Below are 111,832 nucleotides of genomic sequence, written 5' to 3' on the forward strand. Positions count from 1 at the left end.
GCGGCCGCGACGACCGCGAGGCCTTCTACGGCGTCGAGGTCTACCTGCCGACGACCGACAACGCCATCATGCTGGGCGGCGGCTTCGGTCCCGGCCCGCAATCCTGGTGGATGGGCAAGTTCAACCTCGACGGCAAGCGGCTGTGGCAGGCCGGGCCGGGCCGCGGCGCGCCCGAGCGCGTGCCGGCGATCGCGCAGCGGCGCGACGGCACCTGGGTGAGCCTGGTGGTCGAGATGCGGCCCGACAAGAGCGGCACCGACTGGTTCATCCGCCGCAATGCCGCCAAGGGCAAGTCGCTGGCGCGCACGCGCCTGCCGCAGCCCTACGATTCGGCGGCCGCCATCCTGCGCGACGGCAGCGTGCTGATCAGCGACGCGCATCCGGACGGCACGCAGAAGGCCGAGATGGCGTTCTACGACGATGGCGGGCGCCTGCAGCGCCGCGCGCCCTGGCCCTATCCCCGGACCTGGCTGCTCATCGCCCATGGCGAGGGCGTCGCCGCCGTCGTCTCCGAGACGACCGCGCCCGACGCCCCGACCTGGCTGGTGCGCGCCGATGCCCAGGGCACCATCCTCTGGCGCCAGGGCCCGATACGGGTCGACGAGATCGTGCGCCTGTCCGACAGCCGGCTCGCCGCCCTGGTCCGTCCCGACAGGGCGGCACAGTCGCTGCGGCTCGTGCACTACGCCGACCCTTAGCGCTTCCAGGCCCGCGCTGCGAGGCTTGCAATGACGGCGGCCCCGAACTGAGATTGAAGCGTGGTCCGCTGCGTTCGGGATGACTGACGTGCGCGCTTCATCGGATCGTGCTCCCGCGATGCGCCGGCGGACGCTGATCGGCATCGGCGGCGCCCTCGTGATCGGCGCGCGCACGGCCGCGGCGCAGGCCCAGCCGGCGCCGCGCATGACGCTCGATGTCGCTCTGCCGCCGGCGACGGGCTTTGCGTTCAATCACGCCGCGCCGGGCGCGCGGCTCGAAGCATCGGCGGACATACGCCGCGTGGTGCGCGCCGATGCGCTGGGGGCGATCCGCTGGCACAGCGCCACGGCCGACGTCACCGACATCGCGCCGACGCCCGATGGCCAGCTCGCCGCCCTGGCGCGCTCCGGCAAGGACGGCGAGACGCTGCGGCTGGTGCGCTACGCGGATCCGTGATCTTCACCTCTCCCGCAAGCGGGAGAGGTCGGCGCGCGCAGCGCGACGGGTGAGGGCTTCACGCACGACACCTCGTCCCTGCGCCCTCACCTTCCCATCGCTTCGCGATGGGCCCCTTCCTCTCCCGCGTGCGGGAGAGGAGATAAGCCAGCGCCTTGCGGATCCGTGAACGCCTTCACCTCTCCCGCTCGCGGGAGAGGTCGACGGGTGCGCAGCACCCGGCGGGTGAGGGGCCAAGGACGAGGCACCTTGTCCGTTGGCCCTCACCTTCCCATCGCTTCGCGATGGGCCCCTTCCTCTCCCGCGTGCGGGAGAGGAGATCAGCTACGCGTCCAGCGCCTTCTTCAGGATGTCGTTGACGGCCTTGGGATTGGCCTTGCCGCCGGTCGACTTCATCACCTGGCCGACGAACCAGCCGAACATCGAGGGCTTGGCCTTGTAGGCCGCGACCTTGTCCGGATTGGCCTCGACCACGGCCCTGACCGCGGCCTCGATGGCGCCGGTGTCCGTGACCTGCTTCAGGCCGCGCTCCTCGACCAGCGCCGCCGGATCCTTGCCGGTCTCCTCCATCGCCACGAACAGGTCCTTGGCGATGCGGCCGGAGATCGTGCCGTCGGCGATCAGGTCGAGCAGCCTGCCCAGATGTGCGGCGCTGACCGGGCTCTGGCCGATCGCCACGCCGCGGCGGTTGAGCATGGCGAAGAAATCGCCCGTCACCCAGTTCGCCGCCTGCTTGGCGTCGCGGCCCTTGGCCACGGACTCGAAGAACAGCGCCGTCTCCTGCTCCGCCACCAGCACGCCGGCGTCGTACACCGACAGGCCATAGTCCTTCACGAAGCGCGCCTTCTTGGCGTCGGGCAGCTCCGGCAGCTCGGCCCGCCAGCGCGCCACATCCTCTTCCTTCAGCACCAGCGGCAGCAGGTCCGGGTCGGGGAAGTAGCGGTAGTCGTGCGCATCCTCCTTGGAGCGCATCGAGCGCGTCTCGCCCTTGCCGGGATCGAACAGCCGTGTCTCCTGCGTGATCGTGCCGCCGCCCTCGATGATCTCGATCTGGCGGCGCGCCTCGTGCTCGATCGCCTGGCGCACGAAGCGGATCGAGTTCACGTTCTTGATCTCGCAGCGCGTGCCATACGCGGACGTGCCGGCCCTGCGCACCGACACGTTGACGTCGCAGCGCATGGAGCCTTCCTCCATGTTGCCGTCGCAGGTGCCGAGATAGCGCAGGATCGAGCGCAGCTTGGTGAGGTAGGCCGCCGCCTCGTCCGACGAGCGCAGATCGGGCCTGGACACGATCTCCATCAGCGCCACGCCCGAGCGGTTGAGGTCGACATAGCTCTGCGTCGGGTGCTGGTCGTGCAGCAGCTTGGCGGCGTCCTGCTCCAGGTGCAGCCGCTCGATGCCGATGGTCTTGGTGGCGCCGTCCTTGAGCTCGATCTCGACCGCGCCCTCGCCCACGACCGGGTCCTTGTACTGCGAGATCTGGTAGCCCGCCGGCAGGTCGGCGTAGAAGTAGTTCTTGCGGTCGAACACCGAGCGCAGGTTGATCTTGGCGTTCAGCCCCAGCCCGGTGCGCACGGCCTGGGCCACGCAATGCGCGTTGATCACCGGCAGCATGCCGGGCATGGCGGCGTCGACCAGCGACACCTGGGTGTTGGGATCGGCGCCGAAGGTCGTCGGCGCGCCCGAGAACAGCTTGGCCTGGGACACGACCTGGGCATGGACCTCAAGGCCCATCACGATCTCCCAGTCGCCCGTTTCGCCCTTGATCAAAGACATGATTCGCCCGGTGGAAAGCGCATGATATCTGGTACTTAGGGCTTATGGACGACAATGTCTATTCCCTCCCCCAGCTTCGCTGGGGGAGGTGGCCGAAGGCCGGAGGGGGAGCCCACGTGGTCTCAGTTGCATAAACCACGTCGGCTCCCCTCCGCCCCTTCGGGGCACCTCCCCACTGCGTGGGGAGGAATTTAACGCGGTGGCGTCCACAAGGTCAGGAACCGCTGCACGACGGCCGCGGAGTTGTCCGACGCCAGCCGGAAGAAGGTGCGCAGCTCGTTGGCGCCCTCGCCGCCGCCGGCCAGGTCCGACAGGCTGCGGAAGGCGATGAACGGCACGCCATTGGCGTAGGCCACCATCGCGACGGCGGCGCTTTCCATGTCCAGCACCTGGGCCTGGAGGGTGGCGGACACATATTGGCGGAAGGCTGCATTATCGACGAATGCCTGCCCCGACACGCCGTTGCCGCCGACCACCAGCCGCGGCGCATGGCTGAGGCAGGCGTCATCCGCAGCGCAGCGCTTGAGGTCGACGGCGCCGATCTTGCCGGCCGCCGCCAGCATGCCGGCGTCGGCCTCGAACCAGAAGCGCTTCTCGGCGCCGCCCCTGGCGCTGCGCACGCCGACATCCATGGGGAAGATCATGCCGTGATTGGGATACGATGTCTTGATCCACGGCGGCGGCTGGAAGCGGCCGTCGGCCTCGCGCGCGAACACCGCCTCCAGGTATTGCCCCCAGCGTCCGGCCACGACCACGTCAGCGACGCGCAGCGCCGGATCGACGCCGCCGGCGATGCCGCTGACCACGATCGCGCTCACATCGAAGCGATCGAGCACGAGCTGGGACGTCATGGCGGCGTTCACCATGCTGATGCCGATCAGGAACAGCACCACCTTGCGGCCGGCGAGCGTGCCGGTGACGATCTCCACGCCGTTCACGTGATGGCTGCGGGCGTCGCCGACGGCCGCCTTCAACGCCACCCATTCCGGCTCGTAGGCCGAGATCACCGCGACGCGCGGCTCGGGATCGAGCCGGTCGGCGGCGCGCCGCTCCCAGCAGCGCCAGCACAACGCACGCCGCGGCCGTCAATGCGCGCATGGTTCAGACCTCCGACTGCAGCCTGTTGTGGCACGCAAAATGCAGCGTCACGAAACAGTGACGTGCATCGCGCGTTGCGCTCATGCCCATGAGACAAGCCTGTGACCGACTGCAAGCAACGTCAGTGCCGATCGATCAGATCAACGTCACCATCCTGAGCCGCCGATGTCACGACCGCGTCATGGCTGCGCGCTACGCAGCGCGCATCGCACCGCAGCAACGAGGACGGCCACATATCTGCATGCGCCTCGCAGCGCAGCGCCCCACTCTGGCCACACTGAGATTGCTTCGTAGCACCCGGCATCACGTAGGAGGAACGCGATCGTGCCCAAAGACTCCCCCCTCTTCCTCACCAACACCGCCAAGACCTGCCTCAAGCACACCTATCTCCAGAACGACCCGCGCGCGACAATGCGCACGCTGGGCGGATTGGACTATGTGCTGGCCAATGTCGCAGCGCCCATCTTCCGCCAGCTCATCGCCGCCCACGCCTCCTATGCCGGCCGCGCCCTGCAGGTGCTCGATCTCGGCTGCGCCTACGGGACCGGCACGGCGCTGCTGCGCTTTCCCGTGACCTTCGCCACCCTGCAGGCGCGCTACACCGCGCGCGAGATGCAGGCGCTGGACGCGGTCGAGCTGGAAGAGCTCGACCGGCTCTACTACGCCGCCTGGCCGCGCGACGGGCATCGCTATGTCGGTGTCGATGCGCGTGAGGCAGCCGTCTCGTACGCCCATCGCGTCGGCACGGTCGACAGCGGCATCGCCGCCGACCTGGAGCGCGCCGAGGCCGACGATGCGCTCGCGGCCGAGATCCTGCGCACCGATATCGTGGTCGCCACCGGCCGCATCGGCGTGCGCACCGCCATGCGCATCGCCCATGCGGCGCGGCGCGACGATCCGCCATGGATCGCGACCTTCATGAACCGCACCTCGCCGGGCGACGAGCTGGCCGCGGCGCTGGCGCCGCTCGGCCTGGTCACCGAACGCTTCGACGGCGGCAGCTTTGCCCAGCGCCGCTTCGAAAGCGCCGCCGAGCGCGACCGGGCGCTGTCGGTGCTGCAGAGCCGCGGCATCGATCCCGCCGGCAAGGAGGCCGACGGCTGGCTGCATGCCGACCTCTACGTCGCCCGTCCGGCCGCGATCGCCGAGTCGATCCCGCTGCACCGCATGGTCTCGATCGCCGGCGGCGCCTGCGGCCCGCGGCCGTGGCGCCTGCCGCGACGGGCGTAAGATGCGGAGCCTCGGGTGAAGCAATGACTGTCATCCCGAGCACAGCGAGGGATCTCCTGCGAGCGACGCACGGTGCGCCATTCGCGGGAGATCGCTCGCTGTGCTCGGGATGACGGATTGCAGGCCTAGAACCCCGCCGGGCGGGCGCTGAAGGCGGCCGCCTGCTCCAGCGCCGAGGCGGCGCGCAGCATCGTCTCCTCGTCGAAGGCGCGGCCGATGAGCTGCAGGCCCAGCGGCAGGCCGTCACCGTCCAGCCCGGCCGGCACCGAGATGCCGGGCAGGCCGGCCATCGAGGTCGGCACGGTAAAGACGTCGTTGAGGTACATCGTCACCGGGTCGTCCATCTTGTCGCCGGCGGCGAAGGCGGCGGTCGGCGCCGTCGGCGTCAGGATCACGTCGCACTGCGCAAAGGCCTGCTTGAAGTCGCGCGCGATCAGCGCCCGCACCTGCTGCGCCTTCTTGTAGTAGGCATCGTAGTAGCCGGCCGACAGCACATAGGTGCCGATCAGCACGCGGCGGCGCACCTCGGCGCCGAAGCCGGCGGCACGGGTGTTGTCGTACATCTCGGCCAGGTCCTTGCCCGGGACCCGCAGGCCGAAGCGCACGCCGTCATAGCGCGCCAGGTTGGACGAGCACTCCGCCGGCGCGATGATGTAGTAGGTCGCGAGCGCGTGCTTCGTGTGCGGCAGCGACACGTCGATGGGCACGGCGCCTGCCGCCTTCAGCATCTCGATGCCCGTCTGCCACAGCGCGTCGATCTCCGCCGACATGCCCTCGACGCGGTACTCGCGCGGGATCCCGACCTTGAGCCCGCGCACGTCGCCGCCGCAGGCGGCGGCGAAGTCGGGCACCGGCAGCGGCGCTGACGTCGAGTCCTTGGGGTCGTGGCCGGCCATGGCCTGCAGCAGCAGCGCCGCGTCCTTCACCGTGCGCGCGAAGGGCCCGGCCTGGTCGAGCGAGCTGGCGAAGGCCACGGTGCCCCAGCGCGAGCAGCGGCCGTAGGTCGGCTTCAGGCCCACGATGCCGCAGAAGCTGGCGGGCTGGCGGATCGAGCCGCCGGTGTCGGTGCCGGTGGCGCCCGGCGCCAGCAAGGCCGCCACCGCCGCCGCCGAGCCGCCCGAGCTGCCGCCGGGCACGAGCTTGCGGTTGTCGCCCCGCCGCTTCCACGGGTTCTCGACGCCGCCGAAATAGCTGGTCATGTTCGACGAGCCCATCGCGAACTCGTCGAGGTTGGTCTTGCCCAGCATCACCGCGCCCGCCTTCCACAGATTGGCGGTGACGGTCGATTCGTAGGCCGGCGTGAAGCCGTCGAGGATGTGCGACCCAGCCGTGGTGCGCACGCCCTCGGTGCAGAACAGGTCCTTGATGGCCAGCGGCACGCCCTCGAGCACGCCCGCCTCGCCCTTGGCCCGGCGCGCGTCGGACGCCCTGGCCATCTCGACGGCGCGCTCCGGCGTCTCGGTGATGAAGGCGTTCAGCCGGCGGTGTGTCTCCATCCGGCCGATGAACGCTTCGGCCAGCGCCTGGGCCGTGGTCTCGCCCCTGGCAAGGGCGGTGCGCATGTCGGCAATGGTGAGGTCGGCTAGGTCGGCCATCGACTACTCCACGACCTTGGGCACGGTGAAGAAGCCACCGGCGTTGGGGTCGGCAGGCTCGAGATAGACCGCGCCGCCCGGGGCATTGGCCAGCACCTTGGCGGCGATGCCGCCATCGCTCACCACGTCCTCGCGCATGGGCAGGGTGACATCCGAGACGCTGGACAAGGGCTCGACACCCTGCGTGTCCACCTCGTTGAGCTGCTCGATCCAGGTCAGGATGCCGGAAAGCTCCCTGGCAAGCTGCGGCCGGTCCGCATCCGGCACCCTCAGCCGCGCCAGGCGGGCGATCTTGGCCACGGTATCGACGTCGATCGACATGAACAGACTCCAACGAGACGCGCGCCGGCTGCGCACCGGGCGGCCGACGAACCGGGCATGCACCTACCCGGTTTTGCGACGCGGCGGCAAGGTCGGCGTGCGCCTCAAGCACATCCTTGAAATGACGGCCTGCGGAAATATTAATGTGTTTCAAATAGTTATTGATAGAAATTCAATCTACTTTGCTGCATTGATCCACAATGGTGCTCCGGCGGCACCGGCTCGCATTTCGGGTCAAGAACCGCCCCGGGAGGGCCAGGTGACGCGGCGGCCGCCAGCACGTAACGTGAGGCACCCGCAACACAGGCACGGAGGCATCGCGCAGCATGCAGCGCAGCGTCGTGATGATCCACGGCATGTGGGGCACCCCTCATGTCTGGCGGCACTGGCGGGCCTTCCTGGAAGCCCGAGGCTGGCAGGTGTCGACGCCGGCCCTGCGCCACCACGATGCGCCGCCGTTCGCGCCGCCACCCGGCCTGGGCACCACCTCGCTGCTCGACTACGCCGACGACCTGCAGGCCGAGATCGCACGCATGCCGGCGAAGCCGGTCGTCATCGGCCATTCCATGGGCGGGCTGCTGGCCCAGATCCTGGCGGCGCGGCAATCCTGCGCCGCCGCCGTGCTGCTCTGCCCGGCGCCGCCGGCCGGCGTCTTCGCGCTGCACCCGTCGGCGATGCGCGCCTTCCTGCGCATCCAGCGGCGCTGGGGCTGGTGGAAATTGCCGCACCGCGCGACGTACAAGGAGGCCATGTACGGCTCCTTCAATACCTGCACCGACCGTATCGCCTGTGGTCACGACTATGCGCGCTTCGTGCACGAGTCCGGCCGCGTGCTGGTCGAGATCGGCCTGCCCTTCCTCGACCGCAGCCATGCCGCCACGGTCGACCCGGCCGCCGTCACCTGCCCCATGCTGGTGATCGGCGCCGACAAGGATCGCCTGACGCCAGGTGCCGTGGTGCGCCGGGTGGCGCAGCGCTACGCGCCCGTGGCCGAGCACCGCGAGTTCGCCGGCCATGGCCACTGGGTGGTCGGCCAGCCCGGCTGGCAGGACATCGCGACATTCGCCGCCGACTGGCTGGAGCGCCACCTGCCTGCGGCCGACACGGCGAGCGCATGATGCTTGTCGATATCGCCACGCTGGCGGCCACGCTGCCGCCGCATAGCCGCCTGCTCGGGCTGGATGTCGGCACCCGCACCATCGGGCTGGCGACGTCCGATGTGCTGGGCTCGCTTGCCACGCCGCTGGAGACGATCGCACGCACCAAGTTCACCAAGGATGCGACGCGCCTGGCTGACATCGTGCGCCGGCAGCAGGTCGCGGCTCTGGCGGTCGGCCTGCCGCTCAACATGGACGGCACCGAAGGGCCGCGCTGCCAGTCGGTGCGCCAGTTCGTGGCCAACCTGGCGGCGCTGGACCTCGATCTCGGGCCGCCGGCGCGCCGCTTCGCCGATCTGCCGATCGTGCTGCAGGACGAGCGCCTGTCGACCGCCGGCGTCGAGCGCACGATGATCGAAAGCTACGACATGTCGCGCAAGAAGCGCGATGCGCGCATCGATGCCGCCGCCGCGGCGTGGATCCTGCAGGCAGTGCTCGACCGGCTGCGCCACGTCCGGGCCGGCGCCGGCGGCTGACCTGTTGGCAGGCTGTTTGTGAAAGGAGCGAAGGACCTTGCGGCATCATGGTCGCCGCATGGAGCGCAGGAGGACGCGGACGCCCCATCCGTCGACTGAATCACCGCAAGGTCCTTCGCGGCATATCCTGGGCGTGGTCGCAAGACGCTCAGGATGGCAAGCACATCAAAACCGCACCCAGCGCGTTCGCTTCTTCTGCAGGCTCGCCGGCCGGCATGCTGTCCACCGCCCGGCGTGTGCCGCGCACGGCCCCGCTACGATCCGGCGTGACGCCGGAGCGCAAGCCGCCGTCGAGCACCTCGGCCGCCAGGCGGTCGGCCTCATCCTCGTAGGGATCGTTCGCGACCCCGATCGACACGCCCTCGGACGGCCGCTGCGTCGGGGTCATGAACACCGGGACATCGAGCCCGTCATGCGCCGCGCCGTCCGCCAACCGCTGCTGCAGGACATGCACCAGCTCGTGGGCCAGCAGCCATTTGCCTTCCACCGAGGCGGGCTCGAACTCGCCGTCGGCGAAGAGGATATGATTGCCCAGGGTCAGCGCCCGCACCTTCAGCGTATCGCACAGCCTGGCGGCAAGCGCGCCGACATGGACGCGCACATCGCGCAGGTCGGCACGAAAGCGTGTCTCCATGTAGCGGCGGCTTTCCGGCGGCAGCGGCAGCTCGTCGCCGAAAGCCAGCCAAAGCTTCAGCAGTTCGCGCGGTATCAGGATCTCGGCGTCGCTCATCGCCAACTCCCCGCATCCCCTGGGCCACCCTGACGGCCCGTCGTCTTTCGCGATGTCGCCTGCGGCGCCGGCCCGGCGGCGCCCGCAGGTCGTCGTCTCAGCGCCGGAAGTCGACCGGCGTCTGCGGCGCGCTCAGCGCCAGCGCCCCGGCATCGCCGCAGCCTGGCGCGGCCGGCATGAGGCGGTCCTTCTCGTCGGTGGGCACGACGCAGACCTTGGCCGGCGATCCGACCTCAGGCTGCGGCTGGCCGCAGCCTGCGAGCAGCAGCAGGGCCGATGCGATGGCAATACGTAGTCTCATGATCCCCCTCCATATGCATATCCACGCTTGATGCCGCGGTTTGTGGTTTCACGTCGCCCGGCGCCGGCACGCGGCCGCCCCATTGCTGTCTTCGGTCCCCGGCGGGGCCGGCGGAAGCGAGCTTCCGCCGGCGGCGGCGCGATGCGGCCTGCCCTGGAAAAGAGACAGATCAGCGGAACCGATATTCCCCCGAGACCGACCCCGCTTTGCCATCACTCTCCGCCCTCCCAGTAATCCATGGCGTATCCGCCATGGCCCCCTCAGACCGAAAACGGCTTGCTGTTGAGAAAGGCCGCGCGCACGTCGCCCGCGGTCATGAAGCTCGGTGTCTGCGTCGGCGGCATGCGGCTGACGATCGTCTGGTGGAACAGGCGATAGCCGCCGCAGAAGGCGCCGTCGTTCCAGACGCGCTTGAGGTTGGCCGTGAAGAGCCCGTTGGCCTTGCCGTCCAGCGACAGCTGGTCGTCCATGCAGCCCGACATCCGGATGACGCCGGCCTGCGGCTCGACATCGCGCGCGCCGCTCGAAGCCGCCTGCAGCGCCAGATACGACCGGCGCTGGCAGTTATAGGCGGCGACCGTGACCTCGATGGGCGCGGCACGGCTGGGCGCGGCCGACAGGGTGGCCGGCGAGTCATGGCCGACCTGGGCCATCTGGTTGGCGAACACCGACAGCGGCAGCAGGCCGGCATCGCGGCGCAGCTTGACGACAGTGCCGCTGTGGCAGCTGTCGGACAGCACGACGATGCGCACGCCCCTGCGGAAGCGGTTGAACAGGCGGTGCAGCTCGCCGTCGATGAGCTGGCGATCGTACAGGCACCAGGTCTCGTCGTAGCGGTCGTCCTCGTCGGAGGCTTCGTCCGGGATCTGGCCGCCATGGCCGGAATAGGTCAGCAGCAGGAGGTCGCCGCTCTCGAGCGTCTGGGCGAACTCGAGCATGTCGTCGATGAGCTGCTCGGAGGTCGCCCGCCCGGTCAGATGGACACGCCGGTCGATGAACCCCATCGACGTCGCGATCTGCGCCATGTCGCAGGCATCGCTCTCGCCCGCGTTGAGCCGACCAGCCCAGCCGTCGTAGTGCGCCGGATCCACGCTGTTCAGTCCCAGATGCAAGGAATAGCCTCGAGCCATGATGCCTTCTCGCTGACGCTTCGCGGTGCCGTGGTTGGGGCGATCTCAGCTCAGGTCGGCGAAATAGCGCCGGAACCACGAGGTGAACGACGGCACCATCCAGAGATCGGACACCACCGGCATGCGCACGACGGCGGCCTCCCCGCCGCTCGCGGCAAAGCAGATTCTCACGTTCTCGACGGCGCTCGCATCGCGATCGCCGGCCGTGCCGACCTCGCCGTCATCGATTGCCTTGCGGATCGCCATCACCAATCTCCGTTGTCAGGTGGGGCCGTTGCACACGGCCATCTTGTGCTTGCGGCCCAGGGCGGCCGGCCGGAACATCTCCGGCAGCGCGCTCATCAGGCGGGCGAGCCCGACCTGCGATCGCACCCCGAGCTTCTCGAAGCAGCTTGCGAGCTGGCAGTTGGCCGTCGACGGCGACACCTTCAGCCGCGCCGCGGCCTGCGGCCGGCTCAGCCCGCCACCCACGAGCACGGCCACCCGCGCCTCGGCCGGCGTCAGGCCGCCGGCCGCCTGCAATGCGGTGGTGACGTCCCGCGGCTGCGCCTCGGGATCGATCACCTGCACCAGCGCCATGGCGCCACGCGTGCCCGGCAGCGCCGTCGGCATGGGCGGCAGGGCTGCGACCAGAACCAGCAGCGGCGCGCGGCCCGACGGGCGCGACACGCGCAGCGGCCCGCTCAAGGGGACGTCCTGGCCCGCGGCAGCGGAAAGCGCCGCGGCCAGGCATCGGCCCAAGGCACGGCCTTCCGCCGGAAAGGTCGCCGTCACATTCAGGCGGCCGTCATGGTCGATGACGATGCCGTCACGCTCGCTCAGCAGGAGCGCCGCCGGCGGATTGGCGTGCACGATCGTACGGTCGGCATCGAGCAGCAGCGCCGGCGCCGTCATGATCTGCAGCACGCGCGCCAGCTGCTGCTGGACATGGCGCTGCACGTCCTGCGTGCCGCAGACGTCATTGATGGATCGCCCCACCAGCGCGGCTGGCGCCGTGTCATTGCCGACGACAACCGAGTTATCCACCACGATCGACATCATGTGCGGCCGACGCTCTGCGGCGGCGGCGCTCAGACGATGTAGCTGTGCCATCACGAGATCGCCCCCTCTGTCCACGCTTGGACCGCACGCACCGCCCATTTTCTGGGCAGAAGCGGCCCCGCACCTTGCTCGGTGACGAGGAGTTTCTTGGCTGCCGGCTCGAATGCCGATACGAGACCGTTCGGATAGCGTTCGGATGGCGTGAAAAATGATATAGTGCCGGCGTTCGCAGACGGTTTTTTGAGGAAGATGACTAGAGAGCGACCGTTCGCGCTCGATCTCCTTGGGCCCTTCCGGATCATTGGACCGGACGGGCGGCGCATCGAGATCACCAGCAAGAAAGGCATTGCGCTGGTTGCCATGCTCGCCATGGCCAGCGAGGGCGAGCGCACGCGCAGCTGGCTGCAGGACAAGCTGTGGGGCGAGCGGCAGCGCGCGCAGGCGCAAGGCAGCCTGCGCCGCGAGCTGACAGCCCTGCGCCGCTGCCTCAATGTCCTGCCCACGCACCTGCTGATCTGCGAGCACGACCGGGTGAGGCTGGATCTCGGCCTGATCAAGGTCGATGCCCGCACCGCGGCGGCCCACGCCGACGCCGACCGGGGCAGCATGCTGTCCGGCGAATTCCTGGAAGGCTTCGACATCGCCGGCGCCGACGGCTTCGAGGAATGGCTGCGCGAGCAGCGCCGCGCGCTGGAGGTCCAGCGGGCCGGGCTGCCGGCATCGCCATCCGGCCAGCCTCTGCGGGTGATCTCCGCGTCGGCGACCGGCGTTTCGGATACCGAACGCCCCGATCCGGCCGGCGCGGCGGCGGCGACGAGCGGCGGCGAGCGGCCGGCGGCGGCGCTCAGCGTGCCCGACCTGGTAGCGGACTCGGGCGCGCCGCCGTCGCTGGCGGTGCTGCCGTTCGCCAACCTCACAGGCGAGCCGGACAACGACTACCTGGCCGAAGGCATCAGCGAAGACTTGATCGACCGTCTGTCACGCCTGCGCTGGCTGCCGGTGATCGCGCGCAGCTCGAGCTTCCTGTTCGGCGCGGCGAACACCGATCCCCGGGCCTTTGGCCGCAGCCTCGGCGCCAAATATCTGCTCGAAGGGCGCTTGCGGCGCGTCGTCGACAGGTTCTGGTTGTCCATCAGCCTGTCGGATACCGCTACAGGCTACACGCTGTCGTCCCAGCGCATCGAGCTGTCGCTGCCGCATTCCCGCGACACCCTGGACCAGCTTGTCGCCGAGCTGGTGACGCTGCTGGACGCCCGCATCGACTACGCCGAGCAGACCCGGGCGCGCAACCGTCGTCCCGACCGGCCGGACGTCAACGACCTGATCTGGCGCGGCCGCTGGCACCTCAACAAGCTGACGCGCGAGGATGCCGATATCGCACGGCGGCTCTTCGACGACGCCCTTCAGCTTGACCCGAACTCGTCGGAGGCCCTGATCCAGGCGACCACGTGCCTCAACTACGCGATCTGGACGCAGCGTGGATCGGCCAACGAGATCAGCGAGATGCGCCGCCTGGCGCAGCGCGCGATCATCGCCGACCCCGACGACGGCCGCGGCCACATGCAGGCCGGCATCGCGGAAATGTGGCTGCGTCAGCCGGTCCGCGCCCGGGCTCTGCTGCAGCAGGCGATCGCGCTCAACCCCAGCCTGGCGATGGCGCATGCCCAGCTGGGCTGCTGCTACAACCTGGCCGGCGAGCCGGAGCGTGCCATCGCGCCGCTCAAGGCCGCCCTGCGCCTCAGCCCGAACGATGTGCACATCTTCTTCACGTTCGGCGAGCTGGCGGTGGCGCATGGCATGCTGGGCCAATGGCACGAGGCCGCCGAGCATGCCGATCAGTCCGTGGTCCGCCGGCCCGGCTATTGGTATGCCCAGGTCATCAAGATCAACGCGCTGGCGCGGACCGGCAACCCCGCCGCGGCGGCGCTGACGCTCGGCGAGCTGATGGCGGCAAAACCGGACTTTTCCGAGAAGTTCCTGACCTGGCTGCCGTTCGTCGACCGGACCTGGGTCGATGGCCTGATCGACGGTCTGCGGATCGCCTCGAGCAACCGCATCAGCCGATCGAACGATGACGCCAAGGTTGTCCTGGGATAGTTCCCACGTTGATATCCTGTCGCGATTTGCGAGTGGGACATGCCGACATTCAAATACTACGACAAGATCCTCGCGGCGCAGTCGCGCTCCACGCCGCCCGGGCTGCCGAGCGCCTTCGATCTCAAGAAGGGGCTGGGCAGCAGCGGCACCGTCAAGCGCCTGATCTCGGGCGTCGTGAGCCGGCTGATGCCGGTGGTGTTCCGCATCCTGCGCACGGTGTGGCCCGTGCCCCGGATCGGGCGGCTGGTGCTGGTCACGCGCTACGACGATGTGGCCGATGTGCTGGGTCGCCCCGGAGACTTCGAGGTGCCGTACGGCCCGGAGATGATCGAGCTGGCCGGCGGCGCGAACTTCGCGCTCGGCATGGAGGGGGACCCCCACACCGCGCAGAACGCCATCATCCGCCAGGTCCTGCGGCACGATGACGTCCCGGTCATCTGCGCCTACACGCGCTACGTGACCAAGGCGTTGATCGCCGGATCGGGCGGCCGGCTCAACGTCATGCAGGATCTGTTCTCGCGGGTGACCGCCGAGACCTGCGGCCGGTATTTCGGGCTCGACCTCGAGGATCCCGATCTGTTTGCCGATTGCACGCTGGCGCTGTCGGCGCTGCTGTTCGCCGATCCGTTCGGCAAGGAGGCGACGCGGCAGACGGCGCTGGCGGGAGCTGCGCGACTGCACACGGTGATCGACCGTGCGATCAAGCAGGCGCAAGCGCGGGCGCAGACGCACCCGCGGCCCGACGCCGTCGTCGACCGCCTGGTGGCCATCCAGCTCGCATCACCGACGCAGAACGTGCCCAGCGACGGCGAGATCCGGGCGATCCTTGTCGGCCTGGCGACCGGCTTCATCCCGACCACGGGCCTGGCGGCACCCAAGATCCTGCTGGAGCTGCTGCGGCGCCCCGACGCGCTGGCCCAGGCCAAGGAGAAGGCGCGGGCCGGCGACCGCGACGGCCTGCGGAAGATCCTGCTCGAGGCCGGTCGCCTCAACCCGGCCCTGGCGCCGGGTCAATGGCGCTATGCCAAGCAGGACACCACCATCGGCAAGACCAAGGTTCGGGCCAAGTCGGTCCTGATGGTGGCGACCATGTCGGCCCTGCGCGACGGGCGCAAGTTCGAGACGCCGACGCGCTTCCGGACGGACCGGTCGATGCAGCCCGATCTGATGTTCGGATGGGGCGAGCACGCCTGCCTGGGCAAGTACCTCGCCACCGAGCAGATGACCGACATCTTCCAGATCCTGCTGTCGCAGCCTGGCCTGAGGACGGCCCCCGACGCGGGCGGCAAGCTGACCTCGGTCGGTCCGTTCCCGCGCCGGCTCGACATGGTGTTCGACGCTGCGACACCGGCCAGCCAGACCATGGTGGTGGTCTGCGCGCCGGTGGTGCCGGGCATGATCGATCACTGTCGCGATCAGATCCAGGCTCTGGGCAATCCGGCGCGGCCCGAGATCGCCGCGACCCTGACCGACACCGGCCTCGTGCATTTCGCATCGCTATCGGTGATCGACGTCGGCGATGCGCAGGCGCCCAAGCCGCATCTGCTGCTGGAGCTCAATGTCGACGGCTCGCGCGAGGTGGCGCTGGGCAAGGTCGCGGTCCATGCCGGGATATGGCTGGAACCGATCTTCCAGCACGTGCAGGACGGCGGCGGCGTGTCCCTGGGCGAGCTGCTGACGCGCCACGCGCTTAACCTGCAGACCTATCCCTGGGGTGCGATCGGCCTGAACTTCAACGGCACGCCGGACTTCCCTGTCGCCGACATCACCCGGCAGGACAAGCTGGCGGCATTCGCCCGGGATGCGATCAAATCCCATCAACGGGAGCATTTCGAGTTCGGCAGCCGGCCGATCCGGATCGTCGACCACGTGCGCAAGCTGATCCAGCAGGACGACGATCTCGTGCGCAAGGCGACGACCGATCCCGCCCTGCAGGAGCTGCTGGACCGCGGCAACGCGTTCGCCGACTTCCTGCTTCGCCCCAGCGGCCGGCGGCTGGCGCTGTCGGAATGGAAGGAGCGCACGGCGGCCGGGGCCTGGCTCGAATTCGCCACCACCCGTTCGGCATGCCGCGTCTGGGTGCTGGCGCTGGCCGTCGCCGCCATGCTGACCGTGGTCGTCGACTGGTCGCTGGGCTCGAGCCTCGCGTTCGATATCTCCAACCTGCTCGAATCGCCGGTCGCCAGCCTCGGCCGGATCATGCTGGCGCTGGTCGGCGGCATCGTCGCGACCGGCCTCCTGTTCGGAACGATCGTGGCGATCTTCCTCGCCGTGCTGCGCTGGCACGAGACGCGCGACCAGCCCGATGACCAGAACCCGTCTGTGGCCCATCTGCGCCGGATCGCCGTCAACGAGAACCACCCCGGATTCGCGCAGAACCACATCACGGCGGTCACCCACCTCAAGCCGGGCTGGTTCCGCCGGCTCACCACCGCGCTCGCCATGTGGGGCATCGGCAAGCTGGTGACCCACAAGTATCGTCCCGGCTTCGTGGTCAATATCGGCACCATCCACTACGCCAAATGGTTCCGCGTGCCGGGCAGCGAGAAGCTGATCTTCCTGGCCAACTACGACGGCAGCTGGGAGAGCTATCTCGAGGACTTCATCACCAAGGCACACCAGGGGCAGAGCGCGGCCTGGAGCAATGGCGTGGGCTTCCCGCGCACCCGCTTCCTGGTCCTCGACGGTGCCCAGGACGGCGACCGCTTCAAGCGCTGGGTGCGCCGCCAGCAGGTTCCGACCCAGTTCTGGTACAGCCGCTTCCCGCACCTGACCACCGACCAGATCCGCATCAACGCGCTGATCCATGACGGCTTGATGCGCGCCCGCACCGACAGCGCGGCCCAGGCCTGGCTCGACTGCTTCGGCTCGATGCCGCGGCCGGACTACGCCATCGAATCGATGGAAGTCCAGTCCATGGTCTTCCGCGCCCTGAGCGACCTTTCCCACACCGCCTGCGTGGTGCTGCGGCTGCCCGCCGACGTCCAGGACAGCAAGGCATGGCTGCGCGACCTGCTGCCGTCCGGCACGGACCCGAAGCAGTTGCCGGAGTCCGGGATCGAGCCCCTCACCTTCGGCGATCGGCCGCCAGCCCGGGATGCCAGCGGGCACCGGACCGCGACCTTCGTGGCGTTCTCGGCCGCCGGGCTGAAGAAGCTCGGCGTGCCGGAAGCAGGCATGGCGACCTTCCCAGGGCCGTTCGTCACCGGCATGGCCAATCGCAGCCGGGTGCTGGGCGATGTCGGGGCTTCGGCCCCGGACGCCTGGCGCTGGGCCGATGTCACGGCCGCCGACGGCCAGGCGCCGCCGGCGGCGGATGCGGTGCTGTTCATCTATGCCGATTCGGCCGCCAAGCGCGCCCGCACGCTGGAGGCGCACAAGCGCAAGCTGGGCGCCGAAGCATTCATCGACGTGATCCTCACGGAGCCGGTATCGAAGGGCACCGAGTACGAGCATTTCGGCTATCGCGACGGCATCTCGCAGCCGGTGATCCGCGGCACCCAGCGCTTCTCCAAGGGCGCGGTGCCGGCCGACATCGTGGCGCCGGGCGAGCTGATCCTGGGCTACCGCAACAACCAGGATTACTTCCCGCCCACCGTCGCGATGCCGCCGGATTTCGACCCCGGCAACCTGTTGCCGGCGGACAACCAGGCCATCACGTCGCGCTTCCCGCGCTTCCGGGCCCTGCCCACCGACGCGCCGCGCGATTTCGGACGCAACGGCACCTTCATCGCGCTGCGCCAGCTCGAGCAGGATGTCGAAGGCTTCGACAGCTTCATCAAGGCGAAAGCGACCGAGCTTGCGCAATACGCCAACCTGCCCGACCTCGTCGGCGGGCCGATCACGCCCGACTGGGTCGCGGCCAAGATGATGGGCCGGTGGCGCGACGGCACGCCGCTGATCGATCGTCCGGCCGACCAGTCACGGTTCAAGCTCGAGCGCCGGCGCCGCCGCCGCGGCGCCGAGACCGAAGACCAGCCGACGAACGACTTCAACTACGGCATCGAAGACCCGCAGGGCTTCTTCTGTCCGTTCGGCGCCCACACGAGGCGGGCCAACCCGCGCGACAGCCTGCAGCCGGGCGACCCCAAGCAGCTCATCATCACCAACCGCCATCGCCTCCTGCGCCGCGGCCGCAGCTACGTCACCCCCGCCGACGAGCAGAAGCGCGAAGAGAAGGGCCTGCTGTTCGTGGGTGTCTGCGCCGATCTGGAGCGCCAGTTCGAGTTCATCCAGCAATCATGGATCGGCTCGCCCTCGTTCCATGGCCTGAATGACGAGCCGGACCCGATCACGGCACCGGACGTACCCTGTCAGCAGCGCGTCTTCACCATACCCACGCCCGCCGGCGCGGTGGTGCTGAGGGGCATGCAGAGCTTCGTCACCGTGCGTGCCGGCGGCTATTTCTTCATGCCCAGCCATGCCGCCATCCGCTTCATGATCGACCTGTAAGGCTGCCGGCCGGCGCCGGGGGTGCCGGCGACGCATGCATTGCCGTCGGTACGGCCTTGCCGGAGGCGCCTTGCACGCCGTTGCGGGTCGGCCTTAACCTTCCCGGACCGCCCACGCCGATGCGGCACGGGCGGCCATCGGGAGGTCGCACATGGCCACGGCAGTCGCGTCCCCGCGCGCCCACGGCGCCGACACACTCTATGCGGCGCTGGAAGACCGCATCCTGCAGCGCGACCAGGTCGGCGCCAGCCGCATCTACTACGATCTCGTGCGCGCCGGCCGGCCGCTCAACGAGCTGCTGGCGCAGGCGGTACGCATCCACGCGCCCTACACGCACGTGCCGTATCACGAGCGCATCGACGACGGGTACGTCAACTTCGTCAACAACGACCATTGCCTGCTGAGCGCACGCGCCACGCTCAACCTGGCGCGCATGCTGCCGGCGCCGCTCGCCGGCCTGCCGATGGCGCAGACCATCTGGTACATCCCCACCGGGCTCGACATCTGGAACCAGAAGATAGTCAAGGCGCCCGGCCACTACGCGCGCGGCTTCCAGCAGCCGCCCGGGCCGCCGCCGGCGCCGGTCGTCTACTGGCCCGACCAGGAGCCGCTGGCGATCGACGGCAGCCTCGGGGAGCGGCTGGGGCACTGGATGACCCTGGTGCATCGCGGCCACGTGATCGAGGCCTACCGCGTGTTCCTCGGCCTGATGCAGGATCCGGCGCAGCGCCGCGACGTGCTGGCCGAGCTGGTCTTCGCCGGCCTGATCGATGTGCAGGACCGGGCGTTCCAGAACCGCTCCTACACCACCGGCCACAAATCCTTCCGCGCCCGCTCCACGGTCGAGCTGGGCGACGCGATCGGCTGGGAGAACGCGCGCGATATCGTCTATGCCGGCGCGCTGGACATCGCCGTCGGCCCGCGCTGGTACTCGACCTACGAGATGGCCTGCAACGCCGTCACGGTCTACCTCGAAGGCCAGGCGCTGCACGCCGTGCCCTACAGCGGCACGACGGCGCGCGAGCGCGCCATGCTGGCGAGCACGACGCCGCTCGATGCCGACGAGGCGGCCGGCCTGATCGATGCTGTCCTGAACCAGCCCGAGCCGGCGTATATCGAGCGCATCAGCGCCCTGCTGCTGGCCGGCAAGGGGCCGCGGCAGATCCTGGACGTGCTGCAGATCGGCGCCGCGCAGGTGCTGGTGCGCACCCAGGACGACATCAACTTCTCCATCCCGCAGCATTGCGCGGAGTACTGCAGCACGCTGGGCTGGTTCTACGACACCTTCCAGCACAAGCAGCGGCTGAAGCTGCTCTACGTCGCGGCGTCCTTCCTCAACCGCAACGCCTGGCACCAGCGCCACACCGGCGACATGCAGCCCGCCGCCGTGCGGGCGCCGGCCGGCGCCGCCAAGATGGCGGCCGGCGAGGTTCTGGACCGCATCGACGCGGCGATCCTGGCGCTTGACGGTCCCCAGGCGGTCGGCTGGACCCAGGCCTATCTCGACAGCGGCGCCGACCGTGCGCCCCTGATCACGCGCCTTGCCCTGGTCGCCTCGCGGATCGGCAATGACCCGCACAACCAGGAGATCGCGCAGTGCCTGCTCGACGACCATCGCCGCAACCAGGCGCCCGGTCGCGACTGGCTGCTGCTGGCCTGCGCCCAGCACACCGCCCGGCACCGCAAGTACGGCGACTTCCTCGAAGCCGGCCGGCGCTTCGGCGAAGGCCTCGGACTCGCCGGCCTGCAATAGCGTGTTCACCTCTCCCGCATGCGGGAGAGGTCGACGCGCGCGCAGCGCGCGGCGGGTGAGGGCCCCCACACGAGGCGCCTCGTCCTTAGGCCCTCTCCTTCCCATCGCTTCGCGATGGGCCCCTTCCTCTCCCGCAAAGCGGGAGAGGAAGCATGAGACCTACGGCAGCGTGCGGTTCACCTCATCGGCCCAGATCAGGATGCCGAACATCGCGCCGACCACGACCAGCCAGAGGCCCATCATTGCATAGACCCGATGCTGCATCCGCCGCGCATGCCCGCCATAGGCGTCCGCCTCGATGTCGCGGCTCATATCGAGCGCCTCGCGCAGCATGCGGCCCGCATCGGCGGGATGTCGGCTGACGCCTACGTCGTTCTGCCGCCGCATCAGGTCGCGCCCGCCGCGGGTCTTGCGGATGTTGGCGTGATACCACCAGGTGATTGCGATGACCGGCAGCACCAGAACGGCGATGCAGGCCGCAAGATAGAGGTCACGCGTCGCCGGGTCGGCCAGCGCGGCCGGGATGCTGTCCATGCCGCTGCCGCTCACATCTTGCGCTGTGCGGCGTTCCAGTGCCGTTCGAGGTTGGCGATCAGCGCCGGGCTGAAATGGCACAGCGCCTGCTCGCGCGCATAGACCGCGGCATAGCGGCGGAACAGGTCGAGCGGCTCCTGCGAGGCGCGGATGGCGACCCGGTTGCCGCGCGCGCTCACGACGCCGGAGCTGGTCAGCCCTTCGACCACCTCGGCCACCGCGGCGTCGGTCTGGTCCGGCGGCACGATACGATCGATGATCAGCCGGCCTTCGTCGCTGTCGCAGGGCAGGCCGCGCTCGTAGAGGATCGCCTGGCGCGTGATGCGGTCGCCCACGAAGCGCCACATCCGCAGGTTGGCCATGCCGGGGATGATGCCTTCCTTGCGCGCCGGCAGGGTCATGTAGGCGTCGGCGCCGGCGATGTTGTAGTCCATGACGAGCAGGGCCTGGCAGCCGCCGCCGATCGCGAACGTGTCGAGCTGGGCGATCCACAGCTTCTCGTGTGTCTCCCCGGTGACCTCGTCGGGCGAGATCAGCTCGCTGGCGTGGCCGCGCAGCACCTTGTTCACCCAGCCCATGTCGCGGCGCACGTACCAGAGATACGGGATCTTGCCATAGTAGATGTGAGTCAGGTTGATGCCGGCCTGGAAGATGCGGCGGCCCTTGTATTTCGGATGCTCGACGAGGCCGCCGCGCATGACGCAGACCTCGGTCTCGGGATCGAGCAGCGCCAGGTCGACCGCGATCTCCAGCGGGTCCATGGTGACGTCGTCCTCGGCGTTGAGGTAGCGTGGATTCTTCAGCGTGACGTAGGACGCCTTGCCCTTGCGCTCCACCTCGGCATAGGTGAGGTCGACCCGGCCGGCCGCCTGCAGCTCCGCCAGGCGCTCGCGCGCTTCGACACGCGGCAGCAGCATGGCATGGCACAGATGCATGCCGGTATCGGGCCGCGCCAGGATGGCATGGCAGAAGATGCCCTGGTCGATCTCGATGCCGTCCTTCTCGCCCTGCTTGCCCTCCGCCTCGACCGCGATCTCGGCCGGCGTCGGGCACAGGCCCGGCACGAGGCGGGCAGCGGCCACGACCAGCGCCTCGACGCGCACGAAGGTCCGCATGCCATCGGTCAGGGCGCGATAGACGTCGAGCGCATGCGCCGCCATGAAGCGCCGGCGCGTGTCGCGGCCGGCCTGCAGCAGCCGCGCGGCGGCCAGCTGCTCCGCCTCGGAGCGCGACGGCGGCCGCGGCATGCTGGCCAGCAGGTCGCGGCCCAGCTCCCAATAACGGCCATGGGAAACGCGATCGGCGGCGAAGCTGGACAGCGCCGCCGGCCGCGCTGCGATCCAGGCCTGGGCGCGTGTGCCGTCCATCCCGGCGGCCAGCAGCGCCCGCTTGTCCTCCTCGCGCTGCGCCAAATCGGCTTCCATCACCGTCATATAAGGCTCTCCCCGGTCCTGCGCTCGACATGGCGGACTGAACAGGCTGCGGCAAGGCAGGTCAAGCCGGACTGTCACGTGTCCCTCGACAGGCTCGGGACAGCAGCGTGGATATGCCAATTCTGATGGCCGCGCCGCGGCAAGGACCTGCGCCCGGACATGCTAAGGTGCCACCCGCCCTGTCACCGGACCCGAGAGATGAGCAGCGACCTGCCCCTTCCCGCCTACGCCGATATCGAAGCCGCCGCCCAGCGCATCGAAGCCGCCACGATCCGCACGCCGCTGCTGGAGAACCCCAGGGTCAACGACCGGCTCGGCGGCCGCCTGCTGATCAAGGCCGAGCCCCTGCAGCGCACCGGCTCGTTCAAGTTCCGCGGCGCCTACAACTTCATCAGCCAGCTCAGCCCGGATCAGCGCCGCGCCGGCATCGTCGCCTGGTCGTCCGGCAACCACGCCCAGGGCGTCGCCGAGGCGGCGCGGCTGCTGGGCACGCCGGCCACCATCGTGATGCCCATCGATGCGCCGGCGATCAAGGTCGCCAACACGCGGGCCAGCGGCGCCCACGTCGTGACCTACGACCGCATCAAGGATGATCGCGAGGCCATCGCGCGCGGGCTGGCCGAGCGCGAGGGCAGGACGGCCATCCCGCCCTACGACCATCCCTGGATCATCGCAGGCCAAGGCACGATCGGACCCGAGATCGTCGATCAGGCGCAGTCCGCCGGCGCCAGCCTGGACGCCGTCATCGCGCCGTGCAGCGGCGGCGGGCTGTCGAGCGGCATCGCCACGGCGGTGAAGGCCATCAGCCCCGGGACGCAGTGCTTCGCCGCCGAGCCGGCCGGCTTCGATGATCTGGCACGCTCGCTGGCCACCGGCACGATCCAGCGCAACGAGCGCCTCGTCGGCTCCTTTTGCGACGCGCTGCTGGCCCCCTGCCCCGGCAACTACACCTTCGCCCTGGCGCGCAAGAACCTGGACGGCAGCCTGGTGGCGACCGATGACGAGGTCGCCGGCGCCATGGAGCTGGCGTTCCGCGAGTTCAAGTTGGTGGTCGAGCCGGGCGGTGCCGTCGGGCTGGCCTGCGTCCTCAACGGCGCGCTGCCCATCCAGGGCCGCACCGTGTGCGTGGTGTGCTCCGGCGGCAATGTCGACGGCGAGGTGTTCCGCGCCGCGCTGGCCACGGCCGCGCGCCGGACGGCCTGACCATGACGGCGCCGACGACGTCCGGCCATTCGTCCGCGTCGCCGGGCCTGGCGGTGCTCGATGAGGAGGACCGCAACCGGCGCCGGGCCGAGTGGCGCACCATCGCCGGCATCGTGACGGTCGTCGCCGTCGCCAGCTTCGCGTTCGGCTGGACCGGGGCCGACGACAATGATGCCGGCGGCCATTGGCTGAGCGGCCTGCAGGGCATCGTCAACTCGTTGCTGGCATCGGTGCCGGTGATCTGGCTGGAGCTCGCCGGCGCCCGCTCGCGTCTCGTGCAGCGGATGCGGCAGTGGCCGTTCTGGGCGTTCTTCCTGGCCAAGCTGGCGGCCTATGTCGCCTTCTTCGTGGCCACGATCCAGCTGACGCGGCTGCTGTTTCATCCCATCAATCCGCAGTCGTTCGGCTTCGACGCGCGGTTCTTCGAGATCCTGCTGTTCGCCGGCGCCATGTCGTTGATCGCCAATGTCGCGATCGAGATCGGCCGCCTCGTCGGCTTCCGCGAGCTGCGCCGCCTGCTGACCGGCCGCTATGCGCGGCCGCGACAGGAGCGGCGGGTGTTCCTGATGGTCGACATGAAGGCCTCGACCGCTGCCGCCGAGCGGCTGGGCGACCTGCAATTCCATCAGATCCTGAACATGTTCTTCAACGACATCGCCGGTGCCGCCTACGACCATGGCGCCGAGATCCACAAATATATCGGCGACGAGGTGATCCTGACCTGGACCGAGGCCAAGGCCCTGCGCGGCGCACGCTGCGCGCTCTGCCCGTTCGGCATCGCGCGCCGCATCGAGCGCCATGCCGATGCCTATCGGGCGCGCTTCGGCTTCGTGCCGTCGTTTCGCGCCGCGCTGCATGCCGGCGACATCGTCAGCGGTGAAATGGGCACGATGAAACGTGAGATCGCCTTCATCGGCGACACGCTCAACACCACGGCCCGCCTGGTCGACGTAGCGCGCGACAGTGGCCACGACATCGTCGTATCGGGTGATCTCGCCGGCCATCTGCGGCTGCCGCCCGGCCTGCGCGTCGTCCCGTTGCAGGCGGCGCAGCTGCGCGGCAAGCAGCGGCCGCTGCCGATCGCCGCGCTCGAGCTGGCATAGGACGGTCGACGGTCGGGAAAGATACGTCAGGCCGCCGCGGCCTGTTGTGGGGGCTGGGGGCCGAAAGTGACATCGAACATCGCGCCGCCCATCGGGCTCCTGTTCACGGAGATGCGGCCGCCATGCTGGGCGACGACCTCGGCCACGATCGCCAGGCCCAGGCCGGCGCCGCCCTGCCGGTTGCGCCCGCGCCAAAAGCGCTCGAAGAGATGCGGCCGGTCCTCGTCCGGGATGCCGGGCCCCGCGTCATGCACCTGCAGATGCGGGCCGTCGGCGACCACCACCTCGACGGCCGAGCCCGAGGGCGTGAAGCGCAGCGCGTTCTCGATCAGGTTGCGCACGGCGGCGCCGAGCGCATCGGCGTTGCCGTAGATGCGCACGGGATGGTCCGGCGCCGTCAGCGACACCTGCTTGTCCTCGGCCACCGCCAGCGGCGCCATGCGCGCCACGATGTCGCCGGCGACGTCGACCAGGTCGACATCCACCTTGGTCATCGGCATGTGCGAATCCAGCCGCGAGACCGCCAGGAGCTGCTCGATCAGGCGCGTCATGCGCCCCAGGTCGCGCCGGATAGCATCGGCGGATTCGGTGTCGGCCATGCCGTCCAGCCGCGCCCGCAGCAGCGCCAGCGGCGTGCGCAGCTCGTGGGCGGCGTTGGCTGTGAAGCGGCGCTGCTCGGCGAAACCGGCGTCGAGGCGGTCCAGCGCCCGATTGAAGGCGTCGACTAGTGGCCGGATCTCGGCCGGCACCGCCGTGTCCAGCCGCTTGCCCATTGTGTCGACGGTGATGCGGTTGGCCTCCTCCGCCGCCTTGGCCACGGGCGCCAGCGCGTTGGTGAGCGTGTAGAGCGCGATGCCGATGGCCAGCAGCAGGATCGGCCCGATCACCGGCAGGACCTCGCTCATCACCGTATAGGCGATCCACTTGGGCTGCAGCGTGTCCTGCGGCTCGTCACGGCCGACGGCGACGCGCAGCGGGCCGGCCGGCGTCTGCACGGTGGCCAGCAGAAGCTGCAGGCGCGGCTGGCCTGGCGCGCCGCTGCGGTCGATCACCAGGAAGGCCCATTTCCAGGCGATCTCGGGCGATAGCGGCAGCGCCGCGCGCATGCCCGAGGGCTGCTCGATCAGGGTTTCCTTGTTGGCGGGGTCGTAGACGAAGACCTGCAGGCCGGCGACGTCGGCCAACCGCTCATGACGCCTCTGGCCGAACCGCAGCCTCACCCTGCCGTCAGGCCCGCGCTCCGCCCGGCCGACGACGACGGAGGCGACCTCCTCGAGCTCGTCGTCCGCCTCGGCATCGCGGTTGTTCCACGAGGCCCAGAGATAGAACAGCGACAGCACCGTGACGGTGCCGATGAACAGCAGCGAAAAGTTCCGCAGCAGGCGCCGGCGGACCGACAAGCCTGCCACTGTGCTCATCGCAGCGCAGTGGCTGGCTTGTCGGCGGTCAGCATGTAGCCGACACCGCGCACGGTGTGGATGTTCACCGTCGCACCGGCCGACACCAGCCGCTTGCGCAGCCGCGAGACGCTGGCCTCCATGGCATTCGAGTCGACATCGTCGTCGAAGCCGTACAGGCCGTTCTCGATCGTCTGGCGCGTCACCACCTGGCCGACCCGCCGCATCAGCAGCTCGAGCAGGGTGAGCTCACGCCGTGGCAGCGGCAGGCTGTCACCGCCGACGCTGACGGCGCTGGTCGAGGCGTCGTATTCCAGGTTGCCGGCCTTCAGGCGCATGCCGAGCGCGCCGTTGGGGCGACGCAGCAGCGCCCGGATGCGGGCTACCAGCTCGCTTTGAGCATAGGGCTTGCCGAGATAGTCGTCGGCGCCGGAGTTGAGCCCCTGCACACGCTCGTCGATCGCGTCGCGCGCAGTCACGGCGATCACCGGCGTGGTGTCGCCGGCCCGGCGCCATGACGCCAGCAGGTCCAGCCCATCGCCATCCGGCATCGACAGGTCGAGCAGGATGACGTCGTAACGCGCCGTCGTCGTCGCCGAGCGCGCCTCATCTATGGTCGGCGCCACGTCGACGGCGAACCCTTCGCGCGTGAGGTTCGCGCGCACCAGACGGGCCAGCTCGGCCTCGTCTTCAACCAGCAACAGCCGCATGCCTGATCCTAATCGCCCGGAGGAGATGTCGGAACATGATAACCAACTCTGACGAAAGCCTTACCACAGCGAAGGGATTTTAGGCCACTGATCCACATGCCTTTTATACCGCATGCCGCAGCGCCGGATTCGCGGTGGCAGCGGACGCGGGATGACAGCCGCAGGTAGCATCGCTAGGCTCGACCATGATCTCGACGGATCTCTCCGCCTCCTTCTGGGCCGCCGCCGCACCGGCGCCGCCGCCGACCGACCGGCTGGAGGGTGGGAAGGACGTCGACGTCGCGATCGTCGGCGGCGGCTTTTCCGGCCTCTCGACGGCGCTGCATCTGGCCGAATCAGGCGTGGCCTGCGCCGTGGTCGAGGCCGGTGAGATCGGCTCGGGCGCCTCGGGCCGCAACAACGGCCAGGTCATCCCGACCATGAGCCGCGCCGATCCGTCGGCCATGGTGGCGAAGTTCGGCCAGGAACGCGGGCAACGCTTCGCCGGCCTGGTGCGCGACTCGGCCCAGACCGTGTTCGATCTGGTGCGGCGCCACGACATCGACTGCGCTGCCGAGCAATCCGGCTGGATCCAGCCAGCCCACACGCCGGGCCGCGTCGCCAAGGTCGCCGAGCGCCGCTTCAAGGAATGGCAGGCGCTGGGCGCGCCGGTGGCGCTGCTCGATCGGCAGCAGACCGCGTCCCTTCTGGGCAGCGATGCCTATTGCGGCGCCTGGCTCAACCGCAGCGGCGGCCACATCAACCCGCTCGCCTTCGCGCGCGGCCTGGCACGGGCCGCGACCGGCAAAGGCGCCGCGGTCTTCACCCGCTCGCCGGCGCGATCGATCGAGCGCCTGCCCGACGGCGGCTGGCAGGTGCGCACGCCGGCCGGCGCGCTGCGCGCCGGCCGCGTCGTCATCGCCACCAACGCCTACAGCGACGACCTGTGGCCCGGGCTGAAGCGCGAGGTGGTCCCCGTCTTCAGCTTCCAGATGGCGACGCAGCCCCTGTCGGACAATTTGCGCAAGAGCCTGCTGCCCGGCCGGCAGGCGATGAGCGACACGCGCGGCGACCTGCATTTCTGCCGCTATACCCACGACCATCGTCTGGTGACCGGCGCGCCGCTGCTGTGGCGCGGCGACCTGGACCGGCGCCTGCGGGCGCACGTGGCGGCGCGGCTGCAGCGCCTTTTCCCGCAGCTCGGCACGATTACGTTCGATCATCTGTGGTGCGGCTATGTCGGCATGACCGCCGACTATTTCCCGCGCCTGCACGAGCTGGCGCCCGGCATCGCCACCTGGATCGGCTGCAACGGCCGCGGCGTGGCGCTGGCCACCGCCATGGGACCCGAGCTGGCGCGCTGGGCCGCCGGCCACGCCCGCCTCGACGAGCTGGCGCTGCCCGTGACGCCGCTGCAACCGATCCCAGCCCATGCGCTGGCCAGAAGGCTGGCCCGCTTCATGCTGTGGATGTACCGCCGCCGCGACGCGCGCGAGGTGTGACATCGGCATGCCGCAACGCAGCATGTCATCAACTTATTGTCAGGTGTCGACCTGGTTTCTTTTTGCTACGGCTCGGCCTTCTCTGTCGCAGCGCAGCAAATAATGACCGGGACACCTCCCCCTCAACCGGCCACCGCATCCGCCTACGACCCGACCGCCAAGGCTTTGCACTGGCTCACGGCTCTGCTCGTGATCGGCATGCTGGGCCTGGGCCTGTGGATGGTGGGGCTGCCGATCAGCCTGCAGAAGGCCAAGGTGTATTCCTGGCACAAATGGGCCGGCATCACCGTGCTGGCGCTCACGCTGCTGCGCATCGTGTGGCGGCATCTGCGGCCGCCGCCATCCCTGCCCGGCACGCTCACGCCGCTCGACCGCCGGCTGGCGCCATGGGGCCATGCCGCGCTCTATGCGCTGCTGCTGGCGATGCCGCTCACGGGCTGGACCATGAGCTCGGCCGCCGGCATCCCGGTGGTGTGGTTCGGCGTCTGGCAGCTGCCCGATCTCGTCGGCAAGGACGAGGCCTTGTTCAAAGCGCTGCAGACGACCCATCACATCCTGTCGCGCCTGCTGATCGCGGTGGTCGTCATCCACATCGCGGCCGTGATCCGGCATGACGTGCTGCGCCGCGACGGCGTACTGCGGCGCATGCTGCCTTTTGCCAGATGAATGATGGAGTGGTCCGTGCTCATCACCCGTAGCGGCGTCGCCCTGCTGGGCCTGCTGGCCGCCTCCCCGGTCCTTGCCGGTCCGGCCGATCCCTGGGCGGTCGACGCCGAGGCCAGCCGGCTCACCTTCGAGACCAAGCAGATGGGCGTGCCGGTCAAGGGCCGCTTCGGCAAGTTCAGCGGCTCCATCGTGCTCGACCCATCCGACCTGGCCAACGCCCGGATCGACATCACCGTGGCCATCCCCAGCGGCGCCACTGGCACCAAGGACATCGACGAGGCGATGCTGGGCGAGGACCTGCTGGCCGCCCGCGCGTTTCCGGCCGCACGCTTCGTCGCCGACAAGGTGATCAGCGAGGGCGAGGGCAAATACCGCGCCGACGGCAAGCTCACCATCCGCGACCTGTCGAAGGACCTGGCGCTGCCCTTCACGCTCGCCATCGCCGACGATCCGACCACGCCAGGCCAGCTCCGCGCCACGGCCCGCGGCCGCGTCGACATCAGGCGGCTCGACTACGGCGTCGGCCAGCGCGACTGGAAGGCGACCGATGCCGTGCCCAATGAAGTCGCCGTCGTCCTCGAGATCATCGCAACACGCGCCAAGTGAGCGCCGGGAGCGCGCCACTGCAGTGGCGCACCGGCCCGAAGGGCCGGCTCCTCCCACACCGCTCGTTATCCGGCGCCGTGTGCCGGTGCGCCAGTTCAGGGCGGGCATGCCCGCCCGCGGTGGCGCGCTCCCAGCACCATCCAAACAAGGAGGTTCCTCATGCGTCTGATGACATCGCTGTTCCTTGCCGCCGGCGTTGCGTTCGCGGCTGCCCCGGCGCTGGCCGATCCGGTCAAGCTGAAGCTCGACCGCAGCCACATCCATGTCGGCTTCCAGGTCGGCCATATCGGCTTCTCGACGGTCCACGGCCGCTTCAACGATGCGGCCGGCGAGATCACCTTCGACAAGGACAAGCCCGAGACCAGCACGGTGTCGGCCACGATCCAGACCAAGAGCGTCGACACCAACTATGAGGCCCGCGACAAGCACCTGCGCACGGCCGACTTCTTCGACGCCGAAAAGTTCCCGACCATGACCTTCAAGTCGACGAAGATCGAGAAGACAGGCGAGGCCACGGGCCGCATGACCGGCGAGCTGACCATGCTGGGCGTCACCAAGCCGGTCACGCTCGACGTCACCTTCACGCGCATGGCCGAGCACCCCTTCCCGGCCTACAAGAAGGTGCTGACCGCCGGCTTCAGCGCGCGCGGCAAGATCAAGCGCTCCGATTTCGGCATGACCAAGTTCGCGCCCGCCATCGGCGACGAGATCGTGCTGCTGATCGACGTCGAGGCCGTGCGCTGCGAAGGCGAGGCCGCCGAGTCGCCCAGCTGCAAGACCTGAGCGACAGTCGAAACCACAGGACTGGCGGGCGCGGTCCCAGCCGTCGCTGGGATCCCCCCGCCGTCACCGGGTCTCCTCGCCCTCGCCATAGCGGATGACCCTGACTTTCTCGGTGGTGATCAGGCAGCTGGGGGTCATCCCCAGCAGCGCCGGGATGAAGGCATTGATCTTGTCGGGCGCGTCGACGATCTCGACCACGATCGGCAGGTCCTGCGACAGGCGCAGGATCTTGGCCGTGTGCAGGCGGCTCGACCGCCCGAAGCCGAGCGGGCCACGCAGCACGGTAGCACCGGCCATGTGCATCTCGCGCGCCTTGACCACGATGGCTTCGTAGAGCGGCTGGCCGTCGGCCCGGTCGTCCTCGCCGATGAAAATCCGCAGCAGGACCGATTCTTCTGGAAGCTGCATGACCTTCCTCCCTGGGCGGTCGACGCCTAGGCGTTGATGCGCAGGCCAAGTCCGCGACCGAGCCAGACCGCAGCCAGGGACAACGCGACCGACAGGCTGAGATAGAGGCCTGCCGGAACGATGCGCCCATGCGATGCCAGGCTGAAGGCATCGAGGCTCATGGCCGAGAACGTCGTGAAACCGCCGCAGAAGCCGCTCATCACGAACTGACGGCTCGCAGGCCGCACGAGCAGCCGGCCATCGGGGCCCGTGAGCGTGGCAAACAGACCTATGATGAACGACCCCGCCACGTTCACGAAACCTGTCGCCCAAAGCGGACCCAAACCTGACAGCGAAAGGATCATCGGCCCCGAGAGGTGGCGACACAGCGCACCGATCGCAGCGCCGCATCCCACGGCAAGATAGAGCATCACGACCGGATTCCTCCTGCGCTTCGTCAGCCGAAAAGCTGGCTGGCCAGCCAGAACCCGGTGCCCACGGCCAGCAGGCCGAGCGCCACTGAAAGCCCGACATTGCCCCAAGCGCGACGCCCCTCGCCTTCCACCACCAGGTTGAGCGTCTGAAGGGCGAACGACGAAACCGTCGTGTAGCCGCCGAGCAGGCCGACGACTGCGAAATCCCGGAAATAGGCTGTCGCCATGATGCCGCCGACCGCCGAGATCATCCCTGCTAGGCTGCCGATGACGAAATCACCCGTCACGTTCACAACCAGCGTCCCCCAGGGAAATGTCTCGCCCACCGTGCGCGCCACGGCACCGGATATCGCAAAGCGAAGGACACCGCCCAGAAAGCCGCCGATGAGAACGAAAGCACACCCGACCACATCCATCACCGGCCACCTGTCCCGCTTCCGTGAAGGCTGTCGCACGCTACCATGAACCGGCGGTTCCGATATGGATGCGCGCCGCAGCAAGTGCCTTGGCGACGCCATCCGACCCCGTCATTCGCAATCAGGAGCTTCCTGCGCATCCTATCGTCCTTCCGCGACCGGCGCTGGTGCCGCCCTGTCATCCTTCATCGGCTTGAAGGCCGGCTGGAACCAGCGCTGCGCAATCAGCGTCGGTAGGTCATTGACGAAACAGGCCGCCAGAATGACTTTGCCGATCTCGGTCTTGTTGAAGCCGGTCTCGACCATGGCGGCGTACACGACGGCGACCGAGGTGGTGGATAGCGAAATCCCTGCGATTTGCGCCTGCGGCCACGACCAGCCTATGCCGTAGCGCGCATAGAGCAGGACTCCGAGATATGGGGCAAGGAAGCCCACGATGCCGATACCCATGCTCGGCCAGAAATGCTTGCGGATGACGCGGTTGTCGATCTCGGTGCCGGCCAGGAAGGTCAACAGGATCGCGCCAAAGCCGGCCAGGAAATTGACCCACTCGGTGATCGTCAGGCCAATCACATTGCCTGCAATGGCGCCGACCATGATCTCGACGAGCGCCACCGACATCGCCACCCGGATTGAAATGACGGAAGCGGCGAGCGCAAGCCCCAGCCAGAGGGCCGATGCCAACCATACATTGCCCATCGCACACGCTCCTTCCTCCGGCTCGAATAGCCGGCGGTCCGGTGGGGCGCGAAGACGGCATGCAAAACCCGCCTTGCGGCGGGTCATCAGCAGACTCCCACCGCATGTCTCCACGCGGTAGGAGTCATCAGCCCTTGCGGGCGGTTCCGGGGGACTCCATCCCCTTCTCTTGACATGGGCAGCTTATGGAAGCCTGCAAGGGCGGTCAACCATCACCATCACACCGCCGCAGGACGAGGAACGGCGGAGAGCGCCAGCACCCAACCGAAGGGATCAGCGCCACGTCAGCCAGGCGATGCCGAACGCGATGGTGAGCACCGTCAACAGACCGCCTACCCTGAAGTGATACCAGAAGCCGATCGTCACGCCGTGTGAGCGCGCGCGCTGCGCCACGATCAGATTGGCGACCGAGCCGACCAGCGCGAAATTGCCTGCCAATGTCGAGGCCATGGCGACGGCGAGCCACGCCTTTTCGGGATCCGCCAGCGGATTGACGAAAGGCTTGAGGACCAGCACCGCAGGCACATTGCTCACGAGATTGGACAGCACCGCCGTCAGCGCCGAGAGGACCGGCACGCTGGCCAGATCGAGGCGATGCACGGCGTCGACCACCTGTGGGGTCAGCATGGTCTTCTCGAACCCCGCAACGACGACGAACAGGCCGACGAACATGAGGAGCAGCGGCCAGTCGATGTCGAAGTAGACCTTCTCCGGCTTGACGCGGCGCGTGAACAGCAGGAGCGCTCCGCCGACGATCGCCACCTTCGCGATCGGCTGGCCGGCGAAGAACAGAACGACGATCGCGACCGTGACAAGGATGGACTTGATGGTGAGCGCACGATGATAGCGGGTCGGCCCGGCGTCAATGACCGGCAGACGGTCGCGGGTCAGGAACTCCCGGGGATGCATGAGCGCGATGAGGGCGATGGTCAGCACCAGGCCGACGGCGGCGATCGGCGCCAGGCTCGCTGCGAACGTCCCGTAGGGGATCTGCGACAGGGAGCCGATGATCATGTTCTGCGGATTGCCGGTGATCGTGGCGGTGCTGCCGGCATTGGACGCCATGGCGACCGCCAGGAGGTAAGGCCGGGCATCGCGCTTCAACCGGTCCATCAGATCGAGGACCAGTGGCGTCATGACGAGGCAGATCGTGTCGTTGACCAGGAAGGCGGAGAAGATGCCGGCCACGAGAACGATGGCGATCAGCAGGACGAGGGGATGGTGGGCCCGCGTGATCGCCCATCCGTTCACCAGCCGGAAGAAGCCGGACAGGCGCAGATTGGCCACGACGATCATCATGCCGAGCAGGAGCGTGATCGTGTTGAGATCGACCGCCGCGTAGGCCTCCTCGAGCGTCAGCACGCCGACACCGACCATCAGGCTGGCGCCGAGAAGCGCCGCGCCGGTCCGGTCGAGGTGATAGCCCGGCAGCTTGCCGACGGCGATGACGAGATAGGTCGCTGCGAAGATGACGGTGGCCGCAATCAGCATCGCACTGCACCGAGGCATGACCCAGGCGATCGCGGGATCAGGCCGGACGTCACAGCCAGCGCCGCACGCGTGCCTTGTAGGCGGCGTATTGCGACCCGAAGCGGCGCTCCAGGTAGGCCTCCTCGCGGGCGATGACACCGTAGCGCAGCACCAGCAGCACCGGCGCCAGCAGGATCGGCAGCCAGGCATTGTTGTCGGCGATCGCGACGCCGAGATGCACGGTGCTGAGCCCCATGTAGATCGGGTTGCGCGAATAGCGATAGAGGCCACCCTCGACCATGGCCGTGCTCGGCCGGCGCGGCTGCACCGACGTGCCCGCCCGCCGGAAGCGGCGGGCGCAATCAACCACGACAGCCACGCCCGCAAGGATCACCGCCCCGCCGAGCCATTGCCGGGTCCACCAGCGCAGGCCGATCAGGTCCATCGGGTAGATCCAGCGATCCGCCAGCAGCCCAGCCGCCAGCGCGATCAGGAACAGCATGGGCGGCTGGATGACGACGTTGCTGGTCTGGGGCGCTGCGGTCATGGGACAAGTCTAGCATGCGTGGCCGCGCCGGGAACGGCGTAGGCTGCGGCACGGCGTGCGCTATAGTCGGGGCACGAGGCGCGGACAAGCCGGAGGAAGCAATGCCCTACATCGAAGGCCGCACGGTGCACGACGCCGACGCCCATATCATGGAGACGCCGGAGCTGCTCGAGACCTATGTCGAGGACCGCTTCCGGCAGGCCGTGCGACGCTTCGACGTGTTCAGCGCCATCCCCGACTACGCCGACCGGTTCGAGGCGGTGCGCTACCGTCACGACGACGCCGAATGGCGCGCCGGCGACGCCAGCCAGATCCTGCTGCGCAAGAACTGGGATGCCCTGGGAGCCTGGCGGCGCGAGGACCGGCCGGCAGCGCTCGACCATCTCGGGGTGGCGAGCCAGCTCGTCTTCAACACCATGCTGAGCGCCTTCCTGAGCGACCTGGAGCATGGCGACGACCTCGGCCTCGCCTATGCCGCCGCCCGCGGCCACAACCGGGCCATGGCGGCGTTCTGCGGCATCGACCGCCGGCTGCTCGCGACCGGCTATGTGCCGCTGGCCGATCCGGCGCAGGCGGTGGCGATCGCGCGCGAGGCCATCGCCATGGGCTGCAAGGCGCTGCTGATCCCATCGCGCTGCCCGCGGGACCATGCGCCCAGCCACGTCGCGCTGGACGGCGTCTGGGCGCAGGCGCAGGAAGCCGGCCTGCCGATCGTCTTCCATGTCGGCGGCGGCGGTCCGCTGCTGTCGCGCGCCTACTTCAACAACGGCCTGCCGCCGGTGCCCGACTTCCATGGCGGCGCCGAGAATTTCCGCTCGGTCGACTACATGGCGATCCCCAACCCGCCGATGCAGACGCTGGCGACCCTGATCCTGGACCGCGTGCTCGACCGCTTTCCGCGCCTGAAGCTCGGCGTCATCGAGCAGGGCGCCTCGTGGCTGCCCGGCTGGATGCGCGCCCTCGATTCGGCCTGGACCGCCTTCCGCAAGAACGAGGAGCGGCTGCAGAAGATGTCGCTCAAGCCCAGCGAGTTCGTGCGCCGCCAGATCAGGGTCACGCCCTACCCGCACGAGGACACGGGCTGGATCATCGCCAACGCCGGGCCGGAAGTCTGCCTGTTCTCGACCGATTTCCCGCATGTCGAAGGCGGCCGCAACCCGATCAAGCGCTTCGACGACGCGCTGGCCGGAACGCCCGATGCCGCCCGGCACCGCTTCTACTGCGACAACTTCGTCGACCTGATGGGTGCCGGCCTGGCACCGGCGCTGCGCGCGGCATAGGTTTTGTTTTTTTAGGACCGCGGGCAGCACGCCATCCACACCCGCGGCAGTCCAGCCCTTGCATCGCCGTGCGCGGGGTGCTTAGTGTGCGCCTTTAATGACAATGCGCCCCCTGATCCCCGGGATGCCGCGGCACCTGCTCGGCATCGAAGGTCTGACGGCTGCGACCATCGCGGCCCTGCTGGATCTTTCCGAGACCTATATCGACACCAGCCGCTCGCTGGTGAAGAAGCGCGACGTGCTGGCCGGCCGCACGATCATCAACCTGTTCTTCGAGAACAGCACCCGCACCCGGACCTCCTTCGAGGTGGCCGCCAAGCGGCTGGGCGCCGACGTGGTCAACATGGAGGTGCAGACCTCCTCGACCCGCAAGGGCGAGACCCTGCTCGACACCGCCATGACGCTGAACGCCATGCTGCCCGATGCGCTGGTGGTGCGGCACCAGGATTCGGGTGCCGTCAACCTTCTGTCACAGAAGGTCAACTGCGCCGTCGTCAACGGCGGCGACGGCCAGCACGAGCATCCTACCCAGGCGCTGCTGGACGCGCTCACCATCCGCCGCCGCAAGGGCCGGCTGCAGGGCCTCACGGTGGTGATCTGCGGTGATGTGCTGCACAGCCGCGTGGCGCGCTCCAACATCCACCTGCTGAACATCATGGGCGCGCACGTGCGCGTCGTGGCGCCGGCCACGCTGATGCCGACCGAGGTCGAGCGGCTGGGCGTCGAGCCGCATTTCAGCATGAAGAGCGGCCTGAAGGACGCCGATATCGTGATGATGCTGCGCCTGCAGACCGAGCGCATGAGCGGCTCGTTCGTGCCCACGGTCAGCGAGTACTTCCACTTCTTCGGGCTGGACCGCGCCAAGCTGGCCCTCGCCAAGCCGGAGGTGCTGGTGATGCATCCCGGGCCGATGAACCGCGGCGTCGAGATCGACTCGGCGGTGGCCGACGACCTGCAGCGCAGCGTCATCCACGAGCAGGTCGAGATGGGCGTGGCCGTGCGCATGGCCTGCCTCGATGCGCTGGTCGGCGGCCTGCAGAACTACGACGACCGCTTCGCGGCCGAGAAGGACGGGCGCTGACATGGCCAACACCGGCGCACCCGTCGCCTACATCAACGCCCGCCTGATCGACCCGATCGCCGGCACCGATCAGCTTGGCAGCCTCCTGGTCGGCGCCGACGGCAAGATCGCCGACTGGGGGCCCAGCCTGTTCTCCAGCGGCGCTCCCTGGGGCATCGAGACCGTCGATTGCGGGCGTCAATGCCTGGCACCCGGCATCGTCGATCTGCGCGTGCACACCGGCGAGCCCGGCGAGGAGCACAAGGAGACGCTCGACACCGCCGGCCGCGCCGCCGCCGCCGGCGGCGTGACGTCGATGTGCATCCTGCCCGACACCGATCCGCCGTTCGACGACGCCTCGCTGATCGAGTTCGTGCATCGCCGCTCGCGCCAGGTGCGCCTGTCCAAGATGTACGCCTATGGCGCGCTCACCATGGACCTGCAGGGCGAGCACCTGGCCGAGCTGGGCCTGCTGCAGGAAGCCGGCGCCGTCGCCTTCACCGACGCCGACCGGCCGCTGGGCAACGCCCAGACCATGCGGCGCGCCCTCTACTACGCCAAGACCTTCGGCGCGCTGATCGTGCATCTGCCGCAGGAGCCGACACTGTCGACCGGCCACATGAACAACGGCGAGCTCGCGACACGGCTGGGACTGGCCAGCAGCCACAAGCTCGCCGAGGCGATCATGCTGGAGCGCGACCTGCGGCTGGTCGAGATGACCGGTGCGCGCTACCACGCCAGCAAGATCTCGACCGAGGAAGGCGTCGAGGTCATGCGCCGCGCCAAGGCGCGTGGCCTGAAGGTGACCTGCGACACGGCCCCGCACTACTTCGCCCTCAACGAGATCGCGGTCGGCGACTACCGCACCTTCGCCAAGGTCGTGCCGCCGCTGCGCGGCGAGAACGACCGCCGCGCCATCGTCGAGGGGCTCAAGGACGGCACCATCGACTGCATCGTGTCGGATCACCGGCCGCAGGACGTCGAGAGCAAGCGCGTGCCCTTCGCCATGGCGCAGCCCGGCGTGGTCGGGCTCGAGACGCTGCTGCCCATCTCGCTGGAGCTGTACCACAACCGCCAGATGGGCCTGCCGGCGATCTGGCAGCGGCTGGCCAGCACACCGGCGCGGCTGTTCAACCTGCCAGGCGGCCGCTTCGAGAAGGGCGCGCCGGCCGACCTGGTCCTGTTCGATCCCGAGCTCGCCTGGGTGGTCGATCCCGAGGAATTCAACAGCAAGACCGGCAATACCGCTTTCGACGAGCGGCCGACCCAGGGCCGGGCGCTGATGACCATCGTCGACGGCCGCGTGATCTACCGCGATGCCAAGCGCTGGCCGGCGGCCTAGCCGGGAGCGCGCCACTCCAGTGGCGCACCGGCGCGCAGCGCCGGATCGTTGGCAACACCAGAACAAGAGCCGGCCCTTCGGGCCGGGGCGCCACTGGAGTGGCGCGCTCCCAGCAGAGAAGGCAGCGCAGTGATCGAGAGCGACCTCGACATCCCGACCGGCGACGGCAGGATGAACACCTTCAGCGTGCGCCTGGCGCAGGGCGGGCCCCACCCGGCCGTGGTGATGCTGATGGACGCGGCCGGCGTGCGCGGGGCGTTGCGCGACATCGCGCGGCGCCTGGCTGCCTCGGGCTATGTCGTCTTCGTGCCCAACCTTTACTACCGCACGTCGCGCAATTTCGTTGCCGGGCCGCTGCGCGACCATCCCGACGTCGAGAAGAACAAGGCCGAGATGACGCGCCATCGCAGCGCCATCGGACACGCCGAGGTGAGCCGCGACATCGGCGCGCTGCTCGACCATATCGCCGCCGATCCCGCCGTTCGCCGTGGCAAGGTCGGCACCGTGGGTTATTGCATGAGCGGTGCCTATGTCGTGACGACGGCGGCGAGCTGGCCCGATCGCATCGCCTGTGGCGCCGCCTTCTACGGCACGCGCTTGATGGCGGACGCACCGGATGCGCCATGGCGCCGGCTGGGCGAGATCAGGGCCGAGCTGCACTTCGCCTTCGCCGAGATCGACTCCTACGTGCCGCCGGACGAGGTCGCGGCATTCCGCAAGCACCTCGCCGAGGCGCCGTTCCGCAGCACCGTGGAGATCCTGCCCGGCACCGGCCACGGCTATGCCTTCACCGACAGCGCCAGCTTCAACAAGCCGGCGGCCGAGCAGCATTTCCATGCCACGCTGGCGCTGTTCCGCCGCCATCTGTAGGCCGGCGCGCCGCCGCCGCACGGCATCGTGCGGCAACCCTGCCCGCCCCAGTGGCGCGCGCCGGCGGGCAGCGCTACATTTTCGCCACTTTCGGGGCCAAATTCGCAAGCATCCTTCCAACGACAACCGGGGCCGCTTCATGCGCATCGCCACCCTTTCTGCCGTGCTCGTCGTGCTGGGAGCCGGCACCGCGGCCGCTCAGCAGCAGCCGTCGCTCGACCGCTCCAGCGACATGCTCGACACCATGACGCGGCGTCTGAAGCTGTGCGCCGAGATCACCGATACCGCGGCGCGGCTGACCTGCTACGATCGAGTCGAATCAGGCGGCAGCGCGCCGACGCCGACACCCACCCCCACGCCGCAGGCCGGCCCCGCGCCGGCGCCGCAAGCCGCGCCACCACCGCCCACGCCCGCGCCGCCGCCGCGCAGCCCCGCCGCCGCGCCGCCGTCGGCCGTGACCTCGCAGCCGATCGCTCCGCCCGACCCGTCGCGGGTCGGCCAGGATGACAAGCCGGTAGCCCCCGAGGACCGCGCCTTCGATCCCCGCACGCAGGGCCGCGGCGGGCCCGGCACCACGATCGGCGCCGCCCCTGGGGTCGTCCTGCCGGGACAGGGGCCGAGCACGGTCGAGCCGCAGTGGCGCCGCATCGGCGCCGTGCCGATACGCTCGGCACCGGGCACCCAGGTGCCGGTCGTCACGCTGGAGCTGCCCGGCCTGCGCCCCGGACCGGACTATCGCTGGCAATTGTCGATGGCGCTGGCCAACAACACGGCGCGCACGTTCGACGTCACCATCGCCTGCGCCTTCAACAACGGCGACCGCAAGGTCAGCGACATGACCATCATCCTGCGCAACGTGCGCGGCGGCGAGAAGGTCGGCGCCGACATCGCCGGGCCGCCGACCAACCAGTTCGTCGACAACGCCCCCTGCCACGTGATCTCGCCGCTGCAGTGATGTCCTCATCCTCCCCAACGAAGTTGGGGAGGTGGCCCGAAGGGCTGGAGGGGAGCCGACGCGATCTTCGAAACAAGCACCACGAGCGCTCCCCATCCGGCCTTCGGCCACCTTCTCCACGCAAGGCGTGGGGAAGGGAATGAGCGTCAGCGGCCCGCGCGCAGGGACTTCACGAAATCGGACAGGCCGACCTGGCGGTAGCGCTTGAGCCGCTCGGCGGTGAGGATCGCCTTCACCAGCTCGAGGCTCTGGTCCACCTGCTCGTTCACGATCACGTAGTCGTACTCCGCCCAGTGGCTCATCTCGTCGGCGGCCTTGGCCATGCGCCGGGCCACGACCTCGGGCGGGTCCTGGGCGCGGCTCACGAGCCGGCGCTCGAGCTCCTCGGTCGACGGCGGCAGGATGAAGATGCTGACCAAGTCCTGGCGCGCCCGTTCGACGAGCTGCTGCGTGCCCTGCCAGTCGATGTCGAACAGCATGTCGCGCCCGGCCGACAGCGTGCGCTCCACCGGGCCGCGCGGCGTGCCGTAGGAATGATCGAAGACCTGGGCATATTCCAGCAGCTCGTCGCGCTCGACCATGGCACGGAACGTGTCGTGGTCAATGAAGGAGTAGTCGACCCCGTCGCGCTCCGCCGGCCGCTTGGCGCGCGTGGTGACCGACACCGACAGCTCGATGTCGCGGTCATGCTGCAGCAGCAGGCGCGAGAGCGTCGTCTTGCCCGCGCCCGACGGCGAGGACAGCACCAGCATCAGGCCGCGCCGCTGGATCCGCGCCGCGGCCAGCTCATTCGACATTCTGGACCTGCTCGCGCATCTGCTCGACGGCGCTCTTCAGCTCGATGCCGATGCGCGTGAGCTCGATGTCGGCCGACTTGGAGCACAGCGTGTTGGCCTCGCGGTTGAACTCCTGGCACAGGAAGTCGAACTTGCGGCCGATCGGGTTGCCCGGGCCGGCCGCCTTCATGAGCTCGTGCGCGGCGGCGATGTGCGCCTGCAGCCGATCGAGCTCCTCGCGCACATCGGCCTTGCCCACCAGGATCGCGATCTCCTGCGCCATGCGTTCCGGCGTGAGCGGCGGCACGCGCTCCAGGATATCCGCCAGCTGGGCCGTGAACCTTGCGCGGATCAGCTCACCCTGCGCCGCGGCGCGGCTCGCCGCCTTGTCGCGCAGCGCGGCGATCGTCGCCAGATGCCCCTCCAGCATGACGGCCAGCCGCGCGCCTTCCGCGGCGCGGGCGTCGACGAGGCCACGCAAGGCCTGGCGCAGCGTGCCCAGCATCTTGGCGTCGAGCGCCGCGACCTCCTCCTCCGACAAGGCGCGGGCCGCATCCTCCTCGATGACGCCGCGCACGCGCAGCAGCCCGTCGGCGCTGGGCGGCGCGATGTCGCCATGGGCGCGCAGCTCGTCGATCACCGCCAGCAGGTCGCGCACCAGCTCGCGGTTGATGCGGACCGCCTGCTGGGTGCGCCGCTCGGCGATCTGCAGCGACACCGAGACACTGCCGCGTCGCAGCGCCTCGGCCACCATGGCCCGCGCCGGATGCTCCAGCCGCTCATAGCCCGAGGGCACGCGCAGGCGCGTCTCCAGCGCGCGGCCGTTGACGCTGCGCGCCTCCCACACGAATGATACCGCGCCGTCGCTTCCGTCGGCGCGCGCATAGCCCGTCATGCTGGCGATAGACAAACTCTACTCCCCCTTTCGTTTCCGGCACGCGCCGGCGTGCGCAACCTAGCCGGTCTTCCCTTCCCCGTGAAATGGGGAAGGTGCCATCCCTCGCGACAAAGGCTGCAGCTCAGTACGTGCCCGGATACTGGCCGCCGTCCATCAGGATGTTCTGTCCCGTGATATAGCCGGCATGAACGCTGCACAGGAACGCACACATCGCGCCGAACTCCTCGGGCGTGCCGAAGCGGCCGGCCGGATTGGCCGCGGCGCCGATGCGCATCTCCTCCTCGACGCTGCGGCTGGCGCTTTTCGCACGTGCCACGAAAGTGCCCCGCAGGCGGTCGGTGTCGAACGGCCCCGGCAGCAGGCCGTTGATGGTCACGCCCTTCTTCACCGTCTTGCGGGCGACGCCCGCCACGAAGCCGGTGAGGCCCGACCGGGCGCCGTTGCTCAGGCCCAGGATATCGATCGGCGCCTTCACGGAGCTGGAGGTGATGTTGACGATGCGCCCGAAGCCGCGCGCCATCATGCCGTCGACCGTGGCCTTGATGAGCTCGATCGGCGTCAGCATGTTGGCGTCGACCGCCGCGATCCAGTGATCGCGCGTCCAGTCGCGGAAGTCGCCCGGCGGCGGCCCGCCGGCGTTGTTGATCACGATGTCCGGCTCGGGACAGGCCTTCAGCACCGCCTCGCGGCCCTCGGGCCTGGTGACGTCGCAGGCGACCGCGGTGACCTTGACGCCGGTGGCCTTGCGGATCTCGTCAGCCGTCTTCTCCAGCACGTCGGCCGTGCGGGCGTTGATCACGAGGTCCACGCCCTCCTTCGCCAGCGCCATGGCGCAGCCCCGGCCCAGTCCCTTGCTGGCCGCGCAGACGATCGCCTTGCGGCCCTTGATGCCCAGATCCATCGCTTTCCTCCTCAGATGATCAATCCGTCAGGCCCGGCGCAACGCCCTCATCCCTCGCCCAGCCCCAGCTCCGGCGCCATGTCGCGCAGCAGCTTCACCGAGACGGCGCGCTGCTCGGCCAATGCCCGCCGATCGATGCGCGCCACGATCGCGCCAGCTGCTGACAGCGAGCGTTCCATCCGCCGCACCAGATACTGGACCACATCCTCGGTGATGGCCACCTGCCGGTCATGGAACAGCTTGACCAGCACCGCGCTCAGCAGCGCGTCGTCGGGCGCGCCGATCTCGGCTACCGCCGCCGCCCGCAGCCGCGAGGCCAGGTCCGGCAGCTGCACGCGCCATCGCGCCGGTGCCGTGCGCGATGCCAGCAGCAGTGAGCCGCCGCGCTCGCGCAGCCAGTTGTAGAGATGGAACAATTGCTGCTCGGCATGCGGCCGGCCGGCGACGGCATCTGCCTCGTCGACCGCGACGTGGCGCGCGTCGCCCAGCATGTCGAAAAGCGTCGCAACGTCGGGCTGGTCCAGCGCCGCGCCCTGCAGGCGCAGCGCCTGCGCCCGCGCCGCCCATAGATGCAGCAGGTGGGTCTTGCCGCTGCCCGCCGGACCGACCAGCACCGAGGCCGGGCCCGGCCAGTCGGGCCAGCGGTCGACCCAGGCCAGCGCCGTGGCGTTGGCCTCGGCCGGCAGGAAGTCGGCGCGGCCATAGGATGGCGGGCCGGCCAGGTCGAATGGAAGCTGCTCTGACATAAGCGCGGTCACGGGTGGTCGGTATCCAGAAGCACGCGCTCGGTCGTTCCGCGATAGTAGGCGCTGTCGCGGTATTCGCGCAGCGCGAAGCGCACCAGCACGCCGGCGACGGCGGCGACCGGCACCGACAGCAGCAGGCCGACGAACCCGAACAGCGTGCCGCCGGCCAGCAGGGCGAACATCAGCCAGACCGGATGGATGCCGATGCTGTCGCCCACCAGCTTGGGCGCCAGCACGTTGCCTTCGAGGAACTGTCCGACCGCGAACACCGCAACGACCTTGCCCACGCTCAGCCAGTCGGGTGGGAACTGCGCCAGCGCCATGCCGATGGCCAAAACGCCGCCGGTGAAGCTGCCGACATAGGGGATGAAGGATATCAGCCCGATGATGATGCCGATGATGAGCCCGAAGTCGAGCCCGACCAGGGCCAGCGCCGTGCCGTAGTAGAAGGCCAGCACCAGGCAGACCGTGGCCTGGCCACGCACATAGCCGGCGACGGCGGTGTTGGCGTCGCGCATCAGGCCGCGGATGGTGTCGGCATGCGCGCGCGGCAGGTAGCCGTCGACGGTGGCCACCAGCTTCGGCCAGTCGCGCATCAGGTAGAAGGCGATCACCGGCGTCAGGAAAAGCAGCGCCAGCAGGTTCACCAGCGCGAAGCCGCTGGTCACCACCGAGCCGAGCACGGCACCGACGAACCGCAGGGCATCGCCGGCGCGAGCCGCCAGCACGCTCTCGAAATCCTTGGCGCCCGCGGCATCGATGCCGAACCGCTCCTGCAGGGTCTGCAGCAGCGGCAGCAGCCGGGCGTAGAGCCGCGTGGTGTACTCCGGCAGCTTGCGGGCGAGCGTCGCCAGCTGGTCCGACACCAGCGGCGCGATCGCCAGCAGCAGGCCGACACCGACCAGGGTGGCGATGATGACGAGGATGACCGTGGCCAGCGTGCGCGAGCGCACGAGCTTCTCGATGCGGTCGGTCAGCGGGTTGAGGAAGTACGCGATCGCAAGCCCGGCCACGAACGGCAGCAGCATGTCGCGCAGCAGCCACACGAGCAGGCCGGCGGCCGCGGCACCGATCAACCAGAACCGGATCTGTCGTGATGCGGTCATTCCTTCGGCTGCTCCCCTTCCCTGCGCTCGCGTTCCCAGGCCGTGACGCGCCGCGACCAGGTTATGGCATAGGCGGCGCCCGAGAGCACCGTGGTCACCGCCACGACGGCCGCGCCCCAGACCACGAGATGCGGCGGCAGTGGAAAATACGCACGCTCGGCCATCACGACCACGATCAGGCCGATCTGCAGAGCCGTGTTGACCTTGCTGATCATCAACGGCTCGACGTGGAAGCGCTGCGTCAGCGCCTGCACCGTCAACGCCCCGCCGATGATGAACATGTCGCGGAACACGACCAGGATGGTGAGCCACATCGGCAGGGCGTCGCGCAGCGTCAGCGCGACATAGGTGCCGACCAGCAGCGTCTTGTCGGCCAGCGGATCGAGCCACGCGCCGAACTGGCTGGTGACGTTGAGCCGCTTGGCGATCAGCCCGTCGACGGCATCGGACAGGCCGGCGATCAGGAAGATCCAGAACGCCGCGACATTCTCGCCGGCCAGCACGCACCAGATCACCGCCGGCACCGCCGCCAGCCGCGCCAGGCTGATCAGGTTGGGGACGTGGGCGATCATGCCTCTTCCCTCCCCCACGCACAGCGTGGGGGAGGTGGCCGAAGGCCGGAGGGGGCCCCTGCGTGATCTCCATTACAGAGACCGCGTGGGGTCCCCTCCGCCCCTTCGGGGCACCTCCCCACAGTGTGGGGAGGAAGACATTCTTGCACCCTCACTTCGCGCGTCCAAGGTAGTCGACCGTGAGGAAGGACAGCGCGCGCACGCCCAGCTTCAGGCCGGCCTCGTCGATGAAGAAGCGCGGCGAATGATTGGGCGCGGCGCCGCCCATGCCCAGCGCGCCCGGCCGCTTGTCCGCCGGCGTGATGCCGAGGAAGAAGAACACGCCCGGTGCCTCGCGGGCCAGCACCGAGAAGTCCTCCGATGCCATGACGGGACGCGACTCCTGCACCCGCTCGGCGCCGGCAGCGCGGCGCAGGCTGGCCCCCGCCCAAGCCGTCAGCGGCGGGTCGTTGACCGTCACCGGGTAGCCGCGATTGATGGTCACCTTGGCTTCGGCGCCGGCGGCATGCGCCGTGCCCTCGGTCACGGCCTTGATCTTCTCGTGCAGCCGGTTGCGCACGTCCTCGTCATGGGCCCGGATGGTGCCTTCCATGACCACGGTGTCGGGGATGATGTTGCCGCGGTTGCCGCCATGGATGCTGCCGACCGTGACCACCACCGGCGAGCGCGTGACATCGATCTGCCGGCTGGCGATGGTCTGCAGCGCCAGCACGACCTGGGCCGAGACGACGATCGGATCGACGCCGCCCCATGGCATGGCGCCGTGCGTCTGGCTGCCCTTGATCTCGATGCGCAAGCTGTCGGAGCTGGCCATCAGCCCGGCCGGCCGCAGCGCGATCTCGCCGACCCGCAGCCCCGAGCTGACATGCAGGCCGAACACGGCTTCAGGCTTGGGATCCTGCATGGCGCCGTCGCGCACCATCGACGTGGCGCCGCCGGGGCTGCCGTCGCCGGAGCCCTCCTCCGCCGGCTGGAACAGCAGCTTGATGGTGCCCGGCAGGTCGGCGCGCATGGACGCCAGCACCTCGGCCACGCCCATCAGGATCGCGACATGCGCGTCATGGCCGCAGGCATGCATCACCGGCACCTGCTGGCCGCGCCACGTGGCCAGGACCTTGGAGGCGAACGGCACGTCGACCTCCTCCTTGACCGGCAGGGCGTCCATGTCGGCGCGCAGCGCCACCACCGGGCCGGGCTTGCCGCCGCGCAGCAGCGCCACCAGGCCGGTGCGGCCCACGCCCGTCTTGACCTCGTAGCCCAGGGCGGTGAGGTGATCGGCCACCAGCTTGGCGGTGCGCACCTCCTGGTAGCCCAGCTCCGGGTTCTGGTGGATGTCGCGCCGCCAGGCGATCACCTTGGCCTCGACGGCGTTGACCGCCGCGTCGATGCGCGCATCGAGCGGGCCCTGCTGGTCGGCCATGGCGCCGCCGCTCCACAGCACCGCAGCCAGCGCGATGGCCGGTGACAAGCCTCGAACCGATGGAATGCTGCGCATGACGTCCTCCTCGCTAGCGTGTCACGATCGACAGGCTGCCGCCGCTGTCGACCAGGGCCAGGCCACGCTGCTCGAGCGCCTTGTCGAGCTGGGCGCGGGTGCCCACGAAGTTCACCACCACGATGGCGCGCCCCTCTTCCAGCGACTGCACCTGCACGCGGCGCACCGACACTGCCGCCGAGATGCGGCGGCGGATGTTGACCCATTCGGCCAGGTCCTTGAGCGGCACGACGACGGCAACCGCGTCGGCGATGTCGTGCGACAGCGTGGCGACGGCCTTCCAGTCCTCCTCGAGCCTGGTGCGCTGCCGGACGGCCGCGTCGATGAGCTTGTCGATGGCGACGCCGCTCTGCGGCGCCAGGGTGAGCTTGTCGCTGATGGTGAAATCGTAGACCGTGCCCGAGACGGCGAACGGCCCGTCGGGCTCGCCGGTGGCGACGGAGACCAGGATGCGCTGCGCGCCGTAGCGCTCGGCGAGGCGGCTTAGCGCCGCCATGTCGCCCACGAAGGCCTGCTCGGGGTTGATGGCCTTCAGGTCGGTGGCGTCGGCCCGCAGCAGCGGGGTCGGCACCAGCCCGCCGGCCTTGGCGACGTTGCCCCAGGCCTCGCGCCAGGGTGTCTTCTCATCGAGCGCCACCACGCCCGCGGTGGAGCGCATCACGGGAATGGTGAGCACGGGCGGCGACGCCGCATCGACGAAGGGAATGCCGGCGCCGCGCAGCATGCCGCTGATGCGGTCGGGCCGGAACACCACCGAAAGCAGGGCGATGTAGCGGCCGGGCGCGGTGCGCTCGTCGGCGAACTCGAAGCCCTTGATGATGCTCTCCAGCTCGGGATCCGATGGCGGCGTGATCCGGGCGATATCCTCGGCAGCGACCAGACGCCGCACCAGGATGTCGAAGGCCCGCTTCACGCCCTCCATCTGCGCCTTCTCGCGCGCCTGCAGCGGGTTGGGGGCGCTGGCGTCGACCGGCACGTTGGTGACCGTGAACACCGGGTTGTCGACCGGCCGGGGCTGGGCCATGGCCGGCGCCGCCAGCGCGCCCAGCCACAGCGCCAGGCCCATGATCAAGCGCCCCGGGGTCCGCCGCCATGGGGAAAACGCTGCTGCCGCCGCCATTGCAAAGCCCTCGTGTTCGGATATTTTCGCGCCCGATTCCTAGCATGAACGGCGGCCGCTTGAACCTCCCCAAGGACCACAACCACGCCCCCCTCACCTACAAGGAAGCGGGTGTGGACATCGAGGCCGGCGATGCGCTGGTGGAACAGATCAAGCCGCTGGCCAGGTCCACGCGGCGCCCCGGCGTCGTGGGCGGGCTGGGCGGCTTCGGCGCCATGTTCGACCTCAAGGCCGCCGGCTTCACCGATCCGATCCTGGTCTCGGGCACCGATGGCGTCGGCACCAAGCTGCGGCTGGCGATCGACGCGGCGGTCCACGACACGGTCGGCATCGACCTGGTGGCGATGTGCGTCAACGACATCGTGGTGCAGGGGGCCGAGCCGCTGTTCTTCCTCGACTACTACGCCACCGGCCGGCTGGAGGTCGCCGCCGGCCGCGCCGTCGTGGCCGGCATCGCCGAGGGCTGCCGCCAGGCCGGCTGCGCCCTGGTCGGCGGCGAGACCGCCGAGATGCCCGGCATGTACGGCGGCGGCGACTACGATCTCGCCGGTTTCGCCGTCGGCGCCGCCGAGCGCGGCCAGCTGCTGCCGCGGCCGGACATCCAGGCCGGCGACGTGCTGCTGGGCGTCGCCTCGGTCGGCCTGCACTCCAACGGCTTCTCCCTGGTCCGCCGCATCGTCGAGCGCAGCGGGCTGGCGCTCGATACGCCGGCGCCGTTCGCGGCCGGCCAGACACTGGCCCGCGCCCTGCTTGCACCGACGCGCATCTATGTCCGCACGATGCTGGCGGCAATCCGCAGCACGGGTGCCGTGAAGGGCCTGGCGCACATCACGGGCGGCGGCCTGCCCGGCAACGTGCCGCGCATGCTGCCCGACGGCCTGCGCGCCACGCTCGATGCCACGGCCTGGACGCCGCCGCCGGTGTTCGGCTGGCTGCGCGCGGTCGGCAACGTGCCGACCGACGACATGCTTCAGACCTTCAACTGCGGCCTGGGCATGGTCGTGGCGGTGGCCGCGGCCGACGCCGAGCGGGTCACGGCCTGCCTGGCCGAAGCGGGCGAGACGGTGCGCCCGGTCGGCGTGGTCGAGCCGGCGCCGCAGCCGCAGGCCGAGGCCGACTGCATCGTGGCCAACGCGGATGCGCTATGGCGCGGCTGAAGGCCGGCGTGCTGATCTCGGGCCGCGGCAGCAACCTGCTGACATTGCTCGAGGCCTGCGCCGCCCCGGACTTCCCGGTCGAGATCGCGCTGGTGGTCAGCAACCGCCCCGAGGCCGGCGGGCTTTCGCATGCGCAGCGCTTCGGCGTGCCGGCCACGGTCATTCCGCACCGCGACTTTCCCGACCGCGAAGCCTTCGACCGCGCCGTCGGCGCCGCGCTGGAGGCGGCCGGCGTCGAGCTGGTGTGCCTGGCCGGCTTCATGCGCATCTTCAGCCCCTGGTTCCCGGCGCGCTGGGCCAACCGCATCCTCAACATCCACCCCTCGCTGCTGCCGGCGTTCAAGGGCCTGCATGTGCAGCAGCAGGCGATCGATGCCGGCGCGCGGGTGAGCGGCGCCACGGTGCATCTGGTGACCGACGACCTCGACGGCGGCCCGATCGTGGCGCAGGCGGCCGTGCCGGTGCATCCCGACGACACCGCCGACACGCTGGCGGCCCGCATCCTGAAGGCCGAGCATGCGCTCTACCCGCTGGCGCTGCGCTGGTTCGGCGAGCGCCGCGTGCGGCTGGTGCCGCAGCCCGGCAAGCCGGACCGCGTGGTCATCGACGGCATCGCGCCCGGCGGCGCCATCCTGTGGCGGCCATGACCGGCCTCGAGATCCTGCGCATCGAGCGCCTGCCGGCCGAGCCGTGGAAGAACAAGGGCGGCATCACGCGCACCATCGCCGCCGCGCCGCCGGATGCCGATATCGACACGGCCGACTGGCGCGTGGCGCTCAGCGACATCAACCGGCCCGGCCCGTTCTCGCACCTGCCGGGCATCGACCGCCTGCTGCTGCCCCTGGGCGCCGGGCTGCGGCTGGGCTTCGACGGCGCCGCGCCGCAGCCGGTTCCGGTCTTCGATACGATTGCCTTCGACGGCGCCACCGCGACCATCTGCGACGTCGATGCCCGCCTGCAGGTGATGAACCTGCTGCTGCGGCGGGGCCGCCATGCCGGCCGGCTTCAGGCCTTCCCCGGCGCCGGCCGCCTGCAGGCGCCCGGCGGCGCCATCGTGCTCTACGCCGCGCGCGGCGGCTTCAACCTGGTGGTGGCCGACGGCGTGCCGCGGCCGCTCGACGCCGGCCACGCCGCCGTGCATCGCGACGGCGCCCTGCCGCTGGCGTTCGAGCCCTACCGGCCCTGGTCGATGCTGGTCGCGGCGGTCATCGCGCCGGCCGGACAAGGCTGAAGCCGGCTCTTTTCCCCACCGTCACCCTTGGATATAAGGGCGTCAGCTCAACGCCTTCCGTTTGGGGAGCCCCATGGCTGATTCGAACTTTGACATGCGCCAGCACCGCGAGACCTACAACACCGTGATGAAGCTCACGAGCTACACGGTGCTCGCCCTGCTGATCATCGTGCTGGGCCTGGCCTTCGGCGTCGTCGCCAAGATGGGCTGGTCGGTGATCGTGGCCATGTTCATCGCCCTGGTCGCGCTCACCATCGTGGCCGCCGTGCGCCGTTGACGCACCGCGTACGCGAAAAGGCGGCCCGTCGGGCCGCCTTTTTTGTTGCCCGCAAGGGCTGCGGTCAGCCCACCAGCTCGTGGCCGGCGAAGAAGTAGGCGATCTCGATGGCGGCGTTCTCGGGCGAGTCCGAGCCGTGCACCGAGTTGGCCTCGACCGACTCGGCGAAGTCCTTGCGGATGGTGCCGGCGGCGGCGTTGGCCGGGTTGGTGGCGCCCATGATCTCACGGTTGCGGGCGATGGCGCCCTCGCCTTCCAGCACCTGCACGACCACCGGGCCCGACGTCATGAACGCGACCAGGCTGTTGAAGAACGGCCGCTCCTTGTGCACGCCGTAGAAGGTCTCGGCCTGGGCCTGGGTCATCCAGATGCGCCGCTGGGCGACGATGCGCAGGCCGGCCTCCTCGAAGCGGGCGTTGATCTTGCCCGTGAGGTTGCGGCGCGTGGCGTCCGGCTTGATGATCGAGAAGGTGCGCTCCAGCGCCATCATGGTCTCCGTTGTGAGCAGGCGGTCGGTTCGGTGGCGCGCCTTATAATCGCTCGCGCCGCCGCAGGCAATCGCGCCGCCGGCCGCCCCTCCTTTCCCTGTCATCCCTCGCCGCGGGCCCGCCGCCGGAACGTGCGCCGCGCGATGCGGCGCGCCGTCGCCGGCGCGCCGGGCACGTCGAGCACCTTGCGGATCTCGTCGCGTTTCTCGTGGATCGAGGCGATGACCAGCCCCATGGGCAGGCCGATCTCGACCAGCAGCGCCTCCGACAGCTGCAGGCTGGCCTCGATCGTCTCGGGCACGGCGTCGGTGGCGCCCAGGGCATACAGCCGGGTGGCGTGGTCGGCATCGCGGGCGCGGGCCACGATCGTGAGGCCGGCGCGCTCGGCATGGGCGGCCGCGACCACGCGCTCGACCGCGGCCGGGTCGTCCATCGTCGCCACCAGCGCACGCGCCTTGTCGATGCCGCTGCGGCGCAGGAACTCCGGCCGGCTGGCATCGCCGAAATAGATCTTGCGGCCGGCCGCACGCTCGCTGGCCACCACCCTGGGATCGCCATCGACGGCCAGGTACGGCACGTCGTGGCGCGACAGCATCTCGCCCACCAGCTTGCCGACCCGGCCGTAGCCCACGATCAGCACCCGCTCCTGGTCGTCGACCGGTACCGGCTCGAACGCCGGCAGCTCGGCCTTCACCGCCCGCCTGGCCGCGCGCTCGCCCACGATCGCCACGACCGGGATCATCACCATGGTGAGCGAGACGGCGACCATCACCAGGCCGCCTGTATTGGCCGGCACGACCCGCAGGGCCATGGCGGTGGTCAGCAGCACGAAGGCGAACTCGCCGCACGGCCCCAGCAGCACCGCGACCTCGCGCCCGACCGAGGGCGCCAGGCCCACGACATGCGCCAGCCCCATCACGATCAGCGCCTTGCCCACGATCAGGGCCAGCGCGAGGCCGAGCACGACAGGCGCCGCGTCGACCAGAAGCGGCACGTCCAGCCCGGCGCCGATCGAGACGAAGAACAGCCCCAGCAGCAGGCCCTTGAACGGCTCGATGGTGACCTCGATCTCGCGCCGGAACTCGGTCTCGGCCAGCAGCATGCCGGCGATGAAGGCGCCCAGCGCCATGGTCAGCCCGGTGGCGGCCGTCACCAGGCCGGTGCCGATCACCACCAGCAGGCAGGTCGCCATGAACAGCTCCGTGCTGCGGGTGGCGGCCACGGAGTGGAACAGCGGCCGCAGCACCAGCCGGCCCAGCACCACCAGCACCAGCAGGCCGACCGCCGCCGGCACGAAGGCGAGCAGCAGGCCGGTGCCGATGCCGCTGCCTTCGTGCGCGCCCAGCATGGCGACCATGAACAGCATCGGCGCCACGGCGAGATCCTGCAGCAGCAGCACGGCAAAGCTGGCGCGGCCGGCCGGCGAGTTGAGCCGCTTGCGGTCGGCCAGCACCGGCAGCACGATCGCGGTCGACGACAGGGCGAGCGCCGTGCCCAGGACGGCGGAAGCCGCCGGCGTCTGGCCCAGGACGTAGGCCGCCGCGCCGATCACGGTGGCCGAGGCCGCGACCTGCAGCGAGCCGAGGCCGAACACCAGGCGGCGCAGCGTGGTGAGGCGCTCCCACGACAGCTCCAGCCCGATCATGAACAGCAGGAACACGACACCGAACTCGGCCAGATGCGCGATCCGGTCGATGTCGTCGATGGTGACGTAGGCCAGCCATGGGATATCCGCCGCCAGCCGGCCCAGGCCGCTCGGCCCCAGCGCGATGCCGGCGGCGAGGAAGCCCAGCACCGGGCTGATGCGCAGGCGGTGGAACAGCGGCACGACCAGGCCCGCCGTCCCGAGGAACAGCAGCGTGTCCTTGTAGGGTTCCAGGTCGAGGGCCATGGGGCATAGTAGGTTTACATCTCCGCGTCTGTCATCATAGGCATCTGCAACCGTCATCCCGAGCGCAGCGAGGGATCTCCCGCGAATGGCGTACCGTGCGCCATTCGCGGGAGATCCCTCGCTGCGCTCGGGATGACAGTCTGGACGTCGAGGCTACGGCGCTGCGCAGGTGAAGCTCGCGGCCTCGTCGACGCTGCCGCTGCCGTCGTGCCTGGCCACCTGCGGATAGGGGCAGAGCGGCCGCGTGCGCACGACCTTGCCGGCCTCGAGGCGGCTGCCGACGATGCGGTCGGGCGCGATGCCGTTCTCGACCCAGTTGATCAGCGGCGTCAGCGCGTCGATGCGGTCGACGCCCACCCCGCCGCGGCAATGGAACATGCCCGGCACCATGAACAGGCGGAAGAAGTCGCGCGTGGAAGGCCCCAGCCGCTCGCTCACGCGCATGTAGTAGTCGATGCCCATCAGCGGATTGAGGGCGGTGTCGGCCCAGCCGAAATACATCAGCGCCTTGCCGCCGCGGTTGCGGAACGCCGACAGGTCGGTGCTGGTGGCGTTGAGCAGCTCGCGGATCTCGTCCAGCTTCGCCGGGTCCTGGTCGATGTCGAAGCGGTGCCAGTCGTAGGTCGGATCGGGCTTGTCGAAGGCCATGTAGCGCAGGAACGACTCGCCGTAGGTGATCTGCCGGTTGGCGCCCTCGGCGGCCAGCAGCCATCCCGCCCAGCCGCTTTGCGGCGTCGTGCTGCCGAACGGCGGCGTGCCGATCTTCTCGGCGCCGACCGGCTGGCCGGGGAAGTACGGCTTGCCGCCGCTGACCACGCCGCCATAGATCGCCTTCAGCGTCGCGATCTGGCCGGGCGTGAAGCAGTCGGCGCCTTCGCTGCCGTTGCATTTGGGCAGGTCGGCGTCGGGATCGAAGCCGCACTGGCGCGGATCGTCGATCACGCCGTCGTCGAGCCCGTCCCTGGCGTCGCACTTCTTGTAGATGGCGGCGGCCAGCGCCGGCATCTGTTCCAGCCGGATCGGGTTGCGCTCCAGCGCCTTGGCGTTCCATACGCCCGACACCATCGAGTCGATGAAGTTCAGCACCGGCGCGCCGACGATGACGCCATCGAAGTCGCCGGGATAGCGCTGCATCGACATCAGCCCCTGGCGGCCGCCGGTCGAGCAGCCGTCCCAGTAGCTGAAGGCCGGGGCGCGGTCGTAGAAGAAGCCGGCGAGGCGCCTGGCGGCGCCGGCGGTGAGGTGTACGGCGCGGAAGGCGTAGTCGATCTTCTTGGCGGGGTTGGACGCGAAGCTGGCCAGCGGCTCGCCGGCGGCGTCATGGCCGGTGTTGGTCTGCACCGCCACGAAGCCGTGGCGCAGCGCCGCGTTGCGCTGCGCAACGCGTGGCGGCGCATCGAGCGCCTCGCCGGCGAAGCCGCCGTTGCCGCGCATGTAGAGCCGCCGGTTCCAGGCCATCGGCAGCGCCACCTCGAAGCGTACCTCGGGCGGGATCTGCCCCAGCACGCGGCAGAACGCCGGCACGCCGTCGGCCGCCGCCACCTCCTGCACCGACAGGGCCGCGAACGCGGCCGAGGCGATGCGCTCGATGTCGGCGCAGCTGCGCACCGGCTGGGCCGGCGCCAGGCGGTAGTCGATCGCCGAGCGCTCGGCATCGAGGAAGCTGTAGCCGTTCTGCGCCCACGCCGCGCCACTGCCGGCGCCGATGCTGATGGCGGCGGCGATCACCGACGCCGCGGCGCCCGCGAGGCTCAGGCGTGCCGTCAATCGGGTCATGGCGCATCTCCCCTGCCCTTGCTCCGTCGAGGGACGATGTTCGACCATGATCGGGGTTGGGGCCAGCATGGATTCGTTCAACCTCGCTGAAGGGAGTGGCCGGGTCGATTCATCAACGAAGACAAGGGCTTGTCGTTTTTCACCTCGCCAAGGGCGTGACGCAAACGTCGGAAAGTACGAAAACCCGGAGGGTCGCTGCCTCAGCCGATTTCACCCGGAACCAAGGCTGACACTCCGAGCATCCTTCGACAGACCCAAGATGAGGACCGCGCGTCATGTGGACAACGGAACGAAAAACGGCGCGCCGGAAATATTTGCTTATTCCCTTAGGGGCAAAATTGTAGTAACGTTTATACACGAGCTGCTGGAGCTGTCGCCGTGGCCATCACGACCCTGTCGAGCCGGGAATTCAATCAAGATACCAGCCGCGCCAAGAAAGCGACGGCCAAGGGCCCGGTTTTCATCACTGACCGGGGCCGGCCTGCCCATGTGCTGCTCAGCATCGAAGAATACCGGCGCATCACGGGCAAGCGCCAGAGCATCGCGAACCTGCTTGCCATGCCCGGCCCGGCGGATGGCGAGCTTGAGCTGCCGCCGCGCACCGAGCGGGCGAAGCTGGTTTCCTTGCCGTGATGTTTCTGCTCGATACGAACGTCGTCTCCGAGCTTCGCAAGGTTCGCCGCGGCCGGGCAAACCCCAATGTCGCCACGTGGTCCGATACCCTCGACCCGGTCGATCTGTTCATCTCCGCCATCACCGTTCATGAGCTTGAAATCGGCGTGCGGCTCGCCGAACGCCGAGACCCGCAACAGGGTGCGATGTTCAGAGCGTGGCTGGAGGACCAGGTTCTGGCCACCTTCGAGGATCGGGTCCTGCCGATCGACGTCGCTGTCGCCAGGCGCGCCGCCAGCCTGCATGTTCCTGACCCGCTGCCGATCAATGACGCCTTCATTGCCGCGACGGCGCTGGTTCACGGCATGATGATCGCCACCCGGAACCTGGCCGACTTCGCGACAACCGGCGTTCTGCTGCTCAATCCGTGGGACCCTGTCGGCTAAGGCTGAATCACCTTGTGGCAAGAGCCAGCTCGCGCTCCGGTTCCGGGCACGCCTTTAATTTAATGCGCCGCCTTCCACAGCACCGGTGCCGTCTACGCTGTCGCGCCAAGCCGCCATCCCCCGCGTCCACCCTACCATCGCGCGCCCGGCCGCCACGCCGGATTGGCCCGCTGCGCCTGCCGCTGCAGGTCGCCGATGTGCTGCTGCATGATCTCGACGAAGGTCTGCATCGCGAACTGAAGCCGATAGTGCGCAACCTGCAGCACGAGGTCGCGGTCGGCCTGGCTCAACGGTCCGACCGAGGCCTGCAGCAGGCGCGCGCGGCGGATGAGCTCGGGGGTGGCTTCCCAATCCGCGGCGCCGGCCGGCCTCGCCGTTGCAGCCAGGACGTCGACGATCAGCGACGCGGTCGCCAGCACGGAGAAGCACGACAGCAGCGTGCCGGCCGACCGGCCCGCCAGGCGTACCCACTGGCCGTTCCTCAGAACCATCGTCTCGACCTCGGCGGTCGCAACCTCCGAGGAGACTTTCAGGGCCTGCATCGCCTCGGGTGACAGCTCGGCCGTCTCTTCGATGATTTCGGCGGCGAGCTGCACCTCCCGCGCGGTCTTGGCCATGCGACGCTCCTGCAGGAGCGACTGGGTGGTCTTGGCGATCGCCTGGACCTGTCGCGGCTGCGCACGGAGAAGGTCCTTCAGAACGACCCCGATGGCCTTCGCGGCCTTCAGGTTGCCGTCGATCTCGGATTTGGCCTGCGCTGCCCGCAGCAGCCAGAGCTGGGCTTGAGGCGGCATGTTGGCGAAAGCAAAAGGATCCACCGTGGCCTCTACTTTTCTCCCCCGGACGGCTCGCGGCGCGCTTGCGGTTCCGGGCGGTGCAGGGCACGGCTTGCGGCTCGACAGAGAGACATCGCATTTGGCCAACTCGCCGCGCAAACCATGCCGCAGCGAAATTTGCACAGCGATGCGGGCTCAGCCACAGAAGAAACTTCGCCCGCCATAGCCAAATGGAATGAAGGTCGGTCATGCGACGATCCGAGTCGTGCGCATCTCAGAAGTTGGCAGCATGCGAATTGCGGCGGCGCAGATGTGACCGGGATCGCGCGGACGCGGCTGCGCCGGAAGAGGATCGTGTCATGGCCGCGGGCGCATGCGCCGGGGCTGCACGACGCGATCCAGTCGCAGCTCTTCGGCGCCACGTGCCGTGCACGCGGAGCCCGGCTCCGAGCACATGATGCGCGCCGCGAAGGCCGGAACGGTTGCCCTCGGCGCCCGGGGCCTGTCTGGGCCTAAAGGCCCCAATGAAATTCTGAATTTTTCCAGATAAACGCACCAGCATTCCAAAGCTTCACGAGCAAAACGAAGACCGTTCCAATACCACCTGCCAGGTAGCAGGGAGCTGCGATCATGCGGGCCCAGCGTTTGCGCCACGAATCCACCAAGTACGGCAACGCTGAATTACCTATTTGATCGGTCCATTGCGCGCGGGAAAACTCTTGAATACGCGGAGGGCAAAGCAATCTGAACATCGAGGAAGCTACAGCCAGCAGCAGCGTGGATACCAGCAACCAGAGAGACAATGATGGAATGGGAATCGTATGTAGAGCGCCAAGCAGCTCATTGAGCCGCAAGGGCAGAAGAAAGCAGGAGCCGACCACCCTCAGGCGCCAAACATGATCGTTATATAAGGCAAGGACATAGAAGATCAGCGGAATTGAGACCAAAACCGTCAGCGACGTTCCAAACAACGGCAGCCGGCCGAAGGCCCGGAGCTTCTCCCATGAAGCGATACGGTCGAAATGATCGAGCGGCACATCGAGCAGATCTATGTTCAGATCATTCCGAGTCTCGGGCGTAACGTATATACGTTCAAGGTACCTACAGCTTGGTAAGCCTCTCGTGTTGACCAAATTGACCCCGTCAAATTCGGTGTACAAAAATCCAAGTCCGTCCAATTCACAATTGGCGAAGTAGGAATCCCTGAGGCGCACCGAATAGAATGCCCCATCTTCGATTACGCACTTTCCGAAGCCTAATTTCTGAATATCTTTGGAATGTTTTTTTGCTTGACCGAAATCGCAGTTGATTAGACGACAAGCATTGAATCTAAGGTCTAGATCTCCTGTGAACGTGCATTTGTTGAAAACACATTCATCAAAGTACGTGCCGTTTCCAGTGGCGTCGAAACGTTCCTCGTCAAAGGATTTTCCCTTGATGGCGACCATTGCCTGACCGCGCCTGGGTATTTTTCATCATCTCTACGGGGATACCTGCGCAGTGCGATGCGCGCCGGATACATCCGGTCCTTCCTCCCCTGCCTGTTTTGATCATACCACCATGGGCCGTGGCGGTAAAATCTCATGCCACCTCGATGCCTTCAGGGTGTAGGCTCCCGCGCAGGGTGGCCTGCATGTTCGGTCAGCCTGCGCAAAACGCGCGACCGCGCGCATGGTCCAGGCACCCTGAACGGATTTGGCCTGGGAGGGATGAGCCATGGGCAGCTTCGGCATCGGGGCGGCGGTCCGGCGCAAGGAGGACGTGCGCTTCCTCACGGGCAAGGGCACCTATACCGACGATATCAATCGGCCCGGCCAGCTGCAGGCTTGCCTGCTGCGCAGCCCGCATGCCCATGCCGAGATCGTCAGCATCGAGACGGCCAGGGCACAGGCGGCGCCGGGTGTCGCGGCAGTCTTCACGGGCGCCGATCTGCAGGTCGGCAGCCTGCCCTGCGGCTGGCTCGTCACCTCCAAGGACGGCTCGCCCATGGTCGAGCCACCGCGCCCGCTTCTCGCCCAGGCGAAGGTGCGCCATGTCGGCGACCCGGTGGCGGTGGTGGTCGCAGAGACGCGCGAGCAGGCGGAAGCGGCGGCCGAGCTGATCGACGTCGTCTACAAGGAGATGCCGGCGGTGGTGGCAGCCGACGCGGCCATCAGGCCGGGCGGGCCGCTGCTGTTCGACGCCGCGCCCAACAATCTCTGCTTCGACTGGCACCTGGGCGACAAGCCGGCGGTCGATGCCGCCTTCGCCCGCGCCCACCACGTGACGCATCTGGACCTCGTCAACAACCGGCTGGTCTCCAACCCGATGGAGCCGCGCGCCGCCATCGGCGAGCATGACCCCGCCACCGGCGACTACACGCTCCACACCACCAGCCAGGCACCGCACGTGCACCGGCTACTCATCGCCTCCTTCGTCCTGCAGCTTCCTGAGCACAAGCTGCGCGTGGTGGCGCCCGATGTCGGCGGCGGCTTCGGCACCAAGGGCTCGATCTACAACGAGCAGGCGCTGGTGCTGTGGCTCGCCGCCAGGCTTGGCCGTCCCGTGAAATGGACGGCCAGCCGCAGCGAGATCTTCCTCACCGACAACCAGGCGCGCGACCACCTCACCAAGGCCGAGCTCGCCCTGGACAAGGACGGCAAGTTCCTGGCCATGCGCGTGGCGACACTGGCCAATCTCGGGGCCTATCTCGGCAGCTTCGCGCCGGCGATTCCGACCTGGTGCTACGGCACCCTGCTCGCCGGCAACTACGCCACGCCGGCGATCTATGTCGAGGTCAAGGGCGTCTTCACTAACACGGCGCCGGTCGACGCCTATCGCGGCGCCGGGCGTCCGGAGGCCTGCTATGTCGTGGAGCGCCTCGTCGATCGCGCGGCGCGCGAGATGAAGATCGACCCGGCGGAGCTGCGCCGGCGGAACTTCATCGCCAACGCGGCCTTTCCCTATGCCACGCCGGTCATGCTCACCTATGACAGCGGCGACTACTTCAAGACCCTCGACATGGCCCTCAAGGCCGCCGACTACGCCGGCTTCGAGCAGCGCCGGCAGGCATCGGCGGCGCATGGCAGGCTGCGGGGCATCGGCATCGCCACCTATATCGAGGCCTGCGCCATGGCGCCCTCGGTGATCGCCGGCCAGCTCGGCGCGCGCGCCGGCTTCTACGAGAGCGCCCAGGTGCGCGTGCACCCGACCGGCGGCATCACCGTCTTCACCGGCGCGCACAGCCATGGCCAGGGTCACGAGACGACCTTCGCCCAGCTCGTGTCGGACCGGCTCGGCCTTGCCTTCAACCAGGTCGACATCGTCCACGGCGACACCGGCCGCATCCCGTTCGGCATGGGCACCTACGCCTCGCGCTCGCTGGCCGTGGGCGGCACCGCGCTGGTCAAGGCCATGGACAAGATCGTCAACAAGGGCAAGAAGATCGCCGCCCATCTGCTGGAGGCGGCCGAGGCGGATATCGAGTTCGCGGACGGCAAGTTCTCGGTGGCCGGCACCGACCGCGCGGTGCCTTTCGCGCAGGTCGCCTTCTCCGCCTATGTCCCGCACAATTTTCCCATCGAGACGCTGGAGCCCGGCCTCGAGGAGACCGCCTTCTACGATCCGACGAACTTCACCTATCCCGCCGGCTGCTACATCGCCGAGATCGAGATCGATCGCGAGACCGGGACCGTGGCGCTGATCAATTTCACCGGCGCCGACGATTTCGGGCGCATCGTCAATCCGATGATCGTCGAGGGCCAGGTGCACGGCGCGCTGGTCCAGGGGATCGGCCAGGCGCTCTACGAGAACACGGTCTACGATGCCGCGAGCGGCCAGCTCATGACCGGCTCGTTCATGGACTACTGCATGCCGCGCGCCGACAACTTCATACCGTTCACGCTGGAGACCAACACGACGCTGTGCGCGCACAATCCGCTCGGCGCCAAGGGCTGCGGCGAGGCCGGCACGATCGGCGCGCCACCGGCGATCATGAACGCGGTGCTGGACGCGCTCGCCCCGCTCGGGATCACGGACCTCGACATGCCCGCGACGCCCGAGCGCGTGTTCCGGGCCATTGCGCAGCACCAGCCGGCCTGAGGCCGAGGTGTCGATCGGCGGGGGCGCCTCTGATCGGAGAGTGGCTGAAACCGCCCGACGACCAGGACAAGGCAGCATCCCGAGCGTAGCGAGGGATCTCCCGCGAATTGCGCACCGTGCGCCTTGCCGCAGGAGATCCCTCGCTGGCGCTCTGGATGACAGCGAGGTCATATGCGAATGCCCTGCCCGGAGGGGGAAGGATAAGACAGGCCCGCGCGGCAGCGGTGCGGCGCGGCGCGCGTGGGAATTGGTGCTGGGCCAAGACGCTGCATAATGCGGCCGGGGGAGCCATCTGGCGCGCGCAATGACCGAAATCGCCCTGAACCTCGTGTCCATCCTGTTCCTCGGCTTCTTCCTCGGGATGCGGCATGCGACCGACGCCGACCACGTGGTCGCCATCGCGACCATCGTCAGCCGCGAGCGCGGCGTGGCGGCCTCGGCGCTGATCGGCGCCGCCTGGGGCATCGGGCACACGATCACGGTCATGGCTGTCGGCGCTGCGATCATCGTGTTCGGGGTCGTCATCCCGCCCCAGCTCGGCCTGTCGATGGAGCTCGCCGTCGGCATCATGCTGGTGCTGCTCGGTGTTCTCACCTTGACGGGGATGGGCCGCGCGGCCGGCGCGGCGCGCGTTGCCCCGGGACAGGCGCCCGACCTCCACGATCACCTGCATGCGCACGGCGACTACGTGCACCGGCACCCGCACGGCCACCTCCCCGGCGCCCACGGGCACGCCGCCGAGCACACGCCGCTGGCGCGGCTCGACCGCAGCGGGCTCGGCCGGATCGCGTACTACAAGTGGCTGCGGCCTTTCGCAGTCGGCCTCGTGCACGGCCTTGCCGGATCGGCCGCCGTCGCCTTGATGGTCCTGTCAATCATCCGTGAGCCGGTCGCCGCGCTCGGCTACCTGCTGCTGTTCGGGATCGGCACCGTCGCCGGCATGATGCTGATCACGCTGATCCTGGCGGTGCCGTTCACGGTTACGGCGATCAATCTGCCGAAGTTCAACTGGCGCCTGCGCGTCGCGTCGGGCCTGGTCAGCTTCGTCTTCGGCGTGTTCCTGATCTACAGCATCGGCTTTGCCGAAGGCGGCCTGTTCACCGACACCCCGAGCTGGGATCCCCATTGACCGCCACAGAAATCGAGGGATAGAGTGCCGCAACAATAAGCATGGAGGGTGCGCTATTCACACGATCGGCACCCCCGGCGGGCGGGCGCTTTTGCTGGCCGGCGTTGTTGTGATGCTCGCGGCAACCACAGGCGCTGCGTGGCTGTACGAGGTGCGGCCGCGATCGATGGTGCAACCGGCGGCGCAAGCTGCCGGCCCGCGCGCCGAGCATCCCCCGCTGCCGGCATTGACGGCGGACGAGGAACGCTTCGCGACTGCCTTGTGGCCCGTCCATCGCGAGGCATCCCGGTTGGCGGTGTCGATGAGCTTTGCCGGCATCGTCTACCAGACCGAGGACCGCGACGCGCGCGCGCTGGCACGCAAGGTCGAGCCGCTGGCGACGTTCTTCCATGATGCCGAGATCCGTGTCCGTGCCATGAGCACGCCACCCTCGATGTTCCGGATGCGCGAGCAGTACGTCGAGGCAATGGCGCTCTACGCCACCGCTGCCGCCGAGATGCTGAAGTTCGCCGAGGACAGCGACGTGCGGCGGCTCGGCGAGGCGCACCGGATGAACGTGAAGGCCTCGGAAGACATGCTGCGTGTCGGCGAGGTGCTGTGGCCAGGACAATACAAGCCGCATTGAGAGCAATCGTATCCAAGGAGACGGGACAGGCGCAGGAAGCTCAATCCAGCTGGAGGGAGGAAGGCCATGGGAAAGCGTGCGTTGCGAATACGTCCGTTCGCGTGGACTACCGTGATAGCGGCGCTGGCATGCCTGTTCGGCGCAGCGGCGCAGGCCCAGCAGCCGATCTGCTCGGCATGGTTGATCGAGAGCAGCCGCTTCATGAACGTGCCGTTCGGCGCGTTCATGCCGGATCGCGCATTCGTGCCCGGCAGCACCAACCCGCAGAACAATATCGCGAGCGTCGATCTGCCGGTGAACATCGGCGTGATCAAGTGCGGCAATGAGCTGATCCTCTACGATACCGGCTGGAAGCAGCAGGAATATCTGAAGATGACCGGGTCGGAGCACTGGGCGCCGCTGCCGGACCAGCTGAAGGTTCTGGGCTTCAATGCCGCCGATGTCACCAAGGTGGTGATCGGCCACGCCCACTGGGACCATGCCGGCCAATTGTCCGACCTGCCCAATGCCGTGCTCTATGTCCAGCGCGAGGAGCTCAAGGCGATCGAGTGGGCGCTGAACTATCCGGAGCCGCATATCCGGGCGATCAACTCCGATCCCGGCGGCTGCAACCGCACGCCCGCTTGCGGCTACATGCCGCTCACGATGGCCGAGGTCTACGGCAAGGTGCTGAAAGGCAAGGCGGTGATCGTCGACGGCGAGATGGAGATCCTGCCCGGCGTGCGGATCCATCCGGCGTTCCGCGCCCACACGGCCGGCTCGCAGCTGCTCGAGGTGCCGACCAGCGTCGGAAAGCTGGTGTTCGGGTCAGACGCGTTCTCCTCGTACGAGGGCATCCGCGATTGGATGACGGCGAACGTGCAGCAGACCGATACGGTCCAGCAGTTCCTCGCCTACGAGAAGTGCTACAAGATCACCGGCGGCTTCAACAACTGCGTCGCCGCCCACGAGCCGCTGAGCTACACCGACAAGTATCCGCTGACGCGGAACGCCTGGGTGGCGCTGAACGGCGGACGCATGGCGGAGATCGCGCTGGCGCCCGGTGAGAAATCGCGCAAGCCATGACCGGCGCTGTCGGGGTGGGACCCGCCTGCCCACCCCGACCGCTTCATTCGGGGATCGCAGGAAAGCTGATCGGCGTGCGTCGGCTGATGCTCTGGCTTGCCAGCATGGTGTTCCTCATGGCCGGCAGCGTGTCGGCGCATGACGCCAGCAGCTATGGCGGCGTCTTCCGCTCGCGCGATCTCGGCGCCGCCTGGTTGAATGCGGATGTCGGCATGTTCCTCAATGCGGCGCTGGTCATCACGGTCGATCCGCGCGATTCGTCCCGCCTGCTGGTCGGCACCGATCTCGGAATCCTGAGCTCGCGAAACGCGGGACGAAGCTGGGTGCCGGAAGGGCGTGACGTCATCATCGGCGCGGTGTTCGCGCTCGCCTTCTCATCCGACGGCAAGCTGGCCATGTGCGCGGCCGCCAGCGGCGTCTTTCGCCGCGACCAGGATGGCTGGCGGCGCGCCGAGGTTCCGGAATCTGCGATCCCGGCGCGGGCGCTGGTCGCCGGGCCGGCGGACGGCCGCTTCTATCTGCTCGGCCGGAGCCGGCTGTTCGTGAGCGAGGACGGCGGTCGCACCTTCGCGGCCGTGCCCGGGCTGCCGCCGGCGAGCGAGATGACGGCGGTGGTGGCGATCGCGGGAACGGCCGACATGCTGGCGGCCGTGATCGATGGCCGGGCGATGGTCAGCCACGATGGCGGCCGCACCTGGCGTGACGCCGGCTTCGGCGGCACGGCGGCGCCGCTCGACACGGTCGGCAGCGACGCGGCGCGGCCGCAACGCCTCTGGGCCGCGGCCGGCGGCCGGATCATGGTCAGCGACGATCTCGGCGCCGGCTGGCGCGCCGTGGGACGGCCGCTGCCTGAAGCGGGCGCCAGGGTGCGCGGCATTGTGGCGAGCGCAGATGCGAGGACCCTGGTGGTCTCCTCGGATCGCGGGATCCATCGCAGCGAGGACGGCGGTGAAACCTGGACGCCGAAGGAAGACAATCTTCCGATCCATATCGAGGCCGGGCCGCTGGCCCGCGATCCGAACGACACAGCCGTCATCTACGCGGTCTTCTCGCTGGTGCCCTATGCCGAAGCCTGGCGCATGGCCGTCGAAGGCGAGAACCTGCTGGCGCGCATCGAGCCGATCAGCCTCGTCGGCGGGCTCTCGTTCCTCGTGCTGGTGCTGATCGGCGGCGGCCTTGCGGCGCAGCATCTGGCGCGCCGGCGCGCCGCCGCCGGCAGCTAGTGCGCGACGAGAACGCTGGGCTCGAGAGCGGCACCTCAATCATGGAGCTGCCAGTGTCCTTGTCGCTTCCGAAGCTCGTGCGGACCGTGCCGCGAATGCTTGCAAGCCTCGGAACCCGGAAGCTGGCCGTGGTGATCGGCATCATCGTCCTGGCGGGCGGCGCGCTGCTGCCGGTGGACACCACCCCCGAGGCGAGGTTCGTCGAGCACCGCATGAGCGAGCCGCAGGATTCGCCGATCGCGATTGCCGCCGGCGCCGACGGCAGCATCTGGTTCACCATCGACCGCGCCGATGCGATCGGCCGTCTGCGCAACGGCCGCATCGAGCGGCTGCCCACGCCGAGCCGCAACATCGAGCCGCTGGGGCTCGCGGTCGCGGCCGACGGCAGCGCCTGGTACACCGACCTCGCCGGACGCGGGATCACGCGCATCGGCAGCGCCGGCGAGATCGCACGGTTCGTGCTCGACACGCCGATCACCCGCCTCGGACGGCTGGCGATCGCGCCCGACGGCGCCGCGTGGTTCGCCGACCAGACCGGCTACGGCATGACCAGGCTCAAGGACGGCGTCTTCACCCGCTTCCAGATCGAGTCCGCGCGCGGCGGACCCTACGGCGTCGCCGTGGCGGCCGACGGCGCCGTATGGGCGACGCTGCAGAGCGGCAACCAGCTGCTCCAGCTCGCCGCCGACGGGACCAGCAGGACCATCAACCTGCCGCGTGACGGCGCCGTGCCGACCGACGTCGCGGTCGGCGCCGACGGCTCGGTGTGGTTCCTGCAGTTCCGCGCCAATCGCATCGGGCGCTTCAAGGACGGGCAGTTCTCGGATGTCGAGGCCAGCCGGGAGAATGCCGGCCTCAGCGGCATTGCCGTGGCGCCCAACGGCGACGTCTGGTTCGGCATGCTGCGCCGCGCGAGCCTCGGGCGGCTGCGCGACGGGCACATCGCGGTCTTCGCGCTTCCCCGCGACAATGCCCGGCCGTTCAGCGTCGCCGTCGATCGTGACGGCAATGTCTGGTACGCCGACATCACCGGCTTTGTCGGCATGCTGCCGGCCCGGTCCGCAGGCGCGCGGTAGTATCCGGCATCGCTGACCGCTGACACACCCGTCATCCCGAGCGCCCCTTCGACAGGCTCAGGAGTGGGATCTCCTGGAAGGGACGCACGGTGCGCCATTCGCAGAAATATCCCTCGTTACGCTCCGTGTGACTTAATCCTTCCCCCGGAGGGGGAAGGTGCCCCGCAGGGGCGGAAGGGGGATGCTCGAGCGGATTCGTTGTTCATCGACGACATCGAGTCCGTCGCAACATCCCCCTTCCGGCGCTTCGCGCCACCTTCCCCCTCCGGGGGAAGATTAAAATCACAAACTCTCGGGATGGCAGTCACGACCCACCCTCAGCCGGCCGGCAACGCCGCCACCGCGGACACCGCGCGGATGGTCAGCACCACACCCATGCCGACGATCAGCAGGCTGGTGGCGATCTGCAGGCGGATCATCCAGATGCTGGCGAGCCAGTCCAGCACCCGTTCGCCGACCTTGGCGGCGACGATGCCGACCACCACCAGCGTCGCCGCGAAGCCGAGGCTGAACACCACGACGGTCGCCAGGCCGAGCAGGACCTTTCCGCTCGACAGCGCGCCGAGCAGCAGCGCGAGCGCGGCCGGGTCGGGAAGCAGGCCGCCCGCGATGCCCAGCGCCAGCAGCACCAGCAGCTTCGGGCGGTTCTCGCCCACGGCGTCCAGCCGGTGGGCATGGACCTTGCCGAATCCGTGGCTGTGCCAGACCACGGGCCCGCCGTGGCCATGGCCATGCGGGTGGTGGTGAGCCGCATCGCCACCGTGCGCGTGGACATGGCCCGGATCGGCGCCCTCGCCCGCCGCGCCGGCTTCGCCCATGGCAAGCGCCACGAGATCGCGCTGCGACCACAGCATCCACAGGCCGAGCACGATCACCAGGATGCCGACCGCGACCGCCAGGAAGGCTTCGATGCGCTGTGGCCGCAGCCAGGTCGAGCCGAGCGAGGCAAGCACGCCGACCAGCACGATGCCGCTGGTGTGGGACAGCGTGACGAAAATGCCGAGGATCACGGCGTCGATCGGCTTGCCGCGCGCGCCCACGATGTAGGCGGCCGCGATTGTCTTGCCGTGCCCCGGCGTCGCCGCGTGCGCGGCGCCCGCCCAGAAGCTCGACGCGACGAAGAACAGGAGCTCCTGCATTCAGGCAACCCTCGGTTGGCCGGCCAAGGCCGCCGCCAAGCGTGGATTAGTAGCATGCCGGCTGAGAACTGCTCCCCGGAATGTTTTTGTTGACGTGCTGCGCCTCGGACGGCTCAATCGACACGTTCTGATTTTCTGTCCTTCATTTTCAATCCTGTGAAAGTTGGGGTGGCCTGCAGGTGGAGCGCGTGCCGATCGCGCAAGACTAAGCGCGATGCAGATGCAGCCGCTGCAAGGATTGCCCACCGCGGTTCAGCTCGGCACGAAAGACGAAATCGATAGCCGTCCTCGCGAGCAGGCTCGATGCTGCGGCCTTGATCGGGCTGCCTTGCCGATCGCGAGGACACTGAGCTCTCCGGATGCCGACGGGAGGCACGCGCCGGGGAAAGGGTGCGTTGGGGGCGTATAGTCAGCGGAGCGCAAGCATGGCACGGCGTTGGAAATCGACAACTGCGAGCCCGGCGCAGGACCGCCCCGCCATCGGCAGGGCGATCGCATATGAGCCTCCTGTCATCCCGAGCGCAGCGAGGGATCTCCTGCGGCAAGGCGCACGGTGCGCTGTTCGCGGGAGATCCCTCGCTGCGCTCGGGATGACAGAAAGGGCGGCAGCGCCGCGTCATGCCCGGTGCGATCGCCCTGCCGCGAGCGCCGCGACGCAATACCCCCATCCCCCTCGCCGTCAACTGCTCGCGGCGACGGCATTGGCAGCGCTGGTCGGCTGGGGCGTGCTTGCCTTCGCGACGCCGGCGGATGCGCAACTGCCGGCCGGCGGCACGGTGGTGGGCGGCAGCGCCACGATCACCACCGGCGCCAGCCAGGTCACGGTCAACCAGAGCAGCAACCGCGGCGTGATCGACTGGCGCAGCTTCTCGATCGGTCCCGGCGCGCGCGTCGACTTCCGCCAGCCGGGCGCCGGCGCCGTGACGCTGAACCGGGTGACGGGGCCCGACCCGTCGGTGATCGCCGGCCAGCTGACGGCCAACGGACAGATCGTGCTGGTGAACGGCGCCGGGGTGCTGTTCGCCAACGGCGCGCAGGTGAATGTCGGCGCGCTGGTGGCCTCGACGGCGACCATCAGCAACCCGCAAGCGTTCATGGCGGACGGCAGGATCGCCTTCGACGTGCCGTCGCCCATTGCCGGCGCCGGCGTCGTCAATGCGGGCACGATCACGGTGCGCGACGGCGGCCTGGTCGGGCTGGTCGGCAGCATGGCGGCCAACCACGGCGTGATCAACGCGCGCCTCGGGCGTGTCACCATCGGCGGCGCCGAGACGTTCACCGTCGACCTGGCGGGCGACGGGCTGATCAACTTCCAGATCGGCCAGCCGGTATCGCGCCAGCCCGTCGACCGGCAGGGCAGGAAGATGCCGCTGGCGTCGAACACCGGCACCATCAACGCCGACGGCGGCGTGGTGACGATGACGGCACGCGCCGCCGGCGGCGTGGTCGACAGTGTCGTGAACGTCGGCGGCGCGATCCGCGCCCGGGCGGTGAGCCAGGAAGGCGGCGTGCTGGTGCTGGACGGCGGCGACGGCGGCACGGTCGACGTCACCGGCAAGCTCGATGTATCCGGCAAGGATGCGGGCCAGCGCGGTGGCCAGGTCATCGCAACGGCGAAAGGCGGCAAGGTCAACGTCGGATCGAGCGCCGTGATCGACGCCTCGGGCGCGTCCGGCGGCGGCAAGGTGAATATCGGCGGCAGCTACCAGGGCCAGGGGCCGGTCGCGAACGCGCGTGATGCGACGGTGGCGGCAGGCGCGACAATCAACGCCGACGCGACGCGCCAGGGCGACGGCGGCGCGGTGATCGTGTGGTCGGACAACACCACGGTGCTCGGCGGGACGATCAGCGCGCGCGGCGGACCGCGGGGCGGCAATGGCGGGTTCGTCGAGACGTCGGGCAAGAACACGCTGGCGGTGCTCAATGAAGCCTCGGTGAATGCCGGCGCCGTGGCCGGCCGCGCCGGGAGCTGGCTTCTCGACCCGACGAACATGACGATCGGCACCACGGAAGCGGCATCGATCGTCAGCTCGCTTGCGGGCGGCACCAGTGTCACCGTGACGACGTCGGCCACGGGTGGGGAACCCGGAAACATCACGGTCGCCGCGCCGATCGTGGCGTCGACCGGCACGACCGGCGTCACGCTGACGCTGCAAGCCCACGGCAGCATCAACGTGAACGAGGCGATCCAGCTCACGGGCCCCTCCGTCAGCGTCGTGCTCGACGCGGCAACGCTCTCCTCGGCCACTCCGGTCAGGTCGATCTTCCTGAATGCGCTTGTCGAGGCGGACTTCCTGCGCCTCATGGCGGCGGGAGACATCATCCAGACCGGCGGCAGTGTCCGGACGTCCGCGGCGGAACCGCTGCGCGCCGACGCCGGCGGCACGGTGCAGCTCACCAGCCCGACCAACGATGTGGGCTTCATCTTCGGCTCGGCCGGCACGAATTTCCGCTACGTCGACGCCAACCAGGTGGTCCTCGGCGGCGACAGCGACGGCGTCGCACAGGATCTCTTCATCGGTGCCGGCGCGTATCTCGACATCGCGGCCGACATCATCGACCTGTTCCCGGGGTCCGTGATCGGCGCGGTCTTCGGCACAGGCGGGCCGCCGGCCAACCCGACCGGCGTGACCGTGCTGCGGCCGACGACACCGGGCACGGCGATGGTGATCGGCGGTCCCGGCGCAGCCGGCCTTTCGCAAGCCGCCCTGGCCGACGGCATCGTCACCGGCACGTTGCGCATCGGCTCGGTCGGGCGCGCCGCGGGCACCGTGCTGGGCGGCGCCGCGACCGGTGCGGAAAGCGCCGCCGGAACCATCACCGTCCAGGGCCTGGACCTCAGGATTTCGGCGGTTCAGACCCTGGTGCTCGAATCGGGCGCCGCCGGCACGGCGATCACCCAGTCGGCGACGGAACCGCTGCTGGTGAACGCCCTGGCCACCGCCACGCGGGCCGATGCCGCAATCGTGCTGCGCGGCGGCGCGCTGAACAACGAGATCGGCACGGTCGCCCATGTCCTGCGTGTCGGCGACGCCGACGTGAGCGCCGCCACGGGCCTCTACTCCCTGGACGTCCGGTTCGGCCTGACAGTCGGCTCGCTCGGCTCGGCGACGTCGCCGCTGGTGGGATTGCGCAGCAGCGGCACCACGGCGGGCCTGCCGGTGAACGCCGCCATCGTGGCCGGCGCGGTCGACATCAACACAGGTCCCGGCGGCCTGCTGATCAACAATGCCATCGCCGCCAGGGGCGGCAACGTGACCCTGACGGCGTTTCCGGGGACCATCGGCAGCAGCGCGGACGGTGCCATCGATGTCGGCGCCGGCACGCTGACCATGACGGCCGGCACCGGCATCGCTCTCACGGCGCCGGTCACCGCCGGCGCCGTCAACTTCACCACCACCGGCGGCGTTGTCATCAGCAATCCAGGCAACGTCATCGGCGCATTGGCCACCGTTGCGAGCTCAGCAACGGGGTCGCCGGTCGCGCACCTGTTTGTCGACAGCGCCGTGCCCATGACCGTCGAGTCCGGCGGCCTCACCGTGTCGGGCTTCACGACTCTCGTCTCCGCCGGACAGCTCACCGTGAACGGCAGCATCGCCGGCCAGAACTTCGTGAACCTGCGCGGCAACGGCATCGTCCAGACGGCCGGCACCATCTCGGCAACCAGTGTCTTTCTGACGGCCGGTGCCGACACGTCCATCATCCAGGTGGGCGGCAACATCACCAGCTCGGTCGGGGACCTGAGCGCGACCGCCGGCGGTGCCGTGCAGCTCACCAGCGCCACGAACAAGGTGGCGACTGTTGTCGGATCGGCGGGCACGGATTTCCGTTATGTCGATGCCGACACCGTTGTGCTGGGTTCCGGTGCACAGGGCATCACCATCGGTGCCGGCCGATACCTCGATATCGCGGCCGACGGCATCGGTATCAGTCCCGGGGTGCTGATCGGTGCGATGGTGGCCGGCCAATCGCGCGTCGACAATCCGACCGGCGTGACCGTGCTGCGCCCGGTCACGGCCGGCACGCCCGTCGTGATCGGCGGCACCGGCGGCACGGGCCTCACGCAGGCGGCGCTGAGCGCCGGCATCCGCACCGGCACCTTGCGCATCGGCTCGATCGGCCGCACCGCGGGCACGGTGCTGGGCGGCGCCACGATCACCGGTGAAAGCGCCGCGGGCGCGATCACGGCGCAGGGCCTCGACTTCAACGGCAGCGGCGCGGCGGTCCGGACCCTGGTGCTCGAATCAGCCGCCGACGGCACCGCCATCGGCCAGACGGCGCCGATCGCCGTGACCGCGCTGGCCACGTCCGTGACCGGCAGCGGCGCCGTCGAGCTGACCCAGGACAACTCGGTGGGCGCGCTGGCCCATGTCGCACGCATCGGCGACACGACGCTGGGGGCCCAGAGCGGCACCTATCGCTACGTCGACGGCTCGTCGATCCCCATCGTCACGGTGGCCGGATCGGGCACGCCCCTGATCGGCCAGCGCGACAGCGGCGCGGCGCCGGGAGCGCCGGCCAGCAGCGCGATCCTGACCTCGGGTGACGTCACCCTGGTATCGCGCAGCGGCAGCATCGAGCTCATCAACGGGCTGGCCGCCATCGGCGCCACGGTGCGGCTGAGCGCGGCCGATCAGATCTTCCAGAGCGCGGCGGGCGGCGTGGTGGCCAGCGGCCTGCTGGCCGTGGCCGGCGGCGCGGTCGATCTGTCGACGGCAGCCGGCCTCAACGATGTGCGATCCCTGTCGGGATCGGCCGCGGGTTCCTTCGAGGGGCTGGGCGACTTCCGGCTGATCAACGCGGCCAGCGTCACGGTGCCTGCAGCCGGCGTGGCGGGCGACAGCCTGGTGCCGACGGTGGCCGGCGTCCATGCCGACGCGGGCGCGACCTTGGAGCTGGCGATCGGCACCGGCGATATCGTGGCCAGCAACACGGCGCTCGCGGCGCCGGACGGCCTGGTGCTGCTGCGCCGCGTCGCCGGCGCCACCGGCAGCGAGATCATCCTCGACAACGTGTCCTTCGACACCGGTTCCGGGGCGCCGAACCTGGTGGTGCTGGACCTGACCGGCAGCGCCGACCTGCTGTCGGGCAATTTCGCGGCCTTGAAGGGCAGCACCACGCCGACCGGCGGCGTATCGCCGATCGCGGCCGGCCCGAACCCGGATGGCGGCATCCTGCTGACCAACGTCCATGCCGGCGACACGACGATGTACCTGGTGGGTGGTCCGGGCTCGACCATCGCCGGCAGCGGCACGTTCGGGCTGCTGGGCGTGTATGTCCCGCACGCCAACCCGATCACGCTGACGGGCAGCGTGCGCACGGTGGATCCGGCGACGCCGCATTCGGTCTCGGCGCCGTTCAGCGAGCCGTTCGACGCCACGACGTTCGCGGGCTTCCATGTGCGGCGCATCGGCGCGCCGGTGGACGTGCAGACGTTCAACCAGTGCCCGATCGGCAGCGGCATCTGTGCGGCACCACCGCAGCCGCCCGAACGCGAGACCGAGGTCCCGCCGACGGTGCAGCGTCCGCCGGACGGCCCCGGCCGCCAGATCGGCGCGGCCGACTCGGCGCTGGTGATCGACTTCGCCACCAACCTCAGCCCGCCGACGCCGCTGGGGCTGTCAAGCGTGATCCTGGTGAACCAGGGCAACGAATACTTCTTCAACGCCGATGAGGAGCAGCGCCAGCGGCACGCCGCGCGGGGCGGCAAGTGAGCCAGCCGCCCGCGCCGGCGCGCCCGCGACCCATCGTCGCTTGCCGCAGCACGTGAGGCACGCGAAAGCCATGGCACCGAGTCCCCGTCTTCGTTACTGTCGGCCGATCGATACGAACTCTCGCGCCGGAACCCGGACATGTCCGAGGAAGGCATTGTCTTTGGCCAGTGGCGGCTGCTGCCGCGAACCAGGACCCTGACGGTCGGCGGCGACCGGATCGTGATCGGCAGCCGTGCCGTCGAGATCCTGCTCGCCCTGATCGAGGCCGGCGGCAGCATCGTCGACAGGGACACGCTGATCGCCCGCGCCTGGCCCGGCCGAACCGTCGAAGAAACCAACCTCACCGTGCAGATCTCGGGACTGCGCAAGGCATTTGGCGCCGAGGGCGCCGCGATCATCGTCACCGAGACCGGCCGCGGCTATCGCTTCGGCGGCTCGCTCAGGCCGGCGACGGCCAAGGCACCATTGATGGTGGCCGAGACGCAAGCAGACCGTCAGCGACACGGTCCGTCGCTGGCGGTGCTGCCGTTCGCCGACCTTGGCACGGAAGCCGGCAACGCGCCCATGGCGGACGGCATTGTCGAGAACCTGATCACCTGCCTGTCGCGGATATGCTGGTTCTATGTCCTGCCGCGCAACTCCGCGTTCAGCTTCAGGGGGCGCCATGTCCCGCACGTGGCCGTGGGCCGCGAGCTCGGCGTGGGCTACGTCGTGACCGGCACGGTGCAGCATGTCGGGGCGCGCATGCGGGTCCACGTCAACCTGGTCGAGACGACCGGCGGCGTGCAGGAATGGAGCGACCGGTTCGATCACACCACGGACGACGTGTTCGCCCTTCAGGACCAGATCGTCGCCGGCATCGTGACGGGGCTCGAGCCGGGACTGCAGCGCGCCGAGATAGAGCGTCTGCAGCGGCGACCGACGGAGTCGCCGAGCGCCTATGCCGCCTACCGGCGTGCGATCGCCTGCATGGCGCCGTTCACGCGCGACAATTGCGCCAAGGCGCTTGCCCTGCTCGAGCAGGCGCGGGCGATGGACCCCGACTATGCGCTGGCGCTGGTCGGGGCAGCGCGATGCCATCTGTGGCGCGTATCACAACGCTTCGTCGAGGATCCGCTTGCCGAAGCGGCCGAGGCGATCCGCCTGCTGGAGGCGGCGCTGGCGGTGGCACGCGACGACCCGCACGTGCTGGCCCAGGTCGGCTTCATCTTCGGCTACCTGGGGCACCGGCGCGATGTCGCCATGGCGTTGGTCAACCGTGCCGTGGACCTCTATCCGAACGCATCGTGCACGCGCGCGACGGCCGGGTGGGTCCACATCTACCAGGACGATCCGCAGACAGCGATGGCGCATTTCGAGGAGGCGCTGCGCGTCGATCCGGTCGACCCGGAAGCCGGCGGCTGGATCGCGGGCTTGTCCGCCGCGCAGCTCATGCTGGGCCACCACGACGCCGCCGTGCGCTGGGGCGAGCGCGCCATCGCGGCCAGCCCGGAGATCCTGACGGCGCATCTCGCCCATGCCGCCGCGCTGGGCATCGCCGGCCGGCCAGCCGAGGCCGCCGTCGCGGACCTGCTCGGGCTCGACCCGCGGTTCAACCTTGCCGACTACAGCAGCCTGCGCAGCCGATGGTCGCACGGCCGCTGGTTCCCCCAGCTCATCGACGGCCTGCGCCGCGCCGGTGTTCCGGCGCAGCCGGCCGCGGAAAAGCCGACAGCGCTCAAGCTCGTGCACCGCGGCTGAAGCGCACGGCAGGCGGCGCGGCCGCTTCAGGACGGTCACGCGTCGCCGCGACGCGGCGTTGCTGCACCCGCCCGTCGAGGATCCCAGGCTGCACAGCCTCATGCCGCACGCATGAGCCGCAGGCGTCCCCTGTGGTTTGCAACACGCCCCCTCCGTGCTACACGCGCGCCGCCATGTTGCATATCAACGATCTCGTCTATCGCGTCGCCGGCCGCACGCTGTTCGACCGCGCCACGGTGGCCGTGGCCGACGGCCATCGCGTCGGCCTGGTCGGGCGCAACGGCACCGGCAAGTCGACCCTGCTGCGCCTGATCCGCGGCGAGACCGCCATCGACGGCGGCGCGATCTCGGTGGGCGCCAGCACGCGGGTCGGCGAAGTGTCGCAGGACGCGCCGGGCGGGGCGCGCAGCGTGCTCGACACCGTGCTGGAGGCCGACCGCGAGCGCACGGCGCTGCTGGCCGAGGCCGAGACGGCCACCGACCCGCACCGCGTGGCCGAGATCCACACAAGGCTGGCCGATATCGGCGCCCATGCCGCGCCGGCCCGCGCCGCCACCATCCTCAACGGCCTGGGCTTCGACCACGAGGCGCAGGGCCGGGCATGCGACACCTTCTCCGGCGGCTGGCGCATGCGCGTCGCATTGGCGCAGGCGCTGTTCGCCGAGCCCGACCTGCTGCTGCTGGACGAGCCCAGCAACCACCTCGACATCGAGGCACGGCTGTGGCTGGCCGACTACCTGCGCACCTACCGCTACACCCTGCTGCTGGTAAGCCATGACCGCGAGCTGCTGAACGCGGTGTGCAACCAGATCATCCATATCGACCAGGGCAAGCTGGTCGCCTATGCCGGCAACTACGACCGCTTCGAGCGCACGCGCCGCGAGCGCGCCGAGCGCCAGGCGGCGCTGCAGACCCGCCAGATGGCCGAGCGCAAGCGCATCCAGGCCTTCGTCGACCGCTTCCGCGCCAAGGCCAGCAAGGCGCGCCAGGCGCAGTCGCGCATCAAGCTGCTGGAGAAGATGGAGCCGATCGTGCCGGTCGCCGAGGAGGTGCCGGTCGAGTTCGCCTTCCCCAGCCCCGACCAGCTGCCGCCGCCGCTGATCACCATGGACCGCGCCGCCGTCGGCTATGCCGAGGGCACGCCGGTGCTGCAGAAGCTCGACCTGCGCGTCGACATGGACGACCGCATCGCGCTGTTGGGCCAGAACGGCAACGGCAAGTCGACCTTCATCCGGCTGGTGGCCGACCGGCTCAAGCCGATGGCCGGCACGGTGCGCAAGTCGGGCAAGATGCGGGTCGGCTATTTCTCGCAGCAGCAGGAGGAGGAGCTCGATCTCGACGGCACGCCGTTCGAGCACATGCGCCGCCTGATGCCGGATGCGACGCCCACCCAGGTGCGCTCCCAGCTCGGGCGCTTCATGTTCTCCGGCCCCAGGGCCGACCAGACCGTGCGCTCGCTCTCGGGCGGCGAGAAGACGCGCCTGCTGTTCGCGCTGATGACGCGCGATGCGCCGCACGTGCTGCTGCTCGACGAGCCCACCAACCATCTCGACATGGATTCGCGCACCGCGCTCGTCGAGGCGCTCAACGAGTATGAAGGCGCCGTGATCCTGGTCAGCCACGACGCCCATCTCGTGCGCCTGGTGGCCGACCGGCTGTGGCTGGTCGCCGGCGGCACCTGCACCCAGTTCGAGGGCGACCTCGACGACTACGAGCGGCAGCTGCTGGCCGAGCGCGGCGCCGCCCGCAACGGCAACGGCGCGGCAGCCGCCAGCGGGCTCACGCCCGAGCAGCGCAAGGAGCAGCGCCGCCAGGCCGCCGACCTGCGCCAGAAGCTGGCGCCGCTGCGCAAGGCGGTGGAGCGCGCCGAGAAGGACCTCGCCGCGCTCACCGCCAAGCGCGCCACGCTGGAAGCGCGGCTGAACGATCCGGCGCTGTACGACGGCAGCCAGGACGCGGTCGCGGCGCTGCAGATCGAGCTGGGCGAGATCACGCGCCGCATCGCGGCGGCGGAAGAGGCCTGGCTCGAGGGCCAGCAGGCGCTGGAGGAAGCGCAGGACGCCGACGCTGCGTGAGCTTCAAGCACCGGCACAAGTCGAGAGCCCGGGCATCCCGGCGGGTGGCTCAAGCGAGGTCGGGACGCCTACCCTTTCTGTGCAGCAATCGTGAGTCGCTCGTCTGCACTGAGTGACCAAACCCAGGCATGCGTGTCCCGCAGCACGCTCTTCAAACGCTGCTCTCCCAGAGCTTCCGCTCGTCTTCAGGCAATGGCTCGAAGAAGTCAGGTCCCGGTCCAGTCAGGCTTTCCTTCAACAGCCCGACCTTGAATGCCCTCTGACGAATTGGAACGAGCTTGGCAACGGGCTTGTCACCCTTCGCAATGACCACCTCCTCGCCAGCAAGCGCCGCCTCGATCAGCTTCGAAAGATTCGCTTTCGCTGCATGAATGGTGACCTGCATGCACCCCACCCTTAACTTCGGCTGAGAGGGATCATCATCTTGTCTTTTCAACCTGACGCCCATGGATTTTGCGCCGAAGGTCGCGCTGGTCAAAAAGAGACTGGCAGACGCGCGCCGGCTTCCCGGGCCGCGTCATGCGGGCCATCGGCACGTTGACGATCAGCCGCTTGCGGCAGTCGTCGGTCACGGCATCGAGGATCGTGCTTTTCCGGCGACGGGAGCGCGATGGCGCTTGCCGGCGGGCTGGTGCGCAACGGCGCTGCGCCTGCAGCGCCGTTCGCTCTCGCGCGCGGTCTGCTGCGCTCGTCTACCGGGCGGCGAGGCAGTCGCGCATGAAGCTGGATTTCGCCTCGCCGCTGAGCGTCTTGGCGCGGTTCTCGCACGCCTGGCGGGCGGTGTCCGAGACCGGCATGTGCGGCGTCTCGCCGGCCCGGCATTTCTTCAGGAAGGCGCTCAGGTCCTCGCCCGACAGGGACTGTCGGCGCGCCTCGTCATCGCAGTTCATGGTCGCGACCGGCTGCTGGCCGGCCCAGCAGCGCGTCAGGAAATCGGCCAGCGGCTGGCCGCGCAGATGCTGCTTCTGCGCCTCCTCGCCGCACACCCGCGTCATGTCGGAACGCATGGGTTGAGCCTGAACGGCGGTGCCTGCAGCGACACCCGCCAGCACGACGGCAGCAGCAAACAACAGTCGCATGAGATCCTCCCTCCCTCGTCAAACTCCGCGATGTGCTCTTGCGCGCATCGACGCAACCCCGACTTTGCTCCAGTGAAGCAGGGTCGTCGATATCCATCAAGATGGAATCGCGTTCCGCCGACGGCTCCACCACGATGACGGGCACGATCTAGCGCCGGGCCTTGGACGTGTTGAGGCTCACGGCGGCACGGATCAAGGCCTTCAACGCCGTCTCGTCGATCTTGTCGCCCTCGCGGAAGTCGATGGCGCGCCTCGTGCTGCCCTCGAGGCTGGCATTGAAGAGGCCCGACGGATCCGCCAGCGCCGCGCCCTTGGCGAAGGTCATCTTCACGACGCTCTTGTAGGTCTCGCCCGTGCAGATGATGCCATCGTGCGACCATACCGGGACTCCGCGCCACTTCCACTCCTCGACGACCTCGGGATCGGCCTGCCTGATCAGGGCGCGCAGCCGGCCCAGCATCGCGCCACGCCAGTCGCCCAGCGCCTCGATCCTCGCGTCGATCAGCTGCGACGGCGACTCGCCTGCCTTCGACCCGCTCGCTTTCATGCCTGCGCCTCCTCGCGCCGGTATCCGCCCGGCATGGTATCGCCTCCCCGCTGCCCGGGGCACCCCGCATTCTCACGGCCGGCGCCCGCCGCGCTTGAGGCATGCCACCTTCCGTTCGCTGCGCTCGAACCAGCCCTCGATGGCCGGCCGCGATGCGGCGGTCGCCACGCCCATCAGCGACAGCGCGAAGCCGTACTGGATCTGGGCCTCCATCTCGTCGAGGGCGATGTCGCCCAGCACCCAGTCGAGCAGCACCGAGGCAAAGACATGCGCCAGATGCAGCGTCAGCGGCGCCGCCTGCACATCAGGCCGGATGCAGCCGGCGGCGACGGCAGCGCCCACCAGGTTCAGCCAGAAGGCCCGCCGCGGGCCCGAGAACATCGCCCTGAACTCGCGGCCGCCGGTGTTGTAGACCGCCAGCAGGACGGCGCGATAGAAATCGGGCTCGGCGGCATAGACCTGCTTGGCCAGCGTGACCGTGCGGAACAGCACCTCCAGCGCATCGGGACGGCGCAGGCGCGCGACGCGCTGCTGGAAGGCGGCGACATCCTCGTCGAGGACGGCGAGCATCACGTCCCGCTTGGAGCCGAAGAGGTTGTAGGGCGTCGCGATGCCGACGCCGGCCCGCTCGGCCAGCAGCTTCATGGAGAGATTGCCGATGCCGCCCTCGCGCACCAGCCCCCGGGCCGCCGCGACGATCCGCGCCCGCCGCTGTGCCTTCGCCCGCTCCCGCTGGCTCATGCGCCGATGTTCCGTCCCACCGCCATCGTCGTCACCATATCCCAACGCTCTATTTGAAACGCGTTTCAATTTTATCTACGCTGGCCCATCGTCAGGGAGGGCGCAATGGAAACCTCTGCCGCAGACCGCAGCGACACCGGCCGGCCGGCACCGACGCGGGACCCGGCGCGGGCGGCCAGGGACATCGCGACGTTCGGGTTCTGCATCGTGCCCGGCGTGCTGGCCGCCGACCGGCTGGCGCGGGTCCGCGATGCGCTCTACCGCGCCGCCGACGAGGACCGCAGCCGCGGCCGCGAGCAGAAGTTCCGGCTCGACCATGCGCATGACGACACCAACCAGCGCGTCTGGAACCTGCTCAGCCGCGATCCGGTGTTCGGCGACCTGGCCGAGCATCCGCTGGCGCTCGAGCTGGTGCGCTCGGTGGTCGGCTGGCCCGCCCTGCTGGGCAACATCTCGGCCAACATCACCGGCCCCGGCGGCGGCGAGATGGTGCTGCATGCCGACCAGACCTTCGTGCCCGAGCCATGGCCGGCCGAGCCGCAGGGCGTCAACGTCGCCTGGTGCATCGACGACTTCACCGACGAGAACGGCGCCACCCGCATCGTCCCCGGCAGCCATCGCCAGCACCGCAAGCCGGCGGCCGAGGACGCCGCGGCAGCCACCGTCGCGCTAGAGGCGCCGGCCGGCTCGTTCATCGTCATGGAGAGCCGTGTCTGGCACAAGACGGGCTTCAACCGCACGCCGGACCGGCGGCGCGCCGGCATCTTCGCCTGGTACACGCGGCCGATCTACCGCCAGCAGGAGAACTGGTTCCTGTCGCTCAACCCATCGGTCCGCCAGTTCGCCTCCGACACCATGCTGGTGCTGCTCGGCTATCGCGCCGAGGGGCTCGGCCTGGTCAACGGCAAGTCGCCGGCCTGACGCATCGCCCGGAGGCACACGCGCATGGACATCGACGCCAAGAAGCAGCTTCTCCTCGAGCACGGATGCTGCATCGTGCCCGGCGTGCTCAGCCCTGACGAGCTGCAAGCGGCGCGCGCCCGGCTGTGGCAGGCGGCCGAAGAGAGCGAGCGGCGCGGCATCGCCACGCGCCGCATCGGCATCGACCCCAACGAGCACAACGTGCGTGTCTTCCACCTGCTGGAGCGCGACGCCCTGTTCCGCGACCTCATCCAGCACAAGCTGGCCATCGACTTCGTGACCACGCTGCTGGGGCCGGATTTCCTGATCTCCAACTTCACCGCCAACATCGCCCTGCCCGGCAGCCGCTCCATGAAGCTGCATTCCGACCAGGGCATCGTGGTGCCGGAGCCGTGGTTCCATCCCTGGAGCATCAACGTGATCTGGTGCCTGGACGATATCGACGAGGAGAACGGCGCCACGCGCTACATCCCCGGCAGCCACAAGCTGCGCTGGACATCGGAGCTGCCGCCGGACGCGGAGGCCCGCACGGTGCCGTTCACGGCGCCGGCCGGTGCGATCGTCGTAATGGACGGACGCGTCTGGCACACGTCGGGCGCCAATGTGTCGGCGTCGCGCGAGCGTGCGCTGCTGTTCGGCTATTATTCGCGCGCCTTCATCCGGCCGCAGCAGAACTGGAACGCCGCCCTGAGCGCCGCCACCGTGGCCGCGCTGTCGCCACAGATGCAGGCATGGCTGGGGCTGGAGGCGCGGGCCAACGTGAAGCTGGCCCAGGGGCTGCGCGTCCTGGACGACGCTGCTCCTGGCGGCTAGGGCACATCTCGCTCCGGCGAAATCGGCCCTTTGTCGTCCTGAGCGCAGCGAAGGACCTCGCGGTGCGATGTTCAAAGGATGACGGCGCTGAGGATCACCATCGCCCACTGTGTTGACGCAGCACCGCAAGGTCCTTCGCTGCGCTCAGCACGCAGGAGGGCCAATTCCATTTGAGCGGGACATGCATGCCGGCAGACACTGGCGATAACATTCAGGCTTGGTATCATCCCAGAATTGCCAGTACCACAATCGCAGGCCCCCAATGCGCGACGAGCGCCACAACCGCTATCGGCGGACGGTGAGTCGCCACTGTCATCCCGAGCGCAGCGAGGGATCTCGTGCGAGGGACACAGGGTGCGCCATACGCAGGAGATCCCTCGCTGCGCTCGGGATGACGGGTGTGTCGCGTCAGCCGGCCTGCGCCGTCTGAAGCGCACCAAGTGACTTCGCAAGCCGGGCGGCGTGCGCCTGGAAGGCATTCATGCGCTCCGCGAGGGCCGCCGGCGACGCGTTCGACTGCAATGCCTGGTTCAGGTCGGCGTGCGCCTTGACCAGCTCGTTCAGCACGACCGCCGGTGTCGCATCGTTGCGCAGGAACGCGTCGTAGGCCTCGGCGGCAGCGGCGGCCCTGTCGAGATTCTCGCGCGTGCTTCGGGCCCGGAAGGCGGCACGCCGGGCGGCGACGACGTCGGCCATATGCGCCTGCATCGCCACCGTGGCCTGCTGCGCGGTCGCGCCGAAGGCCTCCGGCACCTTGGCCAGAACCGGATCGGCACGCGACACGGCCTGCTTCAGGGCATCGGCCTTCATCCAGCCGATCGAGGAGCCCGATGGCTTCACATTGCCGCCGGCTGGTGCCGCACCCGGCATGAGGGCGGCGATGCCGGAGATCGACTCGCCGGCTGCTGCCGCGCTCGTCTCGACGGAAGCCGCTGAATCGGATGTCACGATCGCGTTCAGCGACTCGGCGTACCTGGCGATCCGTCCCATCAGGGTCACGACACCGGGCAGCGATGCGACCGGCGACGCCGCCTGCGGCTGGGGATCGTCCTGCGGCTGGTAGAGCGGACTGGGATCACCCTGCTGCTGGTACAGCACCAGGCGGCAGCGCGTGGAGCTGGGACCACATTCGCCGGCCAGCGATCGCACGCGGTACGGGGCCGCCACCGCGCTGTTGCGCGTGCGGTCCTCCTGCGCCGCCACCATGCCTTTGCTATAGCCTGCGAGCGCCTCCTGGGCATCGGACGTCGCCGTCGCGAAGGCGCCGACAGGCTTGTCGTATTGCGGCGCGGCGCAGCCGGCGGCCGCGGACATGGCGCACAGCGCGAACGCCACCCGGATCACCACTGAATGATCTGCCATTGTATGAACCCCACCTTGCCCATGATTGCGGAAGATCCCTCGCCGCGCTCGGGATGACGGCGTTCGCCGCAGCCACGCGGCTGCAGCGCCTAAGGATGGATGCCGAACTTTCTCATCTTGGCCGCGATGTTGCGGTCGAGCGCCGTCGCGGCGGCGATGTCGGCATTGCCGCCCGCGGCGTCGCCCTTGCGCAGCCGGGCGATGCCGCGGCCGTAGAGCGACACGGCCCGCTTCGCATCGATGCTCAGCGCCGCGTCGTAGTCGGTGATGGCCCGGTCCAGGTCGCCCAGCTTCAGGTAGGCGAAGCCGCGGCTGTCGAGCGCGCCGGCATTGCCGGGCCGCAGCCGCAGCGATTCGCTGCAGTCGGCCAGCGCCTGCTCGACCTGACCGGCCAGGGCCCGCGCCGAGCACAGGCCGTGCCAGGTGATCGCGTTCTGCGGATCCAGGCGCGCCGACTCGCTGAAATCCTGGATCGCGCGCGCATAGTCGCCACGGCGGTAATAGACGTCGCCGCGGTCCTTGAAGGCGACCGCGAAATCCGGCGCAATCCTGATCGCCTCGCTGTAATCCTGGACGGCGCGATCGTAGTCGCCCTTGCTGACCAGGACGTCGCCGCGGTTCTTCAAGGCGATGGTGAACGCGGGATCGAGCCGGATCGCCTGGTCGTAGTCCTGGATGGCGCGATCGTACTGGCCCTTGCCGCGGTAGACGTTGCCGCGGTTGTTGAAGGCGACGGCAAAATCGGGCTTGAGCCGGATCGCCTGCGTATAGTCCTGGATCGCGCGGTCGTCATCGCCCTTGCGCTTGAAGGCCCGGCCGCGATTGTAGAAGGCCTCGGCATAGTCCGGCTTGAGCTGGATGGCGCGGTTGTAGTCCTGGATGGCGCGATCGGCATCGTCCTTGCCGTCATAGGCAACGCCGCGGCCGTTGAAGGCCAGGGCGAGGTCCGGCCGCAGCGTGACGGCCTGCGTGAAGTCCTGGATGGCGTGGTCGTAGTCGCCCTTGCCGTTGAACGCATCGCCGCGATTGTAGAAGGCGAGCGCGTCGCCCGGGTTCAGCCGGATCGCCTGCGTATATTCCTCGATGGCGCGATCGTATGCGCCGGCGCGGGCATAGGCAGCGCCGCGCAGGATATGGGCCTGAGCCTGGTCCGCGGGCGCCGCCGCCTCCTTGTCCGGCTGCCCGGCAGCGGCCTCGGGCCGCGAAGGCGCATCGGCTTGCCGGGGCGCCGTCGCGTCATCGCCCTGCCGCTTGTCGGTCTCGGTGCGGGCACGGGCCTCGGCCGCCTTGCGCGTGGCGGCCTCCTCGGCGCGCCGCTTGGCCTCGGCATCGGCCTGGACCTTCTCTTCCGCGGCCTTGCGCGCGGCCGCCTGCCGCGCCGCCGCCTCGGTCCGCTGCCAGGCGTAGATGCCGCCGCCCGCAAGGCCTGCCGCGATCACGCCGGCGGCCAGCCAGAGATGCCATCGGGCCTGCCACCCGCCTTTCGCCGGCACCTCCTCGAGTATCGGCGCCGCGCGCACGGTCGGCCTTGCCGAGGCCACCTGAACCGGCAGCGCGCCGCCCGACAGCACGTCCTGCCACGCTGATATGCTCTGGGGCCGGTCGGCGGCCTTCAGCTGCATGGCCCAGTCGATCGCCGCCAGCAGCGCCGGCGCATGGCGTCCCTCGACGGCGTCCGCCACCGGCTTCAGCGTATCCTCGATCATGCGGTCGTTGGCGGCCGGCGGCGAATCGCCCACGGCGCAATGGTAGAGCGTGGCGCCCAGGGCGTAGATATCCGTCCACGGCCCCTGATGCGCCGACGTGAACTGCTCGAACGCGGCGTAGCCCGGCGTGTAGACCGCCGTCATGACCTGCGTGCGGCCCTGCAGCGCCACGCGCGCGGCGCCGAAATCGATCAGCGTCGGGCGGCCGTCGGCATCGATGAGGATGTTGGCCGGCTTGATGTCGCGATGCAGGAAGCCGGCTTCATGCACGAGCGCCAGGCCATCGAGCAGCGGCGGCAGGAGCTGCTCCAGGGCATCGGGCGCCAGCCGGCGCTCGCGCCGGAGGCGGGCCTCCAGCGTCTCGCCGCGCACCAGCTCCATCACCATGTAGGCCGTGCCGTTGACCTCAAGGAAATCGTAGACGTTGACGATGCCCGCGACCCGCTCGAGCCGCGCCAGGGTGCGCGCTTCGGCGAGAAAGCGTTCCCGCCCCCAGCGAAAATCTTCCGCCACACGCGTCGAGCGCGGCAGGACCGAGAGATCACTCTGCCGGGCCGCGAAGTACACCGGCAGATACTCCTTGATCGCCACTTCGCGATGCAGCTGCTCGTCGTAGGCGCGATAGGTGATCCCGAACGCGCCTTGCCCCAGGGTCTCGATGATGCGGTACTTGCCGATGACGGCGCCCGCCGACAACGGTGTCAGGCTGTCTGCCGGCTGCTCGCTCGCCGCCGCGGCGGCCGTGGGCCGCGGTGGGTCGGGCGGGTCCTTCCACGCTACATCACGCTTGTCCATTCGATCGCATCCCGTCGGGTCGCCGGCGCCCGCACGTTCCCGGGCCTCATGTCGATCGCTGTCCGCGGCACATCGTACGGCCGGTGACGCTGAGCGACTCTAGACCCATCGCGCGCGCAACCGCCAATGCGCGCGTGCTGTGTGTTTCAGATGCAACCCGATTCCGTCAATGCGAATTGCCCGCACACGCGCGCACCGTTTCTGCGGCGGCGAAAGTATGGCCTGCCGCGGTGCGTTCTTTTGAATGACGCTCTTAACTGCACGCCGCGCGCAACTGCCACAGGCAAAATCGCTCATCGCGCACGAAACAATCACCACCGGCAGCGCATCATCCCACGATGCGCTGCCGTGCGTTTCAATGAAAGGATCCGGTCAGGCGCCGAAGCCGCCGTCGATGGTCTGCATCGAGCCCGTGATCATGGCGCCGTGCGGGCCTGCGAGGAAGGCCGCGAGCTCGGCGATCTCGCTGGCGCGGGCGTGGCGCTTGATGGCCATGAAGCCGTGCATCGTCTCGGCCATCGGACCGTCGGCGGGGTTCATGTCGCTGTCGGTCGGCCCCGGCTGGATGCTGTTGACCGTGATGCCGCGGGCGCCGAAGTCGCGCGCCAGGCCGCGCACCATGCCCTGCATCGCCGACTTGGTGAGGGCATAGGCGGCGGCGCCCGCGAACGGCATGCGATCACCGTTGACCGAGCCGATCACGATGATGCGGCCATTGTCGTTCATCCTGCGCGCCGCCTCGACCGCGGCGTGGTACGGCGCACGCACGTTGACGTCGATCATGCGGTCGACCGCGTCGGGATCCAACGTCAGCGGATCGCCCAGCACCACCGTGCCGGCGCTGATGACGATCGCATCGAGCGCACCGCGGCCGGCGACCGTCCTGATCAGCGCGTCGCGGTCGGCGCTGTCGCTGCGGACCGCCTCGGCGCCGGTCTCGGCCGCGAGCGCCTCGGCCGCATCCTTGGATCCGGCATAGGTGAAGGCGAGCCGTGCCCCGCCCTGCGCGAAGCGACGCACCAGCGCCGCGCCGATGCCGCGGCTGCCGCCGAGCACCAGGACATTCTTACCCGTGAAATCGACCATGGCGGCCTCCTTGCATTAATGTAGTGATCACTATATATAAAAGACGGACGATCATCGCAAGGGGTTTTTTAGTGAGCGCTATAGAAAGATCGCCAGCCCGTGGGCGGCCACGGACATTCGACATGGGCCGGGCCGTGGAGACGGCCATGCGGCTGTTCCATGCCCGCGGCTATGACGCCGTGGGCGTGGCCGAGCTGGGCGCCGCCTTCGGCATCACACCGCCCAGCTTCTACGCCGCCTTCGGCAGCAAGGCGGGCCTGCTCGCGCGCGCGCTGCAGCGCTACGGCAGCAGCGAAGCGAATGTCTTCGAGCGTGCGCGTGCCGACGGCGGCTCGGTGGCGGCGGTGATCGACCGCACGCTGGCGCTGGCGGCGCATCTCTACCCACTGCATGGCGGCATCGCCGGCTGCCTGGTGATGGATGGCACGCGCAACAGCACCGATCCCGAGGCCCGGGCGCTGGCCCAGGCCGCGCGGCAGGCCGGCCGCGATGCGATCCGTGACTTCATCGTCACGGAGCACCCCAAGCACGCCGAGGCGCTCGCCGACCTGGTCTTCATTGCCATGGCGGGCATGTCGGCTGCCGCCCGCGACGGCGCCGACGAGGCGTCGCTGACGGCGTTCGCCGCCAGCATCGGCCGCGCCTTCCGCCGCGAGGCCAGGCGCGGCTGATCCTGACGTGCCGCCATCCGGGTTTCATCACCGCGCCGGGGATGACAATATGCGAGAGCCCTGCTTACCCGTCGCTGGAGCATACCCATGCCGATCACGCGTCCCTATGGATCCTGGCTGTCGCCCATCACCGCCGACCTGATCGTCGCCGAATCGATCGGGCTGTCGGATGTCCAGCTTGACGGCGCGGCGATCTGCTGGATCGAAGGCCGCCCGCGCGAGAAAGGCCGCAACGTGCTGGTGCGCCATCGCGCCGGCGACACGCCGCAGGAGCTGACGCCGGCCGGCTTCAACGCGCGCACACGGGTGCACGAATACGGCGGCGGCGCCACCGTGGTGCGCGACGGCATCGCCTACGCCTCGAGCATGGCTGACCAGCGCCTCTATCGCTGCGCGCCGGACGCAGCGCCGGTGGCGCTGACGCCGGCACCCGATGCCGACGACCCTCAGGCCGGCCACCGCTATGCCGACGGCGTCATCGATGCGGCCCGCAACCGCTGGATCGGCGTGCGCGAAAGCCATGCCGGCGCCGGTGGCCCGGTCGAGAACACGATCGTCGCGGTCGATCTCGCTGCCGGCGGCGCCGGACATGTGCTGGCGAGCGGCAACGACTTCTATGCCGCGCCACGGCTGTCGCCGGATGGCAGCCGGCTCGCCTGGCTGACATGGCGGCACCCCAACATGCCGTGGGTCGAGACCGAGCTGCGCGTCGCCGACATCGCGCCGGACGGTTCGCTCACGGCCGAGCGGCTGGTGGCGGGCGGCTCCGGCGAGTCGGTGCTGCAGCCCGAATGGGCGCCGGACGGAATCCTGCACTTCATCGCCGATCGCAGCGGCTGGTGGAACCTCTATCGCCTGGAGGGCAGCGACGTGCGCGCGCTGGCGCCGCGCGCCGCCGACTTCGCGCAGGCGCCGTGGGCCTTCGGCATGTCGAGCTATGCCTTCGCGGGCGCCGGGACTCTCGTCTGCAGCTACTGGGAAGACGGCATCGCTCGCTTGGCGCGGCTCGACCTCGCATCGCTGGCGCTGACGCCATTTGATCTGCCTTACACCGACTATGGCTATGTGCGGGCGCGTGACGGCGAGGCCGTGTTCCGCGCCGGCGCCGCCGGCGACGCCGCCGCGATCGTGCGCCTCGACCTCGCGACCGGCGGCACCGAGGTGCTGCAGCGGGCGGCGACGCTCGATGCCGACCTCGCCCGCTACGTGTCGCGGCCGCAGCACATCACCTTCGCGACCACCGGCGGACGGCAGGCGCATGCCTTCTACTATCCGCCGCACAACCCCGACTACGCGGCGCCTGCCGGCAGCGCGCCGCCGCTGCTGGTCAAGTGCCATGGCGGACCGACGGCCTTCTCCCCCGGCGTGCTCGATCTGCGCACGCAATACTGGACCAGCCGCGGCATCGCCGTGCTCGACGTCAACTACGGCGGCAGCACCGGCTATGGACGCGCCTACCGCGACCAGCTCAAGGGCCAATGGGGCGTGGTCGACGTCGATGACTGCATCGCCGGCGCGCGCCACCTGGCGCAGTCCGGGCTGGCCGACGGCGCGCGCGCCGTCATGACCGGCGGCAGCGCCGGCGGCTACACGACGCTGATGGCGCTGGCGCGCAACGCCTTCGCCGGCGGCGCCAGCCATTACGGCGTCAGCGACGCCACCGCGCTGGCGCGCGACACGCACAAGTTCGAGGCGCGCTACCTCGACTGGCTGATCGCGCCGCTGCCGGGCAACGAGGCGCTGTACCGCGAGCGCTCGCCGGTGCACCACGCCGACGCGCTGCGCCGGCCGATGATCTTCTTCCAGGGCGACGAGGACCGCATCGTGCCGCCCAGCCAGACCGAGGCCATGGTCGAGGCCCTGCGGCGCAACGGCGTGCCGGTCGGCTACATGCTGTTCACCGGCGAGCAGCACGGCTTCCGCCGCGGCGCCAACATCATGCGCGCGCTCGACGCCGAGCTCTATTTCTATGCCCAGCACGTCTTCGAGGTCGGGCTCGTGTTCTGACGACAGGTGCCCCGCCTGACACCGCGCGCGTGCTTTCCATCGATATCCTGCAACCGGATCGATTTACTTCTTCCAGATTATTCGCCATAATTTTGGGACGCGCGTGAACAGAAAGAATTGGGGGAACCGATGCGCGTCTCAGTCATCGTGACGATGCCTGCTCATGCGCCACTGCGCGCGCAAAGCTCCAACGCCTTCTCGATGGAGGCCTTGGCCTTCAACATCACCGAGCCGACCAAGCGCGGCGATCTGGTGCTCGATCCCAGCTTCCCGCCGCTGCCGCTGGCAGCGAGAACGGTCGAGGGCGTCAGCCTTGCCGCCGCCACCGCCCGCGATGCGCCGGTGTTCGTTGCCCGTGGCACCATCGACGCCGATCGCATCGACGACGTGAAGGCGGCCCATAGAGGTGTCCAGATTTTTGCGGATCCGGAAATCGGGCTGTTCCAGAAGCCCCATTGCGGTCCCAACCCCGTCGGCACACATGTCGATGTCGCACGTCAGCTGGACGTGCAAGCATTGAAAGGCAAGCGTCTCACCGGCCGGGGCGTCGCTGTCGCCATCATGGACACCGGCATCAACATCGCCCATTTGCGCGCCGCCGGCCTCAGGCCTCGTCTGGACAGGAAGGTGTTCTGGGCGCCGCCCGGCGTTGCGCACACGCCTGGCGCCTACGCGGTGGACCATGGCACTATGTGCGCATTCGATGCGCTCATCGCCGCTCCGGCCTGCACCTTGCTCGACTTCCCGATCCTCAGGTCGAGGACTCCCGGCGGCAGCGTCATGGCCGGCTTCCTCAGCGATGCGCTTCTCGCCTTCTCCTATCTTCTCACGCAGAAGGCCACGCCCGAATGGAAGTACAAGGCGCTCGTGATCAACAACAGCTGGGGGATGTACCATCCCAGCTGGGATTTCGCGCCGGGGCATCCCGGTCGCTACTCGGACAATCTGAACCACCCCTTCAACATCATCGTCGGCACCCTGGCGCGGGCCGGCGCCGACATCCTGTTCGCCGCCGGCAATTGCGGCGCCAATTGCCCTGACCAGCGCTGCCAGGGCGTCACACGGCGTACCATCACCGGGGCGAATGCCCATCCGGACGTGCTGACCTTGGCGGGGTGCGATATCCACGACATACGGGTCGGCTATTCAAGCCAGGGCCCCGCCATTCCGGGCATGGCGCCCAACAAGCCGGACCTGACGGCCTACACGCATTTCCGGGGTTCCCAGGCGTTCGGACAAGGAACGCCGGACTCGGGAACCTCCACGGCGTGTCCGGTTGCCGCCGGCTGCGTCGCGGCCATCCGCACGCGCCTTGCCCCTGGCAATGCCACTCCCGACGACCTATTTGTTCAGTTCAGGGCAAACGCGGCGCCGAAGCCTTCCCCCCGTCCGGGCTGGAACCACGACTACGGGGCTGGCATCATCCGCCCGGTTGCCGTTGCCAACCACTACGGCCTCTGACCGGGAGCGCCGTGCGACCGTTGGGTGCGAGCCCCATGCCGGACACCATGGCGTTGATGACCATCGCGTGCCCCGAGGCCAAGCCGGGGCTGGCGCGCGCCGCCGAGATCCTGGGCGTCAGCGCCGATGCCATCGATGCGGCGTTCGGCGTCGTGCCGATCGACCCCGACCGTGGACTATATGCCGTGCAGGTGCGTGCGTCGGCGCTGCCGGCCACGGATCCGTCGGGACAACAGGACACACCCTATCGCGGTCCCTTCTCCAACCCTCGCATCGAGGGATTCGGCCCTCGACGCCGATAGCAAAACGACAACACCGGCTGCGGATTGCAGGCCATCGCGATCGCGATCATCACGCGCTGGCGCATGCCGCCGCAGAGATGATGCGGATGCTCGTCGAGCCGCCGCGCCGGATCGGCGATATGGACCAGACGCAGCATCTCCATGGCGCGCGCCCGCGCCGCCGGCCGCGGCAGGCCCTGATGCAGTCGCAAGGTCTCGACGAGCTGGTGCCCGCACGCCATCGTCGATGACGCGGTCAGCGTGCTCAGCCCGGCCGAAAGGAACCTTCTCGACGAGATGCTGAAGCGCCTTTTCGAGCATGCGACGACGCCGCGCTTTGCGTGGCTGATGAGCTGACGGGCACGCCTGCCGTCCCGGCGAGCCGGCTCATGAGCTGCCGCCCCGCGCCAATGCGCCACTGCAGCGGCGCGCTCCCGGCAAATCATCTTCACTGCGATCCCGGGCGCACGCGCTCAGCTAGTACCAGTTATCGGTAGAAGGTGAGTCGTGACTGTCATCCCGAGCGAAGCGAGGGATCTCCTGCGAATGGCGCACTGTGCGTCCCACGCGGGAGATCCCTCGCTGCGCTCGGGATGACGGATGTATCAGCGACCTGCGATTCCCAGCGCTAGGCCGAACATCTTGCACCGTCGCGCAGCGGCTGCGCCGCGCAACGATGGCATCGTGGTGACGTTCGGGTTAGCATCGCGCTGCGGATGCAGTGCGTCTCTCGACAGCATCGTGTTGCGTAAATTCAGTGGCTCCATCCGCTGCGAATCAGTCACTCAGTTGCACGAAGTCAGGAGGGTCTCATGCGAATGATCGCAGCAGCCATTGTGCTGGCGAGCGCGTTTGTCGGCACCGTCGCGCAGGCGCAGACGCCGCGGTCCGACCTGGCCCAGGCCTGCTCACAGGAAGCGCGCCGCCAATCCCTTTCGGGCGATGCGCTGACCGAGTTCATGAACCGCTGCTGGGCCGGCCAGGTCGCCGTGCCGTCGGTGATGAACCCGCCGCAAAGCTGCGAGGACCAGGCCAGGACGCTCAGCGGCGAAGACAAGGTCCGGTTCGTCCGTGACTGCAATGCCCGGAGCCCGGCCGCCGCACCGATGCCGCAAAGCTGCGAGGATCAAGCCAGGACACTCAGCGGCGAGGACAAAGCCCGGTTCATGCGCAATTGCACTGCCAGGAAGTGAATGCCGGCACAGTCTTCCTGACAAAAGGCGCGTGCAGCATCATCCCGTTGCTGCATGCGCCAGGCCCTGGCATCGGTATTCCATCCCGTCGCCGCAGCAGGCGATGCTGCAGCCGGCCACACGCCACGTGCGATCACGCGCGCCTCGCCACGCAGCGCAAATTTCGAGCCCCGGCGACGACGGCCGCGAAAATCCGCGGCCCGCGGACGCACTTGACTTTTGCGCCGCAACATTCAATGAAAGAAAAATGCTGCACTGCATCAATCGTGGTCGGGCAATCCGCCGCGTTGATGCCGACCCGGCGTGATCGCGCGCCTCACCCGAGCGTGCCCGCACGCTTCCACCAACCAAGATGGAGATCAGCATGAGCGCGCTCCAAGCCCCTAGCTTCCCCTTCGCTCCCGTCGACCTGACCAGGATGTGGGCCGACTTCAAGCTGCCGATGCTCAACGTCGAGGCGCTGGTCGAAGCCCAGCGCAAGAACGCAGCGGCGCTCACGGCGGCGCACCAGATCGCTTTCGACGGCTTGAAGGCGCTGGCGCAACGCCACAGCGACCTGATCAAGGCCACGGTCGACGACTACAGCCAGATGACCGGCGACATCTTCGCCGCCGCCTCGCTCGAGGAAAGAGCGGCACGGCAGGCCGATGCGACACGGCACGCCTTCACGTCGAGCGTCGCCGGCGTGCGCGAGCTGTCCGACATCGCCGTCAAGGCCAACATCGCGGCCAGCGACGTGCTGAACGCGCGCATCGTCGAGTCGTTCGACGAAGCCAAGGCCCTTTTCACGGCAGCGCCGGCCGCGGCGCGTGCGACCGTGGCCGCGGTGATCGCCACGCCGATCGATGCCGCCGTCGCGGCAGCAGCGCCGGCCGGCGCTCCGCCCGCCGAGATCGCGCCCGAGCCGACGCCGGCCGCGCCCGTCGTCGCCGCGCCCAAGACGGCCGCGCCTGCGCCGCGCCCGCCGCGCCGTCCCACGACGCGCCGCTGACGCATCGCGCGAGCAACGGGGTCGTGCCTGACCCCGTTGCCACCCGGGCGATCGCATATCGCGCAACGCCGCGCCGCCACACTGCGTCATCCCGAGCAGCGCAAGGGATGACGACAGGCCGGCGCGCAGCGGGCCAGCGCCAGGAATCGGACCGGCAGCCGTCCCGCCTGCGGCAAAAGCAGCCGCGACACGTATAGTGTTGCAAGACGCAACCCTGCGAGGCTCAATGCCGTCCGAGTAGCATTGTCCACGCGTGGTTCGCATTCCGGGTAGCCAATCGCGGCCCGCTGCGGACAATGCCAGCAATTTCAGTACGGTCTCCGGACAAGGGGGGAGAACGGGGCGATGCTGGCGCAGCTTACGCGGGATGAGCGACTAAACGCGCTGATCATCCTGTTCGTGGTCGCAGCTTGCGGCGTGGCCATGATGATCGCCGGCCAGGGCGATCCACTCGGACTGCACGGCGGCGTGGTGCTGGCTGCCGCGGTGCTTGGAATCTTCGGCGTCGTGGCGGGATACTATGCTCCCGAGCCCAGCGAGGCGCGCTTCAGCCAGTACTACGACGACCCGAGCAAGATCGGCATCATCCTCGCCATGGGCTGGGCGGTGTTCGGCATGTTCATCGGCGACTGGGTCGCCTGGCTGCTGGTCTACCCCGACCTGACCTTCGATGCCGGCTGGTCGAGCTTCGGCCGCATCCGGCCCGTCCATACCACGGCCGTGATCTTCGGCTTCGGCGGCAACGCGCTGATCGCGACGTCCTTCCATGTCCTGCAGCGCACATCGGGCGCGCGCCTGCCGGACCAGCTGCTGCCGTGGTTCGTGCTGTTCGGCTACAACCTCTTCTGCCTGCTGGCCGTCACCGGCTACATGATGGGCATCACGCAGTCGAAGGAATACGCCGAGCCGGAGTGGTACGCCGATCTGTGGCTGGTGGTCGTCTGGGTCGCCTACTTCATCCTGTACCTGCGCACGCTGGTGCGCCGCCGCGAGCCGCATATCTACGTCGCCAACTGGTACTACATGGCCTTCATCCTGGTCGTGGCGATATTGCATATCGTCAACGGCCTGACGCTGCCGATCTCGCTCGGCTCGGCCAAGAGCTACTCCGCCTTCTCGGGCGTGCAGGACGCCATGACGCAATGGTGGTACGGCCACAACGCGGTGGCGTTCTTCCTGACCGCCGGCTTCCTGGGCATGATGTACTACTACCTGCCCAAGCGCGCCGGACGGCCGATCTTCTCCTACCGGATGTCGATCATCAGCTTCTGGGGCATCGTCTTCTTCTACATGTGGGCGGGCTCGCACCACCTGCACTACACGGCCCTGCCGCACTGGGTGCAGACGCTGGGCATGACGTTCTCGGTGATGCTGCTGGTGCCGTCCTGGGCGTCGGCGGGCAACGCGCTGCTGACGCTCAACGGCGCCTGGCACAAGGTGCGCGACGACGCGACGCTGCGCTTCATGATGGTGGCCGCCGTGTTCTACGGCCTCTCCACCTTCGAAGGCTCGTTCATGGCCATCCGGTCGGTGAACTCCCTCTCGCACTACACCGACTGGACTGTCGGCCACGTCCACGCCGGCGCGCTGGGCTGGGTCGCCCTGATCACCTTCGGCTCGATCTATGCCGTGGTGCCGTGGCTGTGGAAGCGCGAGCGCATGTACTCGGCCGGCCTCGTGGAGGTGCATTTCTGGCTCGCCGTCGCCGGCACCGTCATCTACGTCTTCGCGATGTGGAACTCCGGCATCATCCAGGGCCTGATGTGGCGGACGTACAACGAGAGCGGCACCCTGGCCTACTCCTTCATCGACTCGCTGGTCGCGATGCGCCCCTACTACGCGGCCCGCGCCATCGGCGGCCTGCTGTTCCTGATCGGCGCCGTCGTCGGCTGCTACAACATCTGGATGACGGTGCGCGGCGTGCCGCGCGCAGCGGCCGAGGTGCCGGCCGCGAGCGCCGACCCCGACGATCCCATCCGGCAACCGGCGGAGTAGGTCGCATGTTCGGGCTGCACTACCGGCTGGAACGCAAGGCGATCGGCCTGGTGATCGGGATCATCGTCGTGGCCAGCATCGGCGGCATCGTCGAGATCGCGCCGCTGTTCACCATCCGCCAGACAGTGGAGGAGGCGCAGGACATGCGCGTCTACACGCCGCTGGAGCTGGCCGGCCGCGACATCTACGTGCGCGAGGGCTGCTATGCCTGCCACTCGCAGATGATCCGCACGTTGCGCGACGAGGTCGAGCGCTACGGCCCCTACTCGCTCGCCGTCGAATCGAAGTACGACCATCCCATGCTGTGGGGCTCGAAGCGGACCGGGCCCGACCTTGCCCGCCTCGGCGGCAAGTATTCCGACGAGTGGCATGTCGCCCATCTCATCAACCCGCGCGACGTCGTGCGGCAGTCGATCATGCCGGCCTATGCCTGGCTCATGCGCACGCCGCTGCGCACCGACGACCTGGGCCTGCACCTCAAGGCGATGCGCCGGCTGGGCGTGCCCTACACCGACGACATGATCGCCAACGCGACCAAGGACGCCGAGGCGCAGGCGGCGCCGGACTCGCCGGCCGCCGGCGACCTGGTGAAGCGCTACGGCGAGGCGACCCAGGTGCGCGCGTTCGACGGCCAGCCGGCCCAGCTCACCGAGATGGATGCGCTGGTCGCCTACCTGCAGATTCTGGGCCGGCTGACCGACGCCGCCCACAAGCCGGTCGCCGGGAGCGGAGGCTAGCCATGGGCTTCGACCACGACACCACCGTATGGTTCTCGAAGACCTTCGGCCTGTTCTACCTGATGGCGCTGCTGCTGGGCGTCGTCGTCTACGCCTACTGGCCGTCGAACAAGAAGCGGTTCGACCAGGCGGCGCAGTCCATCCTCCATGAGGAGGAACGGCCATGGCGGTAGAGGAACGCGACAAGCATTCCGGCTACATGACCACCGGTCATGTCTGGAACGGCATCAAGGAGCTGAACACGCCGGTGCCGCGGCCCGTATGGCTGTTCCTGATCGGCACGGCGCTGTTCTCATTCGTCTACTGGCTGCTGATGCCGGCATGGCCGGTCGGCGTCACCTACACCAAGGGCCTGCTGGGCATCGACCAGCGCACCACCGTCGCCGAGAACCTGAAGGCGGCGGCGCTGGCGCGGTCCGAATGGACGCAGCGGATCGAAAGCGGCAGCTTCAAGGAGATCCAGGCCGATCCGCACCTGATGACGGCCGTGCGCCAGACCGGCCATCGCCTGTTCGTCGACAATTGCGCCGTCTGCCACGGCACGGACGCCAAGGGCGGCAAGGGCTACCCCAACCTCACCACGACGTCGTGGCTGTGGGGCGGCGAGCCGGAGCAGATCGCCGAGACAATCCGGGTCGGCATCAACTCCGCCCACCCCGACACGCGGGTGTCGCAGATGCCGGCCGTCGGCCGCGACCAGATGATGCCCGGCAAGGACATCCCCAAGGTCGTGCGCTACGTGCTCGGCCTGTCCGACCCGGCCGCGGCCAAGGACATGCCGGCGGGCGAGCGCGAAGCGGCCCGCACGCTGTTCGAGGCCAACTGCGCCGCCTGCCATGGCGAAGACGCCAAGGGCAAGATCGAGATGGGGGCGCCGGACCTGACCGACCGCTTCTGGATCTACGGCGGCGATCAGCAGTCGGTGCTCGCCACCATCTGGGATGGCCGGCAGGGCCACATGCCGACCTGGGAAGCGCGCCTGTCGCCGGTCGAGCGCAAGATCCTGACGCTCTACCTGGTCGACCTGCGCGCGAAGACACCATGAGCGCCCTGCTCACCAGCCTGCGGACGCGGCCGGCCCTGTGGCTGCTGGTCGGCGCGGGCCTGCTGCTGGTGGTGCTGGCCAACGCGCATCTGGTCTATGTGGCGGTGACGTCACAGCCGGACTGCGTCACGCATCTGCGGGCAGGCGAACGGGCAGCCGACCCGGGCCAGTTCCGCGCCGCCAAGTCCTCCTGCTCGCCGCGGTGACGCGCCCCAGGCGCCAAGCGAGGTCGAAGATGGTTACGATTCCGGCCGTTGTTCCGCCCCTCCCGAGGGAAAGGGTCTGGACCCGCAATCTGCCGCCCGCGACGGCGGTCGCCTGGCTTGCCGCAGGCTGGCACGACCTGCTGGTGAAGCCGGCCGCAAGCCTCGCCTACGGGCTCATCGTCTTCCTGGTGTCGATCGGCGTCGTGGCCGGCCTGTTCGCGCTGGGCTGGGACTACATCCTCTTCCCCGCCTTCGCCGGCTTCATGGTGGTCGGCCCCTTGCTGGCCGTCGGCCTCTACGAAAAGAGCCGGCGCATCGCCGCTGGCGAGCCCGTCGGGCTCGCCTCCATGATCTTCGTGCGGCCGCAGTCCGGTGGCCAGCTCCTGTTCACGGGCGTGCTGCTGTGCGGGCTGATGCTGCTGTGGATGCGCGCCGCCGTCATCATCTACGCCCTGTTCTTCGGCCTGCGGCCGTTTCCCGGGCTCGACCACATCACGTCCACGCTGTTCATGACCTCGACCGGCTGGGCGATGCTGCTGGTGGGCGGCGCGATCGGCGGGCTGTTCGCGGCCTTCTCCTTCGCCATCAGCGCCGTCTCGGTGCCGATGCTGCTGAACGAGCGCGTCGATGCCCTGACGGCGATGGGCACCAGCATGGCGCTGGTCTGGAACAACCTGCCGGTGATGCTGGCCTGGGGCACGATCGTGCTGGCGCTATTCCTGATCAGCCTGGTGAGCGGCCTGCTGGGCATGATCGTGGTCTTTCCGCTGCTGGGGCACGGCACCTGGCATGCCTATCGCGCGTTGCGGCCGTGACGCAGGCGCCGGCCGGCACCGCAGGCGAGGAGCTGCTGCTGGCCAGCAGGACGGTCGGCAGCGGGCTGCGCGAGGCCGAGCTGTCGGTGCCCGACATGCATTGCGGCGCCTGCATGCGCCGGATCGAGACCGCGCTGGGGGCGCTGGCGGGCGTCGAGCGGGCGCGCGTCAACCTGTCGACCCGCAGCGTGAGCGTGCGCTGGCAGGCGCGCCGGCGGCCGCCGCCGCTGGTCGAGACCCTGCAGCGCATCGGCTTCGCGGCCCATCTGCGTGACGCCGACAGCGAGGCCAAGGACGGCACCCTGGCCGAGCTGGTGCGGTCGCTCGCCGTGGCCGGCTTCGCGGCCAGCAACATCATGCTGCTGTCGGTCTCGGTCTGGTCCGGCGCCGACCCGCAGACGCGCGACCTGTTCCACGCCGTCTCGGCCGTGATCGCGCTGCCGGCGCTGGCCTATGCCGGCCGCGTCTTCTTCCGCTCGGCCTGGCGCAGCCTGCGCCATGGCCGCACCAACATGGACGTGCCGATCTCGGTCGGCGTGCTGCTCGCCTTCGGCCTGAGCCTCTACGAGACCCTGCATCACGGGCCGCATGCGTATTTCGATGCCGCGGTGACGCTGCTGTTCTTCCTGCTGGTGGGACGCACGCTGGACCACGTGATGCGCGAACGCGCGCGCCAGGCGGTCAAGGGGCTCGCCCGCCTGGCCGCGCGCGGCGCGCGCGTGCGGCGGCCGGACGGCACCGAGGCCTATCTGCCGGTCAACGACATCGCGACCGGGATGACCGTGCTGCTGGCAGCCGGCGAGCGCGTGCCGGTCGACGGCCGCGTCGATGCCGGCACGTCGGATATCGATGCCGCGCTGGTGACGGGCGAAAGCCGGCCGCAGCCGGTGGCCGCGGGTGGCCTGGTGCGCGCCGGCACCCTGAACCTGACCGGCCCGCTGGCGATCGTCGCGACGGCGCCGGCGCGCGAGTCGTTCCTGGCCGAGATGGTGAGCCTGATGCAGGCGGCCGAGGCCAGCCGCTCGGTCTATCGCCGGATCGCCGACCGGGCCGCCAGCCTCTATGCGCCCACCGTCCACCTGACCGCGCTGCTGACCTTCGCCGGCTGGATGATCGCGACGGGCGATGCGCATCGCGCCATCACGATCGCCATCGCCGTGCTGATCATCACCTGTCCCTGCGCGCTGGGCCTGGCCGTGCCCATGGTCCAGGTGGTCGCCGCCGGCCGGCTGTTCGAGAACGGCATCATGGTGAAGGACGGCGCGGCGCTGGAGCGGCTGGCCGAGGTCGACACCGTGGTGTTCGATAAGACCGGCACCCTCACGCTGGGGCAGCCGCGCCTGGTCGACCGCGGCGCGATCGATCCGGCGTCGCTGGCGCTGGCCGCCGCCATCGCCACGCACTCGCGGCACCCCTTCGCCCGGGCCATTGCCGATGCCGCCCGGCAGGACCATCCGTCGATGGCCTTCGATTCCGTGGCCGAGCATGCCGGGCTGGGCCTGGAGGCACGGACCGGCACCGCCGTCTACCGCCTGGGGCGCGCGAGCTGGGCGCTGGCCCCCGACCGCGGAGCTATCGCGTCTGACCCTGCTGTCATCCCGAGCGTAGCGAGGGATCTCCTGCGGCAAGACGCACAGTGCGCCGTTCGCGGGAGATCCCTCGCTGCGCTCGGGATGACAGCAGGAGCCGAGTGGCCTGCCGCATGCGATGGCCCTGCCCCCGACCGCCAGCCGCCTGACGACGACGGCGTCGTGCTGTCGTGCGGAGGCGCGCATCTGGCCACGTTCCAGCTCGAGGACCGCCTGCGCGCCGCTGCGCGCGCCACGATCGAGGCGCTGGCGCGGGACGGCCTGCGGATCGCCGCGGTGTCGGGCGACGCCGAGGCGCCGGTGCAGCGCATCGCGGCCGAGCTCGGCATCGAGGCGGCCGCGCGCGTGCTGCCGCGCGAGAAGGTCCAGCAGGTGGCTGCGCTCACGGCATCCGGCCGCAAGGTGCTGATGGTCGGCGACGGGCTCAACGACGCACCGGCGCTGGCCGCCGCCCATGCCTCGATGGCGCCGGCAACTGCGGCCGATGTCGGCCGCAGCGCTGCCGATTTCGTGTTCCTGCGCGAAAGCCTGGGCGCCGTGGCGCAGGCCATCAGGGTGGCGCGCGACGCGCGGCGGCTGGTGCGGCAGAACTTCGCCTTCGCCGTCGCCTACAACGTCGTGGCGATACCGATCGCCGTCCTGGGCCAGGTGACGCCGCTGGTGGCTGCCGTCGCGATGTCGGCGTCATCGCTCGTGGTCGTCGCCAACGCCCTGCGCCTGCCGGGACGGCGCAAGCCGATGGCGCGCGACGATGCGATCGGCGCCGCGCCGGCGCTTGCGGCGCTGCGGGCCGGACGATGATCGACTTCCTCTATCTCGTCCCCATCTCGCTCGGCCTGGGCGTCATCGGCCTCGTGGCGTTCATGTGGTCGCTGCGCAGCGGCCAGTACGCCGATCTCGACGGCGCCGCCGAGCGCATCCTGTTCGACGACGGGCGCGACGCCCCCGATGCGCCGGCGCGCGCCGAGCCGGACCTGACGGACCGACCTGACGATCGTTGAAGGGTGAGGGACCATGGGACGCTCAAGGCTTCTTGGCGCCAGCGCGCTGATCGGCGCCGGGATGGCGATGCCGGCGGTCGCCGCCGACCCGATCAAGCTGGAGCTGCGCGGCTACTGGAACAGCTACATCACGCTGGGCAAGATCGGCCGCGATGTCAGCGGCACGACGGGCACCAGCTACCGGCCGGAGACCTTCCGCTACGAAGGCGAGATCTGGTTCTCCGGCGAGACCAAGCTCGACAACGGCACTACGGTCGGAATCCGCATCGAGCTGGAAGGATGGTCGAACGGCGGCGGGGCGACGTCGACGAACGACCAGATGGACGAGGAGTATCTTTACGCCTTCGGCCCCTGGGGCCGGATCGAGTTCGGCGCCACCGATGCGGCCTCATACAAGAACCCGAACTCCTCGCCGTCGGTGCTGCCCGGCTGGGGCTTCCAGGACCCGACCTTCTCCAACAAGGGCAGCGGCTTCAACAGCAACAACAGCGGCGGGCGCGATCGCGGCACCAATCCGGGGCTGTCGGCGTCCAACAACAACAACTCGGGTGACGCGGACAAGCTCACCTACTACTCGCCGCGCTTCGCCGGCCTGCAGCTTGCCTTGTCGTACACGCCGTCGTTCGCTACGTCGGCAATCGCCGCGACGTGTCCGTTCCGCGGCGGTGGCGCCAACTTCAGCAATTGTCCGCGCAACAACAACACCTGGCACAACGGCATCGACGTCTCCGCGAACTACGCCAACAAGTTCGGCGACGTGGAGGTGAGGCTGGCCGGCTCCTACATGACCGCCGGCTTCGACCGCGGCACGATCAGCACCGGCCTCGCCGCCACGCCGGTGGCGGCCGACAACGCGTCCGGCCGCTACAAGAGCTGGGCTGGCGGCGCGCAGGTCGGCTTCCACGGCTTCACCCTGGGCGGCGGCCTGGGCCGCGACAACAACGGCCTGCGCCACGACAACGCGACGAGGTGGTATACTGCCGCGATCCGGTACGACAGCGGCCCCTGGATGACCTCCCTGGGCTGGTGGGGCGGCCGCAACAATGACGCCAATGCCGTCGCCGGCACGCAGAACGCGCCGGGCAAGGACAAGATGGACATCATCGAGCTCGGCGTCGCCTACATGCTGTCTCCCGGCATCAGGCTGCTGGGCGGCTTGAACTACGTCATGGGGTCGGGACAGTCCAAGAGCGAGAAAGCCGACGCCTGGGCCATCATCTTCGGCACGGGGCTCACGTTCTGATCGAGCGGCTGTGCACGGGCGTCAATTCGAGCGCAGCGAGGCGATCGTCCGCGGGCCTGCTGCCCTCCCGAGCACAGCCACCCGTCATCCCGAGCGCAGCGAGGGATCTCCCGCGGCAAGACGCAGGGTGCACCATTCGCGGGAGATCCCTCGCTGCGCTCGGGATGACGGGCAGGCGCTCGCGGCGACGACGGCTGGCTTCAGGAGCGGCCGCCGTCGACGGAGAGGATCTGGCCGGTGATCCAGGCGGCCTGGTCGCTGGCCAGGAACAGCACGGCGTTGGCGATGTCGGTGGCCTGACCCAGGCGGCGCGTGTGGATGGCCTCGATCAGGCGCTGCTGGCCTTCGGGGCCATAGGCTTGCCACTGCCGCTCGCTCGACGGGTTGGAGCGCACGAAGCCGGGCGCCACGGCGTTGGTGGTGACGCCGAAGCGCGCCAGGTCCTGCGACAGCTGCCGGGTCAGGCCGACCATGGCATGCTTGGCCGCGGTGTAGGCCTGGATGCCGGTCAGGCTGGGCCGCAGGCCGGCCCCCGAGGCGATGTTGACGATGCGGCCGTAGCCGGCGGCGCGCATCGGCGGCGCGGCGGCCTGCGCCAGCCAGAAGGCGCCATCGACATTGGCCGCGAAGATCGCGCGCCAGTCCTCGGCGCCGACGTCCTCGATCGGCCGCCCGACCTGGCCGCGCACGCCGCCGGCCGAATTGACCAGGATGTCGAGGCGGCCGTCGCCGGCCAGCACGGCATCGACGAGCGCATGGGCGGCGGCACGGTCGCCGATATCGGCGATGTGCGCCGTCATGCCGTGCTGCCGCGCGAAAAGCTGCACGCCGTCGCGATCGATGTCGGCCAGGTGCACGCGCGCGCCGGCCTGGGCAAGGCCCAGCGCGATGGCCTGGCCGATGCCCTGGGCGGCGCCGGTCACGAGCGCGGTGCGGCCGCTGAAGGTGATGTGCATGTGTCGATCAACCGTTGCATGGTGTCGGCGGATTGCGGCCGCCGTCCCTCCTCCACGTCGTGGATCAGGTCGACCAGCGCCCGGATCGCCGGCGTCTCGACGCCGGCCTCGGCGCCGAGACGGGCGATGATGCCGATCTGCGGATCGACCTCGGTCTTGCGCCGGCGCACGGCGAGGTCGCGCCAGATGCCGGAATGGGTCTTGGCCGTGTGGCGGTTGAACTCGGCCAGCGCCGCGATGCTGGTGCGTGATTGCGCTGTGCCTGAACCAGGCGCGAAGGCCGAAGGGTCGAAGCCGTTGAATCCCACGGGGGCGATCCCGCGCGCCGCGGCCACGTGCATGACCTCACGGCCGAGCCGGTCGAAGACGCAAAAGCGCGCCGGGTCGGCGAAGTTGTCGGCCATCGACTCGTTGGTGAGCGCGGTCGCGAACAGCATCGCGCCATAGGCCAGCTTGCCCCAGAGATAGCCCCAGACGTTGTCGGTCAGCACCGCGTCCGGCTCGAACCGCCGCAGCAGCGCATGCATCGAGTGCGTGCGCTCGCGCACGGCGCCGTCGATCTCGCCCACCACCACGGCGCCGCGGTTGCCGAACAGGATGCGTCCTGGCCCCAGCCAGTCGGCGCCGAAATTGACGAAGCAGCCCATGGTGCGGGCGGCGCCGACGCGCCGGGCGATGGCGATCTCGTTCAGGCCGTTCTGCGCCGACAGCACGTAGCCGTCCGGCGCCAGGTGCGGCGCCAGGTCCTCGAGCGCAGCCTCGGTGGCATGCGCCTTCACCGCCAGCACGATGCGCCCGTAGATGCCTTCGAGCGCGTCGGGCGTCACCGCCGGGATGACCTGGGTGAAGGTGTCGACCGGCCCTTCGATGGCGAGGCCGGATGTGCGGCAGGCCTCGACATGCTCGCGCACGACGTCGACCAGCAGCACCGGCACGCCGGCCCGCGCCCAGAAGGCGCCCAGCGTGCCGCCGATCGCGCCGGCGCCCCAGATCAGGATCGGCTCCTGGGCTTGTCGGCTCATGCGCCCCCCATGTCGATGACGTCCTTGTGCGTGGCGACCCTGAGCCTGCCGTCGGCCGCGATCCAGCCCCGCGCCATGCCCAGCGTGTTGAAGGGCATCGCGACATTGCCCGCGGCATCGACCGCGACCAGGCCGGCGCCGATGCGATGCGAGGACAGCATATCGAGCACCAGCGCGTCGGTCGCCTGGCGCAGCGTCTGGCCGGCATAGGACATGCGGGCCACGACATCGTAGGCCGCGACGCGGCGCATGAAGACCTCGCCCTGGCCGGTGCACGACACCGCGCACACGCCGTTGCGGGCATAGGTGCCGGCGCCGATCACGGGCGTGTCGCCGACCCGCCCTGCCGGCTTGTTGTTGAAGCCGCCGGTCGAGGTCGCCGCCGCCAGGCGCCCGTCGCCATCGAGCGCCACGGCGCCGACCGTGCCATGGCGCTCGGCCTCGGAGGCCAGCGCGATGGTGCCGCGCGCGGCACGGGCCTTCAGCGCCGCCAGCGCCTGCACCCGGCGCTCGGTGGTGAAGTAGCCGTTGCCGACGCATGCCAGTCCGTGGGCCTGCGCAAAGGCATCGGCGGCGGCGCCGGCCAGCAGGACACAGTCCGAGCGCTCCATGACGGCGCGCGCCGCGCGCACCGGATTGCGGATGGTGCGCACGGTGCAGACGGCGCCGGCCGCCATGGTGGCGCCGTCCATGATGCTGGCGTCGAGCTCATGCACGGCATCCTCGGTCAGGGCGGCGCCATGGCCGGCATTGAAATGCGGGCTGTCCTCCAGGACGACCACCGCCGCCTCGACGGCATCGAGCGCCGCTCCGCCCGCCGCCAGGATCCGCCACGCCGCGCGCAGCGCGGCGGCCAGGTGCGCCCGGGTCTCGGCCCAGTCGGCCGCGCTCTGCAGATCGGCGGCCAGGGTGCCGCAGCCGCCATGGATGGCGATGACCGGTGAAGGCATGGTGGTTATCTCCCCTCCCCCAACGCAGTCGGGGAGGTGGCCGAAGGCCGGAGGGGGAGCCGACGTGATGCTCCTTACCAAGGCCACGTCGGGTCCCCTCCGCCCCCTCCGGGGGCACCTCCCCACTGCGTGGGGAGGAAGATGGGGTTACTTCGCCGGCCGGATGTTCATGGCCAGGGTGTCCTCGTCGACCCGGGGCGTGACCGTGACCTTGGCCTTCTGCATGGCCCAGGCCGAGCCCACCGAGACCAGCGACAGCCGCGGCCGGTCGGCCGCGACGATCTCGTTGGCACGTTCCAGCAAGGCCCGGCGCCTGGCGTCATCCATCTCGACCGCGGCGTCCTGCAGGACCTTGTCGAGCTCCGGGTTCTTGTAGCCCAGCACGTTGAAGGCGCCCATCCGCTTCTCCTTGTCGTTGGAGTGCGCCACCGACGAGAGCGTGTAGTGCGCCTCACCGGTCAACGTGCCCCAGCCCGACATCGCCATCGAGTAGTCGCCGCGCGTGCGGGCCGGGAAGAACACGGCGCCGGGCTGGGCGTTGGCCTGGGCGTCGATGCCCACCGCCGCCAGCATCTGCGCGATCGAGGTGCCGACCTGGCGGTCGCCCGGCAGCCGGTCGCTGGTGAAGCTCAGCGTCACCTTGAAGCCGTTGGCATAGCCCGCCTCGGCGAGCAATTTCCTGGCGCGGGCCGGGTCGTATTTCGGCTCGGGGACCTTCTTGCTGTAGCCGAAGATGTTGGGCGTCACGAGCTGGTTCTGTGGCTTGCCCAGGCCCTCCATCGCGATCTCGGCCAGCGCCTTGCGGTCGATCGCGATGTCGATCGCCTCCCGCACCTTGGGGTTCTGCAGCGGGTTCTTGTCGAGCGCCGAGCCGTCCTTGGCGGTGACCTGGGCCGGCTTGTCGCGCAGGTCCAGCTCCATGTTGAAGATGTAGACCGTGTCGACCTTCACCACGGCGAGCTTGGAGTCGCGCTCCAGCATCGGCACGTCGGACGCCGGCGCCCGCACGATGAGGTCGACCTGGCCGGCCTTGAGCTGGGCCACGCGCGCGGCGTCGTTGGCGATCTCCTTGCGCACATGGCGCTGCCACGGCTCCTTGGGGCCCCAGTAGCCGTCGAAGCGCTCGAGCACGAGCTGCTCCTTGGGCGTCCAGGAGACGAACTTGTAGGGCCCCGTGCCGATGGCGGCCTTGCCGGAATTGAACGCCTCGTTGGCGGTGTCCCTGGTCAGGCCGGAAGCCGCCTTGTGCGAGACGATGAACAGGCGGATGAAATCGTTGGGCAGGCTGGGCGCCGGCCCGTCGGTGATGATGTGGACGGTGTGCGCATCGATGATCTTCGTCTCCTTCACGCGCCGCACGTAGATCGTGGTCGGGTTGGGGCCGGCCACCACCGGGATGCGCTCGATCGAGAACTTCACGTCCTCGGCCGTGAAGTCGGAGCCGTCGTGGAACTTCACGCCCTGGCGCAGCTTGAACTCCCAGGTCGTGGCATCGATCGCCTTCCAGCTCAGCGCCAGCCGCGGCTCCAGCTGCAGCGCGTCGCCCGACCACACCAGCGTGTCGAACACGTGCTTCAGCGCCTCGGCGTGCGTGCCGGTAGCGGTGAAATGCGGATCGATGGATTCGGGGCCGGCGCGCACGCCGATGGTCAGCGTCTGCGCCAACCCCGGCAGCGGCGCCAGGGCCAGGCTGCCGGCCGCCAGCAGCACGGCGGCAATGTGACGTCCCCAGATCTTCATTGTGCTTCCTCCTGTTCGACTTGCGCCGGCCAGCCCGGCGAATCACTCACCAGATGCGCGAGCAGCTTGGACAGCACCTGCCGCTCGGCCTGCGTCAGCGCGGCGAGCATGCGCCGCTCGCGCTCCAGCATCGCCGGCAAGGTCTCATCGACGATGCGGCGGCCTTCGGCCGCCAGCCGCAGGCCGTAGCGCCGCCGGTCGAGCGGATCGGCGGCCCGGCGGATCAGGCGCCGGCGCAGCAGCTTCTGGATGGCGCGGCTGAGCGTGTTCTTGGGGAAGCCCGAGGACTGGCAGATGTCGTTGGCCGAGATGCCGTCCTTCAGGAACAGCGAATAGAGCACGACATATTCCGGCCGCATCAGGCCGTAGCGCCGCTCGATCCAGCCATAGACCGGCGTGTTGAACTGCAGGCCCAGGTAGTTGATGCGGAAGGAGAACCAGCATGGGTTCTCCCACAGCTTCACGGCGATGACGGGATGCAGCTCAGGCGCCTGGGGCCCGGGAAAGCGGGCGATGGTGCCGGAAGATTTGCGTTGCGGGCCTGCCGCCATGCCGCCCATCCAATTAGTTCCATATGGAACTTGACGATACTTGCAGCCCTTGGTCAAGTGGTCCGGCCGGAACCGGAAGCAGGCCCATGAAGATCGCCGACATGAACTGGATGCAGGTCGAGGCCCGCGTGGCGGACGACGACCGCTGCGTGCTGCCGATCGGCAGCGTCGAGCAGCACGCCTATCTCAGCCTGTGCGTCGACATGATCCTGTCGGAGAAGGTGGCGGTCGATGCCGCCGCGCCGCTGGGCGTGCCGGTCTACCCGGCGGTGCCGTTCGGGCTCACGCCCTACTTCGCCGATTTCCCGGGCACCGTGACGCTGCGGCTGTCGACCTATGTGGCCCTGATCGAGGACATCCTGGAGAGCCTGTATCGCACCGGGTTCCGCCGCATCGTGGTGGTGAACGGCCATGGCGGCAACGGCCCGATCCAGGGGCTGTTCAAGGAATGGGTGGCGCGGCGGCAGGATGCGCGCATCAAGTTCCACGAATGGTGGAAGGCGCCGCGGACATGGGCCAGGACGATGGCCATCGACCCGGCGGCATCGCATGCGAGCTGGATGGAGAGCTTCCCCTGGACGCGCGTCGCCGGCGCGGTGGCGCCCGACGCCGCCAAGCCGCAGGTCGACATGGCGCGGCTGCAGACCGCCAACCCGGCCGAGGTGCGCGCCATCATCGGCGACGGCAACTTCCACGGCCGCTACCAGCGGCCCGACAGCGACATGCTGGCGCTGTGGCAGGTCGCCGTCGAGGAGACACGGGCGGTGATCGAGACGGGTTGGCCTTAGGGCATGCCCGGCGTGATCCTTTCGGACCGCGCGCGTCCACGCGCGCTCATGATCCGGCGCTGGCGCGCCGGTGCGCGCGCGGGCGCGCGCGGTCCCAGAAGTTGACGGACCCATGCTCGGCTTCCTGATCCAGCGCTTCCTGCAGGCGATCGTGGTGCTGGTGGTGATCGCGGCGCTGGTGTTCCTCGGCGTGTTCGCGATCGGCAATCCCATCGACGTGCTGATCTCGCCCGACGCCACGCAGCAGATCCGGCTCGACACCATCGCCCGCTACGGGCTCGACCAGCCGCTGTGGCAGCAATACCTCGCCTTCCTCGGCCGCCTGGCGCAGGGTGATCTCGGCCGCTCCTTCGTGTTCAACATGCCGGTGCTCGACCTCGTCCTGTCGCGGCTGCCGGCGACGCTGGAGCTGACCCTGGCGGCGGTGGCCGGGGCGACGCTGCTGGGCGTGCCGCTGGGCATGTTCGCGGGCTACCGCCCGCACAGCAAGGTGGCGAAGCTGCTGATGGGCCTGTCGATCCTGGGCTTCTCGGTGCCGACATTCTGGATCGGCCTGGTGCTGATCCTGGTGTTCGCGGTGTCGCTGGGCTGGCTGCCGGCCGGCGGACGCGGCGAGACGGTCACGGTGCTGGGCGTCGAATGGAGCTTCCTGACCCTGGATGGCCTGAAGCACCTGCTGCTGCCGGCCGTCAACCTGTCGCTCTTCAAGCTGGCGATGATGATGCGGCTGGCGCGTGCCGGCACGCGCGAGATCGTGCTCACCGACACGGTGAAGTTCGCGCGCGCCTCGGGCCAGTCGGAGTGGACGATCCTGCGGCACCACGTGCTGCCGCTGATATCGATCCCGATCGTCACGGTCTTCGGCCTGGAGTTCGGCTCGACCCTGGCTTTCGCGGTGGTGACGGAGACGATCTTCTCCTGGCCCGGGCTGGGCAAGCTGATCATCGAGTCGATCCAGAGCCTCGACCGGCCGGTGATGGTGGCCTACCTGATGCTGGTGGCCTGCCTGTTCATCGTCATCAACTTCCTGATCGACCTCGCCTATGCGGCGCTGGATCCGCGCATCCGGGCGCGGCGCTGAGCATGGACGCCGACGCGCCCTTCCTGCGCTTCTGGGCGGCGTTCCGCGAGAACCGCATCGCGCTGGTGGCGCTTGCCGTCATCGTCGCGATCGCGCTGCTGGCCGTGCTGGCGCCGTTGATCGCGCCGCAGGACCCCTATGACCTGGGCCGGCTGGTGCTGAGCGATGCCCGCCGCCCGCCCGGCCATGTCGGCAGCGGCGGCTATGTCCACTGGCTGGGCACCGACGCGCAGGGCCGCGACCTCTTCTCGGCGATCCTCTACGGCCTGCGCATCTCGGTGCTGATCGGCGTCGCCGCCGGCATCGTCGCCTTCGTGATCGGCGCCACGATGGGCGCCACGGCGGCCTTCGCCGGCGGCCGCAGCGAGATGCTGATCATGCGCTTCGTCGACCTGCAGCTGTCGCTCCCCGCCATCCTGCTGGCGCTGGTGCTGGCGGCCGTGCTGGGCCAGGGACGCCTGCAGATGATCGCGGCGCTGGTGGCGGCGCAATACGCCTATTTCGCGCGCACCGCGCACGGCGCCGCCGCCACAGAGCGCGCCAAGGACTATGTCGAGGCGGCGCTGTCGACGCCGCTGCCGGCGCGCACGGTGCTGTTCCGGCACATCCTGCCCAACTGCCTGCCGCCGCTGATCGTGGTGGCCACGGTGCAGGTGGCCAACGCCATCGCGCTGGAGGCGACGCTGTCGTTCCTCGGCGTCGGCCTGCCGGTGACCGAGCCGTCGCTGGGCATGCTGATCGCCAACGGCTTCCAGTACCTGCTGTCGGGCCGCTACTGGATCTCGATCTATCCCGGCGTCGCGCTGATCATCCTGATCGTCGCCATCAACCTGGTGGGCGACCAGGTCCGCGACCAGCTCAACCCGCGGCTCAAGCGATGAAAGCGACCATGTCATCCCGAGCGCAGCGAGGGATCTCCTGCGGCAAGAGGCTCCGCTTCCGGGAGATCCCTCGCTGCGCTCGGGATGACGGGCTGGTCGAGCCATGAGCGCGCCGCTTCTGGCCGTGCGCGACCTGGCGACGCACTTCTTCGCGCGCAATGCGGTGCTGAAGGCGGTGGACGGCGTGTCCTTCACGCTCGATGCCGGCGAGATCCTGGGCCTGGTCGGTGAATCCGGATCGGGCAAGAGCGTCACCGGCTATTCCCTGCTCGGCCTGATCGATCCGCCGGGCCGCATCGTGGCCGGCTCGGTGAAGCTGCAGGGCCGCGAGCTGGTGGGCCTGCCCACCGCCGAGCTGCGTGCCCTGCGCGGCCGGCGCCTGGCGATGGTGTTCCAGGACCCGATGACGACGCTGAATCCGGTCCTCACCATCGCGGCGCAGATCCGGCTCGCGATCGCCGCGCATGAGCGGGTGTCGGCGCGCGCCGGCCGCGCCCGCGCCGCCGAGGTGCTGACGCGTGTCGGCATCCCCGACGCGGCGCGGCGGCTGGACGCCTATCCGCACCAGTTCTCCGGCGGCATGCGCCAGCGCGTGGCGATCGCCGTGGCGCTGCTGAACCGGCCCGACGTGATCATCGCCGACGAGCCCACGACGGCGCTCGACGTCTCGATCCAGGCCCAGATCCTGACCGAGATGAAGGCGCTGGTCAGCGAGCTGGGCACGGCGCTGATCTGGATCAGCCATGACCTCGCCGTGGTGTCGGCGCTGGCCAGCCGCATCCTGGTGATGTACGCCGGCCGCATCGTCGAGCAGGGCCCGACCGCTTCAGTGCTGCGCGCGCCGCGCCATCCCTACACCAGCGGGCTGCTCGATTCGCTGCCGGCACGCGCCGAGCCGGGCGCGATGCTGCGCCAGATTCCCGGACTGCCGCCGACACTCGCGGCGCTGCCGCCCGGCTGCGCCTTCCAGCCGCGCTGCCCGCGCGCCGATTCGCTCTGCGGGATGGCGCCGCAAGTCACGCTGACAGGTGTGCGCGGCTGGCGTTGCCATCATCCGCTGGATGGCGGCCCGCCATGACCGGTGCAGCCGGCCCGCCCTTCATCGCCGTCACGTCGGTCAGCAAGCACTTCGATCCGCAGCTGTCGCTGGGCGAGCGCATCGCCGGCGCGCTGGGCGGTGCTGTCGAGACGCGCGCGGTGCGGGCGGTGCAGGATGTCTCGCTGCAGCTGGCGCGCGGCGAGGTGCTGGGCCTGGTGGGCGAATCGGGCTGCGGCAAGAGCACGCTGGGCCGCATGATCGCCGGCATCCTGCCGCCGACAACGGGCTCCGTGACGATCGACGGCGCGCCTGTCATGAGCGGCGGGCGCCACCCGCGCAAGCGCACGACCCGGGTGCAGATGATCTTCCAGGATCCCTATGCCTCGCTCGATCCGCGCATGCGCATCGGCGACGCCCTGGCCGAGGGCCCTGTCGCGCATCGGCTGTCAGCGCGCGCCGACGCCGCCGCCTATGTCGCCGCGTGGCTGCGGAAGGTCGGGCTCGACCCCGATGCGGCGCAGCGCTACCCGCACCAGTTCTCGGGCGGCCAGCGCCAGCGCATCGCCATCGCCCGGGCGCTGGCCATGCGGCCCGACGTGCTGGTCTGCGACGAGCCGGTGGCCTCGCTCGACGTGTCGATCCAGGCGCAGGTGCTGAACCTGTTCCTCGAGCTGCGGCGCGCGCTGTCGCTCACCATGGTGTTCATCAGCCATCATCTGGGCGTGGTGCGCCATGTATCGGACCGGGTCGCGATCATGTATCTGGGCGGCATCGTCGAGATCGGACCGGCGGCCTCGATCTACGACGACCCGCAGCACCCCTACACCCGGGCGCTGCTGGCGAGCGTGCCGCAGCTCGCGCTGCAGGGCGATGTGGTGGCGACGTTCACGCCGATCGCGGGCGAGCTGCCCTCGCCGCTGGCGCCGCCGCCGGGCTGCCCTTTCCACCAGCGCTGCCCGCTGGCCGAGCCGCGCTGCCGCGACCAGGTGCCCGAGATGCGCCCGGTCGGGCCGCAGCACGCCGCGGCGTGCCACGTGCTGCAACCGGGTTAAGCAGCGCCGCTCGGAGCGCGGGCCTCTGGCCCGCTCTTGTGTCGGCGCTACGCGCCGATGCGGGCGGGACGCCCGCGCTCCGAGGGAATGTCTGCGATCACGCCATCGCCGGGGCGCGGGAGAAGCGGCGGATCTGCAGCACGGTGACCACGTTCAGCAGGTAGATCACGAAGGCGCCCCAGAAGATGGCGTGCGGCAGGTGGTGGTCCATCAGCCAGCCGAACACCGGCGGCCCGACCATCGAGCCGATGTCGAGGCCGGAATAGACGAAGCCGAACACCTTGCCCGAGGCGCCCGGCGGCGTGGCGCCGCGCACGATCATGTCGCGCGACGGGCCGGTGAGGCCGCCAGCGAAGCCGCTCAGCGCCATCAGCGGCAGCACCAGCCACACCGGCACCGCGCCGGTCGCGATCAGCGCCGTGAGCGCGCCGGCCACGAACAGCCCGATCGCCGCCACCGTGTCGTGGCGCGTGGCGCGGTCGGCGATCCAGCCGCCGAACACCACGCCGACAGCCGAGCCCAGCAGCAATGCGGTGAGCGCGGCGGCGGCCGCCTCCAGGCCGATCGGAAACATCTCGCGCAGCGCTGGCACGGCGAACTGCTGGATGCCGACCACCGTGATGGCGATGAAGGCGAAATACAGCATGCAGATCAGGATCGGTGCCGTCAGCAGCGACGCCATCTCGAAGCGCGGCGCAGCCCGCTGGTCGCCGCGCGCCAGGCGGTGATCGACCATCACGCTGCCCTGGCTGGCCACCGCCAGTGCAAGCAGGAACCCGGCCGCCGCCGCGATCAGGGCGGTCACGTGCCAGCCCACTGCTTGCGCGAGGAAGTAGATCACCGGCGCCGCCGGCACCCAGCCCAGGGTGCCGCCCAGGCCGTGCGCGCTATAGGCGCGCCCCAGCCGGCTGGCGTTCACCGAAGCGTTGAGGATGGCAAAGTCGGCGGGGTGGAAGACACAGTTGCCGATGCCGGCCAGCGCCACGATGGGCACCAGCGACCAGAAGCCCGAGGCGACGCCGGCGATGAGGACGAAGGCGCTGGCGGTCGCGAGCAAGCCGAAGGCCAGCACCGGACGGGCGCCGAAGCGATCGACAGCAAAGCCGGCCACGGTCTGCATCAGCCCGGAGACGCCGTAGAACACCGCGCCCAGCGCGCCGACCTGGGCATAGCTCATGCCGAAATCCGGCATCACGACGATCAGCAGCGTCGCCAGCGCGAGCTGATAGAAATGACTTAAGCCGTGGGCGATGCCGATGATGCCGATGACGCGTGCATCGCGCGCGAACGACTGAGACACCGCGACCGACATGGCAACTCCACCAAAGCGGGCACGCCGCGCACAGCCGCGCGGCGTGTCCCGAACTCTACGCCATGGCAGCCGCAGCGGCGAGCGCCGCGGCTGGCATGCATGGCAGGTTTGCCGCCGACAGCCGGTTCCGGCGTGGAACAGCCTCCGGCGCGCAAGGCCTTTTCAGAGCTTGTAGCCCAGCGAACGCAGCCTGCGTTCCAGCACGGCGAGGCCAGCCTGCGTGTTGCCACGGCGGCAATCCTCCACCGCCGTGCGCGCTTCGAGCGCACTGGCCACGCTGCCCTGGCGGCTTTCGCCACCGGTGTTGCTGTAACGCTCGTACGTTGCGTAGTAGCGCTCGCAACGCGCCAGGT

Annotated in this window: 105 protein-coding genes and 1 riboswitch (2 of these 106 cut by a window edge); of the genes, 56 read left to right on the forward strand and 49 right to left on the reverse strand. The window is 69.3% G+C overall.

The window, feature by feature from the left end; translation table 11 throughout:
- Both FHP25_RS00285 and FHP25_RS00290 read left to right on the forward strand, forming a co-directional pair.
- Positions 1-698, forward strand: the 3' portion of a protein-coding gene (locus tag FHP25_RS00285; protein ID WP_178133179.1) for a hypothetical protein. It extends 484 nt beyond the left edge of the window; 698 of the gene's 1,182 nt are visible here — the last part of the coding sequence; the start codon falls outside the window, past its left edge; the stop codon is at positions 696-698.
- Positions 699-786: 88 nt separating this feature from the next.
- Positions 787-1,155 (forward strand): hypothetical protein, encoded by a 369-nt coding sequence (locus FHP25_RS00290; RefSeq protein WP_178133180.1) that lies wholly within the window; start codon positions 787-789, stop codon positions 1,153-1,155.
- Positions 1,156-1,479: 324 nt separating this feature from the next.
- On the opposite strand, the gene gatB is transcribed toward FHP25_RS00290, so the two are convergent.
- The gene (gatB, locus tag FHP25_RS00295; RefSeq protein WP_147844877.1) at positions 1,480-2,931 is read right to left on the reverse strand and encodes an Asp-tRNA(Asn)/Glu-tRNA(Gln) amidotransferase subunit GatB; all 1,452 of its coding nucleotides are present in this window, start codon (positions 2,929-2,931) and stop codon (positions 1,480-1,482) included.
- Between the two features lie 191 nt (positions 2,932-3,122).
- Positions 3,123-4,001: a 5'-methylthioadenosine/S-adenosylhomocysteine nucleosidase gene (locus tag FHP25_RS00300; RefSeq protein ID WP_147844878.1), complete on the reverse strand. Its 879-nt coding sequence runs from the start codon at positions 3,999-4,001 to the stop codon at positions 3,123-3,125.
- Positions 4,002-4,353: 352 nt separating this feature from the next.
- Here FHP25_RS00300 and FHP25_RS00305 point away from each other — a divergent pair, with 352 nt between their 5' ends.
- Positions 4,354-5,259: a class I SAM-dependent methyltransferase gene (locus tag FHP25_RS00305; RefSeq protein WP_147844879.1), complete on the forward strand. Its 906-nt coding sequence runs from the start codon at positions 4,354-4,356 to the stop codon at positions 5,257-5,259.
- 125 nt (positions 5,260-5,384) lie between these two features.
- On the opposite strand, the gene gatA is transcribed toward FHP25_RS00305, so the two are convergent.
- Together gatA and gatC are read right to left on the reverse strand one after the other, a co-directional pair.
- Entirely contained in the window at positions 5,385-6,854 is a 1,470-nt protein-coding gene (gatA, locus tag FHP25_RS00310) for an Asp-tRNA(Asn)/Glu-tRNA(Gln) amidotransferase subunit GatA (RefSeq protein WP_147844880.1), read from the reverse strand.
- 3 nt (positions 6,855-6,857) lie between these two features.
- On the reverse strand, positions 6,858-7,175 hold the full coding sequence (gene gatC, locus FHP25_RS00315; RefSeq protein ID WP_147844881.1) for an Asp-tRNA(Asn)/Glu-tRNA(Gln) amidotransferase subunit GatC: 318 nt from the start codon (positions 7,173-7,175) through the stop codon (positions 6,858-6,860).
- A 326-nt stretch (positions 7,176-7,501) separates the two neighbouring features.
- On the opposite strand from gatC, the gene FHP25_RS00320 reads away from it, so the two are divergent.
- Together FHP25_RS00320 and ruvX are read left to right on the forward strand one after the other, a co-directional pair.
- Positions 7,502-8,293 carry an alpha/beta hydrolase gene (locus FHP25_RS00320; protein WP_147844882.1) on the forward strand — a complete coding sequence of 264 codons (792 nt, stop codon included), beginning with the start codon at positions 7,502-7,504 and terminating at the stop codon, positions 8,291-8,293.
- Positions 8,290-8,808: a Holliday junction resolvase RuvX gene (gene ruvX / locus FHP25_RS00325; protein WP_147844883.1), complete on the forward strand. Its 519-nt coding sequence runs from the start codon at positions 8,290-8,292 to the stop codon at positions 8,806-8,808. Before FHP25_RS00320 ends, ruvX begins: the two co-directional genes overlap by 4 nt.
- Before the next feature lie 148 nt (positions 8,809-8,956).
- Here the strand turns inward: ruvX and FHP25_RS00330 are convergent, their stop codons facing one another.
- From FHP25_RS00330 to FHP25_RS00350, 5 genes are all read right to left on the reverse strand, one after another.
- A complete protein-coding gene (locus tag FHP25_RS00330) occupies positions 8,957-9,538 on the reverse strand; it encodes an eCIS core domain-containing protein (RefSeq protein ID WP_147844884.1) in 582 nt (193 codons plus the stop codon).
- A gap of 97 nt (positions 9,539-9,635) precedes the next feature.
- Positions 9,636-9,839, reverse strand: coding sequence for a hypothetical protein (locus tag FHP25_RS00335; RefSeq protein ID WP_147844885.1), 204 nt, complete (start codon positions 9,837-9,839; stop codon positions 9,636-9,638).
- Positions 9,840-10,099: 260 nt separating this feature from the next.
- Entirely contained in the window at positions 10,100-10,969 is an 870-nt protein-coding gene (locus tag FHP25_RS00340) for a caspase family protein (protein ID WP_147844886.1), read from the reverse strand.
- Between the two features lie 45 nt (positions 10,970-11,014).
- The gene (locus tag FHP25_RS00345; RefSeq protein ID WP_147844887.1) at positions 11,015-11,215 is read right to left on the reverse strand and encodes a hypothetical protein; all 201 of its coding nucleotides are present in this window, start codon (positions 11,213-11,215) and stop codon (positions 11,015-11,017) included.
- 15 nt (positions 11,216-11,230) lie between these two features.
- Positions 11,231-11,998, reverse strand: a complete 768-nt coding sequence (locus tag FHP25_RS00350; RefSeq protein ID WP_178133181.1) for a helix-turn-helix transcriptional regulator — start codon at positions 11,996-11,998, stop codon at positions 11,231-11,233.
- Positions 11,999-12,259: 261 nt separating this feature from the next.
- Here FHP25_RS00350 and FHP25_RS00355 point away from each other — a divergent pair, with 261 nt between their 5' ends.
- The 3 genes from FHP25_RS00355 (at position 12,260) to FHP25_RS00365 (ending at position 20,312) form a co-directional block, all read left to right on the forward strand.
- A complete protein-coding gene (locus FHP25_RS00355) occupies positions 12,260-14,107 on the forward strand; it encodes a tetratricopeptide repeat protein (RefSeq protein WP_147844889.1) in 1,848 nt (615 codons plus the stop codon).
- A 39-nt stretch (positions 14,108-14,146) separates the two neighbouring features.
- The gene (locus tag FHP25_RS00360) at positions 14,147-18,559 is read left to right on the forward strand and encodes a cytochrome P450 (protein ID WP_147844890.1); all 4,413 of its coding nucleotides are present in this window, start codon (positions 14,147-14,149) and stop codon (positions 18,557-18,559) included.
- Between the two features lie 151 nt (positions 18,560-18,710).
- Positions 18,711-20,312 (forward strand): hypothetical protein, encoded by a 1,602-nt coding sequence (locus tag FHP25_RS00365; RefSeq protein ID WP_147844891.1) that lies wholly within the window; start codon positions 18,711-18,713, stop codon positions 20,310-20,312.
- Positions 20,313-20,471: 159 nt separating this feature from the next.
- Here FHP25_RS00365 and FHP25_RS00370 read toward each other — a convergent pair whose 3' ends face one another.
- Both FHP25_RS00370 and FHP25_RS00375 read right to left on the reverse strand, forming a co-directional pair.
- A complete protein-coding gene (locus FHP25_RS00370; RefSeq protein WP_147844892.1) occupies positions 20,472-20,846 on the reverse strand; it encodes a hypothetical protein in 375 nt (124 codons plus the stop codon).
- A gap of 11 nt (positions 20,847-20,857) precedes the next feature.
- Positions 20,858-22,279, reverse strand: coding sequence for an enoyl-CoA hydratase/isomerase family protein (locus FHP25_RS00375; RefSeq protein WP_147844893.1), 1,422 nt, complete (start codon positions 22,277-22,279; stop codon positions 20,858-20,860).
- Between the two features lie 198 nt (positions 22,280-22,477).
- Here FHP25_RS00375 and FHP25_RS00380 point away from each other — a divergent pair, with 198 nt between their 5' ends.
- Both FHP25_RS00380 and FHP25_RS00385 read left to right on the forward strand, forming a co-directional pair.
- Positions 22,478-23,482 (forward strand): threonine/serine dehydratase, encoded by a 1,005-nt coding sequence (locus tag FHP25_RS00380; RefSeq protein WP_147844894.1) that lies wholly within the window; start codon positions 22,478-22,480, stop codon positions 23,480-23,482.
- A gap of 2 nt (positions 23,483-23,484) precedes the next feature.
- The gene (locus FHP25_RS00385; protein WP_147844895.1) at positions 23,485-24,585 is read left to right on the forward strand and encodes an adenylate/guanylate cyclase domain-containing protein; all 1,101 of its coding nucleotides are present in this window, start codon (positions 23,485-23,487) and stop codon (positions 24,583-24,585) included.
- 26 nt (positions 24,586-24,611) lie between these two features.
- Here the strand turns inward: FHP25_RS00385 and FHP25_RS00390 are convergent, their stop codons facing one another.
- Together FHP25_RS00390 and FHP25_RS00395 are read right to left on the reverse strand one after the other, a co-directional pair.
- Positions 24,612-26,003 carry a sensor histidine kinase gene (locus tag FHP25_RS00390; RefSeq protein WP_147844896.1) on the reverse strand — a complete coding sequence of 464 codons (1,392 nt, stop codon included), beginning with the start codon at positions 26,001-26,003 and terminating at the stop codon, positions 24,612-24,614.
- Complete coding sequence (locus tag FHP25_RS00395; RefSeq protein WP_147844897.1) at positions 26,000-26,692, reverse strand: response regulator; 693 nt, start codon at positions 26,690-26,692, stop codon at positions 26,000-26,002. Before FHP25_RS00395 ends, FHP25_RS00390 begins: the two co-directional genes overlap by 4 nt.
- Positions 26,693-26,877: 185 nt before the next feature.
- Between FHP25_RS00395 and FHP25_RS00400 the strand changes: the two genes are divergently transcribed.
- The 4 genes from FHP25_RS00400 (at position 26,878) to FHP25_RS00415 (ending at position 30,228) form a co-directional block, all read left to right on the forward strand.
- Positions 26,878-28,173: an NAD(P)/FAD-dependent oxidoreductase gene (locus FHP25_RS00400; RefSeq protein ID WP_147844898.1), complete on the forward strand. Its 1,296-nt coding sequence runs from the start codon at positions 26,878-26,880 to the stop codon at positions 28,171-28,173.
- Between the two features lie 102 nt (positions 28,174-28,275).
- Positions 28,276-28,839 carry a cytochrome b gene (locus FHP25_RS00405; RefSeq protein WP_147844899.1) on the forward strand — a complete coding sequence of 188 codons (564 nt, stop codon included), beginning with the start codon at positions 28,276-28,278 and terminating at the stop codon, positions 28,837-28,839.
- A 15-nt stretch (positions 28,840-28,854) separates the two neighbouring features.
- Complete coding sequence (locus FHP25_RS00410; protein WP_178133182.1) at positions 28,855-29,445, forward strand: YceI family protein; 591 nt, start codon at positions 28,855-28,857, stop codon at positions 29,443-29,445.
- Positions 29,446-29,604: 159 nt separating this feature from the next.
- Complete coding sequence (locus FHP25_RS00415; RefSeq protein WP_178133183.1) at positions 29,605-30,228, forward strand: YceI family protein; 624 nt, start codon at positions 29,605-29,607, stop codon at positions 30,226-30,228.
- A 63-nt stretch (positions 30,229-30,291) separates the two neighbouring features.
- Here the strand turns inward: FHP25_RS00415 and FHP25_RS00420 are convergent, their stop codons facing one another.
- From FHP25_RS00420 to FHP25_RS00445, 6 genes are all read right to left on the reverse strand, one after another.
- Positions 30,292-30,636, reverse strand: coding sequence for a DUF190 domain-containing protein (locus FHP25_RS00420; protein WP_147844901.1), 345 nt, complete (start codon positions 30,634-30,636; stop codon positions 30,292-30,294).
- A gap of 26 nt (positions 30,637-30,662) precedes the next feature.
- Positions 30,663-31,046, reverse strand: a complete 384-nt coding sequence (locus tag FHP25_RS00425) for a CrcB family protein (protein WP_147845155.1) — start codon at positions 31,044-31,046, stop codon at positions 30,663-30,665.
- 26 nt (positions 31,047-31,072) lie between these two features.
- A complete protein-coding gene (gene crcB, locus FHP25_RS00430) occupies positions 31,073-31,465 on the reverse strand; it encodes a fluoride efflux transporter CrcB (protein WP_147844902.1) in 393 nt (130 codons plus the stop codon).
- Positions 31,466-31,606: 141 nt separating this feature from the next.
- Entirely contained in the window at positions 31,607-32,251 is a 645-nt protein-coding gene (locus FHP25_RS00435) for a cation:proton antiporter (protein ID WP_231712160.1), read from the reverse strand.
- A 24-nt stretch (positions 32,252-32,275) separates the two neighbouring features.
- Positions 32,276-32,337, reverse strand: a riboswitch (Fluoride riboswitch).
- Positions 32,338-32,437: 100 nt separating this feature from the next.
- On the reverse strand, positions 32,438-33,655 hold the full coding sequence (locus FHP25_RS00440) for an anion transporter (RefSeq protein ID WP_231712162.1): 1,218 nt from the start codon (positions 33,653-33,655) through the stop codon (positions 32,438-32,440).
- A gap of 49 nt (positions 33,656-33,704) precedes the next feature.
- On the reverse strand, positions 33,705-34,181 hold the full coding sequence (locus FHP25_RS00445; protein ID WP_147844904.1) for a methyltransferase family protein: 477 nt from the start codon (positions 34,179-34,181) through the stop codon (positions 33,705-33,707).
- Between the two features lie 101 nt (positions 34,182-34,282).
- On the opposite strand from FHP25_RS00445, the gene FHP25_RS00450 reads away from it, so the two are divergent.
- From FHP25_RS00450 to FHP25_RS00470, 5 genes are all read left to right on the forward strand, one after another.
- A complete protein-coding gene (locus FHP25_RS00450) occupies positions 34,283-35,461 on the forward strand; it encodes an amidohydrolase family protein (RefSeq protein WP_147844905.1) in 1,179 nt (392 codons plus the stop codon).
- Between the two features lie 97 nt (positions 35,462-35,558).
- Positions 35,559-36,542, forward strand: coding sequence for an aspartate carbamoyltransferase catalytic subunit (locus FHP25_RS00455; RefSeq protein WP_147844906.1), 984 nt, complete (start codon positions 35,559-35,561; stop codon positions 36,540-36,542).
- Position 36,543: 1 nt separating this feature from the next.
- Positions 36,544-37,863 (forward strand): dihydroorotase, encoded by a 1,320-nt coding sequence (pyrC, locus tag FHP25_RS00460; protein WP_147844907.1) that lies wholly within the window; start codon positions 36,544-36,546, stop codon positions 37,861-37,863.
- A 129-nt stretch (positions 37,864-37,992) separates the two neighbouring features.
- Positions 37,993-38,733, forward strand: a complete 741-nt coding sequence (locus tag FHP25_RS00465) for a dienelactone hydrolase family protein (RefSeq protein WP_147844908.1) — start codon at positions 37,993-37,995, stop codon at positions 38,731-38,733.
- Between the two features lie 139 nt (positions 38,734-38,872).
- Positions 38,873-39,688 carry a hypothetical protein gene (locus FHP25_RS00470; RefSeq protein WP_147844909.1) on the forward strand — a complete coding sequence of 272 codons (816 nt, stop codon included), beginning with the start codon at positions 38,873-38,875 and terminating at the stop codon, positions 39,686-39,688.
- Between the two features lie 146 nt (positions 39,689-39,834).
- Here FHP25_RS00470 and gmk read toward each other — a convergent pair whose 3' ends face one another.
- The 8 genes from gmk to FHP25_RS00510 all read right to left on the reverse strand — a co-directional run bounded on the left by gmk (position 39,835) and on the right by FHP25_RS00510 (position 47,248).
- Positions 39,835-40,485 (reverse strand): guanylate kinase, encoded by a 651-nt coding sequence (gene gmk, locus FHP25_RS00475; protein WP_147844910.1) that lies wholly within the window; start codon positions 40,483-40,485, stop codon positions 39,835-39,837.
- On the reverse strand, positions 40,475-41,374 hold the full coding sequence (locus FHP25_RS00480; protein ID WP_231712163.1) for a YicC/YloC family endoribonuclease: 900 nt from the start codon (positions 41,372-41,374) through the stop codon (positions 40,475-40,477). Before FHP25_RS00480 ends, gmk begins: the two co-directional genes overlap by 11 nt.
- A gap of 109 nt (positions 41,375-41,483) precedes the next feature.
- Positions 41,484-42,263 (reverse strand): SDR family oxidoreductase, encoded by a 780-nt coding sequence (locus FHP25_RS00485; RefSeq protein WP_147844912.1) that lies wholly within the window; start codon positions 42,261-42,263, stop codon positions 41,484-41,486.
- Positions 42,264-42,310: 47 nt separating this feature from the next.
- Positions 42,311-43,021 (reverse strand): HdaA/DnaA family protein, encoded by a 711-nt coding sequence (locus tag FHP25_RS00490; RefSeq protein WP_231712164.1) that lies wholly within the window; start codon positions 43,019-43,021, stop codon positions 42,311-42,313.
- Positions 43,018-44,115, reverse strand: coding sequence for an AI-2E family transporter (locus tag FHP25_RS00495; protein ID WP_147844914.1), 1,098 nt, complete (start codon positions 44,113-44,115; stop codon positions 43,018-43,020). Before FHP25_RS00495 ends, FHP25_RS00490 begins: the two co-directional genes overlap by 4 nt.
- On the reverse strand, positions 44,112-44,687 hold the full coding sequence (locus tag FHP25_RS00500; protein ID WP_147844915.1) for a CDP-alcohol phosphatidyltransferase family protein: 576 nt from the start codon (positions 44,685-44,687) through the stop codon (positions 44,112-44,114). The genes FHP25_RS00495 and FHP25_RS00500 overlap by 4 nt, the downstream gene beginning before the upstream one ends.
- A gap of 151 nt (positions 44,688-44,838) precedes the next feature.
- Positions 44,839-46,182, reverse strand: coding sequence for an amidohydrolase (locus FHP25_RS00505; RefSeq protein ID WP_147844916.1), 1,344 nt, complete (start codon positions 46,180-46,182; stop codon positions 44,839-44,841).
- A gap of 13 nt (positions 46,183-46,195) precedes the next feature.
- The gene (locus FHP25_RS00510) at positions 46,196-47,248 is read right to left on the reverse strand and encodes a DUF2066 domain-containing protein (RefSeq protein WP_178133184.1); all 1,053 of its coding nucleotides are present in this window, start codon (positions 47,246-47,248) and stop codon (positions 46,196-46,198) included.
- 98 nt (positions 47,249-47,346) lie between these two features.
- On the opposite strand from FHP25_RS00510, the gene purM reads away from it, so the two are divergent.
- The 4 genes from purM to FHP25_RS00530 all read left to right on the forward strand — a co-directional run bounded on the left by purM (position 47,347) and on the right by FHP25_RS00530 (position 49,967).
- Entirely contained in the window at positions 47,347-48,459 is a 1,113-nt protein-coding gene (purM, locus tag FHP25_RS00515; protein ID WP_147844918.1) for a phosphoribosylformylglycinamidine cyclo-ligase, read from the forward strand.
- Positions 48,447-49,106: a phosphoribosylglycinamide formyltransferase gene (gene purN, locus FHP25_RS00520; protein ID WP_147844919.1), complete on the forward strand. Its 660-nt coding sequence runs from the start codon at positions 48,447-48,449 to the stop codon at positions 49,104-49,106. The genes purM and purN overlap by 13 nt, the downstream gene beginning before the upstream one ends.
- On the forward strand, positions 49,103-49,690 hold the full coding sequence (locus tag FHP25_RS00525) for a HutD/Ves family protein (protein WP_147844920.1): 588 nt from the start codon (positions 49,103-49,105) through the stop codon (positions 49,688-49,690). The genes purN and FHP25_RS00525 overlap by 4 nt, the downstream gene beginning before the upstream one ends.
- Positions 49,691-49,763: 73 nt before the next feature.
- Positions 49,764-49,967: an aa3-type cytochrome c oxidase subunit IV gene (locus FHP25_RS00530; RefSeq protein ID WP_147844921.1), complete on the forward strand. Its 204-nt coding sequence runs from the start codon at positions 49,764-49,766 to the stop codon at positions 49,965-49,967.
- Between the two features lie 64 nt (positions 49,968-50,031).
- Here the strand turns inward: FHP25_RS00530 and ndk are convergent, their stop codons facing one another.
- From ndk to FHP25_RS00545, 3 genes are all read right to left on the reverse strand, one after another.
- Positions 50,032-50,454, reverse strand: a complete 423-nt coding sequence (ndk, locus tag FHP25_RS00535) for a nucleoside-diphosphate kinase (RefSeq protein ID WP_147844922.1) — start codon at positions 50,452-50,454, stop codon at positions 50,032-50,034.
- Between the two features lie 101 nt (positions 50,455-50,555).
- Positions 50,556-52,346, reverse strand: a complete 1,791-nt coding sequence (locus FHP25_RS00540; protein ID WP_147844923.1) for a cation:proton antiporter domain-containing protein — start codon at positions 52,344-52,346, stop codon at positions 50,556-50,558.
- A gap of 153 nt (positions 52,347-52,499) precedes the next feature.
- A complete protein-coding gene (locus FHP25_RS00545; protein ID WP_178133185.1) occupies positions 52,500-54,122 on the reverse strand; it encodes a tannase/feruloyl esterase family alpha/beta hydrolase in 1,623 nt (540 codons plus the stop codon).
- Positions 54,123-54,500: 378 nt separating this feature from the next.
- Here FHP25_RS00545 and FHP25_RS00550 point away from each other — a divergent pair, with 378 nt between their 5' ends.
- The gene (locus FHP25_RS00550; protein ID WP_147844925.1) at positions 54,501-54,755 is read left to right on the forward strand and encodes a type II toxin-antitoxin system Phd/YefM family antitoxin; all 255 of its coding nucleotides are present in this window, start codon (positions 54,501-54,503) and stop codon (positions 54,753-54,755) included.
- Positions 54,755-55,180 (forward strand): type II toxin-antitoxin system VapC family toxin, encoded by a 426-nt coding sequence (locus FHP25_RS00555; RefSeq protein WP_147844926.1) that lies wholly within the window; start codon positions 54,755-54,757, stop codon positions 55,178-55,180. The genes FHP25_RS00550 and FHP25_RS00555 overlap by 1 nt, the downstream gene beginning before the upstream one ends.
- A 131-nt stretch (positions 55,181-55,311) precedes the next feature.
- On the opposite strand, the gene FHP25_RS00560 is transcribed toward FHP25_RS00555, so the two are convergent.
- Together FHP25_RS00560 and FHP25_RS00565 are read right to left on the reverse strand one after the other, a co-directional pair.
- On the reverse strand, positions 55,312-56,139 hold the full coding sequence (locus FHP25_RS00560; protein ID WP_147844927.1) for a hypothetical protein: 828 nt from the start codon (positions 56,137-56,139) through the stop codon (positions 55,312-55,314).
- Positions 56,140-56,468: 329 nt separating this feature from the next.
- Complete coding sequence (locus FHP25_RS00565; RefSeq protein WP_147844928.1) at positions 56,469-57,404, reverse strand: pentapeptide repeat-containing protein; 936 nt, start codon at positions 57,402-57,404, stop codon at positions 56,469-56,471.
- A gap of 268 nt (positions 57,405-57,672) precedes the next feature.
- On the opposite strand from FHP25_RS00565, the gene FHP25_RS00570 reads away from it, so the two are divergent.
- The 6 genes from FHP25_RS00570 (at position 57,673) to FHP25_RS00595 (ending at position 65,154) form a co-directional block, all read left to right on the forward strand.
- Positions 57,673-60,036, forward strand: coding sequence for a xanthine dehydrogenase family protein molybdopterin-binding subunit (locus FHP25_RS00570; protein WP_147844929.1), 2,364 nt, complete (start codon positions 57,673-57,675; stop codon positions 60,034-60,036).
- A gap of 304 nt (positions 60,037-60,340) precedes the next feature.
- Complete coding sequence (locus FHP25_RS00575; protein WP_147844930.1) at positions 60,341-61,165, forward strand: high-affinity nickel-transport family protein; 825 nt, start codon at positions 60,341-60,343, stop codon at positions 61,163-61,165.
- A 112-nt stretch (positions 61,166-61,277) separates the two neighbouring features.
- Positions 61,278-61,790, forward strand: a complete 513-nt coding sequence (locus tag FHP25_RS00580) for a hypothetical protein (protein WP_147844931.1) — start codon at positions 61,278-61,280, stop codon at positions 61,788-61,790.
- Between the two features lie 66 nt (positions 61,791-61,856).
- Positions 61,857-62,855, forward strand: a complete 999-nt coding sequence (locus FHP25_RS00585; RefSeq protein ID WP_147844932.1) for an MBL fold metallo-hydrolase — start codon at positions 61,857-61,859, stop codon at positions 62,853-62,855.
- A 74-nt stretch (positions 62,856-62,929) separates the two neighbouring features.
- Positions 62,930-64,078, forward strand: a complete 1,149-nt coding sequence (locus FHP25_RS00590; protein ID WP_147844933.1) for a WD40/YVTN/BNR-like repeat-containing protein — start codon at positions 62,930-62,932, stop codon at positions 64,076-64,078.
- A 95-nt stretch (positions 64,079-64,173) separates the two neighbouring features.
- Positions 64,174-65,154: a Vgb family protein gene (locus tag FHP25_RS00595; protein WP_147844934.1), complete on the forward strand. Its 981-nt coding sequence runs from the start codon at positions 64,174-64,176 to the stop codon at positions 65,152-65,154.
- A 317-nt stretch (positions 65,155-65,471) separates the two neighbouring features.
- Here FHP25_RS00595 and FHP25_RS00600 read toward each other — a convergent pair whose 3' ends face one another.
- Positions 65,472-66,293, reverse strand: coding sequence for a HoxN/HupN/NixA family nickel/cobalt transporter (locus FHP25_RS00600; RefSeq protein WP_147844935.1), 822 nt, complete (start codon positions 66,291-66,293; stop codon positions 65,472-65,474).
- A gap of 701 nt (positions 66,294-66,994) precedes the next feature.
- Between FHP25_RS00600 and FHP25_RS00605 the strand changes: the two genes are divergently transcribed.
- From FHP25_RS00605 to FHP25_RS00615, 3 genes are all read left to right on the forward strand, one after another.
- Complete coding sequence (locus FHP25_RS00605) at positions 66,995-72,007, forward strand: beta strand repeat-containing protein (protein ID WP_178133187.1); 5,013 nt, start codon at positions 66,995-66,997, stop codon at positions 72,005-72,007.
- Between the two features lie 138 nt (positions 72,008-72,145).
- Positions 72,146-73,747, forward strand: coding sequence for a winged helix-turn-helix domain-containing protein (locus FHP25_RS00610; protein WP_147844937.1), 1,602 nt, complete (start codon positions 72,146-72,148; stop codon positions 73,745-73,747).
- Positions 73,748-73,920: 173 nt separating this feature from the next.
- Positions 73,921-75,822 carry an ABC-F family ATP-binding cassette domain-containing protein gene (locus FHP25_RS00615; protein ID WP_147844938.1) on the forward strand — a complete coding sequence of 634 codons (1,902 nt, stop codon included), beginning with the start codon at positions 73,921-73,923 and terminating at the stop codon, positions 75,820-75,822.
- Between the two features lie 151 nt (positions 75,823-75,973).
- On the opposite strand, the gene FHP25_RS00620 is transcribed toward FHP25_RS00615, so the two are convergent.
- The 5 genes from FHP25_RS00620 to FHP25_RS00635 form a co-directional block, all read right to left on the reverse strand.
- A complete protein-coding gene (locus FHP25_RS00620; RefSeq protein WP_147844939.1) occupies positions 75,974-76,207 on the reverse strand; it encodes a type II toxin-antitoxin system Phd/YefM family antitoxin in 234 nt (77 codons plus the stop codon).
- Positions 76,208-76,241: 34 nt separating this feature from the next.
- Complete coding sequence (locus FHP25_RS40585; RefSeq protein WP_178133188.1) at positions 76,242-76,394, reverse strand: hypothetical protein; 153 nt, start codon at positions 76,392-76,394, stop codon at positions 76,242-76,244.
- Positions 76,395-76,514: 120 nt separating this feature from the next.
- Positions 76,515-76,901 (reverse strand): hypothetical protein, encoded by a 387-nt coding sequence (locus tag FHP25_RS00625; protein ID WP_147844940.1) that lies wholly within the window; start codon positions 76,899-76,901, stop codon positions 76,515-76,517.
- 148 nt (positions 76,902-77,049) lie between these two features.
- A complete protein-coding gene (locus FHP25_RS00630; RefSeq protein ID WP_147844941.1) occupies positions 77,050-77,448 on the reverse strand; it encodes a DUF1801 domain-containing protein in 399 nt (132 codons plus the stop codon).
- Positions 77,449-77,520: 72 nt separating this feature from the next.
- Positions 77,521-78,189: a TetR/AcrR family transcriptional regulator gene (locus FHP25_RS00635; protein ID WP_147844942.1), complete on the reverse strand. Its 669-nt coding sequence runs from the start codon at positions 78,187-78,189 to the stop codon at positions 77,521-77,523.
- A 105-nt stretch (positions 78,190-78,294) separates the two neighbouring features.
- Between FHP25_RS00635 and FHP25_RS00640 the strand changes: the two genes are divergently transcribed.
- Both FHP25_RS00640 and FHP25_RS00645 read left to right on the forward strand, forming a co-directional pair.
- Complete coding sequence (locus tag FHP25_RS00640) at positions 78,295-79,110, forward strand: phytanoyl-CoA dioxygenase family protein (protein WP_147844943.1); 816 nt, start codon at positions 78,295-78,297, stop codon at positions 79,108-79,110.
- A gap of 24 nt (positions 79,111-79,134) precedes the next feature.
- A complete protein-coding gene (locus tag FHP25_RS00645) occupies positions 79,135-79,923 on the forward strand; it encodes a phytanoyl-CoA dioxygenase family protein (protein ID WP_147844944.1) in 789 nt (262 codons plus the stop codon).
- Positions 79,924-80,331: 408 nt separating this feature from the next.
- Here the strand turns inward: FHP25_RS00645 and FHP25_RS00650 are convergent, their stop codons facing one another.
- The 3 genes from FHP25_RS00650 to bdcA all read right to left on the reverse strand — a co-directional run bounded on the left by FHP25_RS00650 (position 80,332) and on the right by bdcA (position 84,872).
- On the reverse strand, positions 80,332-81,285 hold the full coding sequence (locus FHP25_RS00650; protein ID WP_147844945.1) for a hypothetical protein: 954 nt from the start codon (positions 81,283-81,285) through the stop codon (positions 80,332-80,334).
- An 89-nt stretch (positions 81,286-81,374) separates the two neighbouring features.
- Positions 81,375-83,786 (reverse strand): serine/threonine-protein kinase, encoded by a 2,412-nt coding sequence (locus FHP25_RS00655; RefSeq protein ID WP_147844946.1) that lies wholly within the window; start codon positions 83,784-83,786, stop codon positions 81,375-81,377.
- A 372-nt stretch (positions 83,787-84,158) separates the two neighbouring features.
- The gene (bdcA, locus tag FHP25_RS00660) at positions 84,159-84,872 is read right to left on the reverse strand and encodes an SDR family oxidoreductase (RefSeq protein WP_147844947.1); all 714 of its coding nucleotides are present in this window, start codon (positions 84,870-84,872) and stop codon (positions 84,159-84,161) included.
- A 122-nt stretch (positions 84,873-84,994) separates the two neighbouring features.
- On the opposite strand from bdcA, the gene FHP25_RS00665 reads away from it, so the two are divergent.
- The 4 genes from FHP25_RS00665 (at position 84,995) to FHP25_RS00680 (ending at position 89,313) form a co-directional block, all read left to right on the forward strand.
- Positions 84,995-85,543, forward strand: coding sequence for a TetR/AcrR family transcriptional regulator (locus tag FHP25_RS00665; RefSeq protein WP_147844948.1), 549 nt, complete (start codon positions 84,995-84,997; stop codon positions 85,541-85,543).
- An 87-nt stretch (positions 85,544-85,630) separates the two neighbouring features.
- Positions 85,631-87,550 (forward strand): dipeptidyl-peptidase 5, encoded by a 1,920-nt coding sequence (locus FHP25_RS00670; protein WP_147844949.1) that lies wholly within the window; start codon positions 85,631-85,633, stop codon positions 87,548-87,550.
- Between the two features lie 129 nt (positions 87,551-87,679).
- Positions 87,680-89,011 (forward strand): S8/S53 family peptidase, encoded by a 1,332-nt coding sequence (locus FHP25_RS00675; RefSeq protein ID WP_147844950.1) that lies wholly within the window; start codon positions 87,680-87,682, stop codon positions 89,009-89,011.
- Positions 89,012-89,046: 35 nt separating this feature from the next.
- Positions 89,047-89,313: a hypothetical protein gene (locus tag FHP25_RS00680; protein WP_147844951.1), complete on the forward strand. Its 267-nt coding sequence runs from the start codon at positions 89,047-89,049 to the stop codon at positions 89,311-89,313.
- Here FHP25_RS00680 and FHP25_RS00685 read toward each other — a convergent pair.
- The gene (locus tag FHP25_RS00685; RefSeq protein ID WP_408068512.1) at positions 89,256-89,711 is read right to left on the reverse strand and encodes an ATP-binding cassette domain-containing protein; all 456 of its coding nucleotides are present in this window, start codon (positions 89,709-89,711) and stop codon (positions 89,256-89,258) included. The genes FHP25_RS00680 and FHP25_RS00685 overlap by 58 nt on opposite strands.
- A gap of 393 nt (positions 89,712-90,104) precedes the next feature.
- On the opposite strand from FHP25_RS00685, the gene FHP25_RS00690 reads away from it, so the two are divergent.
- The 11 genes from FHP25_RS00690 to FHP25_RS00740 all read left to right on the forward strand — a co-directional run bounded on the left by FHP25_RS00690 (position 90,105) and on the right by FHP25_RS00740 (position 100,107).
- On the forward strand, positions 90,105-90,485 hold the full coding sequence (locus tag FHP25_RS00690; protein WP_147844953.1) for a PsiF family protein: 381 nt from the start codon (positions 90,105-90,107) through the stop codon (positions 90,483-90,485).
- 364 nt (positions 90,486-90,849) lie between these two features.
- Positions 90,850-91,476, forward strand: a complete 627-nt coding sequence (locus FHP25_RS00695; RefSeq protein WP_178133189.1) for a phasin family protein — start codon at positions 90,850-90,852, stop codon at positions 91,474-91,476.
- A 345-nt stretch (positions 91,477-91,821) separates the two neighbouring features.
- A complete protein-coding gene (gene ccoN, locus FHP25_RS00700; RefSeq protein WP_147844955.1) occupies positions 91,822-93,471 on the forward strand; it encodes a cytochrome-c oxidase, cbb3-type subunit I in 1,650 nt (549 codons plus the stop codon).
- Between the two features lie 5 nt (positions 93,472-93,476).
- Positions 93,477-94,208, forward strand: a complete 732-nt coding sequence (gene ccoO / locus FHP25_RS00705) for a cytochrome-c oxidase, cbb3-type subunit II (RefSeq protein ID WP_147844956.1) — start codon at positions 93,477-93,479, stop codon at positions 94,206-94,208.
- A 2-nt stretch (positions 94,209-94,210) separates the two neighbouring features.
- The gene (locus FHP25_RS00710) at positions 94,211-94,381 is read left to right on the forward strand and encodes a cbb3-type cytochrome oxidase subunit 3 (protein ID WP_147844957.1); all 171 of its coding nucleotides are present in this window, start codon (positions 94,211-94,213) and stop codon (positions 94,379-94,381) included.
- Complete coding sequence (ccoP, locus tag FHP25_RS00715) at positions 94,372-95,253, forward strand: cytochrome-c oxidase, cbb3-type subunit III (protein ID WP_147844958.1); 882 nt, start codon at positions 94,372-94,374, stop codon at positions 95,251-95,253. The genes FHP25_RS00710 and ccoP overlap by 10 nt, the downstream gene beginning before the upstream one ends.
- Complete coding sequence (locus FHP25_RS00720; RefSeq protein WP_147844959.1) at positions 95,250-95,459, forward strand: hypothetical protein; 210 nt, start codon at positions 95,250-95,252, stop codon at positions 95,457-95,459. The genes ccoP and FHP25_RS00720 overlap by 4 nt, the downstream gene beginning before the upstream one ends.
- Positions 95,460-95,488: 29 nt before the next feature.
- Positions 95,489-96,274 carry a DUF2189 domain-containing protein gene (locus FHP25_RS00725; RefSeq protein ID WP_147844960.1) on the forward strand — a complete coding sequence of 262 codons (786 nt, stop codon included), beginning with the start codon at positions 95,489-95,491 and terminating at the stop codon, positions 96,272-96,274.
- Entirely contained in the window at positions 96,244-98,664 is a 2,421-nt protein-coding gene (locus tag FHP25_RS00730; RefSeq protein WP_408068513.1) for a heavy metal translocating P-type ATPase, read from the forward strand. Before FHP25_RS00725 ends, FHP25_RS00730 begins: the two co-directional genes overlap by 31 nt.
- Positions 98,661-98,864: a cbb3-type cytochrome oxidase assembly protein CcoS gene (gene ccoS / locus FHP25_RS00735; protein WP_147844961.1), complete on the forward strand. Its 204-nt coding sequence runs from the start codon at positions 98,661-98,663 to the stop codon at positions 98,862-98,864. The genes FHP25_RS00730 and ccoS overlap by 4 nt, the downstream gene beginning before the upstream one ends.
- A 13-nt stretch (positions 98,865-98,877) precedes the next feature.
- Positions 98,878-100,107 (forward strand): porin, encoded by a 1,230-nt coding sequence (locus FHP25_RS00740; protein WP_147844962.1) that lies wholly within the window; start codon positions 98,878-98,880, stop codon positions 100,105-100,107.
- Positions 100,108-100,307: 200 nt separating this feature from the next.
- Here the strand turns inward: FHP25_RS00740 and FHP25_RS00745 are convergent, their stop codons facing one another.
- The 5 genes from FHP25_RS00745 to FHP25_RS00765 form a co-directional block, all read right to left on the reverse strand.
- Positions 100,308-101,063, reverse strand: a complete 756-nt coding sequence (locus FHP25_RS00745) for an SDR family NAD(P)-dependent oxidoreductase (protein ID WP_147844963.1) — start codon at positions 101,061-101,063, stop codon at positions 100,308-100,310.
- Positions 101,027-102,085: a ketopantoate reductase family protein gene (locus FHP25_RS00750; protein WP_147844964.1), complete on the reverse strand. Its 1,059-nt coding sequence runs from the start codon at positions 102,083-102,085 to the stop codon at positions 101,027-101,029. Before FHP25_RS00750 ends, FHP25_RS00745 begins: the two co-directional genes overlap by 37 nt.
- Complete coding sequence (locus FHP25_RS00755) at positions 102,082-103,035, reverse strand: isoaspartyl peptidase/L-asparaginase family protein (protein ID WP_147844965.1); 954 nt, start codon at positions 103,033-103,035, stop codon at positions 102,082-102,084. Before FHP25_RS00755 ends, FHP25_RS00750 begins: the two co-directional genes overlap by 4 nt.
- A 147-nt stretch (positions 103,036-103,182) precedes the next feature.
- Entirely contained in the window at positions 103,183-104,775 is a 1,593-nt protein-coding gene (locus tag FHP25_RS00760) for an ABC transporter substrate-binding protein (protein WP_147844966.1), read from the reverse strand.
- Positions 104,772-105,326, reverse strand: coding sequence for a MarR family winged helix-turn-helix transcriptional regulator (locus FHP25_RS00765; protein WP_147844967.1), 555 nt, complete (start codon positions 105,324-105,326; stop codon positions 104,772-104,774). The genes FHP25_RS00760 and FHP25_RS00765 overlap by 4 nt, the downstream gene beginning before the upstream one ends.
- Before the next feature lie 86 nt (positions 105,327-105,412).
- On the opposite strand from FHP25_RS00765, the gene FHP25_RS00770 reads away from it, so the two are divergent.
- From FHP25_RS00770 to FHP25_RS00790, 5 genes are all read left to right on the forward strand, one after another.
- Positions 105,413-106,114: a creatininase family protein gene (locus tag FHP25_RS00770; RefSeq protein WP_147844968.1), complete on the forward strand. Its 702-nt coding sequence runs from the start codon at positions 105,413-105,415 to the stop codon at positions 106,112-106,114.
- A gap of 112 nt (positions 106,115-106,226) precedes the next feature.
- Positions 106,227-107,195, forward strand: coding sequence for an ABC transporter permease (locus tag FHP25_RS00775; protein WP_147844969.1), 969 nt, complete (start codon positions 106,227-106,229; stop codon positions 107,193-107,195).
- Between the two features lie 2 nt (positions 107,196-107,197).
- Positions 107,198-108,076: an ABC transporter permease gene (locus FHP25_RS00780; RefSeq protein WP_147844970.1), complete on the forward strand. Its 879-nt coding sequence runs from the start codon at positions 107,198-107,200 to the stop codon at positions 108,074-108,076.
- 103 nt (positions 108,077-108,179) lie between these two features.
- On the forward strand, positions 108,180-109,154 hold the full coding sequence (locus FHP25_RS00785; protein ID WP_147844971.1) for an ABC transporter ATP-binding protein: 975 nt from the start codon (positions 108,180-108,182) through the stop codon (positions 109,152-109,154).
- Positions 109,151-110,167: an ABC transporter ATP-binding protein gene (locus tag FHP25_RS00790; protein ID WP_147844972.1), complete on the forward strand. Its 1,017-nt coding sequence runs from the start codon at positions 109,151-109,153 to the stop codon at positions 110,165-110,167. The genes FHP25_RS00785 and FHP25_RS00790 overlap by 4 nt, the downstream gene beginning before the upstream one ends.
- A 97-nt stretch (positions 110,168-110,264) precedes the next feature.
- On the opposite strand, the gene FHP25_RS00795 is transcribed toward FHP25_RS00790, so the two are convergent.
- Complete coding sequence (locus FHP25_RS00795; protein ID WP_147844973.1) at positions 110,265-111,479, reverse strand: MFS transporter; 1,215 nt, start codon at positions 111,477-111,479, stop codon at positions 110,265-110,267.
- 162 nt (positions 111,480-111,641) lie between these two features.
- Positions 111,642-111,832: the 3' portion of a hypothetical protein gene (locus FHP25_RS00800; protein ID WP_147844974.1), read on the reverse strand. The gene runs 79 nt beyond the window's last position; 191 of the gene's 270 nt are visible here — the last part of the coding sequence; its start codon lies off the right edge, out of view; its stop codon occupies positions 111,642-111,644.

It is taken from the genome of Vineibacter terrae (assembly GCF_008039615.1).
Taxonomy (GTDB): domain Bacteria; phylum Pseudomonadota; class Alphaproteobacteria; order Reyranellales; family Reyranellaceae; genus Vineibacter; species Vineibacter terrae.

What these genes read in the sequence shown, in the direction of transcription:
- crcB (WP_147844902.1), bottom strand. Translation starts at nt 31,465, where the DNA reads ATGGATGTGGTCGGGTGTGCTTTCGTTCTCATCGGCGGCTTTCTGGGC.
- FHP25_RS00760 (WP_147844966.1), bottom strand. Translation starts at nt 104,775, where the DNA reads ATGAAGATCTGGGGACGTCACATTGCCGCCGTGCTGCTGGCGGCCGGC.
- FHP25_RS00540 (WP_147844923.1), bottom strand. Translation starts at nt 52,346, where the DNA reads ATGGCCCTCGACCTGGAACCCTACAAGGACACGCTGCTGTTCCTCGGG.
- FHP25_RS00780 (WP_147844970.1), top strand. Translation starts at nt 107,198, where the DNA reads ATGGACGCCGACGCGCCCTTCCTGCGCTTCTGGGCGGCGTTCCGCGAG.
- FHP25_RS00625 (WP_147844940.1), bottom strand. Translation starts at nt 76,901, where the DNA reads ATGCGACTGTTGTTTGCTGCTGCCGTCGTGCTGGCGGGTGTCGCTGCA.
- FHP25_RS00770 (WP_147844968.1), top strand. Translation starts at nt 105,413, where the DNA reads ATGAAGATCGCCGACATGAACTGGATGCAGGTCGAGGCCCGCGTGGCG.
- FHP25_RS00440 (WP_231712162.1), bottom strand. Translation starts at nt 33,655, where the DNA reads ATGCTGATTGCGGCCACCGTCATCTTCGCAGCGACCTATCTCGTCATC.
- FHP25_RS00725 (WP_147844960.1), top strand. Translation starts at nt 95,489, where the DNA reads ATGGTTACGATTCCGGCCGTTGTTCCGCCCCTCCCGAGGGAAAGGGTC.
- ccoN (WP_147844955.1), top strand. Translation starts at nt 91,822, where the DNA reads ATGCTGGCGCAGCTTACGCGGGATGAGCGACTAAACGCGCTGATCATC.
- FHP25_RS00335 (WP_147844885.1), bottom strand. Translation starts at nt 9,839, where the DNA reads ATGAGACTACGTATTGCCATCGCATCGGCCCTGCTGCTGCTCGCAGGC.
- FHP25_RS00695 (WP_178133189.1), top strand. Translation starts at nt 90,850, where the DNA reads ATGAGCGCGCTCCAAGCCCCTAGCTTCCCCTTCGCTCCCGTCGACCTG.
- FHP25_RS00745 (WP_147844963.1), bottom strand. Translation starts at nt 101,063, where the DNA reads ATGCACATCACCTTCAGCGGCCGCACCGCGCTCGTGACCGGCGCCGCC.
- FHP25_RS00740 (WP_147844962.1), top strand. Translation starts at nt 98,878, where the DNA reads ATGGGACGCTCAAGGCTTCTTGGCGCCAGCGCGCTGATCGGCGCCGGG.
- pyrC (WP_147844907.1), top strand. Translation starts at nt 36,544, where the DNA reads ATGGCCAACACCGGCGCACCCGTCGCCTACATCAACGCCCGCCTGATC.
- FHP25_RS00620 (WP_147844939.1), bottom strand. Translation starts at nt 76,207, where the DNA reads ATGCAGGTCACCATTCATGCAGCGAAAGCGAATCTTTCGAAGCTGATC.
- FHP25_RS00495 (WP_147844914.1), bottom strand. Translation starts at nt 44,115, where the DNA reads ATGACCGCATCACGACAGATCCGGTTCTGGTTGATCGGTGCCGCGGCC.
- FHP25_RS00455 (WP_147844906.1), top strand. Translation starts at nt 35,559, where the DNA reads ATGACAATGCGCCCCCTGATCCCCGGGATGCCGCGGCACCTGCTCGGC.
- FHP25_RS00320 (WP_147844882.1), top strand. Translation starts at nt 7,502, where the DNA reads ATGCAGCGCAGCGTCGTGATGATCCACGGCATGTGGGGCACCCCTCAT.
- FHP25_RS00345 (WP_147844887.1), bottom strand. Translation starts at nt 11,215, where the DNA reads ATGGCGATCCGCAAGGCAATCGATGACGGCGAGGTCGGCACGGCCGGC.
- FHP25_RS00755 (WP_147844965.1), bottom strand. Translation starts at nt 103,035, where the DNA reads ATGCCTTCACCGGTCATCGCCATCCATGGCGGCTGCGGCACCCTGGCC.
- FHP25_RS00775 (WP_147844969.1), top strand. Translation starts at nt 106,227, where the DNA reads ATGCTCGGCTTCCTGATCCAGCGCTTCCTGCAGGCGATCGTGGTGCTG.
- FHP25_RS00655 (WP_147844946.1), bottom strand. Translation starts at nt 83,786, where the DNA reads ATGGACAAGCGTGATGTAGCGTGGAAGGACCCGCCCGACCCACCGCGG.
- FHP25_RS00545 (WP_178133185.1), bottom strand. Translation starts at nt 54,122, where the DNA reads ATGACCCGATTGACGGCACGCCTGAGCCTCGCGGGCGCCGCGGCGTCG.
- FHP25_RS00355 (WP_147844889.1), top strand. Translation starts at nt 12,260, where the DNA reads ATGACTAGAGAGCGACCGTTCGCGCTCGATCTCCTTGGGCCCTTCCGG.
- ccoP (WP_147844958.1), top strand. Translation starts at nt 94,372, where the DNA reads ATGGCGGTAGAGGAACGCGACAAGCATTCCGGCTACATGACCACCGGT.
- FHP25_RS00680 (WP_147844951.1), top strand. Translation starts at nt 89,047, where the DNA reads ATGCCGGACACCATGGCGTTGATGACCATCGCGTGCCCCGAGGCCAAG.
- FHP25_RS00415 (WP_178133183.1), top strand. Translation starts at nt 29,605, where the DNA reads ATGCGTCTGATGACATCGCTGTTCCTTGCCGCCGGCGTTGCGTTCGCG.
- ndk (WP_147844922.1), bottom strand. Translation starts at nt 50,454, where the DNA reads ATGGCGCTGGAGCGCACCTTCTCGATCATCAAGCCGGACGCCACGCGC.
- FHP25_RS00365 (WP_147844891.1), top strand. Translation starts at nt 18,711, where the DNA reads ATGGCCACGGCAGTCGCGTCCCCGCGCGCCCACGGCGCCGACACACTC.
- FHP25_RS00485 (WP_147844912.1), bottom strand. Translation starts at nt 42,263, where the DNA reads ATGGATCTGGGCATCAAGGGCCGCAAGGCGATCGTCTGCGCGGCCAGC.
- FHP25_RS00385 (WP_147844895.1), top strand. Translation starts at nt 23,485, where the DNA reads ATGACGGCGCCGACGACGTCCGGCCATTCGTCCGCGTCGCCGGGCCTG.
- FHP25_RS00580 (WP_147844931.1), top strand. Translation starts at nt 61,278, where the DNA reads ATGCTCGCGGCAACCACAGGCGCTGCGTGGCTGTACGAGGTGCGGCCG.
- FHP25_RS00665 (WP_147844948.1), top strand. Translation starts at nt 84,995, where the DNA reads ATGGGCCGGGCCGTGGAGACGGCCATGCGGCTGTTCCATGCCCGCGGC.
- FHP25_RS00785 (WP_147844971.1), top strand. Translation starts at nt 108,180, where the DNA reads ATGAGCGCGCCGCTTCTGGCCGTGCGCGACCTGGCGACGCACTTCTTC.
- FHP25_RS00525 (WP_147844920.1), top strand. Translation starts at nt 49,103, where the DNA reads ATGACCGGCCTCGAGATCCTGCGCATCGAGCGCCTGCCGGCCGAGCCG.
- FHP25_RS00400 (WP_147844898.1), top strand. Translation starts at nt 26,878, where the DNA reads ATGATCTCGACGGATCTCTCCGCCTCCTTCTGGGCCGCCGCCGCACCG.
- FHP25_RS00420 (WP_147844901.1), bottom strand. Translation starts at nt 30,636, where the DNA reads ATGCAGCTTCCAGAAGAATCGGTCCTGCTGCGGATTTTCATCGGCGAG.
- FHP25_RS00750 (WP_147844964.1), bottom strand. Translation starts at nt 102,085, where the DNA reads ATGAGCCGACAAGCCCAGGAGCCGATCCTGATCTGGGGCGCCGGCGCG.
- FHP25_RS00425 (WP_147845155.1), bottom strand. Translation starts at nt 31,046, where the DNA reads ATGCTCTATCTTGCCGTGGGATGCGGCGCTGCGATCGGTGCGCTGTGT.
- purM (WP_147844918.1), top strand. Translation starts at nt 47,347, where the DNA reads ATGAACGGCGGCCGCTTGAACCTCCCCAAGGACCACAACCACGCCCCC.
- FHP25_RS00380 (WP_147844894.1), top strand. Translation starts at nt 22,478, where the DNA reads ATGAGCAGCGACCTGCCCCTTCCCGCCTACGCCGATATCGAAGCCGCC.
- gmk (WP_147844910.1), bottom strand. Translation starts at nt 40,485, where the DNA reads ATGTCGAATGAGCTGGCCGCGGCGCGGATCCAGCGGCGCGGCCTGATG.
- purN (WP_147844919.1), top strand. Translation starts at nt 48,447, where the DNA reads ATGGCGCGGCTGAAGGCCGGCGTGCTGATCTCGGGCCGCGGCAGCAAC.
- FHP25_RS00435 (WP_231712160.1), bottom strand. Translation starts at nt 32,251, where the DNA reads ATGACCCGCCGCAAGGCGGGTTTTGCATGCCGTCTTCGCGCCCCACCG.
- FHP25_RS00330 (WP_147844884.1), bottom strand. Translation starts at nt 9,538, where the DNA reads ATGAGCGACGCCGAGATCCTGATACCGCGCGAACTGCTGAAGCTTTGG.
- FHP25_RS00600 (WP_147844935.1), bottom strand. Translation starts at nt 66,293, where the DNA reads ATGCAGGAGCTCCTGTTCTTCGTCGCGTCGAGCTTCTGGGCGGGCGCC.
- FHP25_RS00595 (WP_147844934.1), top strand. Translation starts at nt 64,174, where the DNA reads ATGCTTGCAAGCCTCGGAACCCGGAAGCTGGCCGTGGTGATCGGCATC.
- FHP25_RS00530 (WP_147844921.1), top strand. Translation starts at nt 49,764, where the DNA reads ATGGCTGATTCGAACTTTGACATGCGCCAGCACCGCGAGACCTACAAC.
- FHP25_RS00635 (WP_147844942.1), bottom strand. Translation starts at nt 78,189, where the DNA reads ATGAGCCAGCGGGAGCGGGCGAAGGCACAGCGGCGGGCGCGGATCGTC.
- FHP25_RS00765 (WP_147844967.1), bottom strand. Translation starts at nt 105,326, where the DNA reads ATGGCGGCAGGCCCGCAACGCAAATCTTCCGGCACCATCGCCCGCTTT.
- FHP25_RS00445 (WP_147844904.1), bottom strand. Translation starts at nt 34,181, where the DNA reads ATGACCGCAGCGCCCCAGACCAGCAACGTCGTCATCCAGCCGCCCATG.
- bdcA (WP_147844947.1), bottom strand. Translation starts at nt 84,872, where the DNA reads ATGGTCGATTTCACGGGTAAGAATGTCCTGGTGCTCGGCGGCAGCCGC.
- FHP25_RS00565 (WP_147844928.1), bottom strand. Translation starts at nt 57,404, where the DNA reads ATGGTCGCCATCAAGGGAAAATCCTTTGACGAGGAACGTTTCGACGCC.
- gatA (WP_147844880.1), bottom strand. Translation starts at nt 6,854, where the DNA reads ATGGCCGACCTAGCCGACCTCACCATTGCCGACATGCGCACCGCCCTT.
- gatB (WP_147844877.1), bottom strand. Translation starts at nt 2,931, where the DNA reads ATGTCTTTGATCAAGGGCGAAACGGGCGACTGGGAGATCGTGATGGGC.
- FHP25_RS00690 (WP_147844953.1), top strand. Translation starts at nt 90,105, where the DNA reads ATGCGAATGATCGCAGCAGCCATTGTGCTGGCGAGCGCGTTTGTCGGC.
- FHP25_RS00340 (WP_147844886.1), bottom strand. Translation starts at nt 10,969, where the DNA reads ATGGCTCGAGGCTATTCCTTGCATCTGGGACTGAACAGCGTGGATCCG.
- FHP25_RS00640 (WP_147844943.1), top strand. Translation starts at nt 78,295, where the DNA reads ATGGAAACCTCTGCCGCAGACCGCAGCGACACCGGCCGGCCGGCACCG.
- FHP25_RS00710 (WP_147844957.1), top strand. Translation starts at nt 94,211, where the DNA reads ATGGGCTTCGACCACGACACCACCGTATGGTTCTCGAAGACCTTCGGC.
- FHP25_RS00720 (WP_147844959.1), top strand. Translation starts at nt 95,250, where the DNA reads ATGAGCGCCCTGCTCACCAGCCTGCGGACGCGGCCGGCCCTGTGGCTG.
- FHP25_RS00650 (WP_147844945.1), bottom strand. Translation starts at nt 81,285, where the DNA reads ATGGCAGATCATTCAGTGGTGATCCGGGTGGCGTTCGCGCTGTGCGCC.
- FHP25_RS00610 (WP_147844937.1), top strand. Translation starts at nt 72,146, where the DNA reads ATGTCCGAGGAAGGCATTGTCTTTGGCCAGTGGCGGCTGCTGCCGCGA.
- FHP25_RS00615 (WP_147844938.1), top strand. Translation starts at nt 73,921, where the DNA reads ATGTTGCATATCAACGATCTCGTCTATCGCGTCGCCGGCCGCACGCTG.
- FHP25_RS00575 (WP_147844930.1), top strand. Translation starts at nt 60,341, where the DNA reads ATGACCGAAATCGCCCTGAACCTCGTGTCCATCCTGTTCCTCGGCTTC.
- FHP25_RS00370 (WP_147844892.1), bottom strand. Translation starts at nt 20,846, where the DNA reads ATGGACAGCATCCCGGCCGCGCTGGCCGACCCGGCGACGCGTGACCTC.
- FHP25_RS00555 (WP_147844926.1), top strand. Translation starts at nt 54,755, where the DNA reads ATGTTTCTGCTCGATACGAACGTCGTCTCCGAGCTTCGCAAGGTTCGC.
- FHP25_RS00790 (WP_147844972.1), top strand. Translation starts at nt 109,151, where the DNA reads ATGACCGGTGCAGCCGGCCCGCCCTTCATCGCCGTCACGTCGGTCAGC.
- ruvX (WP_147844883.1), top strand. Translation starts at nt 8,290, where the DNA reads ATGATGCTTGTCGATATCGCCACGCTGGCGGCCACGCTGCCGCCGCAT.
- FHP25_RS00470 (WP_147844909.1), top strand. Translation starts at nt 38,873, where the DNA reads ATGCGCATCGCCACCCTTTCTGCCGTGCTCGTCGTGCTGGGAGCCGGC.
- FHP25_RS00450 (WP_147844905.1), top strand. Translation starts at nt 34,283, where the DNA reads ATGCCCTACATCGAAGGCCGCACGGTGCACGACGCCGACGCCCATATC.
- FHP25_RS00645 (WP_147844944.1), top strand. Translation starts at nt 79,135, where the DNA reads ATGGACATCGACGCCAAGAAGCAGCTTCTCCTCGAGCACGGATGCTGC.
- FHP25_RS00505 (WP_147844916.1), bottom strand. Translation starts at nt 46,182, where the DNA reads ATGCGCAGCATTCCATCGGTTCGAGGCTTGTCACCGGCCATCGCGCTG.
- FHP25_RS00630 (WP_147844941.1), bottom strand. Translation starts at nt 77,448, where the DNA reads ATGAAAGCGAGCGGGTCGAAGGCAGGCGAGTCGCCGTCGCAGCTGATC.
- FHP25_RS00795 (WP_147844973.1), bottom strand. Translation starts at nt 111,479, where the DNA reads ATGTCGGTCGCGGTGTCTCAGTCGTTCGCGCGCGATGCACGCGTCATC.
- FHP25_RS00670 (WP_147844949.1), top strand. Translation starts at nt 85,631, where the DNA reads ATGCCGATCACGCGTCCCTATGGATCCTGGCTGTCGCCCATCACCGCC.
- gatC (WP_147844881.1), bottom strand. Translation starts at nt 7,175, where the DNA reads ATGTCGATCGACGTCGATACCGTGGCCAAGATCGCCCGCCTGGCGCGG.
- FHP25_RS00510 (WP_178133184.1), bottom strand. Translation starts at nt 47,248, where the DNA reads ATGGGCCTGGCGCTGTGGCTGGGCGCGCTGGCGGCGCCGGCCATGGCC.
- FHP25_RS00395 (WP_147844897.1), bottom strand. Translation starts at nt 26,692, where the DNA reads ATGCGGCTGTTGCTGGTTGAAGACGAGGCCGAGCTGGCCCGTCTGGTG.
- FHP25_RS00675 (WP_147844950.1), top strand. Translation starts at nt 87,680, where the DNA reads ATGCGCGTCTCAGTCATCGTGACGATGCCTGCTCATGCGCCACTGCGC.
- FHP25_RS00405 (WP_147844899.1), top strand. Translation starts at nt 28,276, where the DNA reads ATGACCGGGACACCTCCCCCTCAACCGGCCACCGCATCCGCCTACGAC.
- ccoO (WP_147844956.1), top strand. Translation starts at nt 93,477, where the DNA reads ATGTTCGGGCTGCACTACCGGCTGGAACGCAAGGCGATCGGCCTGGTG.
- FHP25_RS00570 (WP_147844929.1), top strand. Translation starts at nt 57,673, where the DNA reads ATGGGCAGCTTCGGCATCGGGGCGGCGGTCCGGCGCAAGGAGGACGTG.
- FHP25_RS00500 (WP_147844915.1), bottom strand. Translation starts at nt 44,687, where the DNA reads ATGATCGCCCACGTCCCCAACCTGATCAGCCTGGCGCGGCTGGCGGCG.
- FHP25_RS00585 (WP_147844932.1), top strand. Translation starts at nt 61,857, where the DNA reads ATGGGAAAGCGTGCGTTGCGAATACGTCCGTTCGCGTGGACTACCGTG.
- FHP25_RS00360 (WP_147844890.1), top strand. Translation starts at nt 14,147, where the DNA reads ATGCCGACATTCAAATACTACGACAAGATCCTCGCGGCGCAGTCGCGC.
- FHP25_RS00375 (WP_147844893.1), bottom strand. Translation starts at nt 22,279, where the DNA reads ATGACGGTGATGGAAGCCGATTTGGCGCAGCGCGAGGAGGACAAGCGG.
- FHP25_RS00390 (WP_147844896.1), bottom strand. Translation starts at nt 26,003, where the DNA reads ATGAGCACAGTGGCAGGCTTGTCGGTCCGCCGGCGCCTGCTGCGGAAC.
- ccoS (WP_147844961.1), top strand. Translation starts at nt 98,661, where the DNA reads ATGATCGACTTCCTCTATCTCGTCCCCATCTCGCTCGGCCTGGGCGTC.